A 115343-nucleotide genomic window follows, 5' to 3' on the forward strand; every position below is an offset into this window, starting at 1 on the left:
AGAAGTTGAAGAAGAAGTTGAAGTTGCTTTTGCTCTTATTGAAAATGTGCCTGTTTTTCCTGGATGTGAAGGATTACCTAAAAAAAGGATGAAAGCTTGTTTTCAACAAAAAATACAAGAGCATGTTGTAGAAAACTTTAAATATCCGGAAGAAGCTTTAGATATGGGTATACAAGGACGTGTATCTGTAGTATTCATTATAGATTCTAAAGGACATATTACTGGTGTGAGATCTAGAGGTCCAGATAGACTTTTAGAAGCAGAAGCAGAACGTATTATAAATTTATTACCTAGAATGAAACCAGGAACCCAGCGCGGTAAACCTGTAAAAGTAGCTTATTCAGTACCAATTTTCTTCAAGTATAATGAAGGTTGAGGTTTGTAGATAGTTATTATATCAATGTGTAAATCAAGAGGTATTTAAATATCTCTTGATTTTTTTTATGCAATTTTTATCATAAAATAAGTCAATACTATTTAGAAAAGATATAGGGGTAACATTTCATCTCAAAAAAATAACAGTTCGGTAAGTCAGTTTTTAAAAATAGGGGGTATGATATGATATTTGTTTCATAATTAAAACTATAAAACACAAATACATGAAACATTTAATCATTATTACAGCACTATTAATTTCGGGATTTATACAGTCTCAAACTAATTATGAAAAAGGCATGCAAAAAGCTTTTGGGCTTTGGAGCAGCAATAATACAACAGAGGCATCTAATATGTTTGAACGCATTGCAAAAGCGGAACCAGATAATTGGCTACCACCTTATTATGCTGCACAAATTAATATTATTAGCGGTTTTGGAGAAAAAGACAAAGAAAAATTAACAGCTCAATTAAAAAAAGCACAAGATTTAATCAATGACGCTACAGCTATTTCTAAGGACAATGCAGAAATTCTTGTGTTACAAGCACTATTACATACGGTTTGGGTTGCTTTTGACGGTGCTACTTATGGCAGGACTTTATCTGGAAAAGTTGTTAAATTATATACAAAAGCATCGCTAATAGCACCTAAAAACCCAAGAGTGGCTTATTGTAAAGCAGAATGGGATATGGGAGGCGCACGTTATTTTGGGCAAGACACGACACCTTTCTGTAAAGATCTGGAAAGAGCCATAGAACTTTTTGCTAACTTTAAGCCTGAAACACCATTTCATCCTAATTGGGGTAACGAGCGTGCGGTTCAAGTATTAGAATCATGCAGAAAATAAATTAAATAGTACTAAAAAAATATTATGACAAAATCAGTTAAAAATATCTTTATCGCTTTTGCCATTGGGTGTGTTATCTTTTTAATAGATAATTTCCTCACAGATGGATTTAAACTTAATAGCCTTAACGATCTTTTAATTGAATTTGTTTTTTATCAGTTGTATTCTTTTGTGCTTGGGTTTTCCAATATGTATTTTTTCTATTATATAAACCGTCTTAATTGGAAAAAAGAAGATACTGTAAAGCGTATTATAATAGGAATTATAGGCGCTACCATTATTACATTAATTGGCCTGTTCGTATTGAGAATGCTCACAGCACTCAGTCTTGAGGGCGAGTCTTTTTATGAGTTTATTGCAAATGAAACGTTTAAACCTTATCGGTTTGGATTGTGGATAACACTAACTATCGTTATCATATTCCATGTTGTATACTTTTATAATAGGTACCAACAAAATAGAATAAAAGAGCAAAAGGTCATAGCAGGAACTGCAAGTGCTAAATTTGACGCTTTAAAAAATCAGTTAGATCCACATTTTTTATTTAATAGCTTAAATGTACTCACTAGTTTAATAGAAGAAAACCCAAATAATGCACAAAAGTTCACAACCTCTTTATCTAAAGTATATCGTTATGTTTTAGAACAAAAAGATAAAGAATTGATAACTGTCGATGAAGAATTACAATTTGCTAAAACTTATATGTCTTTACTCAAAATGCGTTTTGAGGATAGTATCGTTTTCGATATGCCAGAAAAGGCATCCAATCCAGAAAGTAAAGTAGTGCCATTATCATTACAGCTGCTTTTAGAAAATGCAGTAAAACATAATATGGTAACATCAAGTAAACCTTTACACATAAAGATTTATGAAGAAAGGGATTATTTGGTTGTTGAAAATAATTTACAACCAAAACAAATAGTAAAGAAGAGTAGTGGCGTAGGTTTGAGCAATATTAAACAGCGCTATGACCTATTAACGAATAGGAAAGTTAATATTAATAAAGAAGCAAATAGATTTGCAGTAGCTATTCCTATGCTTACAAAACAAATTATAGTTATGAGATCGCAAATACAACCAGAAATAGACGATAGTTATGTGCGTGCACGTAAACATGTAGAAGAACTTAAAGGTTTTTATTATAGCCTAATATCCTATTGTTTGGTCATTCCGTTTTTAATATTTATAAACTATCGAACATCATGGGGTTTTCAGTGGTTTTGGTTTCCAATGTTTGGTTGGGGTATAGGTTTAGCCATTCATGCTTTTAGGGTGTTCATTAACGATGGTGCCTTTGGTAGGGATTGGGAAAAACGTAAAATTGAAAAGTACATGCAAGAGGAAGAAGATAATAAACATTGGAATTAAACTACAGGAAATCATGCAAAAATTACTAGATTCACAAGTAGATAGTAACTATTTAAGAGCTCGAAAAAGAGTAGAAGATCTCAAAGAATTTTATTATCATTTAATAGCCTATTGCTTAGTCATTCCCTTTTTGGCTTTTGTTAATTATAAAACGTATTGGAACTTTCAATGGTTTTGGTTTCCAATGGCAGGTTGGGGTATAGGTTTGGGGTTTCACGCTTATAATGTATTTGTAAACAATGGTGTTTTGGGACGCCAATGGGAAGAAAGAAAGATACAAGAGTTTATGGAAGAAGAAGAAGAAAAAATGCGTTGGAGTTAAATTTTGAAACATGAAAAAAAGAGATTATAATTATTTATCGGAAGAATATAAACGAGAAGATGCTTATTTAAGAGCACAAAAAAGACTAAAAGAGATAAAAGGTTTTTATTGGCATGCGTTATGGTATGTATTAGTAAATACGTTTATTATTGTTATGATTGCTATGAATACCAATGGTGATTTTTGGCACTTTGGAACATTTTCTACACCTCTTTTTTGGGGAATTGGTTTAGGGTTTCATGCTATGGGTATATTTGGTAAAAACCTATTTTTTAGTAAAAAATGGGAAGAACGCAAGATGAATGAGTTTTTAGATAAAGACAAAAAACGTTGGGAGTAATATAAACTCATTTGAGTAGTAATAATAACAGATTTATATAAAGAAAGAAATGAATGTAATCATTATTGAAGACGAGAAACCATCAGCAAGACGTTTACAACGTATGTTGAAAGCATTAAATGTAGAGACTCAAATAATGTTGCACTCTGTTGAAGAGTCAATACAGTGGTTTCAAAGCAATGCACATCCTGATTTAATTTTTCTGGATATTCAATTAAGTGATGGTCTGTCATTCGAAATTTTTGAATCTATTGAAATTAAAAGTGCTGTTATTTTTACCACGGCTTATGATGAATATGCGCTACAAGCCTTTAAGTTAAATAGTATAGATTATTTATTAAAGCCTATTGATGAAGAGGATTTAGCTATTGCAGTAAAAAAATATGAAGAACGCGCTCCTCAAAAACAGGTTGTGACTTTAGATTTTGATGATATTAAAAAACTGTTAATCAATCCTATAGATAGAGAATATAAAAAACGCTTTTCAGTAAAAGTAGGGCAGCATTTAAAGCTTATTAATATTGATGATATTGAGTGTTTTTACAGCGAAAATAAAGGCACATACTTATATACAACCGAAGGTAGAAACTATCTTTTAGATACTACGTTGGAACATTTGGAAGATGAGTTGGAACCTCAAACGTTTTATCGTATTAATCGAAAATTCTTTGTAAACATCCATGCTATAAAAGATATGGTGAGCTATACTAATTCGCGTTTGCAAATAAAATTGAAGATGTATAACGAACAAGACGTTATAGTTGCTCGTGAACGTGTTAAGGATTTTAAGGCTTGGTTAGAGTAGGGAGGTACTCACTTATTTTTCTTGATATTCTGGGCAATCTAAACGAATGTCATCACTCAATAATTCTTTTTCCAGTAAATTACAATAACTAGTACTGTTGCTTTTTTTATAAAATTTGCAACCAAAACAAATACGTTGTACTTTAAGAATTCCATTTCGGTTTAGCTTATATATTAATTCACTTAATGTTTTAAAAACACTTTCCAGGTCTACTTGGTTAAAATTTTCTATTTGTGTTTTAAGAGGATTGGCCAAATCGTTGGTTTGAGAAACTATTTTTTTGCCTAAAGCTGATAGCTGTATTGTATAGCTACGACTGTCTGATGATGAATAGTCCTTGATAATAGTTTTTTTCTTATCTAAAACTTTTATAGCATCACTTATTGTTGGCTTCGTGAGATTAAACTCTTTTGCTAAATGGCTAACGTTGCATAATTCATCTTTGTGATAAGCTATAAAAATCAATATTTGAATTTGAATAGGGCTTAAGCCAACTAATTTTGCCTTCTCCCAAAGAAGAATTTTAAAGATTTCAGAAATTCGTTCAAAACCAACAACTATTTTACTGGAAATTTCGTTTTGTTGTTGATTTGGGTCAAAAGCACTTTCATCCATAATAAAGCCTGTCGATTATTTGTTTAATAGGCAAAGTTAGTAATCCTAATTAAATTAACTACAATTTTCCATTTCTATAATGGCATAGCCTTTTTCGGTAACAGCAGCAATTATTTCATCTGTTGCCTGTTCAATATGACAAAAACGACATTCATTTACAGTTAATTCTTTAACTTTAAAAGGTTTACTTTCAAGATAATGTGTACCATATTTAAATATGACTTGTTCATCAGTTAAACTATCTGGTACTAAAATGTCGAAATGCATAATAGTTCCATCTTCTTTTTTTACATAAGTGTCCCAAACTGAAATCTTCATTTAAAATTGTTTTTATATAGTTAGGATTCTTTTAAATTAGGAATCCTAACTATATATATTAAAAATTAGCCTTTTACATCGCTCATTGAAGCTCCAAAATTTATATGCAATGTGTTACCATTTGGGGTAACTAGTGCTGGTACAGATTTAACGCCAGCATTTTCAGCTTCTTTAATCCTTGCTTTGTTTTCTCCAATGTTAACTATTTCAACATTTTCAGCTCCTACTAAATTAATAATGTCATGTTCTGCACTTACACAAACAGAACATCCTGCGTGATAAAAAATTGATTTACTCATTTGTTTATTTTTAGAGTTTATTGCAAAATTGCTTTGCAAATATAGTAAGGAATCCTAACTAATTAAAATAATTCATGGTTTTTTATTAATATTATTGTGTCTTTTAGATTGAAATGTGACCTAATGTATTGTTAACAATAAGTTTATAGCGTTTTAATTTTCTATAAAATTTTTTCGTAGATTATTTTAATCTATAATCTGGCTACAGTATTCTCGAATTTGACTACAAATGGTTTTTTGTTTATACTGAACTTTGTTGAAACAAAAATTATTAAAAATGAAACAAAGTAAAATTGCATTGGTAACAGGAGGTAGTAGAGGTTTAGGTAGAGATATGGCTATAAATATATCTAAAAAGGGCATTGATGTTATTATTACCTATAAAACCAATAAGGAATCGGCAGACAAGGTTGTTCGTGAGATTGAAAGACATGGTCAAAAAGCAAAAGCTTTTCAATTAGATACGAGTAATACAAAAGTGTTTGAAGATTTTTTTAATCGAGTATCTTCATACTTGACTAGCGAATATGGAAGTCCAAATTTTGATTTTATAATAAACAATGCTGGTACTGGATTGAACCAGCTCATTATTGATACGAGCGAAGATCAATTTGATGAGATGTTAAATATTCATTTTAAAGGGGTATATTTCTTAACGCAAAAAGGGTTGCCATATATTAATGATAAAGGTCGCATTATTAATATATCGTCAGGTTTAACAAGGTTTTCTTTTCCTGGTTCATCGGTTTATGCTTGTATGAAAGGGGCTGTTGAAGTTTTTACCAGATATCTGGCAAAAGAATTAGGATCTAGAAAGATTACCTCTAATGTTATTGCTCCAGGAGCTATTGCTACAGATTTTGGAGGAGGAACAAACAGAGATAATCAAGAAAAAAGACAAATTATTGCTAATATTACAGCTTTAGGTAAGGTTGGGGAAGCCGAAGATATTGGCGGCGTTGTGGCTTTCCTTTGTACAGAAGAAGCACAATGGGTTAATGGACAGCGTATCGAAGTTTCTGGAGGTATGTTGTTATAAATTCAAAAAGTATAAATGAAAAACAAGATCCGTAAGATTGAAACCATAAGTGATTTTCATAAAATCAGGGGATTGTCTAGTCCACTACACCCTTTAGTCAGTTTAGTTGATTATGGTCTTTCTAAAATACTACCTGAGCATATTGGCGAACATTGGAATTTTGATTTTTACTCTATTGGTGTAAAAAGAAATGTGGGAACTATTAGATACGGTCAACAAAAATATGATTTTGATGAGGGCTTGATGTCTTTTATATCACCAGGGCAAATATTGAGTATTGAACCTAATACTAAAGCCAATTTGAAACCATCAGGTTGGCTACTTCTTATACATCCAGATTTTTTTTGGAATTCTTCGCTTTCAAAAACAATTAAGCAATATGATTTTTTTGATTACTCTATAAATGAAGCCCTTTTTATGTCTGAAAAAGAAGAAGCCGTTATTGAGGGTATTTTCCAAAACATTAAGCAGGAAATAGAAAATAATATTGACAATTTTAGTCAGAATATTATCATAGCACAAATTGAGTTATTACTCAATTATGCCCAACGATTTTATCAACGTCAATTCATTACTAGGAAAAAAACCAGTCATTATAAATTAAATGACGTTGAAGCATTACTTAATGAGTATTTTAATGGTGAAGAGGTTATAAATAAAGGTTTGCCAACGGTTCAATACATTGCTAATACCTTAAATATGTCTCCTGGTTATTTAAGTAGTTTACTCAAAAGTTTAACGGGGCAAACGACACAACAACATATACACGATAAATTAATAGAAAAAGCAAAAGAAAAATTATCGACTACAAATTTATCAGTTAGTGAAATTGCTTATGAGTTGGGATTTGAACATTCTCAATCTTTCAGTAAATTATTTAAAACGAAAACCAATGTTTCACCTTTAAAGTTTCGAGCTTCATTTAATTGAGTTAAATAACGTTAGTTTGAAATATTATAAATTGATAATCAAGTTCTTAAAAGGTTTTAAAGAAGAAATCTAAAGGAGAGCAGTCGAAGGGCTCATGTTTCGCTCCGTCAATGGTAAATAGTTGTATTTCATTGGATTATATAAGATGTTTTTAATAAAGTTTACGTCGACTCAGGTTAAATAAAAACTGAACTGAAAGCCATTTTGCTACCTCGAATGCTCTTCTTTACTAAAAGGCTTGTAAGGGTTGGCTGCAGGAGTAGGAAAGAAAGTAGGGTCAAAACTATCTAATACCACTACGGTAGATGTGTTAAGGTCTATTTGTAAACGATATTCTTCAATAAGTTAATTGAAGTATTTAGAATCTATGAGCTCATGATCCATTTTTTGGATCACCATGTTATATACATGTCTTTTTTCATGACATGCTGTGATTGAAATAAGATAATTTTTAGTTAATTCCGATATTCCTTTTGAAGAGAAGTATTTAATGTCTTCTATCTTACTTGTAAGTAATAAATTATTTATTTTTTCTAGTATTATATCGTGATCTTTTAAAAGTATGTGGTGAGAATAGGAGTTTTGCAAACGATAAAGGTGCATTACTAAATCTGTATATTTTATTTTACGACCTACTTCAAACTCAATACCGCCATCTGGTGTTCTTATAACAGAGGGATCTTCCCATCCTATACCAATATTTGCAATCACAGAATTGAGCTCACCTTGCTTGTAAGCCCCAGGATTAATTAAAAAAGTAATTTCATTATAAGTATAATAGTCTTTTTTAGAAAGGATTCTATTTTTGAGACGAACACTTGTTAATTGATCAAGAGGAAACCCATTGTTTCTTAGTTTTTTAGCAATTTTAGTAATAAAGTCTTGTTCTAAAACAGTGTATTCTGAAATTGCAGGGTTCAAACCTCTAACGATATTCATAGGTGCGTTTTTTTGATAGTTTTTTCCACTAAAGAAAAGCATAAAAATAAAAAATACAGGTATTAATCTAAATGAGTTCAATATGCATTTCATAAGATCTTTAAAGTATTTATACTGTATACAGTAATTATTTTTTTCTTAGCCACAGATTTCCACCAGTACATTTATAAGTTAGTGGCATATTCTTAAACGCGTCTTTAAAGTGTTCATGAATATAATGCGAAAAAAGTAATATCTCAAAATCATTATTATAACTCAAAAATGCTCTTAAAAGATAATCTTCATTCCAATTTCGGCCTCTTGTAATCCATTCTTTTGGATACTCAAAAGGATAAAAAACATCATGAAAGTGAATTATGACACCAGATTTTAAGCTGGGTAAAATGTTGAAAAGCTCAAAATTTACGTCACTACCTGCTTTTGAGACGTGGCTACTATCTATAAACAAAATGTCATTTACTTCTAACTCGTTAAATACTTCAATAGGTACCTTTTGAACCTTACTTTTATAAATTTTACACGAGTTTTTATCATGGTCTTTTAAAAGGCTATTCAGTAATTTTGGATACGGTTCAATGAAAGTATAATTTGTATCCATTTTAAAGATGTCTTTTGTATCAAGCATTAATGCAGATGAGAATCCTGAACCAATTTCTATAACATTTTTAGGGTTAAAATGCCTAATAAATGAATAGAGCATGATCGCATCAGTATATCCATAAGAGTTATTGCCGAGACAGTATCTTTTTTCAGGAGATGCTTCTTCTTCAAAGGGCATCTCATCATAATATTTTTCAAATTCCTTTATTAAGGAAATCTGTTTTTCAGAATTTAAATTGATTCCAGGTAATGTTTTATTCTCAGCTTCTTCCCATATATGCTCTTCGAGTTCTAAAAATTCTTTTTTAGAGATGATTGGGGAGTAAAAATGCCCTAGAGGGTAACGATTAAGTGGCTTATACTTTATACTCTTAATTAGTAAATAAATTTGATTTATCATTTATAACGCTTTTTAAATTACCTTTATTCTTAGTTGCTGTCAATAATTGATAAGGGGGGGGATGGAATACTTCTTATATAGAATATAACATTGTATAATCTATTTTCAGTAGATATAAAAGTATTAAAGTCACTTTTTGGCTAGCCTACGCATAGCTACCCATTGCTTCAACATGTCTCTGGCATCTTGCGCAGGATACCCTAAAACGGTTTCTCCTGCTTTTACATTATTCATAACACCAGAACCAGCTCCAACGGTAGCTCCAGATTCTATAGTAGTATGATCTTTGATAGAAGCGCTACCTCCAATAATAACGCCGTCTCCTAAAGTTACAGAACCAGCAAGTCCGCTATGTCCAGCCATGATGCAAAAACGTCCCATAACACTATTATGGGCTATTTGTACTAGGTTATCTATTTTACAACCATCACCAACAATGGTTGCACTAAATTTAGCACGGTCTACACAGGAATTTGCGCCAATTTCAACATAATGGCCTATAATAACATTTCCAATTTGTGGTATTTTAACAAGACCGTGACCGTCGTCACTTGGGCGGTATCCAAAACCATCTGCACCAATACTTACATTAGTGTGGAAAATACAATGACTCCCTATAATACAACGTTCTCTGATAACTGTTCCAGACCAAGCAATGGTATTGTTTCCAATTGTTGTTTCGTCAAAAACACAAACATTAGGGTATAAAATAACACCGTCTCCAAGTTCTACATTTTTACCCACATAGCAATTGGCTCCTATTTTACAGCCTTCACCTATTTTAGCGGTTTCATGAATAACTGCTGTGGGGTGAATATCTGTTTCAAATTCTGGGGCTGGTGGATTAAAGAGCTCTAAAATTTTTGCCATGGCTAAATCGGCATTTTTAACTTTAATTAATGCGCGATTATCTCCAGGCTCTACATTTAGGTTATCGTTTACTACAGCTGCACAGGCTTTTGAATCTGCCCAATGCTTGACATATTTTGTGCTCCCTATAAAAGTTATATGATTACTATTGGCATTTTGTAGTTGTTCCGGACCTTCAATAGATTGTGTTGTGTTTCCTATTAATTTGCCTTTTAAAATGTCATTAATTTCTTTTATAGTGTAAGAGGTCATACCTGTATTTTCTAGATTAATGGTTAGTAAGGTTGTAAATCTAACAGAAAAAAAATAAAATTCACCCTTTTTTTGAAATCATATACTTATGTAAAAGAAAATATCCGATAAAAGATAATACGCATTACCTTTTATCGGATACTGGATTAAGAACTAAAAAGTATATTTTATTACTCTTAATTTAAAAATATTTTAATAATGTTTTGATTCATTGAACTCATCTTGACTTTTTGTTTTTAACCGAACCCGCCTGCCGGACGGGCAGGAATGAGATAAAATTTGTTCAGATGAGGCATTTTTTGCAAGGCATAGCAGTGCTAAGCATAAAAAAAATAACAAAATATAGGCAAATTTTAACCATTTTTTAGGAAATAGAAAAAGTCAAGATGAGTTCATTATTAATGATCTCCTACTTTATAATTTCCAGGAGTGAATAGAAACACTTTCATAAGTCTGTTCCACGTATTTATTTGTGTTATAGCCAAGGACAAGTAGCAGATTTCAGTTTTGTTAAAATGGGCTAACAAAGGTGTGTAAACTTCTTCAGGTATAGGTGAATTATTTATTTTTGTAAGTGTTTCGGCAAACTTTAATACGATTCGTTCTTTATCTGAAAAATAAGGTGTTTCTTCCCAAACACATAATGATGATAAGCGTAGTTCTGTTTCACCTGCATGTTTTAACTCTTTATAATGCATATCTACACAATAAGCGCAGCCATTTTTTTGAGAAATCCTAAGTTTAATAAGCTCGTAGAGCTTGTTTTCTAAAGGAGAATTAGATATTAAGTCTTCTATAGCTCTTAAGTTTTTAAATAGTCCTTCTGGAATATCGGTATAAGAAATTCGTTCCATAATTTGATGTTTTTTTTAATTATGAAACAAAATTAGGATAGAGAAAACCAGTAAAAATTAAGATGTCTTAAGAAATAACGATCTATTTGTTTTTCCTTAGTTCGCTTAAGTATTCAGGTGTAATATCAAGGTACGAAGCTATCATGTATTGAGGGACTCGCTGAGAAAAATCCTTAAGTTCTTTTATAAATCCGAGATACCGTTCTTTACTAGTCATTTTAAGAAAATGTTCATTTTTACGATCTATGGCAATAACCATTTTTTCGGTTATTATCCTAAACAAACGTTCTAGTTTAGGTATCGTAATAAATGCCTTTTCTAGATTAGCTTTGCTAATAGTAAGTAGTGTTGTTTCTTCAAGTGCTTGAATATATAGAAGAGAAGGTTGCTCGGTAACAAAGCTTTCCATATTGGTCATCCACCAGTTTTCTATACCAAAATGGTGGATGTTTTCATTCCCTTTTTTATCAATCTCAAAAATACGTATTAACCCTTTTGTAATGAAGAATTTAATTTTACAGACCTCGCCTTCTTTTAAGATGAATTCTTTTTTTTGAAAGACTTGTGGTTTAAGATAGGTATAAAATAAGTCTATTTCTTCTTCAGAAAATGAGACATAACGATTTAAGTAAGTTTGAATTTGCTTTTTCATAATTAATCATCGATCCTATTATCATCAAAAGCAGAAGGTAATAGTTTAGGGATGAATTTAACTACTAAAGGCAACAACAATGCACCACCAGGAAGTATAAATATGGCAAGACTTGGTATGGATTTGAAAATATCCAATAACTGTTCTTGTACTTTTTTTTGTTCCTCGTTGGTTAAATCCCGAACTGTAGATTGCGATAATAAAATCATAAGTTCTTTACTGTCCTTAAGTTCTTGGTACAAGCGTTTACTATTTCTTGTAATTAACTTATTTACCATTTTACTAGAGTTATTGTAAAAACTTTGCACAATATTTTTTGAACTTAAAAGTGCTATATTGTCTTTGTTGGACTTATAAAAATGGTTTACAGCATCTATAGATTGACTAATACGCGACGTATGAAGACTTAAATCGGTACCTAACCGAAATAAAAATTTTTGTTCATTGTCATCAATAGTTCTATCTCCCCAAGTTGCCATACATGCTAAGTCTAAAATATAGTACTTCTCCTGTTTCGTTTTAATAATTTCAACAGCTTTTTTATAGTTAACATGAATGTTGTCTTTAAATCGTAGCGAAGATTCAAAGAGCTTTATTAAACTTTCGTCGTATTGATTTTTTATAGTTTTAGAGTTTAAAACATCTAAAGAAATAGTTTCAATTGCAGCTTCTAAATTTCTAATGTAATCAATTGAAATGGTATCGTTTTTTAAGAATTCCTGATAAGCCAGAACATCAATAAAAAGTAAAGCATTTATAATAAAATAATTAAAGTTCTTAGTAAGTACATTAGCATCTATTTGTACTCGTTTATGAATTATTTTTTCGAGTTGTTCACTAGACTTTTTTTCGCCTAATAACTCCTGAAAGAATGAAATTTTAAGTTCATTTATATCTGTGTAAAAGTTTATGACACTATCAATAAATGGTATTTTAGACTTTGAATTTTTATGAGTGTATAATAATGTTAAAAGTAAATTTGTTTTACAAAGTTCTTCTTCTGTAAGGTCTTTTTTAGCAACTATATTTTCAACTATATCTAAATTACTTCCATATATGAAACCACAATTTCTTAGGGCATTATAAAAGGTCTCTTCATTGAAATTAAAGATAGTATCCTTTTTTTCAATCTCCTTTAGTAGCTTTTTTGTCCAACCTTGCGCAGACGGATTCATAGTATCCTTTTTTTATTTAATGTAAATGTACTGCTTTAAGCAATTAATTTACAAATTTCCATCTGAACATCATTTTACCTAACCATTAATTTTTTTATATAGGTGTTATTATAGTAATAATCATTTGGCCTTGCCGTTGGCAATTGGATGTTTAATAGGTTAGTGTTTTGATATAAAAACCGTGTATTTGAACCATATTAATGATGTCGGCTTCTGTAATATTGGTGGTCGCTTCAATTCTAAGGACATTGTCAATGTCTTCAATATCTACAGACCATTTTAAAATATCAGAATGCTTATTAAATACCGATTTTAAAGCTTTTACTTTTTTCTTTGACTTAATATCTGTTTCAAAGATTAATAGATGCATAATAGAGTATTAAAATAATAAAATTTAAAATGATTCTGATTCGTTAGTTTGTATTGGGTTTGTTTTTCGTTCGAGATATTGTTTATAAAGAATATCGCCTTCTTCTTCCCAAAATTCATCATAATGTTTCCATTTTGAAAAATCACTTTTTGAATTATCATCACATTTTCGTTTCGAGCTTTTAGATGATTTTCCACCGCCTCCACAGCCTCCAAGCAATAATTTTAGGAATATAAATAACCCTACAGCCTGCCAATACGTAAGTGTGGTAAGTCCGAAAATCTCTGGCATAAGCCAATTCCATAGCCACATAATTACAAAGCCAAATAGAATAGCTAAACCGGTAATGGCTATAGCTCCAAAGATTATTATTCCAGCAATCTCTATTGGAGATTTTTCTCTGAATTTATGAGTGAAGTAATTTTTCATGATATGTCGTTTTTATATTTGTTAATTTCTGATTCTAATTTTTTATATAACATGCCTATGGCTCTATGCCTTCGGGACATGAGTGTGCCTTCTGGAATTCTGGTTTCTTTAGAAATTTCTTTATATGTGTAACCTTCAAAATCTACCGCAATAATAATATCTCTATATCCTGGCTTAAGTTGTTTAATACTCTTTTTTAAAAGAGGAATCATTTCCTCTGAAGTATGATTATCGGTCGATTGATGAATCATTTCAGCCAGATTTGAAAACTCACTATCAATCTCTATTTGCTCTGTTTGTTTAGTTGTTCGCATAATATCAATTATTTTATTTCTAATTGACCTATAAACAAAACCAGCTACATTGTTGATAGGGGCATATCTATCGGCTCCTGAGAATAACTTTAAAGCGACATCCTGAATAATATCTTCAGCACTACGACTGGCAGTATCCTTTATTCTGTTATTTACATAAATTTTCAGAGATCGGTATTCTCTACCAAAAAAATCATTAAGTTTTTTACTGTTTTCAGATTCTGAATTCATTTAACCATTTATAGAGGGTCTTTGGTTAAAAAGACGATACTTTTTAAATCTATTGCATTTTTATTTAAAAATACAATATTTAAATGCATAGTTGTGCATGAAAGAACCAGGTATATTGTTCTAAAACACGAATAGGTAATCGTGTATAGGTGAGACTACAAGATGTTGTTGTTTAATTACTAAATCGTTTAATAGATCAGAAATATTTTCTGATTTTGAATTGATAATGATTAAATGTGTTTTCTACTTCTCTAAAGCCGTTAACTCAGCAATTTTACAAATCACTTCCGTTGCTTTAATCATACTTTCAACAGGTACATATTCATAACGTCCATGAAAGTTATGTCCACCAGCAAATATATTCGGACAAGGTAAACCCATATAGCTTAATTGTGAGCCATCTGTACCTCCACGAATAGCTTTGATAAGTGGTTTGATGCCAAGTTGTATCATGGCTTTTTCTGCAATATCTACAATATGCATCACGGGCTCGACTTTTTCTTTCATATTGAAATATTGATCTTTAATTTCGGTAGTAATGACTTCCCGTTCGTATTGCGAATTTAATTCGTTAGTTAGCTTTTGCATCACCTCTTTACGAGCTTCAAAATGACCTTTATCGTGATCACGAATAATATATTCTAAAACAGTTTCTTCAACATGTCCTTTCATGCTATGTAAATGAAAAAAGCCTTCATAGCCTTCTGTATGTTCTGGCGTTTCTAAACGTGGCAGAGAATTAATGAATTCTTGCGCGATGTACATAGAATTTATCATTTTACCTTTTGCATATCCGGGATGTACAATTTTACCTTTTATTTTTACTACGGCTCCAGCAGCGTTAAAGTTTTCGTATTCTAATTCGCCTATTTGACTACCATCCATAGTGTAAGCCCAGTCTGCACCAAATTTTTTAACATCAAATTTATGGGCTCCTCTACCTATTTCTTCATCGGGAGTAAAACCGACTCTTATTTTACCATGTTTAATTTCTGGATGATTCACTAAATATTCCATAGCCGAAACAATTTCGCAAATCCCAGCTTTATCATCGGCTCCTAAAAGGGTAGTACCGTCTGTTGTTATTAAAGTTTGACCTTTGTACAATAGTAAATCTTCAAAATAGTCTGGTGATAATACAATGTTTTCAGTATCATTTAAAACAATATCATTGCCATCATAATTTTCAATAACCTGAGGTTTTACATTAGCTCCTGTAAAATCTGGCGAGGTGTCAAAATGCGAAATAAATCCAATGGTTGGAACATCATGATCTACATTGCTTGGTAGAGTTGCCATGATATAGGCATTTTGATCAATACTAACATCTGTCATCCCAATACTTTTAAGTTCTTCGGCTAGTTTATTGGCCAAATCCCATTGTTTTTTTGTGCTAGGTGTTGTATTTGATGTTGGATCGGATTCTGTATCAATAGTAACGTAACTTACAAAACGTTTTATGATGTTTTCTTTTGAAATCATTTTTAAATAAAATTTAGCATGGTTTTGGTTAAATAATCAAATGCTTATTATATGGGTTTAAAAATACGATTATTAATTTTTTTTGCTTTTGAATTGTTAAATTTTTTATTTAGGAGTATTTTTGCATAAATAATACTGAATGTATAAATTACTACTTCGCCCTCTATTTTTTTTATTTGACCCAGAAAGGATTCATCATTTCACTTTTTTTCTAATAAAATTCACCTCTAAAATTCCTGGCTTAGCAGCTATTTTTAGAAGCTTATATGCACTCGAAAATGTAAAATTAGAGCGATACTTATTCGGATTAACATTTAAAAATCCCGTGGGTTTAGCTGCTGGCTTTGATAAAAATGCAGTGTTGTACAACGAACTTGCTAATTTTGGTTTTGGTTTTATTGAAATTGGCACGGTAACACCTAAAGGGCAAGCAGGAAACCCTAAGAAGAGATTGTTTAGGTTAAAAGATGATCAAGGAATTATTAACCGTATGGGATTTAATAATGAGGGGTTGGAAGCGGCTATTTCTCAATTAAAAAAGAACAAAGGCAAATTGATTATTGGTGGTAATATTGGAAAAAACACGAGCACAAAACCAGAAGATTACACCAAAGATTATTTAGAGTGTTTTAACGCATTACATCCTTATGTAGACTATTTTGTACTTAATGTTAGTTGCCCTAACGTTGGAAGTCATGCTAAGTTAAATGATAAGGATTATTTAGAGGAGTTGATAGGCGCAGTGCAAAATGCAAATACAGCCTTTAAAAAACAGAAACCAATTCTTCTTAAGATAGCTCCAGATTTAAATAATGGACAATTAGATGAAATTATAGCGCTTGTTGCTGAAACGAATTTAGATGGTGTTATTGCAAGTAATACATCCATGGATAGAAGCGATTTAAAAGCGTCTAAAGAATTGCTTGAAAGTATAGGTCATGGCGGTTTAAGTGGTCAACCTATAAAAGATAAAAGCACACAGGTTATAAAATATTTGTCTGATAAAAGCAATAAATCATTTCCGATAATTGGAGTAGGAGGTATACATTCGGCTAAAGATGCTCTTGAAAAAATAGATGCAGGAGCAGATTTAGTACAGGTTTATACTGGTTTTATTTACGAAGGTCCAAGCCTAATAAAACAAATTAATAAAACCTTGCTTAAAAGGTGAATTTTAGAAAATCATTCTAATGTGACTTTAATATAGGAGCTTCCAATTCACTAGTTATTAGAATAATATTTCTTAGCCTTTCTATTTTTCGTTTATTTATAGCCCAGTCTTTGTTCTTGATTCCGAAAGCGAAGCGGTCTTAAGACTTTTTTACTTAATAATTTTTTTAACAATTCTTGAATTCTTGCTACTAATAGTAATAAAGTAAGTTCCAGAAGCCAAACTACTCACATTAATTGGCTGATTTGTTAATATTCCAGATAAGAATACTTGTCCGAATACATTGGAAATTTGATAATTTAAAATGTCCTCACTATTTATATGACTAATGTATAGTGTTCCATTTTTGATTGGGTTTGGATACGTTTTTATGCTGGATAAAGTGTTGAATGTAGTTTGTTCTTTTTCTTTAGTACTAGTAATAAGAATATCATCGATAGCAATATCTCCATCCCAACTAGCACCTCTTATAGCTCTAAAACGAATTTTTATAGTTTGGTTTTTATAAGATCTCAAGTTAACAATTTTCTTTAAAAATGGATCACTTTGACTTGCTTGTTGGTTTCCATGGAGTGCTGGGATGACATCATTAATATAACCACTATCTGTTTTTATATCTACATGTAACGCTCCCACGTTTTTACCAAACATATGATATGAAAATTCCAGATTGGTATTTGATGAGGTGATATTGATACAAGGTGAAATAAATTCAGCTACGTCCCCTAATTTTGCTCCAGAGGCTTCCGCATAAATATATTTTCCTGCTCCAGTATCAGTTGTATTATCATGTAATGGCCCAGTACCATCAGTAGTTGTTTTTCCAGTATTTGAGTACCAATTATAACCGTTTTTAGAAGCATCGATAATTGTCCAACCGTTATCTCCTGCTATTTCAAAATCGTCAAAATCTTCTTGTATAGGATTGATTTCTGTACCAACTTTTATGAATTTTGAAAAGGTTTTCTTTATAGTTTTTGATTTATTAGAAACTGTAAGTGTTACATCATAAATTCCTGTTTTATAGGTATGCGAGGGGTTTTGGTTGGTGTAGTCAATAATACCATCGGAGTCGACATCCCATTGCCAATTTGTAATATTTGTACAATCATTGTTGAAATTAACGGTCAGCGTTTCTTCACATGTAGCACTAATATCTGCGCTAAAATTAGCGTTAAATGAAGGGCAGGCTAAATAGTTTTTTGTAGTTTGGTAATAGGCATACATTCTGGCAAGTTGTTGATCTGTAAAATGATTTCTACATAACTTTCTTGAATAAGACATTATGTTGCCTGTATCTGGATTGAATGTATGTCCGTTAGCATCAGTTTCTATGCCAGTAAACTCACAAAAGTTATTAATAGTATTGTAAGAAAGCATAGGATCTGCAGGTGTATCACAAATACCATCACCATCTGTGTCGCAGTTGCTACCATCAACTAACTCACTAGTCATTTTAGTATTATCGGGTCCGTGCGTATGTGTTAGAGAGAAAAAATGACCCAATTCATGAGGTAAAGAAGAATTATTAGTAGCACAGCTATTTTTCATTACAATAATATCATCATGTCGCCCAACATTATTACTATAACCACAAATACTTTCTTTAGAAGCGTTTTCCAAATAATCGGTAAAATAAATATTTATTAAGCCAGCAGTATAGTTCGTTTCTTTTAAATCATTTTCATTACCTTTTTTAAAATGACACAATACATCGTCATCTATATAATTAATACCATCACATAAGAAAAATTCCATGTAGGCATCTGCATAAATATCATTAAGGTTTTTAATAGCTTCATTTAGGTTAGAAAGACTTAGTCCTCCTTTACCATTTGAAGATCTAATTATGTGCGCTTTAATGGGAATAGAATTAACAGCTCTATGTGTATTATTTTTTCTAAGTTTGTAAGAAGTAAATACCTGTTCGTGTTTCTTAATTTGTGGCTTTATGCTGCGAATGTATTCTAAAAATTCTGGAGTTGTAACTGTACCACAACTTGTTTCTAGTTTATTCTGCCCTGAAACATAAGATGATGTCGATAAAAATATCGAGAGAAGTAAGAGGTTGGTCTTTTTGTTAAAAATATTCATCAGGGCAAAACATTTTTTTTCAAATGTATTCCTTAATGAAAAAGATGAATAATAAAAACGTTTAAACGTAAATATTATCGGTTAGATCTCAATTATATATCTAATTATTAGTTGATTACTAGTTTTTGTGATTTGCTGGAGCCGTCAATAGCTTTTAAATTTAATAGATAAATTCCTTTATTTAGGTTCGCTAGATTATTATTAATTTTTGATAATCCTTTTTTCACTTCTATTTGCTTAACCAAGCGGCCAAGTACGTTAAAAACTTTTATAGAGCTTAATTCAATACCTTGAATATTAGAAATTGTAATATCACCTTTTGTTGGATTTGGGAACACTTTTACGTTATCAATGGTATTAATTGTTTCAGTACTAAGCGTAGAATCTATATAATTAAAAGTGACGGTTCCAATTCTATGGCTCATATTACTGTTTAGACCATCGAACGGTTCTACGTTTTCTAGACTTGTTATGACCCCTTGTGGTGATGTGTCTGGGTTCGTCCCACTGTATCCATTGCCATTTTCCGTTCCTGCATCATAAGGAAATACATCTATAGTATAAGTTGTTTTCCAACCATTATTAACGGCATCATTTCCGGATCTTAAATTTTCACTATTAACGGCGACAAACCAATCGGGGCTTGGAGCTATCATAGTTGCTAAGCTTACAAAAGGGTAATCTTTGCTTATTTGAATATTCTTAGTTATGGTACCTTGAGCAGATCCAAGTCCACTACCAATAGCAAATTGATCAGCGTCAGGATTTGCTGTAACTTCAGATTGAAAAGCGCTAGTGCTACCTGTTTCTGCAATTGATTCTATTCCAGCAGATGCAGGGGCTCCCATCATTAAAATAGTATTAGCTGTTTTATGTGTAGCAATAGACAAAGCAGACCAATGTGGATTATTAGGTAAGGGGATTGTACTAATGCCATGTAATGGGTCACCAGTTGGAGTTTCCCAAAAACTTTCAAAAACAATGTTATAATTAGCGGTACTTTGAGAAAATGAAGCCAAGGAAATAAATAATATAGAAACAAAGAGGAAAGTAATTTTTTTCATGGTATGACTATTTATATCAAAGATAGTGTCGTTTAATTATATCAAAACTTACAGATTAATTAAAAAATCTTTATTTTATTGTTAATTGCTTAACTAAATTAATAGTATTTTTATCCTTCTATTTTTTTAACTAAATGCAAGAGAAAGTAAAGATTATTGAATGCCCACGAGATGCCATGCAGGGTATTAAGGATTTTATTCCAACAGCTAATAAAGTACAGTATATCCAATCGTTACTTCGTGTGGGTTTCGATACTATCGATTTTGGTAGCTTTGTTTCTCCTAAAGCCATTCCTCAAATGGTTGATACAGCCGAGGTCTTATCAAAGCTTGACTTGTCTAAAACTACTAGTAAATTACTTGCTATTATAGCTAATACTAGGGGGGCAGAAGATGCCTGTATACATTCAGAAATAGATTATTTGGGGTACCCGTTTTCAATTTCAGAAAACTTTCAGATGCGTAATACGCATAAAACGATAGCTGAGTCTGTTGTAACACTTTCAAAAATATTAGAAATCGCTAATAAATCTAATAAAGAAGTGGTCGTTTATATATCTATGGGGTTTGGTAATCCTTATGGTGATCCTTGGAATGTAGATATAGTAGGGGAGTGGACCGAAAAACTTTCAAAAATGGGCGTGAAAATTTTGTCTTTAAGTGATACTATTGGGAGTTCTGATGCAGAAAGTATCAATTATCTATTTTCAAATTTAATACCTCAATACAAAAATATAGAATTTGGAGCACACTTACATACAACGCCTAGTACATGGTTTGAAAAAGTAGATGCCGCATATAAAGCTGGTTGTAATCGTTTTGATGGAGCCATTCAAGGGTTTGGCGGATGTCCTATGGCGAAAGATGAACTAACGGGTAATATGCCCACCGAAAAACTATTATCATACTTCACTTCTAATAAAAATAATAGTTTAAATGCGCTCAGTTTTGAGAGTGCTTATAACGAAGCTTCCAAGATTTTTAATTTTTATCATTAATTTTTAGTTCGTTAAATAATTGATTTTCAGTTAATTGATATAGTTTTAAAAAGTTTATTTAAATTTAATCTAAATAAACTTTGCGTAATTAATTATGAGTTTTATATTTGCAACTTCAAATGAAATATTATTTGTAATAAGTCTAAATAAAAACAAAATAATTAGTCAAAAATGAAAAAATTAGCCTTAAGTCTTTTTGCAGTAGTAGCATTATTTCAATCATGTTCAAATGATGACGATGGTGGTAATAGTCAAAATGAAGTTGTAGCTCCTACAACTTATGAGTTTACAAGAAATGGAAATTCAACAGTAAGTTTTGAAGGACAGACAACAAGAATTAAAATGTCAGAGGAGTTAGTGTCTGCAATGAGTGACAATACACAAACAGAAGTAACTTTAGATGCCATGTTTGCACATGAAGAAGGAAATACTGATTTTTCTGATGCAGATTTAAATGCATCAGGTAAAAGTGTTAGAAGTAAAACAGCAGCTTCTGCAGATTATTTTTCGGCGAATACTACGGATGCTAATGCCATTAAAGCAGATTTCGACGGTTGGATAGCATCACAGGTTTCAGATGTTTTTCCTAACTGGGGAATAGTTGCTACAGCAGGAACAGCAGGGAACTTACAAGAAGGTGGAGGCGGCTCTACTCGTTATATTAATGCTAAAGGTTTGGAGTACAATCAAGCATTTGCAAAGTCTTTGATTGGTGCCTTAATGGTAGACCAAATGTTAAACAACTATTTAAGTCCAGCCGTATTGGATGCAGGTACAAACGTAGCTGACAATGATGCTGGAACAGTAGCAGAGGGTAAGTCATATACTACTATGGAACATAAGTGGGATGAAGCTTACGGTTATTTATATGGTAACGAAACGAATCCGGACACTCCAGAATTAGGAGCAGATAGCTTTTTAAATAAATACTTATCCAGAGTAGAAAATGATACAGATTTTGCGGGTATAGCTGCAGATATTTACAATGCTTTTAAATTAGGAAGAGCAGCCATTGTAGCTAAAAATTATGATGTTAGAGATGAGCAAGCTGAAATTATTAGGGAAAAAATATCAGACATTATAGGTATAAGAGCTGTATATTATTTACAACAAGGAAAAGGAAATTTAGTAACAGATAAAGCGGCAGCATTTCATGATTTGTCTGAAGGTTTTGGGTTTATTTACAGTTTACAATTTACAAGAAAGCCAGGAACTAACGAACCATATTTTACAAAAACTGAAGTAGATGTTATTATAGCAACACTTATGAATGGAAATGGCTTTTGGGATGTGACAGAAGAAACATTGGATGCATTATCTGCTACAATATCAGCTAAATTTAGCTTTACAACAGCACAAGCTGGAAGCTAAAAAAAAGAGTTAGTTATTTATTTTAAAAGTGGTTGTTGTATTACATGATACAATAACTACTTTTAGTACTTTTGCGAAAATTATATTTTTATAAGTTATGTTTACAGTAAGAAAGATTTTTTTAGGTTTATTTATTACCACTTTTATTATAGGATGTGGTTCTTCATCTTCAGATAATGACCCTTCTGGAAAAACAGATACGTTTGATAGAGGTGCTTTATTAACTAATGTGGCAGATAATATTATTATTCCTGCTTTTCAAGACTTAAACACCAAGCTTTCTACTTTAAAATTAGACAAGGAAACATTTATAACAACACCAGATCAAACAAGCTTAGATGCGTTAAGAGCTTCCTGGATAGAAGCTTATAAAGTATGGCAATACGTAGAAATGTTTAACATTGGTAAAGCAGAAGCGTTACTGTATGGATTTCAAATGAATATATATCCAACAAATACTACTGATATTGAAAATAATATTTCTGCCGGAACTTACGATTTAACAAGTGCAAATAACAATGATGCTGTAGGTTTTCCAGCAGTAGATTATTTACTTTATGGTGTCGCTAATGATGATGCTTTAATTCTAGCAAAATATGCTGATGTTAATTATAGAAATTATCTTTCTGATATAATAAACCAAATGCAATCTTTAACCGAAACGATTTTAAACGATTGGACAACTTCTTACAGAGGTACTTTTGTAAGTCAAACAGGAAATACAACGACCAGTGCACTAAATAAATTTACAAATGATTTTGTGTTTTATTATGAAAAAGTGTTGCGAGCCAATAAAATAGGCATTCCTGCTGGTAACTTTTCTGTAGATCCATTACCAGAAAAGGTAGAAGGTTTTTATAGTAAAATATATTCTAGAGAGTTGGCTTTGGAGGCTTTAAATGCTGTACAAGATTTGTTTAATGGAAAAGTATATACAAGTAATACAACAGGAGATAGTTTTAAAACCTATTTATTAGATTTAGAAAGAAATGATTTAGTTACTCTAATTAATTCCAGATTTGATAGTGCTCGCCAAAAATTAGAGGCTTTAAGCGCAGATTTTAATTCACAAATAAATACAGACAATACAAAAATGACTGAAGCGTACGATGCGCTTCAACTAGCCGTAGTATCCTTAAAAGTAGACATGCTCCAAGCATTTAATATTAGTATCGACTACGTAGATGCCGATGGAGATTAAAAAGTATAAAAAATAAAAGGTTGTCCAAATAAGGACAACTTTTTTTTTGTATGAAATTCAATATAAACACATATTTAAATAAAAATACCAACGCAGCGCCTTTAGCCGTTTTTAGAATAGCTTTTGGTATTATGATGTGTTTTGGTATGATTCGTTTTTGGTATCACGGATGGATTGAAACGCTATACATTCAGCCAGGGTTCCATTTTTCTTTTTATGGTTTTGAGTGGGTAAAGCCGTTAGGGAATTATACCTATTTGCTTTTCATTATATGTGCTATAGCAGCATTAATGGTAGCCTTTGGTTTTAAATACAGACTTGCTATTATTACCTTTTTTTTAAGTTTTACTTACATTGAGTTAATGGATAAAACCACGTATCTAAATCATTATTACTTTATTAGTTTATTGAGCTTTTTAATGATTTTTTTACCTGCTAATGCATATTTTTCGGTTGATAATGTCATAAGAAAAAAAACATATGAGAATGTTCCAAAATGGACCATTGATAGTGTAAAGCTCCTTTTAGGCATTGTTTATTTTTATGCAGGTTTAGCCAAAATAAATAGTGACTGGTTATTTAAAGCCATGCCTCTAAAGATATGGTTACCGTCTAAATATGATTTGCCATTAATTGGAGAAACATTAATGCATCAAAACTGGTTTCACTTTGCTATGAGTTGGAGTGGTATGCTTTACGATTTAGCAATTCCATTTTTATTATTCTACAAAAGAACCCGTATTTTTGCCTTTACCTTAGTACTTGTATTCCATGTGTTTACACGGATATTATTTCCAATCGGGATGTTCCCGTTTATTATGATCGTGTCTACATTAATTTTCTTCGATGCTAATTTGCATATCAAGATTATTAGTTTTTTTAAGCGCATTTTTAAAATCCGAGCTTCAATTTTTTCCTTATCAATAAAATCAGATTACAACTATCAATTCAGAAAACCTGTTACTGGGTTTTTAGCCCTGTTTTTTGTTATTCAATTAATAGTTCCTTTTAGAAACATTTTATACCCAAATGAATTATTTTGGACAGAAGAAGGATTTCGTTTTTCATGGCGTGTGATGCTTATTGAAAAAATGGGAATGTCAACTTTTAAAATCGCAAATGCCGAAACAGGAGACTTTTTCTATGTTGACAATGACGATTTTTTAACCCCATTTCAAGAAAAACAAATGAGCTTTCAGCCAGATTTTATATTAGAATATGCACATTATTTAGGAGACCATTTTACAGCACAAGGGCATAAAAATGTTCAAGTTTTTGTTGAAAGTTATGTAGCATTAAATGGTAGGCTGAGTCAACCTTTTATAGATAAAAATATCGATTTATATCGTGAAAAAGAATCGTTTAAACCAAAGCATTGGATATTACCTTTTAAAGATGAAATTAAGGGATTATAAATTTATTTTTGCACTTATTTTTAGTGTATCGCTTTATGCACAACAAACCGTTAAAGGTGTTGTTGTGTTTTCTAAAAATACGCAACCCGTTGAAGGAGTAAGTATATATGATAAAAGTTCGGGATTATTAACCATAACCGATAAAGCAGGAAGGTTTGAGTTTGAAACTTCTAAAAAAGAAATAGTTTTAGTATTTTTTTCTTCCGAATATGAAATTAAGGAAGTTATTGTAAAGACTCAAGATGAAAAAAACTTGAATATTGTTTTACAGGATTTAACAACAGAATTATCAGAAGTTATCATTAATGCAAATAGACGACGCATTTTTGAATTATCAAGATTAAAAGATGTTGAAGAAACAGCTATATATGCAGGCAAGAAAACAGAAGTTGTTTTAGTAGATCAATCTATGGCAAATTTGGCATCAAATAATGCACGTCAAATTTATAGTCAGGTTGCAGGTTTAAATATTTATCAAAACGATGATGCAGGTTTACAATTAAATGTTGGAGGAAGAGGACTGGACCCTAATAGAACTGCAAATTTTAATACCAGGCAAAACGGATATGATATAAGCGCAGACGTTTTGGGGTATCCAGAGAGTTATTATACGCCAGCATCAGAAGGTCTAGAAGAAATACAAGTCATTCGCGGTGCTGCATCATTACAATACGGAACTCAATTTGGAGGTTTGATAAATTTTAAAATGAAATCACCAAACCCCAATAAACCTTTAGAAGTAATAACCAGAAATACAATAGGTAGTTTTGGTTTGTATACCAATTTTACAAGCCTAAGTGGGACTAAAAACAAATTAAGCTATTATACATATTTTAATTATAAAAAAGGTGATGGCTTTAGACCAAATTCGGAGTTTGAATCTAAGAATGCTTTCGCGCATTTAGGCTATCAATTCAATAATAAAACAAAGCTAACAGGAGAAGTTACGTATTTACGCTATTTAGCACAGCAAGGGGGAGGATTAAACGATTCGCAGTTTAGAGAAGACCCTTTGCAAAGCAATCGTACACGTAATTGGTTTCAAGTCGATTGGCTTTTGTATAATCTTAAGCTAGCTCACAAATTTTCTGAAGCCACTAATTTTACATTTAACTTTTTTGGTTTAGATGCGAATCGGGTTGCTTTAGGTTTTAGAGATAGAAGAGTAGATTTAGCCGATCCGGGAGGCGAGAGAGATTTAATTTCTAGTGACTTTAGCAATTATGGTTTTGAAACACGTTTGTTGACAAAATACAAGTTCTTTAAAAAAGATGCCACATTTTTAATTGGCGGTAAATTTTATAAAGCAGATAACGGTTATTCTCAAGGGCCGGGTTCTGCGGGTTCTGATGCGAATTTTTCTTCTGCTGTAGATGATTTTCCATTCTATAGAAGTCAATCAGAATACGATAATCCAAACTTAAACGTTGCACTATTTAGCGAAAATATATTTTATATCAATGACAAGCTTTCCGTTACACCAGGGTTTAGATTAGAATATATAAAAACGGAAAGTATTGGTATGCGAAAGACATTTAATTTTGATGGCGCAGGAAATCCAATTGATGCAGGTACAGAGTCTCAAGATGAAGAAAAGGAACGATCGTTTGTATTATTAGGAATAGGTGCTAGTTATAAAGCTTCAAGATCGATAGAATTTTATGGTAATATCTCACAAAATTACCGATCGGTAACCTTTGGAGATTTAAATGTCGTAAATCCAGCCAATGCTGTAGATCCGGATATTGATGATGAAAAGGGATTTACTGCAGACATTGGAATAAGGGGGAATATTAAAAACTTAGTGTCTTTTGATACTAATATTTTTGGATTGTTTTATAACGATAGAATAGGACTTATTGATGCACAAATTCCGCCAATAAATAATATTGGTAAACTAAGAACTAATATAGGAGATGCCAAGATTTTAGGACTGGAGTCATTAATAGATTTTAATCTTAAAAATATTTTTAGATTGAATAACAATTTCAGAGCCAATTATTTTATAAATACCTCTTTCGTAACCTCAGAATACACCTCTTCCAATTTTGAAAATACAACCTCAGATTTTGTTGTAGGGAATAAGGTGGAGTTTATACCAGAGGTTAACATAAAAACGGGTATTCAATTTGGATATAAGAACTTGTTGTCTAGTATTCAGTATACTTATTTAAGCTCTCAATTTACTGATGCAAGAAATTCGACAGTAGAGGATGATCTTGATAGTATTGTTGGGGAAATTCCAGCATACGATATTTTAGATGTATCATTATCTTATAGCTATAAAAAGTTTAAGTTAGAAACAGGGATTAATAACGTTTTAGATACTAGTTATTTTACAAGAAGAGCAACTGGATATCCGGGACCGGGAATTATTCCATCTGCACCAAGAAATTTTTATGCTACCTTGCAGCTCAAATTTTAAATAGAGAAGACATGAAAATAATAAAAAAAATATTGATTGCATTACTATTCACTCTGGTTTTAATACAATTTTATAGACCAGAAAAAAATGATGCTGACTATAGAGATGTAGCAGCTTTTGAAGCTGAAACTAAACCGAGTGAAGACGTAGCAGCGATTTTAAAAGCACAATGTTACGATTGTCATAGTAATAAAACAGCCTATCCCTGGTATGCAGAAATAGCACCAATATCTTTTTGGATAGGCCATCATATAGAAGAAGGGAATGAGCATTTTAATGTGTCTAAATGGAATGCTTATAATGATAAAAAGAAAGATCATAAATTAGATGAGTTAATAGAAGAAGTAGAAGAAGGAGAAATGCCATTGAACTCTTATACTTGGATGCACGGGGCTATTACTAAGGAAGAAAAAGAAGCATTAATAACATGGGCTAAAAAAGCACGAGAGAGTTATAATGTGAAATAGCACCTAAATTCATTTTTTAAAAAATAACATCAATATAATTTCTTGTACTTTTATATACTTATGAGATGGATTATATTTTTCTTCATACTAACCTTTAACTACACATTATCTGCAAAAGAGTGGAAAAACCTTAAGGTTTATCAAAGAGAGAATCAACAAAAAATCTTGTCCCCCTCAGATTGGTTAAAATCCGATAGAACCAGAAATACTCAGGTATGGCAAAAAGCGAATCTGTTTAATCTTAAAAATAATTTGCCACAAGAGTACAGCAGTATATCGCAACGACGTGATTTTTATAAATGGCTTTTTACTGAATTAAAAAAGAAAAAGCATGAAGTTATTTGGATAAAAATGGCACATTTTATTTCTCGAAAAATGCACTTGATGGAAGTATTTCCATATACCATCTTTTCAAAAAAAACTATAAAAGCATATGCCAGACAAGGCAGTGAAACTGTATTTAATAATGCATTTGTAGAATTGCAAAAACTTTATACTTCTCAATCCATATTAAAAACCGAGCAAGCTTTAAAATGGGATAAAACTATTCTTAGAAAAGAACAATACGATTGGATAGATGATATCTATAAATCTATGGATACTAAAAGCTTAAAAACCTTAGGACGAATAGCTAAAGGTAAGTTTCTTTACGGGCTATTAGTACCAAAATCCATAAGGTATAAAGGAGACATTTCTAAAGCAAAAATACGCTATGATTATGCTGTTAAGGTACTTAAGCCTTATTGCGAAAACAGATACAGATAATATCATATTATCTTAGAATTTAATTGTATATTTGCACGCAATTATAACGTAATTGCATCATGACTGCACATCAAAATAAAATAGTAGGAGAGGGATTGACCTACGATGACGTCCTTTTAGTTCCAGCATTTTCAGAAGTTCTTCCACGCGAAGTTAATATTCAAACAAAATTTACTCGTAATATCACTATCAATGTGCCCATTATTTCGGCAGCGATGGATACGGTAACTGAGAGTAAAATGGCTATTGCCATGGCGCAAGAAGGAGGTATTGGTGTTTTACATAAAAATATGACTATTGAAGCGCAAGCTTTAAAAGTTAGAAAGGTAAAACGTGCAGAGAGTGGGATGATCATAGATCCAGTTACATTGCCGCTTACAGCTAATGTCAATGATGCCAAACAAAATATGGCAGAGCATGGTATTGGAGGGATTCCTATAGTTGATGAAGCAGGTGTTTTAAAAGGGATAGTAACAAATCGTGATTTACGTTTCGAGCATGATAATTTAAGACCTATTGTAGAAGTGATGACAGGTGAAAACCTTGTAACTGCAGCAGTTGGTACGTCTTTAAAAGATGCTGAAAAAATTCTTCAGAAGCATAAAATTGAAAAACTACTTATTGTTGATGATACATATAAATTATCAGGCTTAATTACTTTTAGAGATATCACGAAACTTAGTTTGAAACCAATAGCAAACAAAGATCAGTACGGACGTTTACGTGTTGCTGCTGCTATCGGAGTTACGGGTGATGCTGTTGATAGAGCGGAAGCTTTGGTTAATGCAGGTGTAGATGCTGTTGTAATTGATACTGCACATGGTCATACTAAGGGAGTCGTTGGTGTATTGAAAGAAATTAAATCTAAGTTTCCTGAATTGGATGTTATAGTTGGTAACATTGCGACAGGTGCCGCGGCAAAATATTTAGTTGAAGCTGGAGCAGATGCCGTAAAAGTTGGTATTGGACCAGGTTCTATTTGTACAACACGTGTTGTAGCTGGAGTTGGGTTTCCACAGTTTTCTGCAGTGTTGGAAGTTGCAGCCGCGATAAAAGGTACTGGAGTACCAGTAATTGCAGATGGAGGTATTCGTTATACAGGAGATATTCCAAAAGCAATTGCTGCAGGAGCAGATACTGTTATGTTAGGGTCGCTGTTAGCTGGAACTAAAGAATCTCCAGGAGAAACTATTATTTACGAAGGAAGAAAGTTTAAATCTTACCGAGGTATGGGGTCTGTAGAAGCTATGAAGCAAGGTAGTAAAGACCGTTATTTCCAAGATGTTGAAGACGATATTAAAAAATTAGTGCCAGAAGGTATTGTTGGTAGAGTTCCTTATAAAGGCGATTTATACGAAAGTATTCATCAATTTATAGGAGGTTTACGTGCTGGTATGGGCTATTGTGGTGCTAAAGATATAGAGACATTAAAAGAAAACGGACAGTTTGTGAAAATTACTGCTAGTGGAATTAATGAAAGCCATCCGCATGATGTAACAATTACTAAAGAATCTCCTAATTACTCTAGATAGTTTTTGGTTTTTTACTTAATGCTATTAATCCTAATATAGGACCCACAGCAAGTACAGTATAAATATTATTTGGATCTGTAAAACTTCTCATGTTATTTATAATTTGAATACTGATTATAGTTATTGCAAATCCAATACAATTAACTATTGTAAGAGCTGTTCCTTTTATTTCTGGAGGGGCATTTTGTGCTATTAATGTTGAAAAAAGAGGAGAGTCCGCAATTACTACCATCCCCCAAAAGACAAGGAAAGCAATAAATAGACTTTCCGAATTACTTGTAAACATTAATGGAGAGATAAGGCAGCACGCACATGATAGTAATAAAGCTATGAAAGCTGTTCTTTTTGTGCCTGTTTTTTGAGAAAGGAAGCCTCCTAATATACAAGCTAATCCACCTATACCAATTATATAAAAGGATAAAATAGGGATGTTAAGCATGACTTTGGGGTGTAAATCATTATACCTTTTTAATATAACAGGTACAAATGCCCAAAAAGCATAGAGCTCCCACATGTGCCCAAAATATCCAAAAGCAGAGGAACGAAATTTATGATTACGAAATACACTAAAAAAAGCTAAAAGATTTAGTTTTTGACTAGGTTTTCTATATGGACCATTAGGAACTAAGAGGAGCATTAATAGACCTCCAGTTACTGAAAGACACGTAGTTATAAATATTACAGATTTCCAAGGAAGTGTATTAGTAACTCCTTTTAATAAATGAGGTAAAGCGGTGCCTAAAACCAATGCACCAACCAAAAAACTAAGCGATTTTCCAAGACCTTCTTTATAATAATCAGCAGCTATTTTCATTCCCACAGGATAAATCCCAGCAAGAAAAAAACCAGCAAAGAGGCGAAATAACATTAAGCTGGACAAATTATTTCCTGACCATAATACTCCAATATTGAATAAAGCTGATAATAAGGCACTAACAAAAAACACTTTTGAAGGAGCATAACGATCTGCTATATTTAAAATAGCAAAGATTAATGTTCCTAAAATAAAACCCAATTGAACAGAAGCGGTTAGATGACCTAAGGCATTATCTTTAAGGTTAAAATTCGTTATAAGATCATTTATAACACCATTACTAGCAAACCAAAGTGATGTACACAAGAATTGAGAAATTACAATGACTTTAAGTATAGCACTTTGTTGTTGCATCTATGATTATTTCGATGTTACTTGGCCCTCATTTTATTATTTCTTTTTTCGTGTGTTACTTCCACAAGTCCTAATGCCTCCATCAATGGCGGTATGTACATCCCAAAACGTCCTCTAAAATTCTTTTTAAGTCCGTACCAGCCACCAATTGGGTTGTTAAGAGAACGTCCCCAATGCTCAACAGTACCTTCTTTAGTAGCTACTTTTTCATCTTTACTTCCTAATTCTATCCAATCTCCATGCTGCTTTAACATGTCATAAAGATCACTTAAACACCTGATGTCATAATGAAGAATTGTTTTCCCAACAGTGCAAACTAAAATCTCTTTTCCATCTTTTTCATCAACATGCATTGTGTATTCTGATGATAAAGGTGGTGTTTTAAGTTTTAAGGGAGCATTTTTTGTTCCAATTTTTTCTTTGTAATTCATTTTAATAGTTTTTTTGATTCATAAGATAAGCATAAGCACTAAAGCGATGCATATTTTTATATATGATTTTTGCTATGTTCTAATGTAATTAATTTGAATAGATTTCAAACTAATTGATTCTGCGAAAACTACTATTTATACTATTGAGAATAATATTTAGAACCTGAGTTATATTTAAAACTTTTTATTTATTATTTTAAGCTTTCAAAAATTTGTTTATAATTCGCATTGTTTGGAGCTAGTTTAATAAGTTCGGAACAGGTATTGTATGCTTTAATATTCTGTTTTAAATTAATTTCTCCAATGAGTTTTACATATAAAAGATTTTCATTCTTAGGGAAAATCACTAATGCTTTATTGATAATCTCTATCGATTTTTGATTTAAATTTTCTGCTTGAAGCTTTAAGGCATAATTATAAAATGCCCGAATATTTGCAGGCTTTTTATCACATGCTTCAGCAAGGTATTTTAAAGCATTTTTAGTGTCCCCAATTTCGTTAAACAATAAGCCCAACATATAATAAGAATTGCTATAATCAGGTTCTAATTCAATAACTTTAAGGTAAAGGTTTTTAGCTTCTTCAATATGATTTTGTTTATAGAGTAACAGAGCTAGATTCATTCTAGATAAATTATAACGATTATCGATCTCTAAGGATTTTTTATAGGCTTTAATTGCTAAATCGGTATACCCTTTCATTTCGTTATAAACAGCAATTTGATGTTGACCAGAGGCAAAATCAGCATTCATATCTAGAGATTCTAAATATTCTTTTTCAGCATTATCAAAATCATTATCACCATTCATGTTAGCACCAATACTATTAAAGTACTTCACAGCAGCAATTCTTACTAACCTAATAGAATCTTTTAGCAAAGGTTCAATATCTGCATGGTAATTTTGGTCGTGAATCTTTTCAAAAGTACGCACCGCTTCATGCCTAACAAGAATGGATGAGTCTTTTAAAAACCTTCTAACATCGTTTATCTCTTTATTTGATAGTGAATTGTTTGTATATTCATATAAAGCAGTTGCTCTTGCAATTTCTGGGTATTTGTTTTGGGATAATAATGTGTATAACGCTTCATGATTACCATTATAACCTTCTAAAAGGTAATTAGAAAAATGGTCTGGACGTTTGGTACCATATTTTGAATCAATGAATTTACTTGCCCATTCAGCAGTTTTATCTTTGTGACACTCATTACAAGCATTTGGTGTTCCATATTTTAAAGATTGATCAGGTCTGGGGATTCTAAAACTGTGATCACGCCTATAATCATTACCCATATATGTTTTACCAGACATATGGCAATTAATACATTGTGCCCCTTCTGTATCTAGTGGGTGGTAATGATGTGATTTGCTATTATATTTAGGTTCGTGACAGCTTAAACATAGTTTGTTTCCAGATTGTTTAAGCTTTAATGAATGTGCATCATGACAATCTACGCAGGTCACATTATTTTGGTACATCTTACTTTGCATAAAAGACCCATAAACATAATCCTCGTCTTTTATTTGACCGTCTAGTTCATAAGTAGGACTAATGAGTAAACTAGGGCTATAATGATCTAAAAAATGACCGTTGTAATCGAATTTTTTCGTTATTTGAGATCTTCTGGAATGGCATCTCGCACATTTCTCTACAAGGCTTTTTGAAGCTAATGATTTACCCATGTATAATTTTTGAGGTAAAACACCTTCATTGCCGTTTTTATAAAATGCCACATGATTACTGGCTGGACCATGACAAGCTTCACAGCTTACATTAATTTCACTATAACTCGTGTTGAAAGTATGAGTATTTGAATCAAAATTTTTATCAAGATTTGTAGAATGGCAATCAGCACAAGCAGTATTCCATCTCATGGCACCTCCAGTCCAGTTTATCCATTCGTCGTGAGCCAATTCTAAATTTGGCTGTAAATGGAACCATTTTTTCTTTTCGGTATCCCAGGCGGTTACTAAACATTGATACGCACCGTCAGGAAATTTTACAATATATTGTTGTAAAGGAGTTACTCCAAAAGTATATACTATTTTATAATCTTGATAATTGCCATTTTTATCTGTAGTATTTACATAAAAATCATGGCCTTTTTTAAAAAAAGTATTCTTGACACCTTTATGCTCAAATATTCTATTGTTAAAATCGCCTAAAATGGTTGTAGAATCGGCAATTTTCATAGCTTGTTGATGGTGAGAACCATTCCAACTATTGTATTCTGACTTATGACATTCTATACAAGATTCTTTACCTACAAATTTTGGATGGTCAGTACTGCTATTAATATCATTTTTTGGTTGATATTCATTCTTTTTACAAGAACAAACTATTATAAATAGTATTAAAAGGAAGTATATCTTTTTTTGATAATGACTGAAATTTTTATAGCTCATAATTTAAAAACTTATTAAATGTACTTTTAGTCGTTGTAAACTTGTCCACGATGAGGTTTTAAAGTATCTCTTAACGGTCTCATTTTGTCTTCATCAACAACTAAAAAAGCTATAGTATGCACATCATTTAAGTTTTCGAAACCAGTAATAGAAATATTTAAATTTTCTAATTGGATGTATTCTTTTAAATGAATTTCATGATGTTGTGCTATTTTATTAGCGTCGGGCCCATGAAAATCCCAAATAAGTTTTAATTTACGCATGAAAAAAGATAGTAATATATTGTAATTCAAATATAATCTAAAAAGCGAAATAATAGCCTTTTTTAATCGTTATTAAAACAACTTGTAATATAGCTATATATTACTATTTTTGTAAACTATTGAATAATTTTAACTTCCATGCAATTAAGATATTTATTTACCTTTTTATTTATTACAACAGTATTAAACGTTAAAGCACAATCAGCCCAAGAAGATGTTCTTTTCTTTGTTGATGACTCACCGGTTTATACCTCAGAATTTTTAAGAGTTTATAACAAGAATCTTGATTTGGTTCAAGATGAATCCCAAAAAGATGTAGATGAGTATTTAACGCTTTTTACCAATTACAAACTAAAGTTAAAAGAGGCTAAAGCTTTAGGGTTAGATGATAAACCATCATATAAAAGAGAGTTATCTAATTATAGGAAACAATTGATAAAAAGTTTCATGACAGATGCAAAGGTTACTGATGCTATGGTGTCTGAAGCTTACGAACGCATTTCTCACGATATTAAGGCAACTCATATTCTGATAAAAGTTTCAGAAAATGCGAGCCCAAAAGATACATTGACAGCTTATAATAAAATTTTAAAACTTAGAAACAGAGCTTTAAAAGAAGGCTTTGAAGAGGTTAGGGAAGAAGTGCATAATGGACAAACTGTTTATGGCGAAGAATTAGGGTATTTTTCTGGTTTTAGAATGGTCTATAAGTTCGAGACAGCGGCTTTTAATACTAAGGTAGGAGATATATCAAATCCTTTTAGAACACGTTTTGGATACCATATAGTTCATGTTTTAGATAAACGTAAATCTAGAGGAGAGCGAACAGTAGCGCATATTATGGTAGTTGAAAAAAAGGGAGATTCCTTAGCTGAAAAACCAGAGGTTAGAATTCAGGATATTTATAAAAAAATTAATCAAGGAGAAGACTTTCATGCTTTAGCTAAACAATTCTCCGATGATAAAGGTTCGGCTTCTAAAGGAGGTGCCTTGCCTTCTTTTTCTAGTGGTAAGTTAGGATCTCAAGAATTTGAAGACGTTGCTTTCGGTTTAAATGATCTAGAAGACATATCAGAACCTTTTAAAACTAAATATGGCTGGCATATTGTTAAGCTAATTGCAAAAAAAACTATTCCACCATTTGAAGCTATGAGGTCAGAATTAGAGCAAAAAGTAAAAAGAGATGACCGCTCTAAATTAATAGACGAAGCTTTATATAAATCATTAAAAGAGAAGTACAATATTCCAAAAGAACAACCTGCATTAGCTTATTTTGAATCCATACTTAATGATGACTACTTTAAAAGAACATGGCAGTTACCTTCTAATTTTAGTAACGATATCCCAAAAGATATACCATTGGTTAAAATTGGTAAGAAACAGTTTCTGTATAAGGATTTTGGAAACTATTTGTTAAAAGTACAACGTAAGGGGACACAAAGAGCACCAATAAAATCGGTTGTTTTAGAAAAGTATAATGACTTTTTACATAGTAACTTAGTCAAATATCAAGAAGATAATTTAGAAATAGAAAACGAAGAATTTGCCCATATAGTTAATGAATACAGAGACGGCTTGTTGTTATTTGATTTGATGGAAACGACCATTTGGAATGCTGCGAAAACTGATTCTATTGGTGTAGAAACGTATTACAAAACACATAAAAATAAATACCTGTTACCACAACGTATTGATGCGGTGGTAGCATCTTCATCTAAGCAAAAAACCTTAAAAAAGGTGTCTAAATTGTTAAAGAAAGGGATGGGATTGGATCAAATAAAAGCATTAGTAAATAGTAATGATAAGGTAGAAGTTATGTTTACTTCGGGTATTATGGATGCTGAACACCAAGCACTTCCTAAATCATTGCAATTTAAAAAAGGGATTTCAAGAATTCTTAAGCATAATGGAACTTTTGTAGTAGTACAAGTAAAAGATGTTTTAGAAAAAACAGAACAAACTCTTGAAGAAGCAAGAGGTGCTATTATGAGTGATTATCAGGTGTATAAAGAAGAAAAATGGTTGAAGGAATTAAGTAATAAGTATCAAATAAAAGTAAATCAAGAAGCTTTAAATAATATAAAAAGTCAAATTAAAAAGTAACTAAGTAGGTGGGGGACAAAGTCATTGTATATTTTTTATTATTAACAACAGTGTTGTCATGTAATTTTTTTAAAAAAACAGACGAAAAAAGACCTGTTGCTAGGGTAAATGAAGCTTATTTGTATTATGATGATATAAAAGATTTGGTTTCTGATGCTACATCAAAAGAAGATAGTACTCATGTAGTACAGAGCTTTATTAATCGATGGGCAACCCAACAATTGTTTGTAGACGGCGCTATGCTTAATTTAAGTGAAGAAAAGCAAGAAGCCTTTAATAAATTAGTAGTTCAATACAAAAACGATTTATATACCAAAGCATATATAGAAGCTTTGGTTAAAAGAAATATAGATACAATCGTTAATATTAATGAAGCACAAGATTACTATAGCAGAAATAAAGAAGTTTTTAAACTAAATGAAGAGCTTCTTAAATTTCGTTATCTACATGTAGATGAAAATATTATTAATTTCAAAGGCATTAAAGAGAAGTTTAAACGCTATAATGATGAGGATAGAAAAGAGTTGGATTCTATATCTATACAGTTTAAATCTTATTCATTAAACGATTCTATTTGGATAAGGTTAACTCAGATAGTTGATAAAATTCCAATAGTTACCTCAGAAAATAAAAAGGAACTGTTAAAAAAATCTAATTTTGTACAACTCAAAGATTCATTAGGAGTATATTTGATGCAAATTAATGATGTTTTATTGAGAAATGATAATGCTCCGCTCGAGTATGTTAAACCTACCATAGATCAAATAGTTATTAATAATAGAAAACTTGAGCTCATTAGGGAATTAGAAAAAGACATAACAAAAGATGCTATTAAAAACAAACAATTTGAAATTTACGATTAATTTGAAACATATATCAGTTTTATTCATGACCTTACTAGCAGTAAATGTTATATCTGCACAAGAAATTATTGAAGAAGAAGTCAAAGAAGAGGCAAAAGAAGAAGTTGTAAAAAAAGTAGATTCTACGCTTAGTAAAAATGCTATAAAAGTAGATGGCGTTGCAGCTGTTGTTGGAGATTATATTATTTTAGATTCAGATGTACCGAGAGAAAGAGAACAAATAATAGCCTCTGGAGGTTCTGTTGAAGGCGTAACAGATTGTCAATTACTAGGGAAATTGTTAGAAAATAAATTATATGCACATCATGCTATTCAAGATAGTATTCAAGTTTCTGATGCAGAAATTAGACAAGAAGTAGACTATACCATTCAGAATTTTTTACAACAAAAACCAGATATAAATGAGCTTGTTAAATTTTATAAGCAAGAAGATGAAAAAGGTTTAAGAGATTATATATTTGAAATTATCAAAGGGAATAAACTTTCTGGTAGAATGCAAGCTAAAATTGTTGAAGAAGTTGAAATAACGCCAGAAGAAGTTCGCGCTTTTTTCAATAAAATTCCAGAAGACGAGCGCCCATTTTTTGGTACAGAACTTAAGGTAGCCCAAATTGTTGCAAAACCGAAAGTATCTGAAGAAGAAAAACAAAAAGTGATTGACCGTTTAAAGCAATTTAAGGTTGATGTTGTTGAAAATGGGGCTAGTTTCCGCTCAAAAGTTGTACTATATGGAGAAGATCCAGGTATGAAACAATCAGGCTATATTTATACATTAAATAGAAAAAAGCCTAAGATGGTAAAAGAATTTAGGCAAGTCGCTTTCTCTCTTCAAGAAGGAGAGGTATCAGATCCTTTTGAAACTGAGTTTGGTTATCATATTATACATTGTGTAAAAATTAGGGGTCAAGAATACGACGTAAGTCACGTTTTATTATTTCCAAAAGTTTCTATTGAAGCTGTAAAAGAGGCCAAAGAACGTTTAGAAAAAGTAAGACAACGTATCATTGATGGTGATATTACATTTGCTGATGCAGCAAGAGAAACTAGTGATGAAAAGGAAACTCGCGGAGATGGTGGCCAACTTATTAATCCGAGAACTCAGGATTACAATTTTGATTTGACTAAAATGGGACCAGAACAATACGCACAAATTCAGAATTTAAAAGATAATGAAGTTAGTCAGGTTTTAACAGAACAAGATCGCAAAGGAAATCTTTCATATAAAATTATGAAAGTTACAGATAGAATAGATGAACATAAAGCTAGTTATGCAAGAGATTATTTAAAAATTAAAGAACTAGCTCTAGATGAGAAAAAAATTAAAGCTATTGAAACATGGCAAGAAGAAAAAATACTAGATACATATATTAAAATAAGTGGAAAATTTAGAGATTGTGAATTTTCAGGTAATTGGTTAAAAAAATAGTATATGTCTGACGTAGTTGCTATCGAACAGTTTGTAAAACAATACAAGGATTTAAAAACTGAAATTGCCAAAGTTATTATAGGGCAAGAGACTGTAGTAAATCAAATTTTAATATCTATTTTCTCAGGAGGACATTCTTTACTTATAGGTGTTCCTGGTTTAGCAAAAACATTAATGGTTAATACCATTGCGCAAGCATTAGGATTAGATTTTAAGCGTATTCAATTCACTCCAGATTTAATGCCAAGTGATATATTAGGGAGTGAAATTTTAGACGAAGACCGTCACTTTAAATTTATAAAAGGACCTATTTTTTCGAATATTATCTTAGCAGACGAAATTAATAGAACCCCACCTAAAACACAGGCAGCCCTTTTAGAAGCTATGCAAGAAAGAGCCGTTACGGTAGCTGGACATCATTATAAATTAAGTTTGCCTTATTTTGTTTTAGCAACACAAAACCCTATTGAGCAAGAAGGAACTTACCCATTGCCAGAAGCTCAATTAGACCGTTTTATGTTTGCTATTAATTTAGATTATCCTTCTTTTAAAGAAGAAGTAGATGTTGTAAAAACAACTACTTCTGATAATCAAGTAACCGTAAATCCGTTATTTTCTGCACAGCAAATAGTCGATTTCCAACATCTTATTCGTCGTATTCCAGTAGCAGATAATGTTATTGAATATGCCGTAGATATGGTAGGTAAAACAAGACCTAACGGAGATACAGCTACAGATTTAGTGAAAACATATATAGATTGGGGAGCTGGTCCTAGAGCCTCTCAGAACTTAATATTAGCAGCAAAAACACATGCGGCTATTAATGGTAAGTTCTCGCCAGATATAGAGAATGTTCAAGCCGTAGCATATAGTATTTTAAGACATAGAATCATTAAAAACTATAAAGCAGAAGCTGAAGGTGTTTCAGAAGAAGATATTATTAAAAGTCTGTTTTAAATTTTTTGTACATTGAGAACTTATCGATGTATATAAATAATAAGCATAGAATTTTTGGACTGGATATTATTAGAGCACTAGCTATTTTATTAGTTTTATGTTCACATTCCTCATTATTACTTTTTCCAAATCAAACTAATATATACCTAACTATCGTTCAGTTTTTCGGAACAATTGGAGTAGATCTTTTCTTTGTATTAAGTGGTTATTTAATTGGAGGGATTTTACTTAAACAAATTGATTCAGACAAAGTAAAAATTAAGGACTTTTTATATTTCTGGATACGAAGATGGTTTAGAACCTTGCCGAATTACTTTTTAATTCTTAGTTTAAATATCCTACTTTTTTACTTTTTACACGAAAGGATCATTGAAAATGTTAATTACTTTTTTGCTTTTTTACAAAATTTTTCAAGTCCACATCCAGATTTTTTTACTGAAGCATGGAGCTTGTCCATTGAAGAGTATGCTTATATAATAGGGCCTTTAATATTGTTTTTTTTAATCTTATTTTTTAGAAATTCTTCCAAAAAGATTTTATACATAGTAATGTCACTCATTATAATATTTGTAATAGCCGTTTTGCGTATAAATTATCATTATCATCATGATATAATTTCACATCATGATTGGAGTAAGCATATACGAAAAGTAGTTATTTATAGAATAGATAGTATTTATTATGGCTTCCTTGTCGCTTTTTTGGCACAAGCATATTATTTAACATGGAATCATTATAAAAAGTGGTTTTTAGTATTTGGTATATTGTTGTTTTTTGGATTGCACAGTTGTGTTTTCTTGTTTAGTATGCGGCCAGAAAGTTCACAGTTATTTTTTAATGTTTTTTACTTACCTCTGTTATCAATAAGTTTATTGTTATTTTTTCCTTTTTTTAGTAGTTGGAAAAAAGGTGGGGTTTTTAAAAATATAATTACTAAGATAAGTGTGTTATCGTACGCTTTATATCTTATTAACTATTCTTTAGTTTTACTTACAATTCAATATTTTATAAACGTTGAAAATAAATCGTTGGGCATTAAACTTTTAATTCTTTTTATGTATTGGTTTATATCATTTGGATTATCATATGTGTTGTTTAAATACTATGAAAGGCCTATGACTATGTTAAGAGACTCAAAATTGTTTAAACAAATAAAATAGATTTATAAGAGATATAACCTATAACCTAGCCTATTCTGATAGAAGATAAGCAATATCTTTTTTTAGTCGTTTTACTTCTTCACCAATCAATATATTATAAAACCCTCTTATAGATTGTTTTTTGTCAACTAAAGACACATAACTGCTATGGTAAAAATCAATTTCATCATTTTTAGGTTTAAAACTAGTCATAAATTGACTAGCTTGTGCTTGTGTTTTATCAATATTTGCATATAAAAATTGCCATTTGTAGTCAGGAACTCCTGTTGATTCTGAGTAAGACTTCAAAACAGGAATACTGTCATTTTCTGGGTCGATAGTATGTGAAATTATTACAAAATGATTCTTGTTTTTAAGGGATTTAGCAATATCTATTAATTGATGTTTCATCGGAGGGCAAATACTGGGGCAGCGTGTAAAAAAGAAATTAACAATGAATACTTTATTATCAATATTCTTAGTACTAAAAGGTTTATTTAAATGATTTGAGAACCCTTCATTGTATTGTATTGAATAAAATGTTTTATTTCCAGTACTATCAATTTTATAACTTAAAATAGGAAGTTTTTCCGAACTGTTTTTGCAACTTAAAAGAAGTAATAAAAGAATAAGATTAAGAAGTTTCATTAGTTTTTTGATTGTATTTTTTTATCTTCTCATCCATCTCCTTATCATATAAAAACATAAACATACTAGCCATCATGTCTTGATTAGCATTAGAAGTATTGTTGGTCTTTAAAACTAATTCATATTTATGATTGGAATAAAGCTTAATACCGTCTTCACTTGAAAAATAAGTGATTTCTTTTAAACCTATTTTGTTTACATGATTCTTTGCCGTACTAATAAATAATGTAGAATCAATGGTTTTGTCTCTAAATGCTAAAGTTTCAGAAAAGGGATGTAAATGCGTAGCAATATGATGCAAAGTAGTATTTTCAGATAGTTGTAATTGATCAGTAATATCTGTTTTATAAATAGCTTTGCCAGGAAAAATAACCCAATGTCCAGAATAAGTAATCCCATCTTTGTATGTATAACTATGGTTTTTTGTCTCAATTGGCAAGCACATATTTGGGTTTTCTGTAGTTGGACCGCTAAAAGGGTTTTCTGGATTGTACGGCAAAACGATCATGACTGATTTGCTGGTGAGCGGTTTCATATTTTTTTGATGTTTCTCAAAACCAATGTTTATTTCATGTTTAACAGAAAATGTTTCTCCAATAATATTATGATTTAGAGTCTGAGTAGCTAAAAACAAATTTTCGTTGCTAAATACAGGAAACCCAAACCCTTTAGGAAACTTGTAACTTTCAATACCGCTAGTCATGGTTGCTAAACGGGGATATTGTATGCCAATTCTGTGGTTTAATCCCCATCTTCCATAGTGTTCGCCGTCATAAAAATCAATATTCGTGTGACATATAAAGTCATTTGAAATTTCACGATCCTCATTCTTATTAATAGCCTTCGTTTCAAAAGAAGTTATCCAAATCAAGTCTGATTTTGTAGAATTTAATTGAAAAGGTTTTATTACTTGAGGACCCTCCATAGATTTATAAATATTATCTATTATCATGGTTGGCGTAATTAATGAAATAGAATTTTCTTTTGAAGTTATATGCCACGTATTGTCAACGATTCCAAGTTTATGAGATAAATAAGTTTTTAAAATAGCTTTATGTCTATTAGAGAGATTTAAATAATAAAGACCTGCAATTGTAATTACTAATAAAATTAGAAAAACAAAATATTTTGTTACTTTAGACTTCATTTAAAGTTCTATTTCTTTGGATAACGAAATATAAAGAATAATGATTAAAACTATAGAATAATAATGCCGAAAAGATTACTGATTAGAGTTTTATTAGTTATTAGTTTTGTAATTCCGTCAATATTAAGTTTATCTGTTTGGTTTTCCAACAGAGGATTTCCTACAATACCATTGTTTTTTAAACATTTGGAGTTTGATTATTATATAGATTTATCTTTATTAACAATTTTTTGTATTTCAGCTATTTGGTTTCTTTTAAAAGATAAAAACAAGGGGGGGCTATGTTTTTTTCTTATATATGTCTTGTTATCTATTTTTGATCAAACCCGAATTCAACCTTTCTTTTTTGAAATTGCAATAATTATTTTCTTCTACTATTTATTTAGGAATAATTTTAATCACTTTAAGATTGCATTTTTCTTGTTGATGGCAGGAACCTATATCTGGAGTGGTTTACATAAAGTGAATGCTGTTTTTTACGAATTTTGGTTTGAAGGCTTAAATAAAAGAATACCATTCATCCCTGTTTTTTTTAGACAAGTTTTTACTTGGTCTGTGCCCTTTCTTGAAGCATTATTTGGAATTGCATTACTATTTAATAAGACTAGAAAAATCGGTATTTTTATGTTAGCAATCATGCACGCAATGGTTTTAATAACCTTGACTTATGCTGGTGTAGGATTTACAGTTTTTCCATTAAATATGATTAATGTAATATTACTTTTTATGTTATATCGTGGATTCGATTGGAATCTATTTAAATTAAAAAATAAGCGGCATTTAAAATTAAAAATCATTGCGTTTTATGCTTTAGTGTTACCGTCATTAAATTTAATAGGTTGTTATGACCATTTATTAGCATTTAGTTATTTTTCTGGAAAACCATCATATTGTAATATTTTCTTTTTAAATAAAGATGATAGAAGTAAACTCCCTCAAGAAGTCCAAAGTCTTATTAGAGAATATGAAGGTAACTATTATATTAACATAAATGAATGGAGCCTTATTTATGTGAATTTGTTGTGCTATCCGCAAGAGCGTGTTTATTTGTATTTACAAGATTATATAGAAACCTTTACAGGAGATAAAACAACTTATCTACAGTATTATAAAAAGTAATATGCAACACAGAGTTTTTGGTTTAGATTTAGTTAGAGCAGTTGCTATAATTATGGTTGTGTTTTCACATACTGCTTGGATAATTCCTAAGAACAAAGAGTTGTTATTAGATATAATGAGTGTTTTTGGAGTTCTTGGAGTAGAAATTTTCTTTGTCCTTAGTGGATTTTTAATTGGTAGAATTATATATAAAATATACATTTCTGATGATTTTAATTTTTTAAGTGTTTTTTACTTTTGGATTAGGCGTTGGTTCAGGACATTACCAAATTATTATTTAGTATTACTTATTAATATTGGTATAGCTATTTATATTGGAATTACACTACCAGATAGTTTATGGAAATATGTTTTTTTTATTCAAAATTTCTCATCAGAAATGCCAGGGTTTTTTATGGAATCATGGAGTTTATCTATTGAAGAATTTGCATATATTTTAGGACCAATACTTTTGTTTTTTACACTTTTTATAAAAACAAAAATTTCGAAACCTAATATGTTTTTTATAATTACGCTATTAATTCTTCTTTTATTTATTATTACTAAAATAATTTATAATCTTAATGAAGTAGAACAAAGCTTAATTGGTTGGAATAGTAACCTTAAATCTATTGTTATTTTTAGAATAGATGCTGTTTATTATGGTGTTTTAGCAGCTTATATTTCGATTGTAAAAGCGAAGTTTTGGAAGCAAATAAAATATAGTTCTTTTGGTTTTGGAGTACTTCTATTTTTAGGATGGAATACACTAGTGTTTATAAAAGGGATTCAAATAGAAGTATATCCCTTTATATGGAATATATTGTATCTTCCAATGAATTCAATTGCAATGTTGTTAATGTTTCCCTTGCTAAGTCAAATGAATACAGCGCCCAGATATATTTTAAAACTCATTACTTTTATTAGTGTTACCTCATATGCTATATATTTAATGCATTGTTCTGTGATATTGCAATTACTCCAATATTTTATACCTGCCAATAGCCTATCCGAATTTGATATTATAGTTTATGTTATAGTCTATTTTTCTTCTACGATATTAGTATCTTATGTACTCTATCGGTTTTTTGAAAACCCAATGACTAAATTAAGAGACTCCAATTTTATCAAAAACAGATTTACTTAAAAAACATAGGCTTATTAAATCATCAGTTTTTATTCAAATTATGGTAATAAAAAGCAAATCATATTAATTTATAATGTCACTATAATAAATTAATATTGCAAGGTCATGTATTACATCGTTTATTTTTAAAACTTTGTTTTTATTTTGTAATTTGCAAGACTTTAAAAAAAATCAAAACTTAAAATATTTTTTATGGCATTTGACATAGACATGATTAAAGGTGTATACACCAAAATGGCTGAACGCGTTGATAAAGCACGTGATATAGTAGGTAAACCATTAACACTTTCTGAAAAGATTTTGTATTCTCATCTTTGGGACGGTAACCCTACCAAGGCATTTGTAAGAGGAAAGGACTATGTAGATTTTGCACCTGATAGAATAGCGTGTCAAGATGCGACAGCTCAAATGGCATTATTACAATTCATGCAAGCTGGAAAACCTAAGGTTGCAGTACCAACTACGGTGCATTGTGATCACTTAATCCAAGCCAAAGAAGGCGCAGTAACAGATTTAAAACATGCAAATTCAGTAAGTAGTGAAGTATTTAATTTTTTAGAATCTGTTTCTAATAAATATGGTATTGGTTTTTGGAAACCAGGTGCGGGAATTATTCATCAGGTTGTTTTAGAGAATTATGCATTTCCAGGAGGTATGATGATTGGTACTGATTCTCATACAGTTAATGCTGGTGGATTAGGAATGGTAGCTATTGGAGTTGGTGGAGCAGATGCAGTAGATGTGATGGCTGGTATGGCTTGGGAATTAAAGTTCCCTAAATTAATAGGAGTAAGATTAACAGGTAAACTATCTGGTTGGACAGCACCTAAAGATGTTATTTTAAAAGTAGCAGAGATTCTTACTGTAAAAGGTGGAACAGGAGCTATCGTTGAGTATTTTGGACCAGGAGCAACCTCTATGTCTTGTACTGGAAAAGGTACTATTTGTAACATGGGAGCTGAAATTGGAGCTACAACATCAACATTTGGTTATGATGATTCTATGGAACGTTATTTACGTGCTACGGATAGAGCTGATGTTGCTGATGCTGCAAATAGTGTAAAAGATCATTTAACTGCAGATGCTGAAGTATATGCTAATCCTGAACAATATTTCGATCAAGTTATCGATATAAATTTATCTGAATTAGGGCCACTTTTAAACGGACCATTTACACCCGATTTATCGACAGAGGTAGGTTCAGCAATGACTGAAAAAGCAAAAGCTAATGATTGGCCAGTTAAAGTAGAATGGGGATTAATTGGTTCTTGTACAAACTCTTCTTATGAAGATTTATCACGAGCGTCTTCCATTGCGCAACAAGCTTTAGATAAAGGATTAAAAATGAAAGCAGAATTAGGTATTAATCCAGGTTCTGAACAAGTAAGATATACCGCAGACAGAGATGGCATTCTTGATGTGTTTGAAAAATTAGATGCTAAAATATTTACAAATGCATGTGGACCTTGTATTGGGCAATGGGCCAGATATAGCGATCCTAAAAATGCGCCTAAAAATAGTATAGTACATTCGTTTAACAGAAACTTTGCTAAGCGTGCAGATGGAAATCCAAATACACATGCATTTGTTGCTTCACCTGAGTTAACAGCTGCTATAGCTGTTGCTGGTCGTCTAGATTTCAATCCATTAAAAGATAAGTTAATCAATGAAAATGGAGAAGAAGTTATGTTCGATGAACCAACGGGATGGGAATTGCCTCCTAAAGGTTTTGACGTAAAGGATAATGGGTATTTAGCTCCAGAAGCTGATGGTAGTCATGTACAAGTATCAGTAAAAGACGATTCAGAGCGTTTACAATTATTAACACCTTTTGAGCCTATTGGAGGTTCTATTACTGGAGCAAAACTATTAATTAAAGCTTTTGGTAAATGTACTACAGACCATATTTCTATGGCTGGACCATGGTTACGCTTCAGAGGGCATTTAGATAATATTGCTAATAATACTTTGATTGGTGCTATTAATGCTTTTAATCAAAAAACAAATTTTGTTAAAAATCAATTAACAGGCGATTTTGCTGGTGTTCCAGATACAGCAAGAGCTTATAAAGCTGCGGGAATAAAAACAATAGTTGTAGGAGATCATAATTATGGAGAAGGTTCTTCTCGTGAGCATGCTGCAATGCAACCAAGACATTTAGGTGTAGCAGCAGTTATTGTAAAATCATTTGCTCGTATTCATGAAACAAACCTTAAAAAACAAGGGATGTTAGGGTTAACATTTGTTAATGAATCAGATTATGATTTAATTCAAGAAGACGACACATTTAACTTTACAGATTTAAATGCATTTGCACCAGGTAAGCAATTAACATTAGAAGCAGTTCATGCAGATGGTAGTAAAGATGTTATTATGTTAAACCATACTTATAATCAATCACAAATAGATTGGTATAACGAAGGTTCTGCATTGAACTTAATTAAAAAAGAGAATGCTTCTTAATTAAGAAGTCTCTATTATAAATTAAAAAATCCAGCTATTTAGCTGGATTTTTTAATTTATTGATTACTAATATCGATTATATCTTCAAGATATTTTTTTGTTTCTGAATTAGAATTTTCATCTGGTTCGTCAAATATTATAGTTTTTGATTTGCCATTATAATTTATATAGATGAAATAATCAACATCTATATATTATTATTATTATTATTTCATTTAGTCTAGTATTAAGTGCAAAAATTTGGTTGTGCTACATAAACTATTAAATACTAATAATTGTATTTTTACGAAAACTTCTAATATGAATACTAGAGAAAATCAGCTAAAATCTTTTGACCGTTTATTAACTATTATGGACGAGCTTCGTGAACAATGTCCATGGGATAAAAAACAAACCATGGAAACGTTACGTCATTTAACAATTGAGGAAACGTACGAGCTTGGCGATGCTATTTTAGATAATGATCTGGATGAAATAAAAAAAGAATTAGGAGATGTGTTATTGCACATAGTTTTCTATTCAAAAATAGGGAGTGAAACAAACGATTTTGATATCGCAGACGTTTGTAATAGTATTTGTGAAAAATTGATTAGTAGGCATCCACATATTTATGGAGATGTGAAAGTTGAGAATGAAGAAGATGTAAAACGAAACTGGGAAAATTTAAAGCTAAAAGAAGGTAAAAAAAGCGTTTTAGAAGGTGTACCTAAAAGTTTACCTGCATTAGTAAAAGCAAATAGAATACAAGAAAAAGTTGCAGGTGTAGGGTTTGATTGGGAAGCACCTAATCAAGTATGGGAAAAAGTAGAGGAGGAATTAGCAGAATTTAAAGCAGAAGTAAAATCAGGGAATCAAGACGCAATGGAAAGCGAATTTGGAGACGTTATCTTTTCTATGGTAAACTATGCTCGATTTTTAAATATTAATCCGGAAAATGCTTTAGAACGGACTAATAAAAAATTCTCTAAACGTTTTCAATACTTAGAAGAAAAAGCGAAAGCAATTAATAAACCTTTAAAAGATATGTCTCTAACAGAAATGGATGTTTTTTGGGAAGAAGCGAAATCGTTATGATTTTTAGAATAATTTAGGTAATAAATTTTCTGTAAAAAATGTTTTGAAGTTTTAAAGAGTTTTTAAAGAATGTAAAGTAGCAGGCTGTTTTATTCATAGATAATGAGTAAAAGGTAAAGTATTGACTTTTTATCTTTTTAAATTATCATTTAACGTATAAAGTTGAATATTCAAAAATATATTTGTTTAAATTGTATGTTTTTTTATTAATTATCAATTTTAGATTAATGCTTTGTAGAATAAGTGCTTTACTAACACTTTTATGTTTTTTTACCCTTACTAATGGTCACACTCAGAATGTTGCACCAACTTTAAGCGCTACGGGAAACCAAAGGTATTGTCCTACAACTTCAATTAATATTGTTACACATTTTAATATTGTAGATCTGGATGATACAGAAATTGAGGCATTATTTGTTCAAATTTCAACAGGTTATCAGTCTGGAGAAGATATTTTAGTACTTACTGGTTCACATCCAAGTATTTCAACATCCTGGAATACTCTTGAAGGAAAGCTAACCTTAGAAAGTAGTACAGCTGGTGGACTAGTTAGTTATATTGATTTAATTACAGCGGTTGAAGCTATAGAGTTTCAAAGTACTAGCACGCTCCCATTAGACAAAACATTTTCTATTACTATCGGAGATGCTAATTATTTGCCTTCCACAGGGCATTATTATGAGTATGTTCCTGCAATAGGTATTACTTGGACTGATGCAAAAGTAGCTGCGGAAGCAAGAAGATATTTTGGACTTAAAGGATATTTGGCAACAATTACGTCTCCAGAAGAAGCGCAATTATCTGGAGAACAAGTTTCTGGTGCTGGATGGATAGGAGGTAGTGATGAGGAGACAGAAGGTGTATGGAAATGGGTTACTGGTCCTGAAGCTGGTACTGTATTTTGGAATGGAGCAATCAATGGATCAACGCCTAATTATGCTAATTGGAATACAGCGGAGCCTAACCAAGCTGGTGATGAAGATTATGCACATGTAACGGCACCGAGTATTGGCCTACCAGGTTCTTGGAATGATTTAAGTAATACAGGTCAAGCTTCAGGGCCGTATCAACCAAAAGGATATATTGTTGAATATGGTACTCCTGCAGAACTTCCTATTGATATATCGGCTAGTACCAGTATTTATGCAGCAGGGATTGTCGATACTCAAGGAGCTATAAGATGTGGGGGTGGGCAACTTACCATCACTGCGACTGCTTCACCTGGAGCGACAGTTTATTGGTTTGCAACTGATGACCCTACTGCTGCTTTAAATACTCGAATTGGTTTAGGAGCTTCATTTACAACTGGAATAATTAATACAACAACAATATACTATGCTTATGCTTCCGTTAATGGATGTACTGTAGGTGATAGAACTCCCGTTAGAGCAGAAGTTTTACCAATACCGACCATCGTATCTGTTAATGGCGATGTCGTTTGTGAATCAGGATCAGGAGTTTTAAGTGCTACGGCAGCATCTGGAGATGTTAATTGGTATGATTCTGCAACTGCCATGACTCCACTTTTTACAGGAAATAGATTTACTACACCAGTACTTTCTAATACGACTACTTATTTTGTAGAGGCAGAAATATCAGGTTTAGCTGGTTGCAAATCGACATCCAGAACCCCAGTTATATTAACAGTACAGAAAACACTTCCGCCAACAGCTACTAGACTTCAAACTTTTTGTGATATAGAAGAGGCTGCGATTTCGGATTTAGTCGCTACAGGTAATACTATAAAATGGTATACGGCAAATACAGGAGGTACACCATTGGATGCTAATGAAAGGTTAACTAATAATACCACTTATTACGCAAGCCAAACAGTTAATAGCTGTGAAAGTATATTAAGGTTTTCTGTAGATGTAGAAATTTATGAAACGGTTGAAGCGCTTCTTCCAGTAGATATACCTACCTTATTTGAGTGTGATACTAATGCTGATGGAGATGATACAAATGGTTTTTCTACGTTTGATTTAACTTTAAATGAAACTACTTTATTAAATAGTAAAACGGCATCAGATTTTACTTTTACTTATTTTTTAGATAATGCTTATAGTGATCCTATCTCAATGCCAAGTGTTTTCAATAACACTATTAAAGATGGACAACCTATCTATGTGAGAATATCAAATACTATTGATACTACTTGTTATACAGATACTTCATTTATGATTGCTGTACCTGCAAGAGCAACCATCGATATAGATGATGTTGCTATTGTTGAATTGACTGACAATAATAGTATAACAATTAATAATGAAAATAATAATTTAGGTAATGTTGAGTATGAATTTGCATTAGATGATATATTAGGTCCCTATCAAGATGAACCATTTTTTGATCAATTGAAAGCTGGGTTGTATACCATCTATGTACGAGATAAAAATGAATGTACTATTGCAGAATTAGAAGTGTTTATTCTTGGGTTTCCTAAATTTTTCACTCCCAATAATGATGGAAGTAATGATACATGGCAAATTAAAGGTATAGGATCAGATTATTCTAATGCATCGGTTGTAAGTGTGTATGATAGATATGGTAAATTAGTTAAACAACTAAGTGCAAAAAACGGTAAATGGGATGGAACCTTTAATGGTAGCCAATTACCAACATCAGATTATTGGTTTATTGCACAGCTTATAGATCAAACAGGAGCGGAGCGGGTCTATCGTGGGCATTTTAGCTTAATTAACTAAAACGCCTCTGGGTGTTACATTTCTCTATTTTAGCTATACATACCTTTAATATTAATACTCTAATAGAAATCTTTAATTTTTTGAAGTTTGTTTTTCCATAGTTTTAGAGATTCTTTATGAGTTTTAATATTTTGATGCACTTCTTTTACAAGCGGATTATCATCGTTAACATTTGTGAAAAACTGTAAATTATTTTCTAATTGATTGATTTGACTTTTTACTTCATCAATTTTTTTACGAATAAAAGAACGTTCATTATCTAAGTTTCTATGATCGTCGTCAGAAGTATTAAAACTATCAAGTTTATTTTCAAACTTTATCATTTCAACTTCATTTTTATCCATTTCTAGGCTTGAAAGTAAGCTGTCTATAGTCTTTTGAAATTTACCTTCAATATATCGTTTATCATTAGGTACTTTTCCAAAAGTTCTCCATTGATTGATTTGTTCTTTTATAGTTACTAAATTTTTCTCTTTAGTATCAGTTAATTTTAACTCTTTAAGAGCATTTAAGAAATCGTTCTTTTTGTTAAAAGCATCAATGTTTTCTTGGTTAGCAGCATTTCGTTTTGCATGTAGCTTATCAAAATAACTATTGCATGCAGACTTAAATTGTTTCCAAATTTTATCACTATCTTTTCTAGGAACATGACCGATTTTTTTCCAATCACTTTGAATTTTTTTCATCAAAGGTGTTGTAGCTTCAAAATCATCACTATCCTTATTGTCTTCAGCGATTTTAATTAAATCTAATTTTTGCTGCAAATTATTATACTGTTCTTTTTTAAGACCCTTATAAAAAGCATTTTTTTGTCTGTTAAAAACACGTACAGATTCTTTAAACTTAGCCCAAGTACTTTCATTCACTTTTATAGGTACCTTACCCGCATTAAAAAATGCGTTGCGCAATTCTTCAATTTCTTTAATTTTCTTTTGCCAAGCACTATGAGATCTGTTTTCCTGTGTATTTATAGCATTAATATTAGCTATAATTTCAAGTTTAACTTCAAGGTTTTTTTCGTATACTTTATCTATTTCTTGATAATAAACTTGTCGTTTGTCATTAATGATTTTCGTAGCAGCTTTAAAGCGTTCCCAGATTCCTTCTCTGTGCTCTCTAGCAACAGGACCAAGCTCTTCCTTCCACATCTTGTGTAGTTCTTGTAGCTCTCTAAAAGAATGCATAACATTATCATCTTGAGCCAATTCTTCAGCTCTTGCAATAATTAATAATTTCTTCTCTAAGTTGTGCTTAAAATCTAAATCACGTAAGTCCCTATTTAAGTGTAAAAAGTCATAAAATATCTCTACATGGTGATGGTAACTATTCCAAGCATTATTATACTTGTCTCTAGGAATAGGCCCAGTTGTACGCCAGCGTTCTTGTAATTCTTTGAAGTGCTTGTAGGTTGTATTTATATTTTCTTCTAAATTAATTAGGCCTTTTAACTCTTCAATAATCTCTAATTTATTAGCTAAATTTTGCTTAAGGTTTTTTTCTAAACCTTGGTAATGTTCGTTTAACCTTTTTCGATATTCTCTATAGGCTTCTTTAAACCTTTTTTGTACGGGAGAAGAATAATAAAAATCTATTTCGTTACCTCCATCATTCAAAAATTCTTCTTTTTTCTCATCTATTAAAGATTGAAACTTAGTTTTAAACTCATTGTTTATATTATCTACATGAGCTTTTATAGCTTGTACTTTTTCATTTTTTAAAAGCTTCTCTAATTCAATTGCAAGCGCTTCTAAAGACATCGTGTCATATGCCTTAACTTCAATAGTATGACGTTCTTTATTGCCTTCATCTTCTGCATCTTCTGCATTAGATTCTTCTATTTCATTGATAACTTCATCTGTTTCTACTTCAGATGTTTCAGATTTAGCATTAGCCGCCTCAATATTTTCATCTTTATTAGGGGTTTCTATGTCTTCATTTGCAGTTTCATCAACAGATTCATTAGTATCAACTGCATCCTCAGAATCGACATTATCTACCTTTTCGGTTTTGTCATTTGATTCTAATGAAGCTTCGTCGGAATTCTTTAAGTCTTTATTGGATTGCCCCACCATGGACTCGTCTTCGTTGTTTTCTTCTATGGTTTCAGATTTAGCATCAGCCGCCACAATGTTTTTATCCTTATTAGGGCTTTCAATGTCTTCATTTACAGTTTCATCAGCTGATTCATTAGTATTAACTGCACCCTCAGAATCGACATTATCTACCTTTTCATTTTTATCATTTGATTCTAATGAAGCATCGTCTGTACTCGTTAAGTCATCATTAGATTGACTCACGATAGACTTATCTTCGTTGTTTTCTTCTTGCAGCTTATTAATATCAGACATTTTAAAAAATGTTAAGGTTCATTAAATACTTTAGACTTTAAATATACTAACAAGTCTTATTATTTACAAAGAATACGAAGGGCTTTTAACTATTGTAATACCGTTTAACTATAAATTCCATATAGACCAGGCTTTTTCCGCTTGTAATTTTAACATATTAAGTCCATTAATTGTTACGGCATGACTTTGCTTGCCTAATTTTAAGAATTTAGTCTCTTCGGGGTTGTATATTAAATCGAATAAAATATGTTTAGCTGTAATAGATTGATAAGGAATATCTGGACAGTCATCAACATTTGGAAAGGTACCTAAAGGTGTACAATTTATAATTATTTGGTATTTTTTAATATCGTTTTCAGTCAGAGAATCATAAGTAAAAGCAATTCCTTCGGATTGCTTTCTTGAAACATATTTATATGTAATACCTAGTTTTTTTAAGCTGTAAGCAATAGCTTTACTGGCGCCTCCAGTTCCTAAAATTAAAGCCTTTTTATGATGTGCTTTTAAAAAAGGTTCTATAGTTTTTTTAAATCCATAATAGTCTGTATTGTAGCCTACTAGTTTTCCTTTTTTAGTGATTTTTATAGTGTTTACTGCGCCTATGGCTTTTGCCTTTTTATTTACCTTATCAAGATATGGTATAACGACTTCTTTATATGGTATGGTTACATTTAAGCCTTTTAAATTAGAAGTGTCTTTTATTATGGAAGGAAATAAATCAATCGTTTTAATATCGAAATTGTCATAGGTGGTATTAATTATACTTTCGTTCTCAAATTTCTTTTTAAAATATGCTCTTGAAAATGAATATGATATATCTTTTCCTAAAAGTCCTAATTTATTCATGGGTTTTTCTAGTTTTTTGTCCGTACCATTCTAGAGCCAATACAATAGCAATTCCGAAACAAACGAATACTATGGCATAAAAAGTTTCTAAATTTAATTCTGGAATGAAACGTTTATAATTTTCTATTATTTTTTGACCTGTTGAATCTAATATAAAATGGCCATCTATATCTATTTTATATTCTGTTTTTTTCCAAGGCCATACAACGCCTAATGATCCAATTATAAAGCCTATAATGGCAGATATTGTTACGCTTTTATAGTGTTTCAAAATATAACTGAGTGCATGAGAAAAAGTCACTAAGCCTGTTACAGAACCTAAGGTGAAAACAACTAGAACTTTAAGCATTCTTATGCGCTCTACATTATCGATAAAAGTAAAATTACCTCCTAAGACCTCATAAACTGTGTCGTAAAGTGCGTTTACCGAATCTACCAAAAGCAATACATAGTTGCCTAGTAAAATGAGTATGAAAGATCCTGAAAACCCAGGAAGTGTCATGCCAGAGACACTTATAATTCCACAAAAAAATACAAACCAAAGATTGTCATTTTCTTTTGCTGGATTAAAAAAACTAATGCTTAAGCCAAGTATTATTCCTATAGCTATAGATGTATACGTTTTATAGTTCCAATCTTTAAAATCTTTGTTTATGTAATAAATAGATCCTACTATCATTCCAAAGAAAACACTCCAAACATATAATTCGTAATGTTTTATGAGATAATCTAAAACTTTAGAAATGCTAAAATAACTAATAATCATTCCTAAAAAGAGCAGACTTAAAAAACGTCCGTTTATGTAATTGAAAAAACTTTTATAGCGTCCATTTATAAGTAATTTAAAAGCTTTAATATTTACTTTTTTAAGTGAATAAATAAACTCTTCGTAAAAACCAGCAACAAAAGCAACAACGCCTCCAGATACACCAGGAACTTTATTGGCAGCTCCCATACCCAATCCTTTAAGAATAAGAAAAATTTTATCGGTAAGTGTTCTAGTACTTTCCATTATTGTTTTTTTGAACCTACTTTTTCTAAAATAAAAATAGTTAAAAAACCAATAATCATTAAAATGATAGAGAACAAAAGTTGGCTATCACCATCAAAAGAAAAAGGAGATATGCTTTTTTGTAAAACGGGGGTTTTTATGCCTTTGGAATTTGTATGCCATGTTAAAGTTTCTTTCCATGGCCAGACTTTATTTAGTGATCCAAAAATAAAACCAGTGAGTAATGCTAATGTAATATTGTGATAGTTTTTGAAAAGCCATTTTAAAATATGACTAAAACTGAGTAGGCCTACAAGAGCCCCGCCAGCAAACACTAAAATCTTTTTTATATCTATGTCATGAATAGCATCACTAAGCGTTTTATATGCTCCTAGAATTATTAATATAAAAGATCCGGAAATGCCAGGTAGTATCATAGCACAAATAGCAATAGCTCCTGCAAAAAATAAAAATAAAGAACTTTCACTTGTTGATAAAGCTGGCAGCCTTGTAATGTAAAATGCAATTACTGCACCAATAATTAAAGCTATGATTACAGGTATATTCCATTTAGATATTTGTTTTCCAACAAAATAAATGCTTGCAACTATTAATCCGAAAAAGAATGACCAAATTAAAATAGGATGATTTTCCAGCAAATATTTGGCTAGTTTCATGAATGACACAAAACTTATTATAATACCTGATGCTAACGCAAGTAAAAAATTACCGTTTAATTGTTCCCAAAAAGCTTTTAAACCCTTACTGAAAAGTGTTTTAAAAAGAGAAACATTTATATTGCTGATAGATGATATTAAATCCTCATAAATACCAGATATGAATGCAATGGTACCCCCAGAAACGCCTGGAACTGCATCTGCAGCTCCCATTGCTAAACCTTTTAAAGAAATAATTAAATAATCGATTAAACGTCTTTGCATATTCTGATTTTTAAACTTAAATCAAAGGTATACATTTTAATGAAACATTTGTGATTAAAAATTCAATGGGTCATAAGAAGACTATGCGTATGTTGTTACATTTTGAATTTAAAAAAGATAAAGTACTAGCTTATGGATTTATTTTTAAGCAGCTTTTTTACTAGCATTTTTTTAGAAACTTCAGGAAAGAGTTCTTCGATAATAAAAGCATATTCTTTATTATAAAGAATCCCATTTTTTAAATGGAATGTGCCTTTATCATTTTCATTTAAAGAAAAGTATAAACCAGCCAATCGGTATTCTAGTTCAGCATTTTCTGGATAAAATTCCTGTGCTTGTTCAAAATTATAAATGGCAGCTTGTGGTTCTCCAAGTTTGATTAGCAAATCACCACGAGATAACCAGGTATTAAGCTCATAATTTCCTAACTCTAGAGTTTTTTTGAATCCACGTTCTGCTTCTTCATAAAAATTGAGACGTTGATTTATTTGTGAATATAATTTCCAATAAATAACATTTTCAGAATCTATATTGATGGCTTTATTTATATAATAAAGTGCTTTTTGGTAATTTTTTCGACTGTTATAATATTTTGTTATAGCAATCCACCCTTTGTCTAACAAAGGGTCTTCATGAACCGTTTTATAATAATATTGAACTGCTAAATCATCATTTTTCAACTTTTCATGGCAGTTACCTATACGTAATAATGCAAAAGATGTTGGTTCATCTAGTTTTAAAGAGATGCTATAATTTTCAATGGCCTCTTCATAGCGTTTCAATTCCTCAAGAACCTTACCTCTTTCAAGATAGGCTCCTACAAATGTATCATCAGAAATAATGGCAAAATCATAGGCAGCCATAGCTTTTTCATATTTTTTAAGAGTATAATATTGCTTGCCTAATTGGTGCCAAGCGACTTCGCAATATGGGTTTTTATCTAGAAATGCGTTTAAATAAGAAATAGCTTCTTCATTTTGACTTAGATATTCAAAGCAATATATTACATTATATAGGGCAGAATAATCTTCTAAATCTTCTTCTAGACATTTCATGAAATATATTTTTGCATTTTCAAATTGGTCTAAAAAGAGATATTCCATACCAATTAAAGAATACAGGTCAATTACATCATCTGTGAGTTCTAATGCCTTTTTTAATACATCTATAGCTTGTTGGTGCTCATCCTTTTTTGATAATATATTGGCTTTTTGAATGTAGATTTCTTCATTCATAGGATCTAAACTATAAAGCTCGTTTAATAAAGTATCTGCTTTTACTAGTTTGTCTTCAAATACATAAACTTCAACTTTAAAAAGTCTTAGATTAATAGATGTGGTGTGCTGGTCTAGACCTAATTTGATAGCTTTTTTTGCTAAAGCTATTTTACCTTGATTAAGATAATGGTGAATGATGTTTTCAAATTCTTCAGAATCGAAAAATAAAACATGGTTTGTTTTTAACATCGATTCAAATTTTGATAAAGGCAAATTGTTATTGTCATTATGACCAAACTCCATACGCACTTTTGTGATTTTCTATATGAATAAATTTAAGCTTCTATTTGTCTTTATTATGATAGAGCAAGTAAATGTTTTTAACAAAGTAATCAACAACTATGCCTTTTAAGTGCTTTTTATACCTTTTTAGTTTGATTTTCAGAATGTTGAAAGGTCCTGGTTAGTTTTGAATAGTGTTTAAAATTTCAATGATTATTGAGCATCCTTTAGTAATTTCTTCATTTGTAATGGTTAAAGGCGGTGTAATTCTTACTGCTTTAGGCTCAAAAAGCAACCAAAATAGGATTAAACCTTCTTCTTGACATTTAAGAATTAGTGAATTTGTAATGTCTTCACTAGGGGTTATAATTGCAAGCATGAGACCTTTTCCTCTAATTTCTTTAATTAGTGGGTGGATCAGAAGCTTACGAATCAGTTTTTCTTTTTCTAGTGCTTGTTGCATTAAGTTACTTTCTGTTATTTCTTGCAATGTAGCCAAGGCAGATGCAGCGATAACAGGATGACCACCAAAAGTCGTAATATGTCCTAATTTAGGATTGTCTTGTAGTAAATCCATGAGTTTTCCAGATGCTGTAAAAGCGCCTATAGGCATACCACCACCCAAGCCTTTACCTGTAACTAAAATATCTGGAATACAATTATAATGTTCAAAGCCAAAAAGCTTACCCGTTCTACCTATACCTGGTTGGATTTCATCTAAAATTAAAAGGGCTCCAACGGCATCACAACGATTTCTAACCTTTTTTAAATATGATTTTTGAGGTTCTATAAAACCAGCGCCACCTTGTATTGTTTCTAAGATTACGCAAGCCGTTTTAGTCGTGATATGTTCTAAATCTGGTTCACTATTAAAGGTAATGAAATGTACATCTGGGAGTAGTGGTCTATATGCTTGTTTTCTTTCTTCAAAACCCATAACACTCATAGAACCTATGGTATTTCCATGATATGCTTTATGTGCGGCTATAACTTCGCTTCTTCCCGTAGCTCGTTTGGCTAGTTTTAAAGCACCTTCAATGGCTTCTGTACCTGAATTGGTTAAATATGTTTTTTCAAGAGGACTAGGTAAATTGTTAGCTAATAATTTGGCGAGTTCTACCGCGGGCTTTTGTATATACTCTCCATATACCATAACATGTAAGTAGGCATCTAATTGACTTTTAATGGCATTTACAACTTTAGGGTGATTATGACCCAAAGGACATGCCGAAACTCCAGCTACAAAATCTAAATAAGCCTTATTCTTTGTGTCGTAAATATAGGAGCCACTAGCATGAGAAATCTCCATAGCTAGTGGATGAGGTGTGGTTTGTGCTTGATATTTGAAAAAGTCTGACTTCACTATTTCCTATTTGGAGCATTAGCTTTAGATTCTATAAGCTTTTTTCGGTTTTCTTTTAGCATTTTTGGAGTTAAAGGTTGTTGTTCCTTTTTAATTGATTTGGGAATATTTCTAGATGCTTTTAATGGTTTTTTTCTATCATTTTTAGGTCGTGTATCAGAATTCTCAATACGTTTGAGCATATCTTCATCAAAGAAATCTTCTTGAGGGACATAATCTTCTAATCCTTTTATAACAGGTAAAACCAAGGGAGGATCATCTTTAAACAAATCCTCTACGCTCATAGGGCGTTCATCTTCACGCCAATCAAAACCTTTTAATATTTTTTCTTTTTCTGGATATTCAGATTCAGGATATAGTTTGCCGTCTACTTGATTTATTCGGTTATATTCTTCTATGTCACCTTCAGCAAAAAGCATGGAAATACTTCCCGATTTTGCTTTGTCTATCCCTATAAGTTCTTGTTTGTCATTACGAGTATAAAAAATGGATTCGGCATTTTTAACGATATCAACTTGTCGTAACTCGTTTGCTTCATTAAAAAGCCCTGTTAACCTCAAGCCGTAAATTTGATTATAACCATTTTCACTTATGGTGTCTTTACTAATAATAAAGGCATTATTGAAAACTCTTAGCGAATCTATTTTTTCTGTTTCTGTATTAGAAATCAAATGAATGGTATCGCCTGTCATTTGGTTTGCAATATTCCAGATAATAGGTTTTCGTTTTGTGGAAAATTTATCGTTAGATGAAAAGCGGTCTATATTTATTAATTCAGTAATACCTGTTCTTTGGTTTGAGCATATAGAATCTGCTTTTCCACTAAGGTCAGATTTGAATATTTTGGCATTGTAATAGGCTCTAACGATTCGATTGTCAGGTTTGCCAGTCACCATGATTTTATCTGCATGCATATAGATCGAATCATTTTCTTGTTGGGTAATAGCTAAAGCATGTTTTGTAATAAATAAAGAATCTTTCTCTTTCCCTCTAAAAACTTCAGCGTAATGCCCCTTTATAATACTATTGTTTATAGTATCTGTTACTTTAATGTTATTGGTGGCCGAAGCAAAACTAATGTTGTTGTCAAAATATAAACTATCTCCTTCTATAATGCGATTATCGTAATCTATTCTTGCTTTTTTTAGTGCATAACCGACTTTGTTTTCAGTGTCATAAAACCCTTTTTCACAATAGGTAACACTTGTTTCTGTTGTTATCGTCGAAGGACCAAATAAATAAGCATGACCAGTATCTGAATAGAAATCGAAAAAATTTGAGTTAATGGTTGATTCTTTATTTACCAATACGACATCTTCGACAAATTGATATTTTTTGATATCCATATAATATCGACCAATTTTACTAGTAATGGTTCCTGATGAATCTTTTACAACAGTTCCGCCACTTTTATAAAATGCTTGCTGTTTGATGCGATCCAAGTATAAGGTGTCTGATGATATTGTAGAATTTGGATCTTTTAAAACAACATCGCCACTTGCAAAAGCTAAACCAGTTAGACCACTATATTCAACATATTTAGAGGTCATATCTATAGTGTCTCCTTGTTTCAATTGAACATTACCGTAAGCTTCAATGAAATTTTCTTTACCATAATGTATGGCTTTATCACACCACATATTTGCTCCCTTGTGTTTTATGTGTACTTGTTGCGCATCATCACGGGTTAGTACTTTAGCGTCTGGGTAATTTTCTTCATCTATAGTAAGTTTACCAGCGTATTCAATTTCAATTTTCTTTTTTTCTTGGGCATTGGTAGTTATTGAAACAAAGCCAATAGCAAGCGTGAAAAATAAAACTTGTAGTTTGTTCAAAATATAAAAAGTTTGTCGCAAAAATAACGATTATAATGATGTTTAATTATCTGTTTGGTATTTTTTATGATTTGGAATAAAACAAAACCGCTCCAAAATATTTTGGAGCGGTTTTTATAATAAAAAAGTGTTTTGTTAAATTTATAAAGATCTACTACAATTTTTTAAGGATTTCCATTGGATTATGTTCTCCATAAATTCTTAAAAAGGAATTATTAGGGTATATTAAAAGAGTTCCTCCACATTTATAAACATTGCTTAAGTGCCAATTCATATAATTAAAAAAATTGTGCTTTATTAGGTCTTTATTATCTACGATTTGAGTCTTAATTTTTTCATCATATTTATGTACCATGACAAATAATAATAGACCTTTTCTTTTCTCAATTGCTTTAATATATTTTTTTAAGTTTATATTATTAACAATATTACATTTATGATCAATAGCATATTCTATGATTATAGTATCATTCGGTGCTATTTTAATATTAGAGTTTAATTCCAAGAAACCTGTTATTTCGAATTTAAGTGAGTCCGAAATATACCCTTTATGTTGATCTGGAATCATTCCATATTTCGTATTGTTATTTTTTAACCTGATTTTTATGCCTCCTTTCTTTTTTAACTCTTTAAATTCTGTTTTAGAAAGTGAGTTCCCGAAATCGTCTATGTATTTGCTGTTTTGAGCATAAGAAATGGTACTTGTGATAATGGTTATTAATAAAGTTTGAATTAGTTTTTTTATATACAATTTCACAAGGTTTATTAATGAAAATAAAGCTCTTTGCGTGTATTAATTTTAGTTCTTGGAAATGATTTTTTTGGTTTTAATCTAGGTTGATCAATTAAATATTTCTGGATTTTTTTTATATTTTTTCTTTTCTTTCTTTGTAAATTCTTGAAGAAGGATTTTTTCATTAAAATTTATAATATAACCACTTGTGTTTTTTAATTGCTGTATGCCATTGGTAGTTGTGAAATAAGGAGTTAAAAACTCATTACGGCTTTTTTGTTTTTTTAAAGTTTCGTTCTTCTTTATTTTCAAGTCTTTACTGATTAAATAATGAATATTGAAATATAATCGATATGTCTTGTTGTTGAGTATATCTAAAAAACCAAGTTGTGTTTGTGGGTATACAGTTTGACCTAATTTAACAAAAAAGGAATTTCTTTTAAAACCTTTATAAGAAGCAAATGTGCCATCGGAATGCTCTATAAGTATACTATTCATTTGGCTTTTGTAATCGTATTTTACTAGCGTGTCTGTTTTAAAATCGTTAATGATTTTAACAACAATTCCTTTTCTCATACTGCAGATTGTATCTGCTTGCGTTCTATTGATAACATACGATTTCCATTTTGAAGGTCGTTCACTTCCAAAAAATTTTTCATTTAAATTAGAACTTTCTAGAATAGTAATTTTTTTTCCTTTTTTTAAGGGTAGGCTGTATGTAAATAAGCTATCTATCTTTGGGTTAGGAATACCTCTTGTATAAGAATATTTATAAGAGAAATTTATAGGTTGCTCTTGTCTTAATGGTTTTAATTTTAAAAGTCTGCCCGAATTGTGTTTTATAATGCCTTTATAATTAGAACGATTACAATTCTGCAAATTATTAAATTTTATACTTAAATAGAAACTACCAGGTAGCTTTTTATCATAATTAAAATCAACGCTATTATCTGAATTTCTTTTGAAATTAATAGTGATGTTTTTGTTTTGTGATGTAATATTGCTGGTAACTCCCCAAATAACTAAAATGGTGGTTAATATTGTTTTTTTCATTTGAAAATTTTAAATATTGATTTGGATCAATTGTTCTAACATCCATTAATATATTAAAAACATTTTAGAGAGTTAGAACTAAAATAATTCATTTATTCTCTAATGTTTTTCCCCTCTTTTTATCATTAATTTAATAGTGTAAATAGATATTAAAAAGAAAATAAATGCTAGAATTAAAAAAAGATTATCATGAATAGCTCTGCTATTTATTATAATGATATAAATCAAGTATATGTTACAGAGTATAAAACCAATAATAGAAACTTTTATATTTTCAAAAAACATCATTAAAATGCTAGAAAAAGCTATAAACGGCATTATTAATGAATTAAAGTTCATTTCATTTATTAATATAAGCAAAAGAGCAATTATACTTAAGCCATTTACTATATGAAATTTTTCAGAAGGAATTGGAATAAAAATAAATAGTATTATGGCTATAAATTTAAATAAGTTAATTTTTTTTTCCATGTACGTTATATATTAATTACAATTGTTATTAGGAGAACTCCCTCCATTTGTGTTTAGATTTGCACCCTGAGGAAGATTCATATTTCTTATTTGCTGCCCTAATGCCCCTGGGTTAGCTCCATTGCCAAGAATCCAATTGCCAGTTGCTTCAGAGACCGAAATGGGTAATCCTGCTAAATTAGCAGTGTATATTCCAAAATTACTACAATTATTAGTTTGCAAGTTGTAAGTTACATTTTGAGAAAAATTCACAGAGTAATTTATGATACTATTCAGTTTTGATGCATCTACAGGGATTGAAATAGAAACATCAAAAGAGTAATTACTATTATCACCCATTATTCCATTAACACTTTCTCGATACCCAACTCCTTCAGCTGGATAAAATCCAAAAGAAGCAACATTGTTATCTTGCTGAATTGATATAAAAGTATGTCCAACATCAAGAGCATTATTTAAAGCCTCTCTTTTATTAGGAGTAGGTTGGTCTACATAAATAGTAAATACAGCAGGTTGTGATGAGTCTAAACACTTTAAGTAGTCTGCTAAATTTGTAATTGATTTGTCAGGTCCTTCAATCACAATTATGTCTTCATCTAATATTGATTCATTATTATGGTTATTATTTGCAGTACCACCATGATTTTGAGAAGTATGGTTGTGGTATGTTGTACCAGATGAAGAATTACTACTAACATAAACATATTCATAAGTTGTATGACTATAGACAGAATGAGTGTAGTATAAAGTTGTTCCTCCATGTATATTTGCATACCAATCTGTATAATGAGTAATAGTAACTAATTGATAACTTCCTCCACCTTCTTCATGATCTATAGGTTCTTGTTTTTCTGGTTTTTTGGATAATAGATCTAAATCAGTAAGTTCACTGATTTTTACTCCATTTTCATAACCTTTTATTTTTATGGTTTTTCCCATTAAGTCATAATGATATAAAGTTCCAGAAAACCCGTTAGGAGATAAATAAGATACTATATCAAGAATTTCATTATCAATTGTTAGAAACTTTATAAGTTGTATATCCCAAATATCTAGATTCTTTTTAGTAGCAAGTACTTTGTATTTATAATATAATTTTTGATTACCATTTTCAAAAAGATTATTGCCTGTATTAATACTATTAAATTCATAAATAATTGATTCTTTATTTGTACTCTCAGTTTTAATATAATCCTCCCAATTAATATGCAAATTGTCTTTAATAGTATTGTCATTAAAATTCTCAAGAGAAAATTGTCTTTTGATTTTTTGAATGTTATTTACTGGTACATCACCAATATTTTCTTTATTGCAATTAGTAAAGAATATGGTGATGAAGAATAAAAGTGTAGTCCTTAAAAGTATTTGTTTCATATTTAAAAGTTTAAGTTAATTGATGAAACAATATTAAAGCAAGTACAAGTATGAGAAGTTCGGTATTTCTATAAAGTTATATATCTCGGACACTTTTTTTGTATTCTATGGGAGTTTTCCCTGTTAATTTTTTAAAAGCGGTATAAAAGCTAGATTTAGAATTAAAACCTGCCTCTAAGCCAATAGCAATAATAGTATAATTATCATACTCAATATTAGTTAACATAGCCTTGGCATCATTAATTCTTAGTGAGTTTATATAATCATTAAAATTAAAATTGGAGTTTTTATTTATAATTTGTGATATATAACCTTCACTTAAATTAAGATCGTTAGCTAGAGTTTCTAAAGATAAATTAGAGTTTAAATAACTTTTATTTACTTTAACATGGTTTTCTACTTTAGAAAAACCTTTGGTTTTCTTTTGCTCTACTAGTAAATTCTTTTTAAAATTGATAATTCTTTTTTTTCGTAATTCAATTCTTTTTTTCAATTGTTGCGATTTGGAAATACCAACATATCCAATCCAATATACCAAAGCAGAAATGCCAATCCACAGGGGGTAAAATATAAATGATTTATTTAAGTTATAAATTATCACGATCAAAAGAGCTGCAAACCAACATGAGCATATAATTAATCCAGTATAAATAAGTTTTTTTAACCAGTCAGTTTCAGATTTAACCCAAGAGATATTAAAACTTTTGTCTTTTTCATGTATTAGTATCATTTTATGTACTAAAAACATAATTAATAGGTTAAAGACGAATGAAAAAAACTCTAGGTATACATATATACCTCTTTGAAAATGAGATACAATTTTATTTATACTATCATTTGAATATACTAATAGTATGTAGATAATATGAACAAGTAAGATTATAAAAAAAGGTAATACAAGTAATGATTTAATTTTAAAGTTAAGTTTTTTACGGCCAATAAATTTATGTACATATAAATAGAACATAGGTAGAATTAACCAATGCCAAGGAACAAATATATAGCTTAAAAATTTATATTTGTTCGCGATCTCTGTGTCAATTAACCAATATTGAAAATTACTTAATGATAAAAAAAGTACAGTAAGTCCTAAATAAATAGTATTATTCGTTATGTATTTTTTTTGACCGAGAATAATTAAGCTGAAAATAATACCATGTACTACACCAGAAATAATTATTAAATTATAAATATTAAAACTTAGGGCATTCATAAAGCAAATGTAGGAAAAAATACCACTTTACGAGTGGTGTTTGTTTTTAACTTTTGAGTTTTTTTCAAAGGAGAAACTTTCTTTTAAAAATTGTTGCCCTCAAAGAATGTGGTTTTATCTATTAGATGGTTTTTATGATGTAGAATAGAATAAAACAAAACCGCTCCAAAATATTTTGGAGCGGTTTTATATAAATAAGTATTATATGTTTTAGTGAACCAACTGTTCTCTAAAAATAGTCTGTTTTCTATCTGGCCCTACAGAAACAATAGTAATAGGAATTTCTAGTTCTTTTTCTAAAAATTCAATATAGTCGTTTAAAGCTTGTGGTAATTGAGAAGCTTCAGACATTTCTGTTAAATCTTCTTCCCAACCATTAAACTCTGTATAAATAGGTTCTACGTTTTCTGGTTCAATATTATAAGGGAAATGTTCAATCACGTCCCCTTTATATTTGTAAGCGGTACATACTTTTAAGGTTTTAAAACCAGAAAGTACATCGCCTTTCATCATCATTAATTGTGTAACACCGTTAACCTGGCATGCATATTTTAAAGCAATTAAATCTAACCAACCGCAACGTCTTGGACGCCCTGTAGTAGCTCCAAATTCATTACCAATGCGTGCCATATCTTCTCCATCTTTATCGAAAAGCTCCGTTGGGAAAGGACCAGAGCCTACTCGTGTCGTATAAGCTTTAAAAATACCAAAAACATCACCAATTTGGTTTGGTGATACGCCTAATCCTGTACAAGCACCGGCTGCAGTTGTATTGCTGGATGTTACAAAAGGATAGGTCCCAAAATCAATATCTAATAACGATCCTTGAGCACCTTCAGCAAGAATCGTTTGCCCAGATTTCTGTGCTTGATAAATATATTCTTCAGAATCGATAAACTTTAAAGATTTTAAAACGTCTATAGCTTTAAAAAACTCAACTTCAAGCTCTGCTAAATCATATTCTATATCTACATTGTAAAAAGAGATCATAGATTCATGCTTATCTGCTAATGCTCTATAACGTTCTTTCCAGTCACTTAATTCTAAATCACCTATACGTATACCATTTCTTCCAGTTTTGTCCATATAAGTTGGACCAATACCTTTAAGCGTAGAGCCTATCTTGGCCTTTCCTTTGGACGCTTCACTTGCAGCATCTAATAAGCGATGCGTAGGCAAAATGATATGTGCTTTACGGGAAATAACTAAGGATTTTCTATAATCTACATGTTGTTCTTCTAACTTGTCTAGTTCTCCTTTAAAAATAACAGGGTCTATAACAACACCATTGCCTACTAAATTTGTAGCATCGTCATGGAATATACCAGAAGGAATGGTATGTAACACATGTTTTCTGCCATTAAATACCAAAGTATGCCCTGCATTGGGACCACCTTGAAAACGTGCAATAATATTATAGTTAGAGGTTAGTACGTCAACAATTTTTCCTTTGCCCTCGTCTCCCCATTGTAATCCTAGTAGTAAATCTACTGCCATTGTAAAAAATTAGTTAAGTGTTTGATTTTCTATTTCCGTAAAAATAGAGTGAATGGTTATTAATTTCTATATCGAAGATTTCTTCGATTGTTTTTTTGATAGATTGAATTCTAGGGTCGCAAAACTCTATAACTTCCCCAGTATCGGTTAGTATAACATGATCGTGTTGTCTATCAAAATATGATTTTTCGTAATGTGCTTGGTTCTGTCCAAACTGATGTTTTCTTACCAAACCACATTCTAGAAGTAATTCTATAGTATTGTAAAGAGTAGCACGAGACACACGATATTTCTTGTTTTTCATGCTAAGATATAAGGATTCTATATCGAAGTGTTCTGTGTTATTATAAATTTCTTGCAGTATAGCGTAACGTTCGGGAGTTTTTCGGTGCCCGTTATTTTCTAAAAAGCTAGTAAATACGCCTTTTACTATGTCTTGATTTTTTGTATCTGCCTTTGCATTCATAATTTCGTCGCAAATTTACACTTTTTTTAAACTCTAGTAACCTTATCTATACCATTAATTTTTTTTAATTTTTCTAAAAGCTTTTTTATTATGGTATTATTTTTTACAACAACATTGATTTTTCCAGAAAATAAGCCGTCATCACTTTCAAAACTTAAGCTCTTCATATTCACGTGCATATTGTCTGAAATGATGGAAGTTATATCGCTAACTAATCCTATGTGATCTATTCCTGTAACTTTAATTTTGGCTAAAAATTCTTGTTGCGAAGAATCAATCCACTTTGCTTGCATAATTCTGTAGGCATAATTAGATTGTAAACTAAGTGCATTTGGACAATTCTTTTTATGAATTTTAATACCTTCATTAACGGTTAGAAAACCAAAAACTTCATCACCAGGAATTGGATTGCAACAATTAGATATTTTATAGTCTAGTTTCTCTTCTTCTTTTCCAAAAACTAAAGAATCGTATTTAGCAGTAACTTCTTCTTTTTCTAAGTCTTCCTTTTTTATAGTTGCTTTTCGTGTAATTTTATTTTTAATAAAACTCATTAAAGCATTACTTCTGGAAGCTGCGTAGCTTTTAATCATGGTATTGTCAATAGTACCAATACCAACCCTGTAAAATAAATCTAAACTTGTTTTAAGTTTAAAATAGTTAACTAGTTCGTTTGTAGAAGCTTCATTTAGGGTGATTTTTAGCTGTTTTAATTTTCTTCTAAGAATTTCTTTACCATCTTCACCAATACGTTTTTTATCTTCTTTTAAGGCTGATTTTATTTTACCTCTAGCTCTAGCTGTGGTAGCATAATCTAACCAGTTTGCATTAGGTTTTGCTGTTTCAGACGTTAAAATATCTACTTGATCTCCACTTTGTAATTCGTGACTTAATGGTACTAATTTACCATTTACTTTAGCGCCTCTGGTTCTCATACCTACCTCGGTGTGAATACTAAACGCAAAGTCTAATGATGTGGCGCCTTTGGGTAATGATTTTAATTCTCCAGTAGGTGTGAATACAAAGATTTCCTGAGAATAAAGGTTAAGTTTAAATTGCTCAACAAAATCTACTGCATTTGTGTCTGGGTTTTCTAAAGCTTCCTGAAGTTTATTAATCCAATTTTCTAAGTTGTCTTCTTTCTCGGTATCTTGTTTGTACTTGTAGTGAGCCGCATAGCCTTTTTCAGCGATTTCATTCATACGTTCACTTCGTATCTGAACTTCTACCCAACGACCTTTAGGTCCCATAACAGTAATATGCAAAGCTTCATAGCCAGTAGATTTAGGAGAAGAAATCCAATCACGGAGGCGTATGGGGTTAGGTCTAAAGTGATCTGTTACTACGGAGTATATTTTCCAAGCATAAAACTTTTCATTAATCTCATCGCTTCTATAAATAATTCTTACTGCAAACTTATCGTATACTTCATCAAAAGACACACCTTGTTTAAGCATTTTTTTTCTAATAGAAAAAATAGACTTAGGTCGTCCTTTTATAGTATAATCAAAATTTTCTTTATTTAATGAATTCCTTATTACCTCACTAAATTCTTCAATATATTTATCTTGTTCCTCTTTGCTTTCTTTTATTTTATCAAAAAGATCATTGTAAACATCAGGTTCAGTATATTTTAAGCCTAAATCTTCAAGTTCGGTTTTAATGTTATATAAACCAATTCTGTGTGCTAACGGGGCATAAATATATAATGTCTCCGATGCTATTTTTTCCTGTTTATCAGGACGCATAGAGGCCATGGTCTGCATGTTATGGAGCCTGTCTGCAATTTTGATAATAATAACACGAACATCATCATTAAGCGTAAGCAGCATTTTACGGAAGTTTTCAGCTTGTAAAGACACATTCATGTCTTTTTCTTTACTTAATGAAGATATTTTTGTGAGCCCATCTACAATGGTAGCTATCGTTTTTCCGAATAACTTTTCAATGTCTTTTATGGTGTAGTCTGGACTATCTTCAACAACATCATGGAGTAGGGCAGCAGCAATAGACGTGCCGTCTAATCCAATCTCTTGAGCTACTATTTTAGCCACAGCTAAAGGATGAAAAATATAAGCTTCTCCAGATTTTCTACGTTGGTCCTTATGGCCATCTATAGCAACGTCAAAAGCTTTACGGATTAGTTTTTTATCATCGTCAGATAGCGTCGTGTAGCTAACTTTTAATAATTCTTTGTAGGCTTTAGTAATTGCTGCATTTTCTTTTTCAATATCTTCCTCTGTCATGGATTAAAAGTAACATAAAGAATATTAACAACCAACATGATTTTTGGTTTTTTATACCTGATTTTTTAAGAGTTAGGAATTTAAAAAATCGACTAATTGAAGAACAGCTTTCCCTCTATGACCAATGTTGTTTTTAAGAGCCAGGTCCATCTCTGCAAATGTTTGCTGAAACCCTTTTGGTTTGAAAATAGGATCATAACCAAAACCAAGTTTACCATTTTCAGTATACGTTATGTCTCCTTCGCATATACCTGTAAAGGTGTGTTGTTTATTGTTAAGTTGTAATGTAATAACTGTTTTAAACTGTGCAGCTCTGTTGTCTTTATCTTCTAGCTCAGAAAGTAGCTTATTCATATTATCATTAGCATCGCGTTGTTCACCAGCATAGCGAGCAGAATAAACCCCAGGTGCTCCATTTAATGCTTGTACTTCCAAGCCTGTGTCATCGGCAAAACAATCATATCCATAATGAGTTTTTACATATGTGGCTTTCTGGATGCTATTGCCCTCAATCGTATTTTGAGTTTCAGGAATATCTTCAAAGCAACCAATATCATTAAGGCTTAATAATTTAATATGATTAGGAATTAAAGCCTGTACCTCTTTTATTTTATTAAGATTATTGGTAGCGAAAACGAGTTGCATAAATAACATGGGTTTTAAGGAATCAAAAATACGACTATATGGATTTATAAATAGAAATATTTTATAACTTTTTTATGATTTTTGTTACTATGAATTATTTGAAAAACGAGTATCTTAGATCAAAATTCTAACATAAAAAATAGAAATAATTATGACAGTAAATATTCAGTATGTAGGTGTAGATGTAAGTGAAACACTTTCGGCTTTCACAGAAGAAAAATTAAAAAAAATATTTAATAGATATGAGTTTTTAATAAGTGCTAGTGTGCACTTTAAACAAGATGAAAAAGAACATAATATTGGTAAAATTTGTAATATAGAATTAAGTTTACCGGGACCTCGAATTTTTGCTACATCTAATGAACGAAATTTTGAAGTATCTGTTAGAGAGACTATTAAAGATTTAGAGCGTCAATTAGAAAAAAGAAAAGAAGTTTTTAAAACGCATTAATACGATATAATATTCTAAAAGGTGAATATTGAAGCATATAGATTGTATTGTTTATCTAAAAAGGGAGTAACCGAATCTATTCCATTTTCTAAATTACCCCATGTTCTGGTCTTTAAAGTAAAAGGTAAAATGTTTACGGCCACCGATATAAATACCTTTGATAGTTTTAGTATTAAATGTGAGCCAGAAACAATAGAAGAACTTCGTATACAATACGATGCTTTAGAAGAACCTTCATATTTTAGTAAGAAACATTGGAGTAGAGTAGTGATTGATGGTTCAATTTCTGATAAAGTGTTATATGAATGGTTAGATATTTCTTATCGTTTAGTAGTCGCTAAACTTACTAAGAAAGAGCGATTGGAATTAGAGCATCTATAATGAATACGAATGCCCCCTTAAAGCACACCCTATAATTTATTTTTATAGCACTCAAATTTTACAAGTGAATAAATCTGTGATAGGGCTTCATGTTATAATATAATGCAATTTTGTTGTCATTTAAGGAATGACAAAACAATTTTGGGTTTATAGAAATAGTTACCCCCGAGGCTTTGTCTCTGGGGTAACTATTTTTAAGAAATCCTTTATTTTTTAGGAAAAACTTTAATTATATTAGCAGGTTTATTGAAGACGTATTTTTTATTCCTCCCCAAAGACACAGAAAAAGGGTATATCTCTAAGAACCTTTTCTAAAACGAATAAATGGATCAAAACAAGACACGTCAGTTAACTTTGAAGGAGTTTGAAAATATTTTCAATCGCCTATATGATTCATTATGTCTTTTTGCTTATAAGTATGTTAACGATTTAGACCTTTCTGAAGATATCGTTCAGAATGTCTTTATAAAAGTATGGGAGGACAAGGTTTCTTTTCGAGATCAAGATAAGGTAGTGGGTTTTTTTTATACTGCTGTAAAAAATAGAGCTCTCGATTTTTTAAGAAGTAAATATGCTAAAGATGTCAAGGCATACCCTTCACAGGATATAGAAACTCTACAAACGGAACATTACTTTTTATCGGAAGCTATTGTATTAGAAACATCAGATGTTATTGAAAGAACAATCCAATTGCTACCTAATAAATGCGCTGAGGTCATTAGATTGAGTCTTGAAGGTTTTACAAACAAAGAAATAGCCGAAGAAATGAACATATCTATTTATACGGTCAAGGAGTATAAAAAAAATGCCTATCAAAAATTCCGAGAAACTTTAAGTTATTTAAGAATTAAATAAAACTTTTTTAATTTTTTACCCCCTCTCTTTGTTTTCCTTTACGTTATAATTGTATACAGTTGTAAGTAGTTGTGTACAGCTGTTGTTGTTTTTTCTATTTATGGACAGTTTAGATAAAATTAAATCACTTTCATAAGATTGCAGCTTCGTTATTAAAACGTGGAATCTAGTTGATTTAAAAACATTTAATACGCTTACCATAGATGATAAAATATATGCTTTTTGGTATGACTGATAGAAGTAAAAGAGAAGAGCGTTTACAACTTATAAATAAATTAAATAAGTAGAAAACCAATATTATTATCATAGTAATAAAAAGTAAAGATATGCTAAATAAAAAATGATGTTATCAACACACTCTAACTTTAGTTGATAGCTTTATTAAAGTCTTATCTTTTAAGTTCAAGGCTCTGTTACAGAATTTTTTGTGTTTTGACCCAAAAGGTTAAAACCTGTGCTCAATTTGATTGGGTATAAAACCAGTGAAATATCTCTATGGCTATGCTTAAGCTTCGAGAATAGTTGGTTTCAGTAAATTCTTTATTATTCTAGAAACACTGTATAATTGTATTATCCAGCTTCTGGAAGATATATTTTAATATCCCTAAAAATATAGTGACCGTTCTTATTTAAAATGGATGCCCCTTTTAAGAACCTTTTTTAACGAATAGATGGATCAAAACAAGACACACGAGTTAACTATGAAGGAGTTTGAAAATATTTTTAATCGTCTCTATGAATCATTATGTCTTATTGCTAATAAGTATGTTAATGATTTAGACCTCTCTGAAGACATCGTTCAAGATGTTTTTATAAAAGCATGGGAGAATAAGGTGCCATTTAAAAATAAAAACAAAATTGAAGGATTCTTTTATACAGCAGTAAAGAATAAGTCTCTTGATTTTTTGAGAAGTAAATATGCTAAAGATGTAGAAACGTATTCTTCGGAGGGTTTAGAAACCCTACAAACGGAACGTTATTTTTTAAGGGAATCTGTTATAATAGAAACATCAAGTCTTGTTGAAAGAGCATTGGAATTGTTACCTGATAAATGTGCTGAGGCTATGAGGTTAAGCATTGAAAGTTATACAAACAAAGAAATAGCTGATGAAATGGACATATCCGTTAATACGGTCAAGGATCATAAGAAAGTGGCCTATAAAAAGCTCCGAAAAATGTCAGGTTACTTAGGAATTACTTAAGAAGTAAATGATTTTTTTTAATCTTTTACCCCTCCCTTTCTTTTTCTTTACGTCATTAATATACACAGTGACTATTAATTCTTTAATTTATGGACAATTCGGATAAAATTAAACCACTTTCGGAGAAGATTGTTACTTCGCTATTAAAAGATGAAACCTCCATCGATTTAGATACATTTAATACACTTACCGAAGATGATAAGAAACATATCCTTTTTAGTGTTACTAATAAAAATAAAAGAGAAGAACGTTTACAGCTTAAAAATAAATTAAATAAGCAAAAAGCTTGGAAGGCGATAATCGATAGCGAAAAACAAAGTAATACTAAACGAAAAATGATTTACTGGTATAGTGGGATAGCGGCATCCATAATCCTTTTACTTAGTATCACATTTTTTTCAAATAAAAACGATGAATTAATTAATACAGCAATTGTAGCAAAGAACAATATCGAAATAGGCACGGACAAAGCTATTTTAACATTAGAAGATGGTTCTGAAGTGCGTTTAGAAAAAGGCCAGATTTATCAAGCAAACAATATCACTAGCAATGGCGAAGAAATAATATATCTACTTACAGAACAGGCAGATCATACAGAAGCAATAACAAATGAAATTGCTTATAATACACTAACGGTTCCTCGAGGGGGACAATTTCAACTAAAATTATCAGATGGTACTAAAGTTTGGCTAAATTCTGAATCCCAACTAAAATATCCAGTAGAATTTAATGGTTTAGAAGCTAGGAAAGTAGAACTTGTTTATGGCGAAGCCTATTTTGATGTGTCATCAAGTACATTACATAATGGCATGAAGTTTAAGGTGTATAATCAATCTCAGGAAATTGAAGTTTTAGGAACTGAGTTTAATATCAAAGCTTATAAAGATGAGACAAACATTTATACAACTTTAGTAGAAGGTAAGGTAGTTGTTAACTACCAGGATAAAAAACAATCCCTTGAGCCTAACCAACAATTAAATCTAAATATCCAAAATAATAACATAAGCATAATAACCAAAATTGACAATACGTATAAAGAAGTTTCCTGGAAAAAAGGCGAGTTTAATTTCAAAAACAAGACCTTAAAGGGTATCATGAAAACGCTTTCCCGTTGGTACGACATGGAAGTGATATTTGAAAATAAAGATGTGGAAGACAAAATATTTACGATCTCATTCCAAAAAAGCTTTTCAATAGAAGAGATTCTGTCATCAATTAAATATGCAAATAGTATCAATGACTATTATATAAACGGTAAGACATTAACCATCAAGTAGAATACGGCATGTAAAAGTAACCTGCAGCACTATTTTAAATAATAAGCTAATGGTGGTATGCATACTAAATAAAGTTAAGAATTAAATAGCCCTAGCCATGAAAGCAAATATAATTTTATTCACACTATTCGATTTTGATCAGAATACTAATAACAACAGGGATAATATCACAAAAATAATAGATGATATTACCGTAACCTTATCAGGTTGTTCTAGACTTGAATTATCCCCAGGTTCAATAAGAGGTGAAGCCCCAAATCTCACCTCTGTTGGCCTAAATGGTATTAATGCTATGTCCTTTACAGTGAAGGAATCTGCGATTGAATATGATGATTTGTCAGTCAATTCTTTTCAAACATGGTCTAATGATAATGATTCAAATTCGGTAGCGTATATGTTGCATATAAAAGATGTCTCGGGTTTAAAGTTTATACGGGTATATAATGATTTAAGGCAAAAGGTGCTACAGATTAAAGGCATCGATGCAAGCCATCTAACAAAAGGTTTGTATTTTTTCAAAAATCTACGATTCAGCAGATTATAGAAACTAAAAAATATAAAGACGACGAACCAGTTAATGCGATAATATAAAAGCACATGAAGAACAAATAAAATAAGACAGCAATTTCAAAAAGGGAACGGGAATGGTTTATGATTTATTACGGGAGAGATTAATAAATCTGGACTGTTTTCGCCCTTTTAGATTAGGGACAGTGTATAAAAAGTTTAGAGAAAACTAAACCTAGAGCTTAATGAGTCATTTGGAAGTAGTCAAGGAGTAAGAAAAAGATGAAGAATAATATAAATTAAAGGTAAAATAGGTTTATCTTTAGTTTGATAAAAAACAAAAGCTAACCTTATGAAAAAGATATAACTATTTTAGAATATTAAAATTGAACAAGTAAAAATGAACATAAAATAAAGCAGGCTCAAATACATAAAGGAGGAACGTAACTTATACATAAATAGTATGAGGCTACATTCCTCTTTTTTAATGTTAATCACTTAATTAAAAAGTTAACTAAAAAAACAATCAAACTAACCCATGTTTTTTATTTAAAAAACACGCTCTCAAAACATATTATGCGTAAATTTATATTGTTGATGTGTATCACATTGTTCAGTTTTATACCAAAGCATACATTCTCTCAAAATAATAAGGTTGTCATAGGTTCACCCATGGAGGTAACCGTTTATGAAGTATTCGATATTATTTATGCACAAACGGATTATTCATTCATTTATGAAGACATTTGGTTTAAAGACCTTCCTAAAATAACACTTAAAAAAGGAGCCGTTCGCGTTAAAAAGTTATTAAAAATGAGTCTTCCAATGGAAGATTTCAATTTTGCCGTCATGGAGAATAATATCATTTTAATTAAGAAGAAAATGAGTGATAACAAGCCTCGGCAGCGAAGACTTTCTGGTATCGTTTTAGATGAAGCAGGTCTTTCTATACCGGGCGTCACTGTTTTATTAAAAGGCTCCGTAAAAGGAACCATCACCAATTTGGACGGTCAGTTTAGCATCACTGCTGCCCACTCGGAAACTGTTTTAGTATTCTCATCATTAGGGTATAAAACGCAGGAGGTCACCATTGATGATCAAAATAGTATTAATGTAACCCTTAAGGAAGACATTTATAAATTAGAGACTGTAGAAATTGTGGGATACTATTACAAAAGATCTCAACGAGAGAATCCAGGGAACGTTTATAAGATAGATGCTAAAACCATAGAAAAGCAACCTGTATCAAACCCATTGGCAGCTATGAATGGTTATATTCCAGGCGTCAATATTGTTCAAAACACGGGACTTCCCGGTAGCGGTTTTAAGATAGAGATACGTGGTAAAAACTTTATAAATGCAGGTACTGAGCCGCTATATATAGTAGATGGTGTCCCTTATAGTTCCGAATCATTATCATTCCCTCTTGTTAATCCTATTTTACCAGAAGAAAGTCCGCTGAGTTTGATCAATCCTTTTGATATTGAAAGTATTGAGGTGTTAAAGGATGCAGATGCCACGGCTATTTATGGGTCTCGTGGAGCAAACGGTGTAGTTCTTATCACGACCAAAAAAGGCAAAGCAGGAAAAACCCAAGTTAAAGTTAATGTTACTACGGGGTTGGCAAGTGTGCCGCACTTTATAAATTTATTAAATACAGAGCAATATTTAGAGATGCGATTGGAAGCGCTTACCAACGATGGTTTCACGCTTCAAACAGCGCCTTCTCATATACAAGGTGCTATGCCGGACTTGTTTGAATGGGATCAAAACCGTGATACAGATTGGCAGGAGGTGCTTATAGGTGGTACAGCTTACCGAAACACGGGTCAGCTGTCTTTTTCAGGAGGTAATAAACAGACGCAGTTTCTATTTAGTGGCAGCTATCAACATGAGACGACAGTATTTCCAGGAGATTCAAAATATAGGAAGGCTTCTGTACAAAATAATATCAACCACCAATCATTAAATAAGCGTTTCCAGATAAATGTTTTAACGAACTATGTTGTTGACGACAACCGCCTCCCTCTTGGTGAACTTACAGGAGAAGCCTATAACTTGGCACCAAATGCTCCGGCACTCTATAATGATGCTGGTGATTTAAATTGGGATGGGTGGACTCCAACCTTGGTTGATAATCCGTTGAGGATGTTAGAAGGAGAATATCGTGCCAAGAGTAAAAACCTTCTATTAAGTTCGGTGATTTCTTATTATCCTATACCAACTCTGGAATTTAGAGCTAATTTAGGTTATACAGATTACCGTAGGGAGGAGTATAAAGCTTCTTTACATACAAGGTTTAATCCTGCTTTTGGATTCACAAGTGCTACAGGGTCATCAATTTTTACTAATAGAGTGTCACGGCAATCTTGGAATGTGGAGCCACAGATTAAATGGGAGAAAAACTTGGGTAAGGCGAACCTTAATATTCTGATTGGCACTACATTCCAACAACGCTTAACAAGTCAGGTGAGTATCTCTGGAGAAGGTTTTCAAAATAACAATCAAATCCTGGATGTTTTTGCAGCCAATAACATCACAGATGGGGTAGATCAAGAATCCAAATATAATTACCATGCGGTATTTGGGAGACTAAATTTTAAATGGGCAGGAAAATATATTATGAATCTCACAGGGCGGCGAGATGGCTCCAGTAGGTTTGGACCAGGTAAACAATTTGGCGATTTTGGTGCAGTAGGTACCGCTTGGATTTTTTCTAAAGAAACTTTCTTAGAGAATCATAAGCTTTTAAGCTATGGGAAGCTTCGTACTAGTTATGGTGTTACTGGTAGTGATAATATAGGAAATTATGGCTTTTATAATACCTACGAAACTCCGAGTGATGCAAACTATAACGGACCGATAGTACTTCCAAACAAGTTATTCAATCCAACTTTTGGATGGGAAGAAAATAGAAAGTTTGAAGTTGGTCTTGAATTGGGCTTTTTAGACGATCGCGTACTGCTTACAACAGCATGGTACAGCAACCGCTCTTCAAACCAATTGTTGGGGATTCCTTTACCTAGAACCACAGGTTTTAATTCTGTAAATGCCAATTTTGATGCTACGGTAGAAAATACAGGTCTTGAAATAGACTTTAGGTCTGTAAATATTAAAAGCAACCATTTTAAATGGACCACAACTTTTAATATGTCGCTACCCAAAAATAAACTGGTAAGGTTTGATGGATTGGAACATACTACTTTTGCAAATCAATATGTAGTAGGACAGCCTTTAAATATTCAAAAGCTGTATCATATGACTGGTGTTGATACGGAAACAGGTGTGTATCAGTTCGAAGATTATAATAAAGATGGTGTTATAGATCCTAGTGTTCTTTCTGAAGATCGTCAATGGATCGAGGATACAGCTCCAAAGTTTCATGGAGGTCTGAATAATATTTTTAATTACAAAACCTTGAGTTTGGAGATTTTTTTCCAGTTTAAGAAACAAAGAGGAGTTGATGTTTTCTATAATTCAAGAAACCCTGGTGGTTTTTCTAATCAACACGGGTTTGTATTAAATCGTTGGCAGGGAGATGGAGATGAAGCTTCGGTGCAGCGTTATACCATAGGTAGAAGTAGTGAAGGTGCCGAGGCAGTCACTGCTTATTTTAATTATCGTAATAGCAGTGCGCGGTATACGAATACATCTTTTATCCGACTTAGAAATATTTCTTTAAGTTATGCCATCCCAAAAGAGTCTATTTCTGGACTGGATGCTAGTATTTATCTTCAAGGACAGAACCTCTTAACAATTACAAAATCCTTAAAGGTAGATCCAGAACACTCAAGAATGACTGCGCTTCCTATATTACGACACGTAACTCTAGGATTAGAATTAAGCTTTTAACATGAAAAAATTAGACGTTTATGAGATTTAAATACAGGGATACAGCACTATATCAATGTTTTTTTATATTAACTTTCCGAAGATGCAATCTATTATATCTAACTATTTTAATTGGATGTTTAACGGCCTGTACAGATTTTGTAGAAATAGATCTACCAAAAAACCAATTATCAGGAGAGTCCATTTTTGAGGATGCATTAGAGACTGAATCTGCGATCCATGGTGTCTACTATCAAATGCGTACCAGTGGATTAGTCTCTGGTGATGATTTGAATGTTGCTATGGGTGTATATACCGATGAGTTGGATTTTTATAAGCTCGATCAAGGAGAAGCATTGGAGAATTACCAAAATCATACGGTAGAATCAAACGATCTTATTGTAACAAATTTATGGAACAGTGCTTACACCCAAATTTATACGGTCAATGCGATTATAGCCGGTGTTGAGAGTTCGACAGGTCTGACTACGGAAGATAAAGGTAAGTTTACAGGAGAAGCCTTGTTTGTAAGATCCTATCTACATCTATTGCTTGTAGAGCTTTTTGGAGATATTCCTTATATTACTGGGATAGATTATGTAGACAATAAAGATGTAACACGTATGCCTAGAGCTTTGGTCTATAATTATATTATAGCAGATCTAAATTTGGCTGTAGACTTATTGTCTGATGAGGATATGAGCGGAGAGCGTGTACGTCCCTACGCTGCAGTGGCAGAAGCAGTGCTTGCCCGAGCCTATTTATATACTCAACAATGGGGCTTGGCAGAAGCAATGGCAGGTCGGGTCATTACAAAGTTTGGAGCTTTAGAACCAGATTTAAACAAGGTCTTTTTAAAAGAGGCCTCAGGTACGATCTGGCAATTTAAACCCAATGCCGATGGGAAGAATACCAACGAAGGAACAAGGTTTATATTCACCACTGGATCTCCATTTGATATAGCCATGAGTAGCCTTTTATTTGATGCATTTGAACCTGGTGATCTTCGTCAATCTTCTTGGTTAAAAAACGTTAGTAATACTGCAAATACACAAACTTGGTACCATGCTTTTAAATATAAAGAACATAGCAATACAGATAGTTCTGTAGAGTATTCGGTGCAGTTACGTTTAGCAGAACAATATTTAATCCGTGCCGAATCGAGAGCACATCTGGGGAATACCTCTGGAGCACAAGCCGATATAAATGCAGTTAGAAACCGGGCAGGCTTAAACAATACAACTGCTATTACCTTAAATGAATTATTGGATGCTATTTTGCAAGAACGTCGTGTTGAATTGTTTACAGAACAAGGACACCGTTGGTTTGATTTAAAGCGTATGGGAAAAGCTGCTGAAGTATTAGGACCTATCAAACCCAATTGGAAAGATACCCATATATTGTTACCCATTCCAGATACGGAATTAACACTTAATCCAAATTTATTACCGCAAAATGATGGTTACTAAGGGACTAGCTAAAAAGTAAGTTTGTCATTCCTGCGAAGGCAGAAGTCGAAAGTCAAGAATGACAAACTTTCGTCATCTTATCATTCGACAGCTAAAAAAATTAATGCAGGTCTCAACCTGATAACTCAAATCTAAATTTTGGAATCTGCATCCTCTTTTGAATTGGTTAATAGATTCTTAAACAGACTTGTGTCGAGTTGGTAAGTTACTATATGGTTACCAATAAGCCCGATAAATTTATCATGAAGCACCCGAAATGATTTTAGTTTGTCTTTTTTAATGCCATAAATATAAAAACTAAATTCATAAGTGTTTTCTACAAGATTATATACATCAATAATTGAAGCCCGTTCCCATATATGAATCGGCTCGTATTTACCTATCAATTTAGAGTTTACAAAAAGATAATTACCATAGGTTGCAGTGTTTTTATTTACTGTTAGCGGAGGCGCTGCCATTTTTTGTTGATTTTTAGATGCGATGGTTCCCACTTTTATTTGAGCATGGCTTATGGTATCTATGGTTTTTCCTAGGTGGTTTAATTGGAGGTTGGTATCGGCGACAATAAATTGGTTACGATAATAGTAGGTATAGACTAACTTTTGTAACTGGTGATTGTATTGAAGGGTGCCATCGGTATCAAAAATACCGTCAATTTGTTTTTGTAGTAGGTCGTGAGAAAGGCTAACCTTACCTGTTCCTGAAAGGTTTATTTTACCCAGAACGTTTTCTCTGGTCTTGCCACTTACACCTCTAATAAACAAATTAGCAGAATCTATGGGCTCAACCTGTGAAAAATACGGAGGGATATTCATGATAGACCGGGCTTTCCAGTCGGTTGTCTTACCTTTAAAAATATAAGGCATAGCACCATCCATAAGGAAAAAGTAGGGTGGGATGACCCGAAGTTGTATCGATTTATATGGGAGACTGTCCTGATTTATAGTCAAACGAATGGTTTCTTTGTTCTGAAGTGCTGTATCTAGAGTGATCAGATGAAATGGCGCGATACTATTTCCTAAATAGATCTTTCCTTGGTCGGCTCCGGCAATATAATAGGAGTTGTAAGTCAAATTCAATTGTTTGGCTTTTATTGCGGGATGGCCGGCAAATCGACGTGTAAAACTATTGTCTCGGTGAAGTTTATGTTCTGAAAGAGAGAACAATAAAAACATACCTCCTATACCACATACCGTGCAGATAAAAAGGGATATATATGTTTTTTTATGTGTCATATGCATATTTTGAAAGCATTGTTGTTTTTTTGTGTGCTTAATATGAGAACCCCGATAAAGGCAAGAATAACAAAGAAGGTGTTAAATATTAAATGCTCGGTCCAGCTCAATTTTTCTAAAACACCTCCACAGGAACAGGGAATAAAATCACTAAAATTCAAAATGATAAAAATATAAGACGTAAACATGATCATAATTGTAAAGGCAGCATACAAAGCTAGTAACCTAAATCGAGGAATGACCAGCATTAATGAAATTAGGATTTCAATAACAGGGACTCCCCAGGCAAACCAGATAGCATAGGAAGTAAGCACAGGTGATTGCGCTATTTGAATTTTGAACTCGTCAAAAACTAAAAACTTACTTACTGCTGCATATACAAATAACAGTATAAACAGCATACAAATAAATTCTAACAACCTATTTTTATGCTTTCTGTAGTTTTTTTTCATGAGGTATACAAAGAAAATAATTTATTTAAACCACAAAATATTGGTGTGAAGTTTATTTTGTATATTGTTGCATTAGAGTATGTTGTTGGAAGTCGGTTTTATGTAGTGTCATAGGTCTCCAATTTTATAAAATAATCCTTAAATTTTATAAAAGATACAACTATGTATTTATCTTATCTGATAAAGGAGTTCAATAGAAAACAATATACATATAAATGTAAAAGAGGTCGCTTTTTCAACAACCTCTTTATGATTAATTTTATAAAGGTTCTCTTAATTCATCTAAACATAAAAGTCCCCAGGCTCTAGAATACGCGGGATGATATATTCCTAGTTCATAATAGGTGCATTGCTGTCCCCAATTGTTAATTGAACAATGAGTCAGTAATGACGTAAATATTTGGTCGCATTCAGTGGGGTTAACTCTTTGGATAAATACATCATTAAATACATCATTTGGAGCAGGCTTAAAAGCGAAAGAGGCTACAATGGCCAGTACAAAAACAAAGGCAGGCAACACTTTTTTTAAAGATTGGCGTTTCATAAAATAAATATTTAAAAATTAATGACCTACTCGTTTTTACAGGTTTTCGGTCTTACCCCTGATTGTACAGTATATCTTTGTCTCGAAATTTATTTTTCGTGAGTCCAATTCAGGCGTAGTTTTGAAGGGTATAATGATTTTTAAAACAATTTCAGTTTATATTGAAAACAATAAATCTTAATAATTTATCTTGAGTGCTTGAGCAATTTTGGCTTTTTCTATACTTGGGCACTAACGTTAAATAACTTATTTTGATAGTATAAATTCCAATGAAGGTTACAGTTTTGATAGTAGAACAGTCTGGTTAGCTTGTCTATTTTAGTATGTTTACCCCAAAGGTTTATTTATATTATTTCAAACAAACCTAGAGCAAAAAACTTACCTTAAAAGGATGAAAACTTGTCTGAGAGGGATTAATGTATTTGAAAGGAGGCTGTTTTTGGATGATAAATAGGCTTAAAAGCATAGTATATTTATAGCAAGCCTAACAACCACGGCCTTAGCTTGGTAAACCGTAAGAAAGGAGTTTTTTGTTTTGTAAATGAATTTCGAAATTAGGAGTTCAGGAGGGGGTTAATCGAAAAGAATTCCTCGAGGCTTTCTGTTGAACTTGTTATTTTCGTGAACCTGACTGTCTGAAGGCAGGAATGGAAATTTTATTTAATTTTGTTATAAACGAAAGCGTAATTAGTATTATCTATGATGATAAGGTTCATTCTTTAAGATTGTAAACCCTCTATACAATTGTTCGATAATAAATAAACGTACCATTTGATGGGAAAATGTCATTTTAGATAATGATATTTTTCCATTTGATTTATTATAAACATCTTGTGAGAACCCGTAAGGACCACCTATTGCAAAAACCAACTGTTTAATACCTGAGTTCATATGCTTTTGTAAGTAACTGGAAAAACCAACAGAATCTAATTGTTTTCCGTTTTCATCTAGTAAAATTAAACAATCAGTGGGGCTAAGTTTACTTATAATAAGGTCTCCCTCTTTTTGCTTTTGTTGTTCTTCACTTAAATTTTTAACGTTTTTAATGTCTGGAATAATTTCTAGCGAAAACTTAATATAAAAACCTAAACGTCTTGTATATTCATTAATTAACGACTGAAGTTCCTTATTATCAGTCTTGCCAATGGCGAGAAGTTTTATAGTCATAAAAGCAAAATTACTATTTAGTATTTATGAAAAATACATTTAAAGATGAAAAAAAATAAAAATTTCATAAATGTAAAATTTAATTTAGTAAATCAATTTCTTATTTTTGTTGCAAACGGACTAATATTAAATATGATAACACAAGAGCAATTCGATACGGAAGTCAAAATGATAATTTCAAACGCTATAAGGGAAGATGTGGGAGATGGTGATCATAGTTCTTTAGCCTGTATTCCAGATAATGCTAAGGGTAGAGCAAAGATTTTAGTTAAAGATAAAGGCGTTATCGGTGGTGTTAATTTTGCTAAAAAAGTATTTGCTTACGTTGACAAGAACTTAAAGTTAGATGTAAGAATTGAAGATGGTACAGAAGTTACCTATGGAGATGTGGTGATGTTTATTGAAGGGTCTTCTCAATCTATTTTAAAAGCAGAACGAACGGTACTAAACGCTATGCAACGTATGAGTGCGATAGCTACAAAAACAAGAATGTTTGTTAACTTATTAAAAGGGACTAACACTAAAATTTTAGACACTCGTAAAACAACACCGGGAATCCGTGTATTGGAAAAATGGGCAGTCGTTATTGGAGGTGGAGAAAATCACAGATTTGCATTGTATGATATGATCATGCTTAAAGATAATCATATTGATTTTGCAGGTGGTATTACAAAAGCCATTGAAATGACTAAGGTGTATTTAAGGGAAACCAACAAAGATTTAAAAATTATGGTGGAAGCCAGAAATTTATTCGAGGTTGAAGAAATATTAAAAATCGATGGTATTTATAGAATTTTGCTTGATAACTTTGACTATGAGGATACAAGAAAAGCTGTAAAAATGATTGGTAATAAATGTCTTACGGAGTCTTCTGGTAACATAAATGAAACCACGATTAGGCACTATGCAGAATGTGGCGTAAATTATATTTCGTGTGGTGCTTTAACACACTCTGTTCATAATATGGATTTAAGTTTAAAAGCTGTAAATTAGTTTTTATTACTTTCAAATTAGTTTAGGGTTTGTGCTTTAAGCAATAAACTTTAAACCTGTAAACTAAATGAATGAGCAAGCCCATTGAAGACAAACTTGATAAGATTCCAGTAATAAATGTCTTGGTTCGAGTTTTCAAAAAACTAAAATTACCTGGTCTTGAAGGGTTGTCGTTTTACGATTTATTAGAACTTTATATTACAGGTATTGTACGTGGTGCTTTAACTACCCGTGCAAGTGCGATTGCTTTTAGTTTCTTTATGGCACTGTTTCCTTTTTTATTATTCGTATTAATTATTATTCCATATGTACCTATTGATGATTTTAAAATCGAGTTTTTAACCTTTTTGGAATCTTTTTTACCACCAAATACGTCCGAATTTTTCTTTGAAAACATCTTTGAAAACATAGACCAATCGCAACGAGGTGGGCTATTGTCATCGGTTTTTGTATTATCGATTGCTTTGATGGCTAATGGCGTGAATGCTGTGTTTTCTGGTTTTGAAAATTCATACCACCAGCAATTAAATCGTAATTTTTTTAAGCAATACTTGTATGCACTAAGCATCGCATTAATACTAGCGTTTTTACTTATTGTTACCATAGCAGTTTTAGGATATTTTCAAATATATGTGGTACAGGAGTTATTTTCTGTTTTAGAAAATAAAGGCTATCAGGTCCAAAGCCAAAATGTATTGTGGACAGATATTGCTAAATATGCATTCTTTGTACTTATGGTATATCTAGCCACAGCTACTTTATATTATTTTGGTACTCAAGAAGGAAGGCATTCTAAATTCTTTTCTATAGGCGCATTATTTACAACCTTGCTCATTATTTTATCGTCCTATTTATTTGGGCTTTATATTGAGAATTTTGGACAGTACAATAAGCTATACGGTTCCATTGGAGCCTTATTAATTTTGTTATTTTATTTGTGGCTTAATGCCAATATTTTATTGCTAGGCTACGAATTAAATGCCTCTCTGAATAAATTACGTAAACAATGTTGATGTTAAAAAGAGGAGTTCTATTTTTTTGCTGTTTTGTTAGTGTGTGTGGATTTTCACAAGATATTTTTGGGAAATGGAAAACCATAGATGATAAAACTGAAGCAGCAAAGTCTGTAGTAGAGATTTATAAGGAAAATGGTAAAGTTTTTGGTAAAATAGTAGATATCTTAAATCCAGATAAAAAAGATGCTTTATGTACAAAATGTGTAGATGAAGAAAAGAATACACCTATTTTAGGACTGGTTTTAATTAAGAATATGAAACCTGATGGGGAATACTATAAAAACGGAACCATATTTGATCCAGAGAAAGGAAAGAAATATGACTGTAGTCTAAAACTAACTAATAACCCTAATATATTGCAGGTAAGAGGGTATATTGCCTTTTTTTACGCAACTCAATATTGGGAGCGCGTTAATGAATAACTAAAAAAGATACATTTCTTTGAACTTTTTTATAGATGTTATAATTCCTGTGCCGCTTAAAAAGTTATTTACTTATAGCGTAACAGCATCTGAAGCTGATTTTTTAAAAGTTGGTATGCGAGTGGCTGTGCCTTTTGGGAAATCTAAAATTTATACAGGAATAGTTTATAAAATACATCAAGAAGCACCCACAGCTTACGAAGCAAAAGACATTCAACAAATTTTAGATGATTCTCCTATTGTAAATGAAAAGCAATTAAAATTGTGGCAATGGATTTCTAATTATTATATGTGTACCTTGGGAGATGCCATGCGAGCTGCTTTGCCTAGTGCGTTTATTTTAGAAAGTGAAACGGTTATCTTAAAAAACAATACGAAGAATATTGATGAAGGTATATTGAAAGATGATGAGTTTTTGGTTTACGAGGCATTACACCATCAATCATCTTTAAAAATTCATGATATTTCTAATATCCTGGATAAAAAGAATGTCTTACCAGTTATTAAGCGATTAATTGAAAAGGACGCTATTTCTGTTGAAGAAGAAGTCTATGAAAAATATAAACCTAAATTGGTTCGTTATGTAAAATTGCATACAAGTTTTTCTTCAGAAACGGCGCTTCAAAAATTATTAGAAGATTTAAATAGAGCTCCAAAGCAGCATCAAGTCATTTTAACCTTATTTTCTATTTCGGCGACAACAAAAAAGCCTGTAAAAGTTTCAGATTTATCTACAGAAAGTGGGGCATCGACTGCCATCATAAAGTCATTGATAAATAAAGGTGTTTTAGAAGAGTATTATATTCAAACAGATCGCGTTCAGTATTCTGGAGATGAAAATGAGGCTACTAAACATCTTAATGAGTATCAAGAAACTGCTCTTAAAGAAATAAAGGATTCGTTTACCAAACATGCGGTTACATTACTACATGGTGTAACGTCTTCTGGTAAAACCGAAGTATATGTTAAGTTAATTGAAGACGTTTTAAACCAAGGGAAACAAGTACTCTATTTATTACCGGAAATAGCATTAACAACCCAATTAATTACACGATTACAGAATTATTTTGGAGAACAGGTAGCAGTTTTTCATTCTAAATATTCATCTCACGAACGTGTTGAGGTGTGGAATCATGTTTTAAATCATTCCGTAAAAGCGAAAATAGTATTAGGAGCACGATCTTCTATCTTTTTACCATTTGATAATTTAGGACTCATAGTTGTTGATGAAGAGCATGAGCAATCTTTTAAGCAATTTGATCCAGCACCACGCTATCATGCACGAGATACAGCTGTTGTATTAGCGAATATGCATGAAGCAAAAATACTTTTAGGCTCTGCGACGCCCAGTTTAGAAAGTTATTTTAATGCCAAACAAAATAAGTATGGTTTTGTAGAAATAACCAAGCGATACAATGATGTTTTAATGCCAGATATAGAGCTGGTTGATATTAAGGATAAGTTCAAGAAAAAGTTAATGAAAGGGCATTTTAGCGATCGACTTATCGAAGAAATGACCGAAACTTTAAATGAAGGACATCAAATCATATTATTTCAAAACCGACGTGGATTTTCTCCCATTGTAGAGTGTAATACTTGTGGTAATTCGCCTCAATGCCCTAATTGTGATGTGAGTTTAACCTATCACCAATATAGAAATCAATTACGTTGTCATTATTGTGGCTATAATTCAGTGATGATTAAAGATTGCATGGCTTGTGGTAGTTCCGAATTAGATAATAAGGGCTTTGGTACCGAGCAAATTGAAGAAGAAGTAAAACTGCTATTCCCAGATTATAAGGTGGCAAGAATGGACTTAGATACTACACGGGGAAAATACGGTTATGAAAAGATAATTACAGCTTTAGAGCAACAAGAAATAGATATTTTAGTAGGAACACAAATGTTAACCAAAGGCTTAGATTTTAGAAATGTGAAGTTAGTAGGTATCATGAACGCTGATAATATGCTTAATTTTCCAGATTTTAGAGCCCATGAGCGTAGCTTTCAACTCATGCTACAAGTGTCGGGTAGGGCAGGACGTACAGATGAAAGAGGTAAGGTGTTAATACAAACATACAATCCATATCATAATATTTTACAACAAGTATCTACCAATAATTATATCGAGATGTTTAATGAGCAAATGAACGATCGTTATAATTATAAATACCCGCCTATTTACAAACAAATAAAAATTACTTTAAAACATAAAGATTATAATAGGGTCGATTCGGCTTCTATTTGGTTGGCAAAGTCTTTAAAGCAGTTTTTTAAAGATCATGTCTTAGGCCCGGAATCACCGCCAATTTCTAGAATAAGAAATCAGTTTCATAAAAACATTCTCATTAAGATTCCAAAAGAACATTCGTTATCAAAAACAAAAAAAGCTATCATTAAAGTAAATAATAGCTTTTCAAGTATAAAAGATTTTCGGTCGGTTAAAATAATTTTAAATGTCGATAACTTTTAATTAATTCGGTTTGTGGTTAGGTTAGTTAGTAGGTCTTAAATATTATTTAAAGCGTCAACTAACTGAGTTTTTTTATTTCTACTTAAAGGAATTTCATAAGCCCCAACTTCAACATTTTTACTGTTAAATCTGTCAATTTTATCAAGATTAACAATGTATGATTTGTGGATTCTTAAAAATTTACCTTCAGGCAATTCAGCTTCGAAAGATTTCATAGTAGATAATACTACTAAGCTGGTTTCTTCTGTAACTAGTTTTACATAATCACCAAGAGCTTCAATCCATTTAATATCTTTAATGTAAACTTTACGTTTTTTAAGATTACTCTTTACAAAAATATGTTCACCTTCTTCTTCATTGAAGTCTAAGGTCAATCTGTGTTGCTCTAAAGCTTTATCTACAGAGGTGTTAAAACGTTCTCTTGTAATTGGTTTATGTAAATAATCGGTAGCATCGTAATTAAACGCTTTAAAAGCATATTCGGTTTTACCGGTTACAAAAATAATTTGAGGTTTGTTGTTTAATACGTCTAAAAGTTCAAATCCATTTAACACTGGCATTTCAATGTCTAAAAAAATTAAATCTACTTGATGCGTATTTAAACCATTTTTAGTTTCTAAGGCACTACTATACTCCGCTATTAAATTAAGTGATGGATGATTTTCTACCAACTTAACAATAGACAGGCGTTGTATTGCCGAATCGTCTACTACTACACAGTTTAATGTCATAACATTTTATATTATTTCGGTTAAGATATCGACAATAGTACAAAAAATTCGGCTAAAAACCAAAAATCATCGTTAAAGCGTTCATTTTAACATAATTTTAACAATATTATGTTAAGATATATTATGATGGAATTATTGTTGTTTTATATGTATATATTAACTATTTTTGCACCCAATTTTTAACAATAAAAATAGATTTTTATGAATCATTATGAAACTGTTTTCATCTTAAATCCCGTTTTATCTGAAGATCAGATAAAGGAAACAGTAAAGAAATACGAAGATTTTCTTGTTTCTAACGGCGCTAAGATGATAGCTAAAGAAGATTGGGGGCTTAAAAAATTAGCTTACCCAATTCAAAACAAGAAAAGTGGTTTCTATCACTTATTTGAGTACACTGTACCAGGAGAGGTTATTAATCCTTTAGAAGTAGAGTTTAGACGTGACGAGCGTTTTATGCGTTACTTAACAGTAGCATTAGACAAACATGCTATTTCATGGGCAGAGAGAAGAAGAGTTAAACTTAAACAAAAAGCTTAATTATGTCATCGATAGAACAACAATCAAAAGGAAAAAAAGACGGAGAAATTAGATATTTAACGCCGTTAAATATTGAGACAAACAAACAAAAGAAATACTGTCGTTTCAAAAAATCTGGTATTAAATACATAGATTATAAAGATCCTGATTTCTTATTAAAGTTTGTAAACGAGCAAGGTAAAATTTTACCAAGACGTTTAACTGGAACTTCGTTAAAATATCAAAGAAAAGTATCTGTAGCTGTAAAAAGAGCACGTCACTTAGCTTTAATGCCATACGTAGCAGATTTATTAAAATAAAATACCGATAACAACAATGGAACTTATATTAAAACAAGACGTTGAAAATTTAGGATTTAAAGACGATGTTGTAACAGTTAAGAACGGTTATGGTAGAAATTTTTTAATTCCTCAAGGACAAGCTATACTTGCGACTTCTTCTGCTAAAAAAGTGTTAGCAGAAAACTTAAAGCAAAGAGCTTTTAAAGAGAAGAAAATAGTTGACGATGCGAATAAAATTGCTGAAGCTTTAAAAGCATTAGAGATTAAAATAGCTGCAAAAGTTGGTACTGGAGACAAATTATTTGGTTCTGTGAATAATATTAATGTCGCTGAAGCGCTTGAAAAAGAAGGTCAGACTATTGATAAAAAATTCATAACAGTAACAACTATTAAACGTACAGGAAAATACAATGCTACTATACGTTTACACAGAGAAGTATCTGTAGATTTAGCTTTTGAAGTTATTGCACAAGCAAAATAAACTATTAACAATTAGTTAATAAAGCTTTAAAATATTGTAAAGCCATTCAAAATGAATGGCTTTTTTTTGTTTATTTTTGTCAGAATAAATACTATGCATGCATAGTTGACTAACTTAAAATAAACTCAAATGAAAAAAACAACCCTCACAACTTTTTTCTTGTTTTTTGGGCTTCTTGCATTTTCGCAGGTTACAACATCAAACATTAAAGGTCTAATTTTAGATAAAAATTCTGACCCTCTCCCTGGAGCGAATATCGTCGCGATTCATACACCAACAGGTACTAAGTATGGAGCAGCAACAAATTTTGATGGTCGATTTAACTTATTAAATCTAAGAGTAGGAGGTCCTTACTCAATTACTATAAGTTTTGTTGGTTTTCAAGATCAAACATATAATGATATCTTTCTAAGTTTGGGTAAAACTCAAAATCTGGATGCTGTTTTGACAGAAGACAATGAACAGTTAGATGCAGTAATTGTTCAAGGAACTGGAGGAACAGGAACATTTGGTAGTGATCGTACAGGCGCACAAACAAGTGTAGGACGTCGTGAATTAACACGTTTACCTACTATTTCTAGATCAGCTTCAGATTTTACTAGATTAGAGCCATCTGCAAGTGGAAATTCTTTTGGAGGTAGAAACGATCAGTACAATAACTTCTCTCTTGATGGTGCTATTTTTAACAACCCTTTTGGTTTAGATTCGCCGACTCCTGGAGGGCAAACGGGAGCACAGCCTATTTCATTAGATGCAATAGATCAAATATCAGTATCTACAGCACCGTACGATGTGACGCAATCAGGATTTACTGGCGCTTCAGTGAATGCGGTTACTAAAAGTGGAACTAATGAGTTTCATGGTACGGTTTATGGTTTCTTCAGAAATCAGGATTTAACAGGAGGAAAGATAAAAGGAGAAGATGTAACGAAACCAGATTTAGAACAAGTGCAATATGGGGTTAGTATTGGCGGACCTATTATTAAAAATAAATTGTTCTTTTTTGCCAATTTCGAAAAAGATGACAGAACAGATTTAGGAACTAATGGATGGATTCCTAATACAGGCTCTGGTGCTGTTAATGAATCTAGAGTAAGTGCAAGTGACCTAATGAGTGTGTCAAATGCTTTGGCAACATTAGGCTATGATACAGGAGCTTACGAAGGCTTTACCTATGGATCTGAATCGACCAAAGGAATTTTTAAACTAGATTGGAATATCAATGATAATAATCGTTTAGCGATTATTTATAACTTTTTAAACGCATCAAAAGAAAAGCCAGCACATCCTACAGCTTTGGGAGTTAGAGGCCCAAGCTTTACAACGCTTCAGTTTGAAAATTCAGGATATGAAATAAATAATGGAATAAAATCTGTACAATTAGAGTTAAATTCAACATTATCTGGTGAAATGACTAATAAATTGCAGATAGGTTATACTCATTTTGATGATTTTAGAACGCCATTATCTGCACCAGCACCGGCTATTACTATTCAAGATGGAAGTGGGTCTAATTATATTATTGCTGGTCATGAACCATTTTCTATTAATAATAGATTAGATCAAAAGGTGATTCAACTTACTAATAATTTAAATGTAGTTAAAGGGAATCACACATTTACAATTGGATTTTCTTTTGAAAAATTTCAATTTGATAACTCTTTTAATTTAGGAGCTTTTGGTTATGATGAAGATGGTGATTTTAATCAAGAAGTTGGAGCATTTGCAGCGTATCCAAACTTAAATGCTTTTCTTACTGATGTAAATGATGGTACATTAGCTGCTGCATTAGCTAATGCTGATAATATTTTTAACGCTAATAATGCTTTGGCCGCTGGCGACGGGTGGTCTTTAGCAGAAACGAATGTTGGACAATTAGCATTTTATGTACAGGACGAATGGAATGTAAACGATAATTTTAAATTAACTTACGGTATTAGATTCGATAAACCATTATATTTTGATACCAGAGATAAAATTGATGAAAACATAGCAAGAAAACCTTTTACTTTCGATCCTACGATTCCTTATTTTAACCCTAACACAAATCAGGAAACTTTAATAGATTCAAGGAAATTACCAAATAATAAATTTCTTATTTCTCCGCGTTTAGGCTTTAACTGGGATGTTAATGGAGAAAATAAAACACAAATACGAGGCGGTACAGGGATATTTACTGGTCGTTTTCCGTTTGTATGGTTAGGAAACCAAGTACAAGGATTAGACTTTTTCTTTTATCAAGTAGTAGATCCAGAATTTAAATGGCCACAAGTATGGAGAACCAATGTAGGAGCCGATCATAAATTTGAAAATGGTATTGTTTTAACAGGAGATGTATCTTACACAAAGGATATTAATGGTGCTCATGTACAAAACTGGGGATTAAGAAACCCATCAGGGACACTTAATGCGCCTGGAGATAACAGACCAACTTATTTACCTGCTGATAGAGGTAATAATGCCTATGTATTTACAAATTCAGATAAAGGACGTATTTGGAATGCCAGTTTAAAAGCACAAAAGACTTTTGATAATGGTATATATGCAAGTGTCGCTTATAACTATTTAAATGCTAAAGATGTAAACTCCATAGAAGCTGAAATTACAGGTGATGCATTCGATTTTAACCCAAATTTAGGGAACGCGAATAATGATGTGTTGTCTTACTCTAAATATGGAGATACACATCGCTTTATAGGTTTGGCTAGTAAAAAATGGTCGTATGCAAGTGATAAAATGGCCACAACAGTTTCTGCCTTTTGTGAATATGCGCAAGGCGGGCGTTTTAATTATACATATGCAGGTAATATAAATGGAGATAGTTCTTTTCAAAACAACGACCTTATTTATATCCCTACTGCTAGTGAAGTACAGCAGATGCAGTTTTCTGGAGCTGGACAAGCGGAAGCTTTTGAAAGATTCATTCAGCAAGATGATTATTTAAGTGACAACAGAGGACGTTATTTTGATAGATACGGTGCGTTATCACCATGGAGAAGTCGCTGGGATGTTAAGATCTTACAGGATTTTAAGTTTAACGTAAGTAGTGACAAAACAAATACACTTCAGTTAAGTATTGATATTCTTAATTTTGGAAACTTAATTAATTCCGATTGGGGCGTAGTTGAGCAACCAAATAATATGTCTCCAATAGGAGTTGATACTTCTGGAGCGACTCCTGTTTATACTTTTGATGACACGTTAACGGATTCATTTGGGTTTGATTCTAGTTTAGCTTCTAGATGGCAAATGCAATTCGGTTTACGTTATATATTCTAAAAATAATAACATATATATTCTTAAATTTGCGCTCTTAATATAGGAGCGCATTTTTTTAGTGAGATTCAATTTTGAAAAGTCGATCAGACACATTCAAAATTGTAAATCGAACTAATTCCGCTGAAGAGCGGGATCATAAAGCTACCTTGCAATTGATTTTTATTTAAATGAAATATTCAAGACTTACAAAAGAGCAATTTGAAGAATTACATCAAGAGTTTATAAACTTTTTAGCAACGCAGTCTATCACTGCAGATGAGTGGGCTAACCTTAAAGCCAATAAACCAGAATTGGCTGAGATGGAATTAGATGTGTTTAGCGATCTAATCTGGGAAGGCGTTTTAAATAAAGCTGAATACTTAGAGCACATATCTCCACAGCATATGTATTTATTTCGTTTGGCTGAAGATAAAATGTATGTTATAGCACTTACCTTAAAAAATGATGTCGATATTACCACAAAAGAGGGATATAATTGGTTGCGTGAAAATTTAATGGACGAACATGTTGAATTTTTACAAGCTGATAAAGATTATACCGACGATAAAAATTTGGATAAATTTAAAATGATTGAACAAGGTGCTGTTATTACAAAAGGTGATTTGTTTAAGTATTTTGATAAGTTGATAAATTAATTGTCATTGCGAGGAGGCACGACGTGGCAATCTGTTAATCGTTTAGCTCTTTTTTTAATTTAGTTCTAATTTAAAAGATTGCCACGCTTTTTTCTACTAAAAAAGCTCGCAATGACAATTTCATTATATATTTTTGTTGTTCCTGCGGAGTCAGGAATCTATTTTAAAAAATTAATAATCATTAAATGAGATACCTGCCTTCGCAGGTACTAGATATGGCTCAAAAACCAAGCATACCAAAAGGCACCAGAGATTTTAACCCAGAACATGTAGCAAAACGTCATTATATTTTTAATGCAATTCGTAGTGCTTTTGAAACGTTCGGATTTCAACCCATTGAAACACCCAGTTTTGAAAATTCTGATACCTTAATGGGGAAATATGGAGAAGAGGGAGATCGTTTGATTTTTAAGATTTTAAATTCTGGAGATTATTTATCTAAAGCTAATCATGATGCTTACGATACAAAAAACTCAAATAAATTAACATCAAGTATATCGGAAAAGGCCCTTCGTTACGACCTTACCGTGCCTTTTGCTCGTTATGTCGTTCAACACCAGAACGAGATTGAATTTCCGTTTAAACGTTATCAAATCCAGCCAGTTTGGAGGGCAGATAGACCTCAAAAGGGACGCTTTAGAGAGTTTTTTCAATGTGATGCCGATGTAGTTGGTTCCAAATCCTTGTGGCAGGAAGTGGAGTTTATTCAATTATATGATACTGTTTTTTCAGCTTTAAAGCTCAAAGATGTAACGATTAAAATAAACAATAGAAAAATACTTTCAGGAATCGCTGAAGTTATTGGTGCTTCTGATAAACTAATAGATTTTACAGTTGCGCTTGATAAATTAGATAAAATAGGTGAGGATAAGGTAAAAGAAGAAATGGTAAGTAAAGGGATTTCTGAAGAAGGTATTAGCAGACTACAACCGTTATTTTCTTTATCTGGATCTTTCGAGTCTCAAATTGAAAGTTTAAAAGGTATTCTTAGTGCTTCTGAAGAAGGACAAAAAGGTATAGAAGAATTATTTTTTATAAATACAGCAATTTCTGAATTAGGATTGTCGACTGCAACGTTACAATTGGATGTAACCCTTGCTCGTGGATTAAACTATTATACAGGTGCTATTTTTGAAGTATCTGCACCGAAAGATGTGAAAATGGGATCGATTGGAGGCGGTGGTCGCTATGATGATTTAACCGGCATTTTTGGAATGAAAGATGTAAGTGGTGTAGGGATTAGTTTTGGTTTAGATCGAATCTATTTAGTTCTAGAAGAATTAAACCTATTTCCAGAAACAGTTAATAAAAATGTAGAAGTACTTTTTATAAATTTCGGAGATAAAGAGGCTTTATTTAGCTTAAAAGCTATTAATAAATTACGATCACAAGGCATAAATTCTGAATTGTACCCAGATGCGGCTAAAATGAAGAAACAAATGAACCACGCTAATAAGCGTGCCATTCCGTTTGTCGTTTTAGTTGGTGATGAAGAAATCATTTCTAACACATATACATTAAAAGATATGGTTTCTGGGGAGCAGCATAAAGTATCTTTGGAAGCGTTAATAGACCTTATAAAATAAAAAAAGTCCTGAACGTCAGTTCAGGACTTGAAATATAGCTAAGTAAAAGAATAGGTTTATGGTTTAAGTGACTAACTCAAATAACAAACTCAACTATATTATTTAATCAACACTTTTTTAGAAATAGTTCCATATTCGGTTTGTATTTTCAAGATATAATTTCCCGTTTTAATTTGACTTGCACTATATAATAGATGCTTTTCAGTGGTATTTGTTTGAAACTTAAACAATGATTGCCCTAGTATATTGAGCATTTCAACAGACTCTATTAATTTAGATACTGGGTTATTAATTATAATACTGTTCTTCTCATTAGAAAAGTAAACTTCTATCGAGCTTTTATTAATATCATTATCTCCTAAGGTTTTTTGAGATTTAGAGAATGTAATTTCAAAACGATTTAAATATTCTCCTGCATCTAAGTAGGTTTCATAATGACCTTGTTTTAAATTTTGGTATGTATTCGATTCTTTATCATGTAAATAAATTTCTAAATTATCAGGCATATTTTCTAATTCATCAATGGTAATGCTATTAAATCCGTCACTCTTAGTATGGATTCCTAAAGGGATAATGGTTTGCTCATCAATGTTATCAATACCTTGAATGGTAAATTTTTCATTATTGATTAACCAATACATATCATCTATTTGAGTATCTATATATTTAGAATCGTAGCCCCAATCGTAATTAGCTGATGCATTTTCATCAACAGTAATTAATAGTTGCCTATGAATTTTATTTATAGAATTAAAACCAATCCTTAGTTTCATCCTAGTATCTCCAGTATTGGTTTTGTTACTGGAATTTGCTTTACTTTTTTTAGTATTCGATGATTTTACAAATAATGAGTTGCTGCCATCTTCAATTTGAAATACACGCTGACCGTTGTTAAATTTAACAGTACCAGCTGCTTCGGCAGTAACAAAGAAACCTTGAGCTACCGGGATATACCTGCCCGGTGTTTTGGTAGGAATACCTCCAGTCGCTACATCTGGATCGTTAGTTCCTTTTGATGCTGCTGGTACACCTCCTGAGAGTGAGTACGTGGCATAGCCACCTTGATATTCACGAAGAATATGAGAACCACCTCCCCAATGTTCCCAGAAATATAAGGTTCCAGTTGTAGAACCTGCACCAGCAATGGTAGGGCCATTATCTAATATAAATTGCACAGCATCTATGGCAGATGGATATGGATTACCAACCAAATAGTCATTTCCAGAACTTATATTTAAAGTAATGTCTCCATTATTAGGTTTTCCTTTTAATACATAATTTTGGGGTGTACTGATTGTACCAGTTCCAGGACCTTTCATAGTAAAACCTTCACCAGCAAGTAAAGATCCAGTACTACGTACATGCTGCCATTTGGAATAATTATCACTTTGTTGATTGCTAAATTTCCAAACCCAATAATCTGCAATTCCTACAGGAGATGCGGTGCCATTATATCCAGACGTTAAGAAGTTGACATTAGTGAAAATATCTGGTAATTTATAATTGTTATTATTAGTAGTATTATTGGGTAATCCCATTGGAGATGACCAATAATTGTACGTAAAAGTATCTGCAGTTCCTTGTTGATCTTTTTCTAGTGTTCCTGAACTGGAAGCATCTAGTGTACTATCATCGGTTTGAATTAATTGTGATTCTCCTTCTAAATCGATGTCTCCATTTAATCTTAAATACCATGAGTTGAATAACCCAGAATCTCCATTTACTTCTAATTTGCTTCCACTATCCAGAATTAAGCCTACAGTATGACGATCTATGCTTGTTTGCATATTTCCTTTTATTTGAATAATAGCACAATCTGGTGTCGAACTACTAATACCCCATACATTACCATGTTCCCAATTACTAGGATCTGTCCAATCACCACTACATGATGACGTGGTAACATATGGTAGTGGCGCTGTTCTTTCTTGATAGGTCCGCATATTGTTTAGCTTACCATCTACATTTGCACTTGAATCATCTGGAGTGTATCCCGTATCTATAATATCCATTTTATAGTACAGTTCTAAATCACTCCATAATAAGCCTTCTATATCTTTAGGGATTATAGTCCCTCTAACATTTCCAGCATTATTTTCAATTTCTTGATTTATTTGTCTGTGTAATTGATCTATAGTGAGTGCTTTATTGTAAACTCGAGTTTCGTATATAGAACCTTCAAAATAATTGTTATCTAGTTGGGTATTTCTGCCTATTTCAAAATCGTGATCAGCATTCCAACTAGCATTATTGTCTATAGTAGTTCCTAGTAGAGAAGCATCAGTTAAGCTCCAAATAACCTCTCCATTTATATACAGTTCAAAAACTCCAGAAATCCCATTGTATGTACAAGTAGTATGATACCAAAGGTTATCGCTTAATAATGCGCTGCTAACATCTGTAGAATAAATATTTAAACCAGTATTAGTTCTTAGGAAAGCTCTCAATTTTTTATCAGAATCCACATATAATCTTAAATTACGTTGCCCCATGATGTCCCCTCCATCAGATCCATTATCTAATTTTATCCATGTCATCATCGTGGTTTCGGATTTTCCTCCTAAAAAAGCAGATCGATTTATATAATCATTAACACCATCGAAATCTAGAGTTTGAGGTATACAAAAGCTAAAGTTTCCTAATCCAGATCCATGAACAACATTTGGTGAACATGTAGAGCAATTTTGCCATAAAAAAGTAACGCTGGTAATATAGTCATCATCTAAAAAATTCACACCTACAATAGCATCAGTTCCACTTGTGGATGACGCATTTGCATCAATAACACCAGTTGCATTGTTCGTGGTATAAGATGGATTAGCTGAATCTGTAAATGTTGGATATATAGTAGAACCACTAGTAGTTGTGGCAGTAATTGTATACATATCTCCATTTGTTCCGTTGGAGTTAACATGAGATAAATCGAATGATAATGCATAAATAGGAGTACTAAATGTCATTGTACATGTTATACCTGTTGATGAGAATCCAGTAGTAATTAAGTCTAAGTTTTCAACTGTAGAATTACTTGAAGACGTTCCAACTACAGGTGTTTGTCCACTTCCCCATGTTCCTAAAGAAGATGTTTCTCCAGTAAACACAACAGAAATGTCAATACCTGAATTGTTTACATTATTAAATGTATTAGATAAATTTCCAGCAGCTAGCCAATTATACTCATTACTAGTTAATGGAGAGGAAGACCAATCTAGCGTATAATTTTCACCACATGTAGGAGGTGAATGTAATTGTGCTTTCGAGCTTATCGAAATAAGAAAGGAACATAAAAACATTACTTTATATAAAAGTATTATCTTTTTCATAAGGCTGGTTAAGTATTTAGTTTGGGGCTAAATATTTGTTTATCTAGTCAATTCTTTTGACTAACTCGTTATTGGGCAAATATACATTTTATTTTAATAAATACACGATAAAATGTATAAAAAATACGATGAAATACATTTTTTATGTATCATTATCATGTTTAAATGAAGAAATGTGATAGGAAAGTTATGTATTAATCTGTTCTGTATTTGGAATAAAATTCTACTCACTATCAACGAATTTTATTCCAAATACAGAACAACTAACTATTATTTGATTAATACTTTTTTAGAGGTTTTTTCTTTTTCAGTTTCTATTTTTAATATATAGCTACCAGTTTTCATTTCGGTTACTTTATATTCTAAATAGTCATTATTTGTGTTAGGTTCTAATTGTAATAAAGTTTGACCTAGCATATTTAACATTTCAATAGATTGTATATTTTTTAATGTTGGATTATGAATAACGATACTTTCTTTTTCGTTAGAAAAATACACATGAAACTTAATGTCTTCAATATCGTCAGTATCTAACGCTGTTGATGCATCATTGAATACAATTTCAAAACGATCTAAATGCGTTTCTGCTGTTAGGTATACTTTATAATTACTAGCTCTTAAATTGTGATATACATTTAATTCTTTATCGTTTAAATAAATATCTAAATCATTATTTATATTTTCTAAATAATCAATTTTAATAGTCGTAATGCCTTCTTTGTTAATTTTAACACCTAGTGGTAATTTTTGTTCTAAATCAAAGTTATTTACAGCTTGGATAACATATTCCCCGTCTGAAAAAGTCCAGAACATATCTTCTTTATTATCTTTAAGCAATGGCGCATCATAGCCAATGTCAAATCCATTAGAAGCATTGTTATCAACTCCAACTAATAATTGACGATGATAGCCTTCAGGAGAATCAAACATTAATTTAATTTTTTGCCTGCCATTAACTTCCGTTTTTTGAGTTTGGCTTCTTTTCTTTTTTGTATCCCCGGTTTTAAGGAAAGAAGATGATGCTGTTACTTCTGTTACGAAAGTTCGTTGACTATTTTTAAATGTTATGGTGCCTCCGGTATCTGCAACAACGAAAAAACCTTGACCTATTGGGATATATTGACCTGGGGTTTTGGTTCCAGATATGTTAGTGTTATTAATTCTGGTATCATTAGATATGGCAACGGTGCTACCCATTAGTGTGTATGTAGCATAGCCACCTTGATAGTCGACTAAAATATGTGAACCAGAAGCGAAATGATCCCAAAAGTATAAAGTGCCATTAATAATATTGCTTGCTGCTCTACCAAGACCATCACTAGTATTATCAAGTATAAATTCATCAGCATCAATAGCAGAAGGGTATGGGTTTCCTATTAAGTAATCATTCCCAGCGGTTAAGCTTAAAGTAATGTCTCCATTATTTGGTTTACCATTAAATGCATAGTTTTGAGTCTGGGTTATAGCACCGCCAGTATCTGCAACTCCTTTCATAGAGAAACCTTCGCCAATATTAAGTAATCCAGTACTTCTAACATGTTGCCAAGAAGGATAATTATCACTTGGTCTATTTGCATATTTCCAAATCCAGTAATCAGCAATTCCAATGGGTGTCGTTCCCGATGTACCCGGCGTACCATTATATCCAGATGTTAAAAAGTTAATAGTAAGAGGTGCAGTAGGATCTAAACCATCATTAAGCACTTCTGGAAGTGTATAGTTAACATTATTACTTGAAATATTGGTTCTTCCAACTGGTGAAGACCAGTAATTATATGTATATAAATCTAGTGTACCTTGTTGGTCTCGTTCTAATGATCCTGAACTACTGGTGTCTAAATCACTATCGGTAGTTTGTATTAATTGTGATTCTCCTTCTAAATCAATAGTTCCGTCAAGTTTTAAATAATGAGAAACTGTTAACCCATAACCTGTGCTAGAGGCATTACTACCATTTACCTGTAAATCACCACTAGCATTAACAATTAAACCTAAAACAGTTCTGTTACCATTTCTAGAAGCAGGAATAAGTGTTGCATTAGAGTTGTCCATAGTTATATTATGGTCAATTTGGACAATATTATAATCAATAGTTTCCAATGCATCCAAATATGAATCGACTCCAGGTAAATATTGTACATCTCCATTTTCCCATGTTGCAGAAGTATCCCAATCTCCGTTTTGTGTTGTTTTGTATGGTAAAGGTGCTGTTTGTTCATCAATATCATCATATCTTATCATGGAGGCATCATTGCCACTATTAGATTCATCCTTAACACTACCAAAAACTAAAGTGTTCATTTTGTAATAAGCAATTAAGTTACTCCATGGAATAGGAACTATTTCATTTTTAGTAGTCATACTAGGTAAAATGACCCCATCAGCAAAACTTGAATTGTTTTCAATTTCCTGATTCATGATATAGCGTATTTGATCACTAGAAAGTGCTACATCCCAAACACGTACTTCATCCACACTACCTCTCATTTTTTGTTGCCTTTTAATATGGTGTGCTGCACCTATTAAGAAATGAGAATCGGATGGTGTATTGATAGGGTCTAAAGTATCATCACTGTCTTCTAAATAACCATCAATGTATAGGCTCGTCATATTTGTACCAGAATCGTATGTTGCTGCTATATGGTGCCATTCATTTTCTGGAATGGTAGCTGAGGTCTGCATAACATTGTTGGAACTATCATTAGGATCTCTCCATACCATTCTGAATTGACTAGTTGAATTTATTCTAAAAGCATAACCATGTGTATAAGTTTCGGTTGGCGATCCTGGTGCCTCATGGAAGTAATTTCTTTTAGAAACGATGTCGAATTTATTTTCTCCTACATCACGTTTTACCCAGGCACTTATAGTGAAATCTGTATTATCCAGATCGTTCACATCTCCAGCATCTAAATAGCTGTCTGTTGTTGTATAATTACCAAAATAAGCTGAACGAGAATCTAATACAACTTCTGGCGTAGAACCGAATGTGATGTATTTAGTCCCTTCGAAATAGAAATCAACTTCTAATTCGGTACCAACATCTTCCATAGTGGCTGAGGTCACATTGGTTGTGAATAAAGCATCATCTGCTACAATCATAACATATTCTTCACTACCAGCATTAGTCCCAGAAACCATAGATTCTGGAATAGAAAGCTTAATGGTTGGAATAGAATCTGTAACAACCATTTTCCATTTTCTGGTAATTGGTGTAACACTCACGTTACTTGTTACGCCTGTACTAGCACTATAATCTTTAGTAATATCTGTAGTTGAAGATGTAGAACCATTATCATGACCCCACATTAAAAATGTTTTATCGGCAAAAAAGGTATTTAAATTTGTACTGTTTGTTGCGGCTATATCTTTTATACCAACAGTGATATCGTCAGCCGTATTAATTGTTTTAGATTGCTTTTGGTTTAATCCAGAAACATTGTCTTGACCAATACCAGAAACATTATAATTATATCCGATATTATCAGATTGATCCCAGATAACGCGTCCATCTGAATCTACATAATCCTGAGAAGTACCATTGGTACCTAATGTAACGCCATATTTAATAGCTAAATAAGACTCTATCTTGTCCCTTTCAGGATTAGTTATTGAACCAGTATATACAATAACTTCAGCTATACCACCATCCCATCTTTTTAATGCATTAGAAGGATGTCCTCCTATATTAGCAATTGGACTAGTTGGAGCATATGTGTTTGTAGCATCTGTTCCAACAGAAGAACCATTAATAAAGAGCTCCGAATTAGTACCTGAATATACATTGTAATTAGCAATAACATTTGTCCCAACAGTAACAGCAGTAGTAGTTTGTATTTCCCCAGTATTCACTCCGTCATACATTCTTGCTCTAAATGTTGGGGTCGCATCTTCAAATTCTATAATAATATTATCACCACCATTTAAGTTTAATATTTGTTTTTGGACACCACTTTGCCCTTCTGCAACAGTAAATATTGTCATATCAGAATTAGTGGATATTGCTGGAGTTTGTAAAAGGTCATCGCCATCAAAATCTATTATAGGATTGAAATTAATAGCGTCTTCAACAAAGACAGGCTGATTACCAACTATAGCTTGTGTGGCATCATTGTTATTATCACTATTGTCTAGCCAGTTTAATACGGGGTCTGTATCTTCTGCGCTATCATTGGCCAATTCTTCTACACCGGCATCAGCTTTGAGCCATAACTCAATGTTATTAGTCATACCTCCAGGGCCCTGTATGAAATCAAAATTGACAATTTGCATATTGGTACCTACTGTAGAAGCCCCACTCCCTGCACGATGTACCCAGTGTTCGGCTTCTATTAAAGAGTTTAACTTATAATTTCTCCATCCTCTACCATAACCAGCACCTGTACCACTATGGAATGTTGAACCAACAACCATGGCTTGGCTTAAATCTGTTAGCCCTGCTGAAGTTATGTCTATGGTGACAGAACCAGCGGTTGAAGAATCGCTATATCTTGTAACGACTACTTCAGGATTATTTAGCACATGTACAAAATGACGGTTGGTACCGTTTGAGTCGTGAGAACCATCAAATGTCCAATCAACGCTTCTGGTATCGCTTCCAGGATCCATCATGGGCCAGTTATCTGAGTTTGCATCGTTAGTGCCTGCAATAGCAGTATCTCCTCGGTGATGACTAAATATAATCGCATTGGACCAATTACTTACATCAGTAGTTGTGCCAGTACTACCATCAGACCTATCTTTAAGTGTGATAGAGCCTGTGTCGTTAGCCGTAGCTCCAGAATCTCCATGCAATACGGTCCAGTTAGAACCTGTAAATTCAACTAGAGTAATATATACTCTAACATTGGGTGCATTAGTACCTCCTTTTTCTACTCTTAAGTTGGTGCCATTTGTTAAGTAGGCTATTGCTGTGGCTGAATCAGCATCATCTGTACCAGAATCATTCGTGATTCCTGTAATGAATGGGATACACTTATCTTTGTTAGTAATTCCCGATATGGTTTGATCTGCTGTGTAATTACCTCCGTTAAGGTCTACGGCATATCGTCCTCTAACTATAAATTCGTTAGAACCACTTGGTGTACCCGTATACTCCCATATGGATGTATTAAACCTTGTGTTTTCACTTTGTGAACCAGATTCTCTGTAATATGTAAGTGTCCCTGTTGCTGTTAAAACACGACCTCCGGCCATATCGTCACCCTCTCTGGCTCCACTAACACCATCGGATCCACCATGTGTTTTTCTATTATTGTTAGCTAGAGCTACAGCGTTATTTAATGAAGAAACGGCTGTAAAGCTTGTATTACTGCCTCCGCCATTACCTATATCATCTTGAATATGTTGTATTTTGAAATCTTGAGCTGATGTGTTAAAACAGAAGCATAAAAGCACCCCTATGAGGGTAAACTTAGAAAGAGGTAGAGTCTTTTTCATAAGTAGTAAGAATTTTAGTTTGGGACTAAATATTTGAGGTAAACATACTACAAAATTCTGTGAAATGCAAAAAATACCGACGAATTACATGTGTTAAGGATTACAAATTTTGCTTTTAATTTATCTAAGTTGTTGTTTATTAATGTTTTAGGCGTTCATTGTTTTTTGTAATATTTATATTATAGATAGTAGTATTTGATGGTCTTTTTTAAGTATTTTTTTAGAATTTATTGTCTAATTTTCATAAAATGAATGTTTTATGCATTAGGGTAATTGTAGGATTTTTAGTTGTTTTGAAATCTGTTATTTGGTGTTTTATCGATTTATTTGATGATTTGCTTCATCTTAGTTTAACAATGTGAACACGTCTGTATGGTTTTATTTTTTAACACTATATTTTAATATGTTGAAAATCCGTCATTTATAATATGAAAATAACCCATTTATATTAAAAAAGTAAGATAAGGTTTATAATTAATTGTTGTAAATTCGTCTTTGCATCGAAAAAAACATTAACTTGTTTGAACTAACCAATTTTTTAAACATGAAAACAATTAAAAGTTTATGTTTATTGCTATTTATTTTATTTTTTAATTATCTCTCTTCTCAATCTCCTAATGTAATTGTCATTATTGCTGACGATATGGGTTGGTCTCAAGTTAGTACTGGATTAACAAACTTGAACAACCCAAGCGATTTTTACGAAACGCCAACTTTGGAAACATTAGCGTCTCAAGGCATTGCATTTCCGTATGCCTACGTGAATGGCGCTAACTGTGCACCTACACGAGCTGCATTATTAAGTGGGCAATATGCGGCGAGGCCTACTAATAATATCTTTAATGTCTATGACTTAAACAGAGGGAATACTAATTCTAATTCGACTTTAATTGGTCCGGATATGGGATTGGCATCTAATAATAATATAGATGAAATACCTTCAAGCGCTATAACGATTGCCGAAACAATGAAAACCGCAGGATATGTTACAGCGCATCTAGGCAAGTTCCATGTAGGAGAAAATGAATCTTCCAATACGTCTAATAATGCACCGACAGATCAAGGATTTGACTATAACTATGGTGGTGGTACATCAGGAGCGCCAGGAAGTTATTTTGCATCGAGTAGTGCTCCGTATACTTTTAGTGGTAATATTGGACCTGAATTAGATGTTTACGCAAGTCCTTATACCGCTGCAGAATCTTTAATGTTAGCTGGGGACAATTCATTAGAAGGAACTCCTAAGCATGTAACGGATGCTATGGCAGATGCAGCGATAGATTTTATGGAAGCGGAAAAAAACAATCCTTTTTTTATGCACTTTAGCAATTATGCTATTCACGGACCATTTAATCAGGCAAATGCCAGGCCCGATTTATATGCCAAGTATGATACCAAAACACCTAGTCAAATGGGGCATAATAATAAAGGTCAAGCGGCTATTGCAGAAGGGATGGATCAAACCATTGGAAGATTAATAGACTACTTAAAAACGACTACAGACCCTAGAAATCCAGGTAGTATGCTTTCAGAAAACACTTTGGTATATTTTATTTCAGATAATGGAGGTGCTATAAGTAGTGATGACGCTGGTCCTTTACGTGGTATGAAAGGTGAATATTATGAAGGAGGTATACGATCGGTAACCATAGCATGGTCTGAAGCTACATGGCTAGCTAATAAAGGAACGGTTAACACCACTCCAATTATAGCATTCGATTTATATCCTACTTTGGTAGAAATGGCAGGAGGAACACTTCCTGGAGGCGGATATGAAATTGATGGTGCCAGTCAATGGCAAATGCTAACAAATGGAACCGCTATGACCAGAGCATCTATTTTCTGGCATTTTCCTGGATATCTTCTCGATTCGAAACGAGATCAAAGACCTGTTTCTGTTATAAGGAAAGGAGATTATAAACTAATCTATAGCTATGAAACGGAATCGTATGAGTTATACAACCTTATAAATGATATTAGTGAGACCACCAACTTATTATCTGGTACTCCAGATCAGGCTACTTTAATAATAGGTAATGATATGAGTACCGATTTACGTAATCACCTAATAGATACTTCTGCTCCTTTACCAACATATAGAAGTGATGGTACTACAGTAGATTTGCCTTATATAATAAGTACTACAGGTGGTGTTCCTAATTCAACAGACGGATGTCAGGCAATTAACGGATATGATGCTTATTGGGATTTTGATGTGGCTAGCAATGCTAATGACGCTTCAGGAAATGGTAATGATCCAAACCCTGTAAACGGTACTTTAACTTATGATACTGTAGATTTTAAAGAAGGTGATCAATCTGTGGTTTTTGATGGTACTGTAGATATTAATTATAGCTCCGCTACTTTCATATCGCCCGCAACATCGGCAAGAACTGTTACAGCTTGGGTTAAACCGACAAACTTAAGTGGTATTCAAGAAATTTTTGATGAAGGAGGAAATACTGTTGGAATAGGAATTCGATTAAATGGTTCGAATTTAGAATCTATAATAAGAGATTCGTTAACAACGGCAGATAGCTTAACGGCTGTATTTCCAAGTGATAACGAGTGGCATCATGTGGCACTTGTTTATGATGGCTCCAATACCAGTCACAAATTATTTATAGACGGTGTAGAAGTAGCATCCAGTAATTCGGCTCCAGCTTCTATAGCTTCTCATAATGCTACAGGAGGAGGTATTGGAGGTGTTATTGGAAGCTGGGATAGTTTTGTAAATGCAGCCGATAGTTATTTTACGGGTAAGATGGATGCCTTTGCAGTCTATAATTCTGTATTGAGTGACACTCAAATAAATGATGCGGCATGTGTCGTGATTGGAAACTCTACAGCTGGTTGCCAACCTACTAGTGGTTTTGAAGCCTTTTGGGATTTTGATTTTGCAAATGCGAGTATTGGAGAAGACGCCTCAGGTAATTTGCACAATCCAATAGCAACAGTAGGAACCATTACTGCAGATACTTCTGATTTTAAAGAAGGAGATCAAGCCGCAGTATTTGATGGAAGTTCAAGTATTCAATATTCTCCAGGATCTCCAGGAGGTTTTATGGAAAGTGCCCATAATGCAAGAACAGTGATGGCATGGGTAAAACCAACAAATTTATCTGGATTGCAAAATATATTTGATGAAGGTGGAGGTACTATAGGAGTAGCTATGAGGTTAAATGGTAATAATTTAGAATCTGTAGTTAGAGATACTGGAACGACTTCTATTCAAATAAGCACAGTATTCCCTAATGATGGTGATTGGCATCACGTAGCTTTAATTTATGATGGTATCAACTCTAATCAAAAACTTTATATTGATGGTGTAGAGGTAGCTTCTGGTGCCGCAGCTTCTTCTATTGGTACACATACAGGCAAAGGCGGAATAGGAGGTAAAATTAGTGGTAACGATAGCTTTAAAAATTCAGCAGATGCTTTCTTTACAGGAAAAATGGATGCTTTTGCAGTTTACAACACTGTTTTAAGTACAACGGAAATTAATAATTCAGCTTGTATATCGTCATCCGCAGTAGTAGCAAATGCTGGGGCAGATGTTACAATTTGTGAAGGTAGTTCAACAACATTAACAGCTTCTGGTGGGACAACTTATTTATGGAATACAGGTGAGACGACTGCTAGCATTAATATGAGTCCAATAGTAACAACAACCTATACAGTAACAGTTTCAGATGGAGTAACATCTGATAATGATGATGTCATAGTTACAGTAAATCCATTGCCAGCAGCAGATGCTGGGCTGGATATTACCATAAATGAAGGAGCTACTACGACGTTAACAGCAACTGGAAGTGGTACATATTTATGGAGTACTGGAGCGACTACAGCGAATATTAATGTAAGTCCAATAGTAACCACTACTTATACTGTAACGGTTACACAAAATGGATGTAGTTCAAATGATGATGTTATAGTAACTGTAAATTCTGTAGGCGGTTGTACATATTCTGTGATAAACTCTGAAGGGTTTGAATCTGGTTGGGGGATATGGAATGATGGCGGCTCTGATTCTTTTAGAGATTCAAACGCTGCTTATGCCACAACAGGAACTTATAGTATGCGACTACGAGATAATACTTCTAGTTCTGTGGGAACTACAGATAATTTGGATTTAACAGCATATGAAGAAATTACGGTTGATTTTGGTTATTATTGTAGAAGTATGGATAATAGTAATGAAGATTTTTGGTTACAGATTTCTACGAATGGAGGAACAAGCTTTACTACCGTTGAGGAGTGGAATAGAGATGATGAATTTGTGAACAATCAATTTTATACAGACCAAGTTTTAATTTCTGGGCCGTTCACTTCTAACACACAATTGAGATTTAGAGCTGATGCATCCGGAAACTCAGATTGGGTTTACATAGATGATATTGTTATTAATGGCTGTAGTTCTGGCGGGACTTCAAAAATTAATTCTAAAAAGGAAGATGCTATAGCTGCAAAAGAAGAAAGTGAAACGGTTGATTTATCTGAAATTGAAGTTAAACTTTACCCTAATCCGTTTAATGAGGAACTGACTATTAAAATTCAGGCTGATTATGATCAATCAAATATTCAGATATTTAATATACTTGGCCAATTGATTATTGAAAAGAACTATTTTAAAGAAAGATTAATTAAGATCCCAGCTAATAAATTAGAAAGTGGTCAATATTTAATAACTATAAATGTTGACGGAGATATAGTTCGTAGGCGAGTTATAAAGCATTAAAATAAAGAAAAACTATAGTTTTTTAATACTAAAAGAGAAGGTTTATTCCTTCTCTTTTTTATTTTTTTAATCTATTTCTTTCTTTAAAAAGTTGAATTTTAGTAAAAAAATCGACAAAACGATTTATTTTAACGATTAAATGTAGTATTTTTATCAAGATTAAAATTACTAACTCTAAATCTATGAAATCAATAAAAACTTATTTATTGCTATTATTTTTTATTGTAGTTAATAAAGCTTATCCCCAATCTCCAAACGTTATTGTTATTATTGCTGACGATATGGGGTGGTCTCAAGTTAGTACAGGTTTAACAAACCTTAACAACCCTAGCGACTTTTATGAAACACCAAATCTAGCAACGTTAGCCAGTGAAGGGATCGCTTTTCCATATGGTTATGTTAATGGTTCAAATTGTGCACCAACCAGAGCGGCACTTTTAAGTGGCCAATATGCATCGCGACCAACGAATAATATTTTTGCCGTAGATAACTTAAATAGGGGAGGCAACTCAACTCTTTTAGTTGGTCCAGATAATGGATTGCCAAGTGGTGTGGACGAATTGCCCAAGGAGGCAATTACCTTAGCGGAAACTATGAAGACGGCAGGTTATGCTACGGTGCATTTAGGGAAGTACCATGTAGGTGAAAATGAAGCAACAAATTTTTCTGATAATGCCGCAACAGATCAAGGGTTTGATGTTAATTATGGAGGTGGAACTAAAGGAAACCCTGGCAATTATTTTGCTTCTAATAGTGGCGCTCCGTACACGTTTGGAAGTAGTATTGGTCCAGAATTAGATTCTTATGCAGACCCTTACACTGCTGCCGAATCTTTAATGCTGGCTGGAGATAATTCTTTAACAGGAACAGCAAAACATGTAACCGATGCTATGGCAGATGCTGCTATGGATTTTATTGATACCAATATTAATAGTCCATTTTTTATGCATTTTAGCAATTATGCTATTCACGGTCCATTTAATCCAAGTGATGCACGACCAGATTTAAGAGCTAAATATGGCGCTAAAGCCATTAGTAACCCCAGTTCCATGGGGCATGATAGAAAACCAGGACAGGCTGCACTGGCTGAAGGTATGGATCAAACTATAGGAAGGTTGATAAATTATTTAAAAACAACTGCAGATCCCAGAAACCCAGGGAATATGCTATCTGAAAATACATTAGTCTATTTTATATCAGATAATGGAGGTGCTATTCATAGTGATGACGCTGGACCATTAAAGGGTATGAAAGGGGAGTGGTATGAAGGAGGAATAAGATCCGTTAGTATCGTATGGTCTGAAGCATCTTGGTTGGTAAATAAAGGAACAATTAACACAACGCCTATTGTAGGATTTGATATTTATCCAACATTTGTAGAAGCGGCAGGAGGCACTTTGCCAGGAAGTTATGATATAGATGGCATGAGTCATTGGCAAATGTTAACTAACGGTACGGCTTTGAATAGAGATGCCTTATATTGGCATTATCCGGGATATCTTATTGATTCAAATCGTGATGCTAGGCCTGTTTCTATTATTAGAAAAGGAGATTATAAATTAATTTATAACTATGAAACAGAATCTTATGAGCTATATGATTTAATAAACGATATAAGTGAAACTACCAATTTACTAGCAGGAAGTCCAGATTCAGCTACATTAATTATTGGGAATGATATGAGTACTGATTTACGAAATCATTTAATAAACATATCGGCTCCTTTACCAACTTACAGAAGTAATGGACAAACGGTTTCTTTACCATACATAATAAGTACGACAGGAGGTGGGGTAAACTCAACAGATGGTTGCCAGGCAGTTAGTGGCTATGAAGCTTACTGGGATTTCGATTCAGTAAGTGATGCTAATGATGCTTCAGGAAATGGGCATGACCCTAACCCTGTAAATGGGACATTAACTTATGATGCTGTCGATTTTAAAGAGGGTGATCAATCCGTTGTATTTGACGGAACAGTAGATATAAATTATAGTAGTGCGACATTTATTTCGCAAATAACCACAGCTCGAACAGTTTCAGCATGGATTAAACCTACTGGGGTATCTGGGGTGCAAGAAATATTTGATGAAGGAGGAAATACTGTAGGGATTGCCATGCGATTAAACGGTTCCAATTTAGAATCTATTGTGAGACAATCTTCTGTAGTTACAGATGCTTTAAGTGCCGGGTTTCCTAATGATGGTGATTGGCATCATGTGGCACTAGTTTACGACGGAGGTAACACAAGCCATAAATTATATTTAGATGGTCTTGAAGTTGCTGCTAGTAATTTAGCACCAAGTTCTATTGGTACTCACAATATCACTGGAGGCGGAATTGGAGGTGTTATTGGTAGTTGGGATAGCTTTGCTGTTTCAGCAGATAGTTATTTTACAGGAAAAATAGATGCGTTTTCTGTTTATAATACAGCTTTATCTGCTTCGGGGATCAAAGATGCTGCGTGCCTAGCAATTGTTAATTCTATGGCAGGTTGCCAACCTGCAAATGGTTATGAAGCTTTTTGGGATTTTGACCTTGCAAGTAATGCTAATGACGCCTCAGGGAATAATCATAACCCTACCGTAGCACTTTCAGGAGCTATCACTTATGATGATGTAGACTTTAAAGAGGGGGATCAATCAGTAATTTTTAATGGCACCGAAGCCATTCAGTATGCTACAAATTCTACGTCGCCAGATAGTTTTTTAAATATAATAACAAATTCCAGAAGTATTATGGCATGGATTAAGCCATCTTCTTTAACTGGTATACAAAATATATTTGATGAAGGGGGACAAAATAGAGGAATAGCTATTAGATTAAATAATTCTAATTTGGAAGCTATAGTAAGAGAGACCTCTAGTGTGGCAGATCAAATAAGTGCTCCATTCCCTAACGATGGTGATTGGCATCATATAGCATTCATATATAGCGAAATAAACACACTTCAAAAATTATATATTGATGGTGTTGAGGTGGCTACTAGTAGTAGCGCTCCAGCATCTATAACAAGTCATTACAGTTATGGTGGTATTGGTGGTAAGTTAAGTGGAAATGATAGTTTCCAAAATGCATCAGATGCCTTTTTTACAGGAAAGATGGATGCTTTTGTAGTTTACAATGATGTTGTTTTAACACCTGCGCAAATATCGGACTCTGTTTGTTTAGGTACTTTGAGTACTCAAGAATTACTGACTGGTTTTAATACTGTATTTCCAAATCCGTTTGGAGATCAATTACAAATTAATATTATAGAAACTACCAATCATGTGAAGATCACATTATTCGATATTTTTGGAAAGATAATTTTAATTCAAACCCAAACGAGGCAATCATTTAGTATCCCGTTAGAAAACCTAGATAAGGGGATTTATTTATTGCAAATAGAATCGAATGGTAAATTAACTACCAAAAAGGTTATAAAAAAATAAGAGATAATTTTATTTATTGCAATTAAGAAACGAGCGTGAGAGTGTTATGAATAATTATTATTTGATTAATACTTTTTTAGAAGTTTTTCCATCTTCTGTTTCTATTTGCAATATATAACTTCCAGTTTTAAATTGGTTTGAGGTGTATTCCATGTAATCGTTGTTAGTTTTTGGTTCGAATTTTAATAATGATTGTCCTAAAAAATTAGATATTTCAACTGAGTTTATATATTTTAATGTTGGATTGTGAATAATAATACTTCTTTTTTCATTAGAAAAATATGCCTGTATTGTTTTATTTGTTAGATCTTCGGTTTCTAATGATTCTAATTCAGAAGTGTTTACAAATGTAATTTCAAAACGGTTTTCATGGACTCCTGCGGTTAAATAAGTTTTAAAATTGTTTTGTTTTAGATTATGATAGATGTCTAATTCTATATCATGTATAAAAATATTAATACGATCATCTACATTTTCAAGGGCATCAATTTTTATTTCAGTTAATCCTTCTTTATCAATTTTAATGCCTAATGGTAACCTTAGATTTTCATCAAAACTATTAATAGCTTGAATGATTAGTTTGGAATTTTTTAAATTCCAATACATGTCTTCCTTATTGGATTCAATTAAAATGGCTTCATATCCAAGGTCGAATTCTTTCGTGGCATTAGCGTCTGCACTTAAAAGTAATTGACGGTGATATCCGTTAGGAGAATCAAGCATTAGCCTGATTTTTTGTTTAAGATTGGTATTGGTTTTAGCTACAGCAGACTTATTTTTTGTGTTTGATGATTTTAAAAATGTAGATGGGCCTGAAGCCTCTGTTCTAAAAACGCGTTGACTATTTTTAAACAGGATATCTCCGCCATCTATAGCTAAAGTAAGACCATCGTCTGCAGGTAATGGTATACCTGAATCTAGTATTGCAGATACAAAAAAGCCTTGACCTACAGGGATGTATTGCTCTGGAATCTTACTGCCTGTTGCTCCTGTTGCATTAATTCTTGAATCATTCGAAATTGCTGGAACCGCACCTGCTAATGTATAAATAGCATACCCGCCTTCATATTGACTTAATCCATGCGTATTATTTGAGAAATGATCCCAAAAGTATAGAGCTCCATTAATAATATTACCATTTATATTTCTCCCTTGTGATTCTGAACTGCTAATATTGTCTTTAATAAATTCATCGGCATCGATCGCAGACGGATAAGGATTACCAATTAAATAATCGTTGCCTGCGGTAATTGTTAGCGTTACATCTCCATTATTCGGCTTTCCTAAAAACTCATAGTTTTGGTTAGGAGTGGGGGTGCCAGGGCCTTTCATTGTAAACCCTTCGCCGGTTAACATGGTTCCTGTGCTTCTTACATGTTGCCATTGCGAATAATCATCAGTGGTATTATTGGCATATTTCCAAATCCAGTAATCGGCGTTTTGAACAGATGGCGTTGCAGTTCCATTATACCCAGAAGCTAAGAAGCCTACATTGTTTATTACGTCAATCAATGTATAATCGTTATTATTTGTGGTGTTATTTATTTGACCAACCGGTGATGACCAATAATTATAAGTATAAGTATTCGAAGATCCTTGCTGATCTCTTTCTAAAGATCCTGAACTAGTAGGCTCTAAGTTACTGTTTTCAGTTTGTATTAATTGTGATTCTCCTTCTAAATCAAGAAGTCCATTTAATTCCAAATACCAACTATT

Annotated in this window: 91 protein-coding genes (2 of these 91 only partly in view); 47 read left to right on the top strand and 44 right to left on the bottom strand. The window is 32.1% G+C overall.

Translation table 11 applies throughout. From position 1 onward, the window contains the following. The 6 genes from Q4Q39_RS03485 to Q4Q39_RS03510 form a co-directional block, all read left to right on the top strand. Positions 1 to 376 carry the 3' portion of an energy transducer TonB gene (locus Q4Q39_RS03485; protein ID WP_303280976.1) on the top strand. Its footprint begins 353 nt before the window's first position, so only the last 376 of its 729 coding nucleotides appear in the window; its start codon lies beyond the left edge, outside the window; it ends in the stop codon at positions 374 to 376. Positions 377 to 599: 223 nt separating this feature from the next. After that, a complete protein-coding gene (locus Q4Q39_RS03490) occupies positions 600 to 1223 on the top strand; it encodes a hypothetical protein (protein WP_303280977.1) in 624 nt (207 codons plus the stop codon). A gap of 24 nt (positions 1224 to 1247) precedes the next feature. Next, a complete protein-coding gene (locus tag Q4Q39_RS03495; RefSeq protein WP_303280978.1) occupies positions 1248 to 2591 on the top strand; it encodes a 2TM domain-containing protein in 1344 nt (447 codons plus the stop codon). Positions 2592 to 2604: 13 nt separating this feature from the next. Further along, the gene (locus tag Q4Q39_RS03500) at positions 2605 to 2913 is read left to right on the top strand and encodes a 2TM domain-containing protein (protein WP_303280979.1); all 309 of its coding nucleotides are present in this window, start codon (positions 2605 to 2607) and stop codon (positions 2911 to 2913) included. Between the two features lie 10 nt (positions 2914 to 2923). Next, the gene (locus tag Q4Q39_RS03505; RefSeq protein ID WP_303280980.1) at positions 2924 to 3253 is read left to right on the top strand and encodes a 2TM domain-containing protein; all 330 of its coding nucleotides are present in this window, start codon (positions 2924 to 2926) and stop codon (positions 3251 to 3253) included. Positions 3254 to 3302: 49 nt separating this feature from the next. Next, the gene (locus tag Q4Q39_RS03510; protein WP_303280981.1) at positions 3303 to 4058 is read left to right on the top strand and encodes a LytR/AlgR family response regulator transcription factor; all 756 of its coding nucleotides are present in this window, start codon (positions 3303 to 3305) and stop codon (positions 4056 to 4058) included. 12 nt (positions 4059 to 4070) lie between these two features. Here Q4Q39_RS03510 and Q4Q39_RS03515 read toward each other — a convergent pair whose 3' ends face one another. The 3 genes from Q4Q39_RS03515 to Q4Q39_RS03525 form a co-directional block, all read right to left on the bottom strand. Further along, complete coding sequence (locus Q4Q39_RS03515; RefSeq protein ID WP_303280982.1) at positions 4071 to 4673, bottom strand: MarR family transcriptional regulator; 603 nt, start codon at positions 4671 to 4673, stop codon at positions 4071 to 4073. Positions 4674 to 4727: 54 nt separating this feature from the next. Further along, entirely contained in the window at positions 4728 to 4991 is a 264-nt protein-coding gene (locus Q4Q39_RS03520; RefSeq protein ID WP_303280983.1) for a DUF2024 family protein, read from the bottom strand. A 65-nt stretch (positions 4992 to 5056) separates the two neighbouring features. Continuing rightward, a complete protein-coding gene (locus Q4Q39_RS03525; RefSeq protein WP_303280984.1) occupies positions 5057 to 5290 on the bottom strand; it encodes a thioredoxin family protein in 234 nt (77 codons plus the stop codon). A gap of 277 nt (positions 5291 to 5567) precedes the next feature. Here Q4Q39_RS03525 and Q4Q39_RS03530 point away from each other — a divergent pair, with 277 nt between their 5' ends. Further along, positions 5568 to 6329 (top strand): SDR family NAD(P)-dependent oxidoreductase, encoded by a 762-nt coding sequence (locus tag Q4Q39_RS03530; protein WP_303280985.1) that lies wholly within the window; start codon positions 5568 to 5570, stop codon positions 6327 to 6329. A 15-nt stretch (positions 6330 to 6344) separates the two neighbouring features. Next, complete coding sequence (locus Q4Q39_RS03535) at positions 6345 to 7259, top strand: helix-turn-helix domain-containing protein (RefSeq protein WP_303280986.1); 915 nt, start codon at positions 6345 to 6347, stop codon at positions 7257 to 7259. 345 nt (positions 7260 to 7604) lie between these two features. Here the strand turns inward: Q4Q39_RS03535 and Q4Q39_RS03540 are convergent, their stop codons facing one another. From Q4Q39_RS03540 to pepT, 10 genes are all read right to left on the bottom strand, one after another. Next, positions 7605 to 8198, bottom strand: a complete 594-nt coding sequence (locus tag Q4Q39_RS03540) for a hypothetical protein (RefSeq protein WP_303280987.1) — start codon at positions 8196 to 8198, stop codon at positions 7605 to 7607. A gap of 127 nt (positions 8199 to 8325) precedes the next feature. Further along, positions 8326 to 9198, bottom strand: coding sequence for a class I SAM-dependent methyltransferase (locus Q4Q39_RS03545; RefSeq protein ID WP_303280988.1), 873 nt, complete (start codon positions 9196 to 9198; stop codon positions 8326 to 8328). A gap of 129 nt (positions 9199 to 9327) precedes the next feature. After that, positions 9328 to 10320, bottom strand: a complete 993-nt coding sequence (gene lpxD, locus Q4Q39_RS03550) for a UDP-3-O-(3-hydroxymyristoyl)glucosamine N-acyltransferase (protein WP_303280989.1) — start codon at positions 10318 to 10320, stop codon at positions 9328 to 9330. Positions 10321 to 10718: 398 nt separating this feature from the next. After that, positions 10719 to 11174, bottom strand: coding sequence for a carboxymuconolactone decarboxylase family protein (locus Q4Q39_RS03555; RefSeq protein ID WP_303280990.1), 456 nt, complete (start codon positions 11172 to 11174; stop codon positions 10719 to 10721). Positions 11175 to 11256: 82 nt separating this feature from the next. Beyond that, the gene (locus Q4Q39_RS03560) at positions 11257 to 11826 is read right to left on the bottom strand and encodes a Crp/Fnr family transcriptional regulator (protein WP_303280991.1); all 570 of its coding nucleotides are present in this window, start codon (positions 11824 to 11826) and stop codon (positions 11257 to 11259) included. 2 nt (positions 11827 to 11828) lie between these two features. Continuing rightward, positions 11829 to 13001, bottom strand: coding sequence for an LETM1-related biofilm-associated protein (locus Q4Q39_RS03565; protein ID WP_303280992.1), 1173 nt, complete (start codon positions 12999 to 13001; stop codon positions 11829 to 11831). A gap of 151 nt (positions 13002 to 13152) precedes the next feature. Continuing rightward, the gene (locus tag Q4Q39_RS03570) at positions 13153 to 13371 is read right to left on the bottom strand and encodes a hypothetical protein (protein WP_303280993.1); all 219 of its coding nucleotides are present in this window, start codon (positions 13369 to 13371) and stop codon (positions 13153 to 13155) included. 24 nt (positions 13372 to 13395) lie between these two features. Then, on the bottom strand, positions 13396 to 13800 hold the full coding sequence (locus tag Q4Q39_RS03575; RefSeq protein ID WP_303280994.1) for a hypothetical protein: 405 nt from the start codon (positions 13798 to 13800) through the stop codon (positions 13396 to 13398). Continuing rightward, positions 13797 to 14345, bottom strand: a complete 549-nt coding sequence (locus tag Q4Q39_RS03580) for an RNA polymerase sigma factor (RefSeq protein WP_303280995.1) — start codon at positions 14343 to 14345, stop codon at positions 13797 to 13799. Before Q4Q39_RS03580 ends, Q4Q39_RS03575 begins: the two co-directional genes overlap by 4 nt. A gap of 243 nt (positions 14346 to 14588) precedes the next feature. After that, a complete protein-coding gene (pepT, locus tag Q4Q39_RS03585) occupies positions 14589 to 15827 on the bottom strand; it encodes a peptidase T (protein WP_303280996.1) in 1239 nt (412 codons plus the stop codon). A gap of 139 nt (positions 15828 to 15966) precedes the next feature. Here pepT and Q4Q39_RS03590 point away from each other — a divergent pair, with 139 nt between their 5' ends. Next, positions 15967 to 16998, top strand: a complete 1032-nt coding sequence (locus Q4Q39_RS03590) for a quinone-dependent dihydroorotate dehydrogenase (RefSeq protein WP_303280997.1) — start codon at positions 15967 to 15969, stop codon at positions 16996 to 16998. 150 nt (positions 16999 to 17148) lie between these two features. Here Q4Q39_RS03590 and Q4Q39_RS03595 read toward each other — a convergent pair whose 3' ends face one another. Next, entirely contained in the window at positions 17149 to 19092 is a 1944-nt protein-coding gene (locus tag Q4Q39_RS03595; RefSeq protein ID WP_303280998.1) for a T9SS-dependent choice-of-anchor J family protein, read from the bottom strand. A 107-nt stretch (positions 19093 to 19199) separates the two neighbouring features. Then, positions 19200 to 20156, bottom strand: coding sequence for a T9SS type A sorting domain-containing protein (locus tag Q4Q39_RS03600; RefSeq protein ID WP_303280999.1), 957 nt, complete (start codon positions 20154 to 20156; stop codon positions 19200 to 19202). Positions 20157 to 20290: 134 nt separating this feature from the next. On the opposite strand from Q4Q39_RS03600, the gene Q4Q39_RS03605 reads away from it, so the two are divergent. The 8 genes from Q4Q39_RS03605 (at position 20291) to guaB (ending at position 30330) form a co-directional block, all read left to right on the top strand. After that, positions 20291 to 21154, top strand: a complete 864-nt coding sequence (locus tag Q4Q39_RS03605; protein ID WP_303281000.1) for a hydroxymethylglutaryl-CoA lyase — start codon at positions 20291 to 20293, stop codon at positions 21152 to 21154. 171 nt (positions 21155 to 21325) lie between these two features. Then, positions 21326 to 22525: a DUF4856 domain-containing protein gene (locus tag Q4Q39_RS03610; protein WP_303281001.1), complete on the top strand. Its 1200-nt coding sequence runs from the start codon at positions 21326 to 21328 to the stop codon at positions 22523 to 22525. A 97-nt stretch (positions 22526 to 22622) separates the two neighbouring features. Then, positions 22623 to 23726 (top strand): imelysin family protein, encoded by a 1104-nt coding sequence (locus Q4Q39_RS03615; protein WP_303281002.1) that lies wholly within the window; start codon positions 22623 to 22625, stop codon positions 23724 to 23726. Between the two features lie 50 nt (positions 23727 to 23776). Then, positions 23777 to 25141 (top strand): HTTM domain-containing protein, encoded by a 1365-nt coding sequence (locus Q4Q39_RS03620; protein WP_303281003.1) that lies wholly within the window; start codon positions 23777 to 23779, stop codon positions 25139 to 25141. Next, the gene (locus Q4Q39_RS03625) at positions 25122 to 27566 is read left to right on the top strand and encodes a TonB-dependent receptor domain-containing protein (RefSeq protein ID WP_303281004.1); all 2445 of its coding nucleotides are present in this window, start codon (positions 25122 to 25124) and stop codon (positions 27564 to 27566) included. Before Q4Q39_RS03620 ends, Q4Q39_RS03625 begins: the two co-directional genes overlap by 20 nt. An 11-nt stretch (positions 27567 to 27577) precedes the next feature. Further along, entirely contained in the window at positions 27578 to 28033 is a 456-nt protein-coding gene (locus Q4Q39_RS03630; RefSeq protein WP_303281005.1) for a heme-binding domain-containing protein, read from the top strand. A gap of 60 nt (positions 28034 to 28093) precedes the next feature. Next, a complete protein-coding gene (locus Q4Q39_RS03635) occupies positions 28094 to 28798 on the top strand; it encodes an Insecticidal toxin complex protein (RefSeq protein ID WP_303281006.1) in 705 nt (234 codons plus the stop codon). 59 nt (positions 28799 to 28857) lie between these two features. Further along, positions 28858 to 30330, top strand: coding sequence for an IMP dehydrogenase (gene guaB, locus Q4Q39_RS03640; protein WP_303281007.1), 1473 nt, complete (start codon positions 28858 to 28860; stop codon positions 30328 to 30330). Here guaB and Q4Q39_RS03645 read toward each other — a convergent pair. The 4 genes from Q4Q39_RS03645 to Q4Q39_RS03660 form a co-directional block, all read right to left on the bottom strand. Continuing rightward, positions 30323 to 31498, bottom strand: coding sequence for an MFS transporter (locus tag Q4Q39_RS03645; RefSeq protein ID WP_303281008.1), 1176 nt, complete (start codon positions 31496 to 31498; stop codon positions 30323 to 30325). The genes guaB and Q4Q39_RS03645 overlap by 8 nt on opposite strands. A 17-nt stretch (positions 31499 to 31515) precedes the next feature. Beyond that, complete coding sequence (locus Q4Q39_RS03650; RefSeq protein ID WP_303281009.1) at positions 31516 to 31929, bottom strand: DUF6855 family protein; 414 nt, start codon at positions 31927 to 31929, stop codon at positions 31516 to 31518. 191 nt (positions 31930 to 32120) lie between these two features. Further along, positions 32121 to 34334 (bottom strand): multiheme c-type cytochrome, encoded by a 2214-nt coding sequence (locus Q4Q39_RS03655; protein WP_303281010.1) that lies wholly within the window; start codon positions 34332 to 34334, stop codon positions 32121 to 32123. A 26-nt stretch (positions 34335 to 34360) separates the two neighbouring features. Then, positions 34361 to 34597: a hypothetical protein gene (locus Q4Q39_RS03660; RefSeq protein WP_303281011.1), complete on the bottom strand. Its 237-nt coding sequence runs from the start codon at positions 34595 to 34597 to the stop codon at positions 34361 to 34363. A 138-nt stretch (positions 34598 to 34735) separates the two neighbouring features. Between Q4Q39_RS03660 and Q4Q39_RS03665 the strand changes: the two genes are divergently transcribed. Genes Q4Q39_RS03665 through Q4Q39_RS03685 form a run of 5 tightly spaced genes read left to right on the top strand, consistent with a single transcriptional unit; the run spans position 34736 to position 41106 of the window. Beyond that, entirely contained in the window at positions 34736 to 36700 is a 1965-nt protein-coding gene (locus Q4Q39_RS03665) for a peptidylprolyl isomerase (RefSeq protein ID WP_303281012.1), read from the top strand. A gap of 8 nt (positions 36701 to 36708) precedes the next feature. Further along, positions 36709 to 37563 carry a peptidyl-prolyl cis-trans isomerase gene (locus Q4Q39_RS03670; protein WP_303281013.1) on the top strand — a complete coding sequence of 285 codons (855 nt, stop codon included), beginning with the start codon at positions 36709 to 36711 and terminating at the stop codon, positions 37561 to 37563. Continuing rightward, the gene (locus Q4Q39_RS03675) at positions 37526 to 38989 is read left to right on the top strand and encodes a peptidylprolyl isomerase (protein ID WP_303281015.1); all 1464 of its coding nucleotides are present in this window, start codon (positions 37526 to 37528) and stop codon (positions 38987 to 38989) included. Before Q4Q39_RS03670 ends, Q4Q39_RS03675 begins: the two co-directional genes overlap by 38 nt. Positions 38990 to 38992: 3 nt before the next feature. Next, the gene (locus Q4Q39_RS03680) at positions 38993 to 39946 is read left to right on the top strand and encodes an AAA family ATPase (protein ID WP_303281016.1); all 954 of its coding nucleotides are present in this window, start codon (positions 38993 to 38995) and stop codon (positions 39944 to 39946) included. A 26-nt stretch (positions 39947 to 39972) separates the two neighbouring features. After that, positions 39973 to 41106, top strand: coding sequence for an acyltransferase family protein (locus Q4Q39_RS03685; RefSeq protein ID WP_303281017.1), 1134 nt, complete (start codon positions 39973 to 39975; stop codon positions 41104 to 41106). 30 nt (positions 41107 to 41136) lie between these two features. Here the strand turns inward: Q4Q39_RS03685 and Q4Q39_RS03690 are convergent, their stop codons facing one another. Next, positions 41137 to 41733, bottom strand: a complete 597-nt coding sequence (locus tag Q4Q39_RS03690) for an SCO family protein (RefSeq protein ID WP_303281018.1) — start codon at positions 41731 to 41733, stop codon at positions 41137 to 41139. Continuing rightward, positions 41720 to 42880 (bottom strand): hypothetical protein, encoded by a 1161-nt coding sequence (locus Q4Q39_RS03695; protein WP_303281019.1) that lies wholly within the window; start codon positions 42878 to 42880, stop codon positions 41720 to 41722. The genes Q4Q39_RS03690 and Q4Q39_RS03695 overlap by 14 nt, the downstream gene beginning before the upstream one ends. 63 nt (positions 42881 to 42943) lie before the next feature. Here Q4Q39_RS03695 and Q4Q39_RS03700 point away from each other — a divergent pair, with 63 nt between their 5' ends. The 5 genes from Q4Q39_RS03700 to Q4Q39_RS03720 all read left to right on the top strand — a co-directional run bounded on the left by Q4Q39_RS03700 (position 42944) and on the right by Q4Q39_RS03720 (position 51367). Continuing rightward, positions 42944 to 43999 (top strand): MauE/DoxX family redox-associated membrane protein, encoded by a 1056-nt coding sequence (locus Q4Q39_RS03700; protein ID WP_303281020.1) that lies wholly within the window; start codon positions 42944 to 42946, stop codon positions 43997 to 43999. Between the two features lies 1 nt (position 44000). Beyond that, entirely contained in the window at positions 44001 to 45125 is a 1125-nt protein-coding gene (locus Q4Q39_RS03705; protein WP_303281021.1) for an acyltransferase family protein, read from the top strand. Between the two features lie 192 nt (positions 45126 to 45317). Next, positions 45318 to 47588 carry an aconitate hydratase gene (locus tag Q4Q39_RS03710; protein ID WP_303281022.1) on the top strand — a complete coding sequence of 757 codons (2271 nt, stop codon included), beginning with the start codon at positions 45318 to 45320 and terminating at the stop codon, positions 47586 to 47588. A gap of 300 nt (positions 47589 to 47888) precedes the next feature. Further along, positions 47889 to 48662, top strand: coding sequence for a nucleoside triphosphate pyrophosphohydrolase (gene mazG, locus Q4Q39_RS03715; protein WP_303281023.1), 774 nt, complete (start codon positions 47889 to 47891; stop codon positions 48660 to 48662). Between the two features lie 227 nt (positions 48663 to 48889). Then, the gene (locus Q4Q39_RS03720) at positions 48890 to 51367 is read left to right on the top strand and encodes an Ig-like domain-containing protein (protein ID WP_303281024.1); all 2478 of its coding nucleotides are present in this window, start codon (positions 48890 to 48892) and stop codon (positions 51365 to 51367) included. Positions 51368 to 51426: 59 nt separating this feature from the next. Here the strand turns inward: Q4Q39_RS03720 and Q4Q39_RS03725 are convergent, their stop codons facing one another. The 15 genes from Q4Q39_RS03725 to Q4Q39_RS03795 form a co-directional block, all read right to left on the bottom strand. Further along, entirely contained in the window at positions 51427 to 53715 is a 2289-nt protein-coding gene (locus Q4Q39_RS03725) for a DUF349 domain-containing protein (RefSeq protein WP_303281025.1), read from the bottom strand. Positions 53716 to 53823: 108 nt separating this feature from the next. After that, on the bottom strand, positions 53824 to 54561 hold the full coding sequence (locus Q4Q39_RS03730; protein WP_303281026.1) for a shikimate dehydrogenase family protein: 738 nt from the start codon (positions 54559 to 54561) through the stop codon (positions 53824 to 53826). Then, entirely contained in the window at positions 54554 to 55573 is a 1020-nt protein-coding gene (locus Q4Q39_RS03735; protein WP_303281027.1) for a DUF368 domain-containing protein, read from the bottom strand. The genes Q4Q39_RS03730 and Q4Q39_RS03735 overlap by 8 nt, the downstream gene beginning before the upstream one ends. Next, a complete protein-coding gene (locus Q4Q39_RS03740; RefSeq protein WP_303281028.1) occupies positions 55573 to 56493 on the bottom strand; it encodes a polyprenyl-phosphate transporter in 921 nt (306 codons plus the stop codon). The genes Q4Q39_RS03735 and Q4Q39_RS03740 overlap by 1 nt, the downstream gene beginning before the upstream one ends. A gap of 125 nt (positions 56494 to 56618) precedes the next feature. Further along, entirely contained in the window at positions 56619 to 58013 is a 1395-nt protein-coding gene (locus tag Q4Q39_RS03745) for a tetratricopeptide repeat protein (protein ID WP_303281029.1), read from the bottom strand. 160 nt (positions 58014 to 58173) lie between these two features. Next, positions 58174 to 59355 carry an aspartate aminotransferase family protein gene (locus tag Q4Q39_RS03750; protein WP_303281030.1) on the bottom strand — a complete coding sequence of 394 codons (1182 nt, stop codon included), beginning with the start codon at positions 59353 to 59355 and terminating at the stop codon, positions 58174 to 58176. Further along, the gene (locus tag Q4Q39_RS03755; RefSeq protein ID WP_303281031.1) at positions 59355 to 61190 is read right to left on the bottom strand and encodes an OstA-like protein; all 1836 of its coding nucleotides are present in this window, start codon (positions 61188 to 61190) and stop codon (positions 59355 to 59357) included. The genes Q4Q39_RS03750 and Q4Q39_RS03755 overlap by 1 nt, the downstream gene beginning before the upstream one ends. 154 nt (positions 61191 to 61344) lie before the next feature. Further along, the gene (locus tag Q4Q39_RS03760) at positions 61345 to 61947 is read right to left on the bottom strand and encodes a hypothetical protein (protein ID WP_303281032.1); all 603 of its coding nucleotides are present in this window, start codon (positions 61945 to 61947) and stop codon (positions 61345 to 61347) included. 84 nt (positions 61948 to 62031) lie between these two features. Beyond that, a complete protein-coding gene (locus Q4Q39_RS03765; RefSeq protein ID WP_303281033.1) occupies positions 62032 to 62976 on the bottom strand; it encodes a hypothetical protein in 945 nt (314 codons plus the stop codon). Between the two features lie 483 nt (positions 62977 to 63459). Next, entirely contained in the window at positions 63460 to 64821 is a 1362-nt protein-coding gene (locus Q4Q39_RS03770; RefSeq protein WP_303281034.1) for a hypothetical protein, read from the bottom strand. 76 nt (positions 64822 to 64897) lie between these two features. After that, the gene (locus Q4Q39_RS03775) at positions 64898 to 65569 is read right to left on the bottom strand and encodes a helix-turn-helix domain-containing protein (RefSeq protein ID WP_303281035.1); all 672 of its coding nucleotides are present in this window, start codon (positions 65567 to 65569) and stop codon (positions 64898 to 64900) included. 675 nt (positions 65570 to 66244) lie between these two features. Then, on the bottom strand, positions 66245 to 67531 hold the full coding sequence (locus tag Q4Q39_RS03780) for an adenylosuccinate synthase (protein ID WP_303281036.1): 1287 nt from the start codon (positions 67529 to 67531) through the stop codon (positions 66245 to 66247). Positions 67532 to 67544: 13 nt separating this feature from the next. After that, a complete protein-coding gene (locus Q4Q39_RS03785) occupies positions 67545 to 67997 on the bottom strand; it encodes a Fur family transcriptional regulator (RefSeq protein ID WP_303281037.1) in 453 nt (150 codons plus the stop codon). A 26-nt stretch (positions 67998 to 68023) separates the two neighbouring features. Then, complete coding sequence (locus Q4Q39_RS03790; protein ID WP_303281038.1) at positions 68024 to 70243, bottom strand: RelA/SpoT family protein; 2220 nt, start codon at positions 70241 to 70243, stop codon at positions 68024 to 68026. Between the two features lie 72 nt (positions 70244 to 70315). Next, the gene (locus Q4Q39_RS03795; protein ID WP_303281039.1) at positions 70316 to 70888 is read right to left on the bottom strand and encodes a non-canonical purine NTP diphosphatase; all 573 of its coding nucleotides are present in this window, start codon (positions 70886 to 70888) and stop codon (positions 70316 to 70318) included. Positions 70889 to 71039: 151 nt separating this feature from the next. Here Q4Q39_RS03795 and hpf point away from each other — a divergent pair, with 151 nt between their 5' ends. The 8 genes from hpf (at position 71040) to Q4Q39_RS03835 (ending at position 80861) form a co-directional block, all read left to right on the top strand. Next, positions 71040 to 71339: a ribosome hibernation-promoting factor, HPF/YfiA family gene (gene hpf, locus Q4Q39_RS03800; RefSeq protein ID WP_303281040.1), complete on the top strand. Its 300-nt coding sequence runs from the start codon at positions 71040 to 71042 to the stop codon at positions 71337 to 71339. Positions 71340 to 71360: 21 nt separating this feature from the next. After that, complete coding sequence (locus Q4Q39_RS03805) at positions 71361 to 71720, top strand: MmcQ/YjbR family DNA-binding protein (protein ID WP_303281041.1); 360 nt, start codon at positions 71361 to 71363, stop codon at positions 71718 to 71720. Positions 71721 to 72044: 324 nt separating this feature from the next. Then, the gene (locus Q4Q39_RS03810; protein ID WP_303281042.1) at positions 72045 to 72575 is read left to right on the top strand and encodes an RNA polymerase sigma-70 factor; all 531 of its coding nucleotides are present in this window, start codon (positions 72045 to 72047) and stop codon (positions 72573 to 72575) included. Between the two features lie 671 nt (positions 72576 to 73246). Then, a complete protein-coding gene (locus Q4Q39_RS03815) occupies positions 73247 to 73777 on the top strand; it encodes an RNA polymerase sigma-70 factor (protein WP_303281043.1) in 531 nt (176 codons plus the stop codon). A gap of 89 nt (positions 73778 to 73866) precedes the next feature. Further along, positions 73867 to 75054: a FecR family protein gene (locus Q4Q39_RS03820; protein WP_303281044.1), complete on the top strand. Its 1188-nt coding sequence runs from the start codon at positions 73867 to 73869 to the stop codon at positions 75052 to 75054. Between the two features lie 97 nt (positions 75055 to 75151). Beyond that, the gene (locus tag Q4Q39_RS03825; RefSeq protein WP_303281045.1) at positions 75152 to 75598 is read left to right on the top strand and encodes a hypothetical protein; all 447 of its coding nucleotides are present in this window, start codon (positions 75152 to 75154) and stop codon (positions 75596 to 75598) included. A gap of 539 nt (positions 75599 to 76137) precedes the next feature. Beyond that, entirely contained in the window at positions 76138 to 79413 is a 3276-nt protein-coding gene (locus Q4Q39_RS03830) for a SusC/RagA family TonB-linked outer membrane protein (protein ID WP_303281046.1), read from the top strand. A gap of 20 nt (positions 79414 to 79433) precedes the next feature. Beyond that, entirely contained in the window at positions 79434 to 80861 is a 1428-nt protein-coding gene (locus Q4Q39_RS03835) for a RagB/SusD family nutrient uptake outer membrane protein (RefSeq protein ID WP_303281047.1), read from the top strand. Between the two features lie 131 nt (positions 80862 to 80992). Here Q4Q39_RS03835 and Q4Q39_RS03840 read toward each other — a convergent pair whose 3' ends face one another. From Q4Q39_RS03840 to rlmH, 4 genes are all read right to left on the bottom strand, one after another. Next, on the bottom strand, positions 80993 to 82096 hold the full coding sequence (locus tag Q4Q39_RS03840) for a hypothetical protein (protein ID WP_303281048.1): 1104 nt from the start codon (positions 82094 to 82096) through the stop codon (positions 80993 to 80995). Next, entirely contained in the window at positions 82093 to 82497 is a 405-nt protein-coding gene (locus Q4Q39_RS03845; protein ID WP_303281049.1) for a MauE/DoxX family redox-associated membrane protein, read from the bottom strand. Before Q4Q39_RS03845 ends, Q4Q39_RS03840 begins: the two co-directional genes overlap by 4 nt. A 310-nt stretch (positions 82498 to 82807) precedes the next feature. Next, positions 82808 to 83092 carry a DUF6520 family protein gene (locus tag Q4Q39_RS03850; RefSeq protein WP_303281050.1) on the bottom strand — a complete coding sequence of 95 codons (285 nt, stop codon included), beginning with the start codon at positions 83090 to 83092 and terminating at the stop codon, positions 82808 to 82810. A gap of 693 nt (positions 83093 to 83785) precedes the next feature. Next, on the bottom strand, positions 83786 to 84259 hold the full coding sequence (gene rlmH / locus Q4Q39_RS03855) for a 23S rRNA (pseudouridine(1915)-N(3))-methyltransferase RlmH (RefSeq protein WP_303281051.1): 474 nt from the start codon (positions 84257 to 84259) through the stop codon (positions 83786 to 83788). 132 nt (positions 84260 to 84391) lie between these two features. Here rlmH and nadC point away from each other — a divergent pair, with 132 nt between their 5' ends. The 4 genes from nadC (at position 84392) to priA (ending at position 89163) form a co-directional block, all read left to right on the top strand. Further along, positions 84392 to 85252: a carboxylating nicotinate-nucleotide diphosphorylase gene (gene nadC, locus Q4Q39_RS03860; protein WP_303281302.1), complete on the top strand. Its 861-nt coding sequence runs from the start codon at positions 84392 to 84394 to the stop codon at positions 85250 to 85252. Positions 85253 to 85323: 71 nt separating this feature from the next. Further along, a complete protein-coding gene (locus Q4Q39_RS03865; RefSeq protein ID WP_303281052.1) occupies positions 85324 to 86265 on the top strand; it encodes a YihY/virulence factor BrkB family protein in 942 nt (313 codons plus the stop codon). Then, positions 86265 to 86690 (top strand): DUF2147 domain-containing protein, encoded by a 426-nt coding sequence (locus Q4Q39_RS03870; RefSeq protein WP_303281053.1) that lies wholly within the window; start codon positions 86265 to 86267, stop codon positions 86688 to 86690. The genes Q4Q39_RS03865 and Q4Q39_RS03870 overlap by 1 nt, the downstream gene beginning before the upstream one ends. A 19-nt stretch (positions 86691 to 86709) precedes the next feature. Then, a complete protein-coding gene (gene priA / locus Q4Q39_RS03875) occupies positions 86710 to 89163 on the top strand; it encodes a replication restart helicase PriA (RefSeq protein ID WP_303281054.1) in 2454 nt (817 codons plus the stop codon). Positions 89164 to 89198: 35 nt separating this feature from the next. Here priA and Q4Q39_RS03880 read toward each other — a convergent pair whose 3' ends face one another. Continuing rightward, entirely contained in the window at positions 89199 to 89894 is a 696-nt protein-coding gene (locus Q4Q39_RS03880) for a LytR/AlgR family response regulator transcription factor (protein WP_102754690.1), read from the bottom strand. 201 nt (positions 89895 to 90095) lie between these two features. Here Q4Q39_RS03880 and rpsF point away from each other — a divergent pair, with 201 nt between their 5' ends. From rpsF to hisS, 6 genes are all read left to right on the top strand, one after another. Further along, positions 90096 to 90434 (top strand): 30S ribosomal protein S6, encoded by a 339-nt coding sequence (gene rpsF / locus Q4Q39_RS03885; protein WP_303281055.1) that lies wholly within the window; start codon positions 90096 to 90098, stop codon positions 90432 to 90434. Between the two features lie 2 nt (positions 90435 to 90436). Further along, the gene (rpsR, locus tag Q4Q39_RS03890) at positions 90437 to 90733 is read left to right on the top strand and encodes a 30S ribosomal protein S18 (protein ID WP_019388303.1); all 297 of its coding nucleotides are present in this window, start codon (positions 90437 to 90439) and stop codon (positions 90731 to 90733) included. Between the two features lie 16 nt (positions 90734 to 90749). Further along, positions 90750 to 91196 (top strand): 50S ribosomal protein L9, encoded by a 447-nt coding sequence (gene rplI, locus Q4Q39_RS03895; protein ID WP_303281056.1) that lies wholly within the window; start codon positions 90750 to 90752, stop codon positions 91194 to 91196. 129 nt (positions 91197 to 91325) lie between these two features. Then, on the top strand, positions 91326 to 94475 hold the full coding sequence (locus Q4Q39_RS03900; RefSeq protein ID WP_303281057.1) for a TonB-dependent receptor: 3150 nt from the start codon (positions 91326 to 91328) through the stop codon (positions 94473 to 94475). Between the two features lie 167 nt (positions 94476 to 94642). Continuing rightward, positions 94643 to 95110: a DUF6495 family protein gene (locus tag Q4Q39_RS03905; protein ID WP_303281058.1), complete on the top strand. Its 468-nt coding sequence runs from the start codon at positions 94643 to 94645 to the stop codon at positions 95108 to 95110. 215 nt (positions 95111 to 95325) lie between these two features. After that, entirely contained in the window at positions 95326 to 96696 is a 1371-nt protein-coding gene (gene hisS, locus Q4Q39_RS03910; RefSeq protein WP_303281303.1) for a histidine--tRNA ligase, read from the top strand. A gap of 98 nt (positions 96697 to 96794) precedes the next feature. On the opposite strand, the gene Q4Q39_RS03915 is transcribed toward hisS, so the two are convergent. Beyond that, on the bottom strand, positions 96795 to 100019 hold the full coding sequence (locus Q4Q39_RS03915) for a DUF8693 domain-containing protein (RefSeq protein WP_303281059.1): 3225 nt from the start codon (positions 100017 to 100019) through the stop codon (positions 96795 to 96797). 270 nt (positions 100020 to 100289) lie between these two features. Then, entirely contained in the window at positions 100290 to 105458 is a 5169-nt protein-coding gene (locus tag Q4Q39_RS03920; RefSeq protein ID WP_303281060.1) for a DUF8693 domain-containing protein, read from the bottom strand. Between the two features lie 544 nt (positions 105459 to 106002). Between Q4Q39_RS03920 and Q4Q39_RS03925 the strand changes: the two genes are divergently transcribed. Together Q4Q39_RS03925 and Q4Q39_RS03930 are read left to right on the top strand one after the other, a co-directional pair. Beyond that, positions 106003 to 110196 carry a LamG-like jellyroll fold domain-containing protein gene (locus tag Q4Q39_RS03925; protein ID WP_303281061.1) on the top strand — a complete coding sequence of 1398 codons (4194 nt, stop codon included), beginning with the start codon at positions 106003 to 106005 and terminating at the stop codon, positions 110194 to 110196. 182 nt (positions 110197 to 110378) lie between these two features. Further along, the gene (locus Q4Q39_RS03930; protein WP_303281062.1) at positions 110379 to 113627 is read left to right on the top strand and encodes a LamG-like jellyroll fold domain-containing protein; all 3249 of its coding nucleotides are present in this window, start codon (positions 110379 to 110381) and stop codon (positions 113625 to 113627) included. 57 nt (positions 113628 to 113684) lie between these two features. Here Q4Q39_RS03930 and Q4Q39_RS03935 read toward each other — a convergent pair whose 3' ends face one another. After that, a protein-coding gene (locus tag Q4Q39_RS03935; protein WP_303281063.1) for a DUF8693 domain-containing protein crosses the window boundary here: on the bottom strand, positions 113685 to 115343 show its final stretch. It continues 3393 nt past the right edge of the window; 1659 of the gene's 5052 nt are visible here — the last part of the coding sequence; the start codon falls outside the window, past its right edge — the gene reads right to left on this strand; its stop codon occupies positions 113685 to 113687.

It is taken from the genome of Flavivirga amylovorans (genome assembly GCF_030540875.1).
Lineage (GTDB): Bacteria > Bacteroidota > Bacteroidia > Flavobacteriales > Flavobacteriaceae > Flavivirga > Flavivirga amylovorans.

Excerpts from the sequence above, each read along its gene's own strand:
- Q4Q39_RS03725 (WP_303281025.1), bottom strand. The coding sequence starts at position 53,715 with ATGTCTGATATTAATAAGCTGCAAGAAGAAAACAACGAAGATAAGTCT.
- Q4Q39_RS03850 (WP_303281050.1), bottom strand. The coding sequence starts at position 83,092 with ATGAAACGCCAATCTTTAAAAAAAGTGTTGCCTGCCTTTGTTTTTGTA.
- Q4Q39_RS03835 (WP_303281047.1), top strand. The coding sequence starts at position 79,434 with ATGAGATTTAAATACAGGGATACAGCACTATATCAATGTTTTTTTATA.
- Q4Q39_RS03780 (WP_303281036.1), bottom strand. The coding sequence starts at position 67,531 with ATGGCAGTAGATTTACTACTAGGATTACAATGGGGAGACGAGGGCAAA.
- Q4Q39_RS03525 (WP_303280984.1), bottom strand. The coding sequence starts at position 5,290 with ATGAGTAAATCAATTTTTTATCACGCAGGATGTTCTGTTTGTGTAAGT.
- Q4Q39_RS03605 (WP_303281000.1), top strand. The coding sequence starts at position 20,291 with ATGCAAGAGAAAGTAAAGATTATTGAATGCCCACGAGATGCCATGCAG.
- Q4Q39_RS03720 (WP_303281024.1), top strand. The coding sequence starts at position 48,890 with ATGCTTTGTAGAATAAGTGCTTTACTAACACTTTTATGTTTTTTTACC.
- Q4Q39_RS03730 (WP_303281026.1), bottom strand. The coding sequence starts at position 54,561 with ATGAATAAATTAGGACTTTTAGGAAAAGATATATCATATTCATTTTCA.
- Q4Q39_RS03520 (WP_303280983.1), bottom strand. The coding sequence starts at position 4,991 with ATGAAGATTTCAGTTTGGGACACTTATGTAAAAAAAGAAGATGGAACT.
- Q4Q39_RS03795 (WP_303281039.1), bottom strand. The coding sequence starts at position 70,888 with ATGCAACTCGTTTTCGCTACCAATAATCTTAATAAAATAAAAGAGGTA.
- Q4Q39_RS03820 (WP_303281044.1), top strand. The coding sequence starts at position 73,867 with ATGGACAATTCGGATAAAATTAAACCACTTTCGGAGAAGATTGTTACT.
- pepT (WP_303280996.1), bottom strand. The coding sequence starts at position 15,827 with ATGATTTCAAAAGAAAACATCATAAAACGTTTTGTAAGTTACGTTACT.
- Q4Q39_RS03830 (WP_303281046.1), top strand. The coding sequence starts at position 76,138 with ATGCGTAAATTTATATTGTTGATGTGTATCACATTGTTCAGTTTTATA.
- Q4Q39_RS03690 (WP_303281018.1), bottom strand. The coding sequence starts at position 41,733 with ATGAAACTTCTTAATCTTATTCTTTTATTACTTCTTTTAAGTTGCAAA.
- Q4Q39_RS03735 (WP_303281027.1), bottom strand. The coding sequence starts at position 55,573 with ATGGAAAGTACTAGAACACTTACCGATAAAATTTTTCTTATTCTTAAA.
- nadC (WP_303281302.1), top strand. The coding sequence starts at position 84,392 with ATGATAACACAAGAGCAATTCGATACGGAAGTCAAAATGATAATTTCA.
- Q4Q39_RS03610 (WP_303281001.1), top strand. The coding sequence starts at position 21,326 with ATGAAAAAATTAGCCTTAAGTCTTTTTGCAGTAGTAGCATTATTTCAA.
- Q4Q39_RS03580 (WP_303280995.1), bottom strand. The coding sequence starts at position 14,345 with ATGAATTCAGAATCTGAAAACAGTAAAAAACTTAATGATTTTTTTGGT.
- Q4Q39_RS03560 (WP_303280991.1), bottom strand. The coding sequence starts at position 11,826 with ATGAAAAAGCAAATTCAAACTTACTTAAATCGTTATGTCTCATTTTCT.
- Q4Q39_RS03775 (WP_303281035.1), bottom strand. The coding sequence starts at position 65,569 with ATGTTTTTAGTACATAAAATGATACTAATACATGAAAAAGACAAAAGT.
- Q4Q39_RS03905 (WP_303281058.1), top strand. The coding sequence starts at position 94,643 with ATGAAATATTCAAGACTTACAAAAGAGCAATTTGAAGAATTACATCAA.
- rpsR (WP_019388303.1), top strand. The coding sequence starts at position 90,437 with ATGTCATCGATAGAACAACAATCAAAAGGAAAAAAAGACGGAGAAATT.
- guaB (WP_303281007.1), top strand. The coding sequence starts at position 28,858 with ATGACTGCACATCAAAATAAAATAGTAGGAGAGGGATTGACCTACGAT.
- Q4Q39_RS03660 (WP_303281011.1), bottom strand. The coding sequence starts at position 34,597 with ATGCGTAAATTAAAACTTATTTGGGATTTTCATGGGCCCGACGCTAAT.
- Q4Q39_RS03625 (WP_303281004.1), top strand. The coding sequence starts at position 25,122 with ATGAAATTAAGGGATTATAAATTTATTTTTGCACTTATTTTTAGTGTA.
- Q4Q39_RS03555 (WP_303280990.1), bottom strand. The coding sequence starts at position 11,174 with ATGGAACGAATTTCTTATACCGATATTCCAGAAGGACTATTTAAAAAC.
- Q4Q39_RS03740 (WP_303281028.1), bottom strand. The coding sequence starts at position 56,493 with ATGCAAAGACGTTTAATCGATTATTTAATTATTTCTTTAAAAGGTTTA.
- Q4Q39_RS03565 (WP_303280992.1), bottom strand. The coding sequence starts at position 13,001 with ATGAATCCGTCTGCGCAAGGTTGGACAAAAAAGCTACTAAAGGAGATT.
- Q4Q39_RS03705 (WP_303281021.1), top strand. The coding sequence starts at position 44,001 with ATGCAACACAGAGTTTTTGGTTTAGATTTAGTTAGAGCAGTTGCTATA.
- Q4Q39_RS03790 (WP_303281038.1), bottom strand. The coding sequence starts at position 70,243 with ATGACAGAGGAAGATATTGAAAAAGAAAATGCAGCAATTACTAAAGCC.
- Q4Q39_RS03620 (WP_303281003.1), top strand. The coding sequence starts at position 23,777 with ATGAAATTCAATATAAACACATATTTAAATAAAAATACCAACGCAGCG.
- Q4Q39_RS03810 (WP_303281042.1), top strand. The coding sequence starts at position 72,045 with ATGGATCAAAACAAGACACGTCAGTTAACTTTGAAGGAGTTTGAAAAT.
- rpsF (WP_303281055.1), top strand. The coding sequence starts at position 90,096 with ATGAATCATTATGAAACTGTTTTCATCTTAAATCCCGTTTTATCTGAA.
- Q4Q39_RS03930 (WP_303281062.1), top strand. The coding sequence starts at position 110,379 with ATGAAATCAATAAAAACTTATTTATTGCTATTATTTTTTATTGTAGTT.
- Q4Q39_RS03700 (WP_303281020.1), top strand. The coding sequence starts at position 42,944 with ATGCCGAAAAGATTACTGATTAGAGTTTTATTAGTTATTAGTTTTGTA.
- Q4Q39_RS03765 (WP_303281033.1), bottom strand. The coding sequence starts at position 62,976 with ATGAAAAAAACAATATTAACCACCATTTTAGTTATTTGGGGAGTTACC.
- Q4Q39_RS03655 (WP_303281010.1), bottom strand. The coding sequence starts at position 34,334 with ATGAGCTATAAAAATTTCAGTCATTATCAAAAAAAGATATACTTCCTT.
- Q4Q39_RS03650 (WP_303281009.1), bottom strand. The coding sequence starts at position 31,929 with ATGAATTACAAAGAAAAAATTGGAACAAAAAATGCTCCCTTAAAACTT.
- Q4Q39_RS03785 (WP_303281037.1), bottom strand. The coding sequence starts at position 67,997 with ATGAATGCAAAGGCAGATACAAAAAATCAAGACATAGTAAAAGGCGTA.
- Q4Q39_RS03900 (WP_303281057.1), top strand. The coding sequence starts at position 91,326 with ATGAAAAAAACAACCCTCACAACTTTTTTCTTGTTTTTTGGGCTTCTT.
- Q4Q39_RS03515 (WP_303280982.1), bottom strand. The coding sequence starts at position 4,673 with ATGGATGAAAGTGCTTTTGACCCAAATCAACAACAAAACGAAATTTCC.
- Q4Q39_RS03615 (WP_303281002.1), top strand. The coding sequence starts at position 22,623 with ATGTTTACAGTAAGAAAGATTTTTTTAGGTTTATTTATTACCACTTTT.
- rlmH (WP_303281051.1), bottom strand. The coding sequence starts at position 84,259 with ATGACTATAAAACTTCTCGCCATTGGCAAGACTGATAATAAGGAACTT.
- Q4Q39_RS03825 (WP_303281045.1), top strand. The coding sequence starts at position 75,152 with ATGAAAGCAAATATAATTTTATTCACACTATTCGATTTTGATCAGAAT.
- Q4Q39_RS03575 (WP_303280994.1), bottom strand. The coding sequence starts at position 13,800 with ATGAAAAATTACTTCACTCATAAATTCAGAGAAAAATCTCCAATAGAG.
- Q4Q39_RS03865 (WP_303281052.1), top strand. The coding sequence starts at position 85,324 with ATGAGCAAGCCCATTGAAGACAAACTTGATAAGATTCCAGTAATAAAT.
- Q4Q39_RS03675 (WP_303281015.1), top strand. The coding sequence starts at position 37,526 with ATGCTATTAAAAACAAACAATTTGAAATTTACGATTAATTTGAAACAT.
- Q4Q39_RS03710 (WP_303281022.1), top strand. The coding sequence starts at position 45,318 with ATGGCATTTGACATAGACATGATTAAAGGTGTATACACCAAAATGGCT.
- Q4Q39_RS03925 (WP_303281061.1), top strand. The coding sequence starts at position 106,003 with ATGAAAACAATTAAAAGTTTATGTTTATTGCTATTTATTTTATTTTTT.
- rplI (WP_303281056.1), top strand. The coding sequence starts at position 90,750 with ATGGAACTTATATTAAAACAAGACGTTGAAAATTTAGGATTTAAAGAC.
- Q4Q39_RS03600 (WP_303280999.1), bottom strand. The coding sequence starts at position 20,156 with ATGAAAAAAATTACTTTCCTCTTTGTTTCTATATTATTTATTTCCTTG.
- Q4Q39_RS03680 (WP_303281016.1), top strand. The coding sequence starts at position 38,993 with ATGTCTGACGTAGTTGCTATCGAACAGTTTGTAAAACAATACAAGGAT.
- Q4Q39_RS03815 (WP_303281043.1), top strand. The coding sequence starts at position 73,247 with ATGGATCAAAACAAGACACACGAGTTAACTATGAAGGAGTTTGAAAAT.
- Q4Q39_RS03545 (WP_303280988.1), bottom strand. The coding sequence starts at position 9,198 with ATGATAAATCAAATTTATTTACTAATTAAGAGTATAAAGTATAAGCCA.
- hisS (WP_303281303.1), top strand. The coding sequence starts at position 95,326 with ATGGCTCAAAAACCAAGCATACCAAAAGGCACCAGAGATTTTAACCCA.
- Q4Q39_RS03635 (WP_303281006.1), top strand. The coding sequence starts at position 28,094 with ATGAGATGGATTATATTTTTCTTCATACTAACCTTTAACTACACATTA.
- Q4Q39_RS03685 (WP_303281017.1), top strand. The coding sequence starts at position 39,973 with ATGTATATAAATAATAAGCATAGAATTTTTGGACTGGATATTATTAGA.
- Q4Q39_RS03845 (WP_303281049.1), bottom strand. The coding sequence starts at position 82,497 with ATGCTGTTTATACTGTTATTTGTATATGCAGCAGTAAGTAAGTTTTTA.
- hpf (WP_303281040.1), top strand. The coding sequence starts at position 71,040 with ATGACAGTAAATATTCAGTATGTAGGTGTAGATGTAAGTGAAACACTT.
- Q4Q39_RS03915 (WP_303281059.1), bottom strand. The coding sequence starts at position 100,019 with ATGAAAAAGATAATACTTTTATATAAAGTAATGTTTTTATGTTCCTTT.
- Q4Q39_RS03490 (WP_303280977.1), top strand. The coding sequence starts at position 600 with ATGAAACATTTAATCATTATTACAGCACTATTAATTTCGGGATTTATA.
- Q4Q39_RS03920 (WP_303281060.1), bottom strand. The coding sequence starts at position 105,458 with ATGAAAAAGACTCTACCTCTTTCTAAGTTTACCCTCATAGGGGTGCTT.
- mazG (WP_303281023.1), top strand. The coding sequence starts at position 47,889 with ATGAATACTAGAGAAAATCAGCTAAAATCTTTTGACCGTTTATTAACT.
- Q4Q39_RS03535 (WP_303280986.1), top strand. The coding sequence starts at position 6,345 with ATGAAAAACAAGATCCGTAAGATTGAAACCATAAGTGATTTTCATAAA.
- Q4Q39_RS03840 (WP_303281048.1), bottom strand. The coding sequence starts at position 82,096 with ATGACACATAAAAAAACATATATATCCCTTTTTATCTGCACGGTATGT.
- Q4Q39_RS03540 (WP_303280987.1), bottom strand. The coding sequence starts at position 8,198 with ATGAATATCGTTAGAGGTTTGAACCCTGCAATTTCAGAATACACTGTT.
- Q4Q39_RS03505 (WP_303280980.1), top strand. The coding sequence starts at position 2,924 with ATGAAAAAAAGAGATTATAATTATTTATCGGAAGAATATAAACGAGAA.
- Q4Q39_RS03530 (WP_303280985.1), top strand. The coding sequence starts at position 5,568 with ATGAAACAAAGTAAAATTGCATTGGTAACAGGAGGTAGTAGAGGTTTA.
- Q4Q39_RS03770 (WP_303281034.1), bottom strand. The coding sequence starts at position 64,821 with ATGAAACAAATACTTTTAAGGACTACACTTTTATTCTTCATCACCATA.
- Q4Q39_RS03645 (WP_303281008.1), bottom strand. The coding sequence starts at position 31,498 with ATGCAACAACAAAGTGCTATACTTAAAGTCATTGTAATTTCTCAATTC.
- Q4Q39_RS03745 (WP_303281029.1), bottom strand. The coding sequence starts at position 58,013 with ATGGAGTTTGGTCATAATGACAATAACAATTTGCCTTTATCAAAATTT.
- Q4Q39_RS03500 (WP_303280979.1), top strand. The coding sequence starts at position 2,605 with ATGCAAAAATTACTAGATTCACAAGTAGATAGTAACTATTTAAGAGCT.
- lpxD (WP_303280989.1), bottom strand. The coding sequence starts at position 10,320 with ATGACCTCTTACACTATAAAAGAAATTAATGACATTTTAAAAGGCAAA.
- Q4Q39_RS03595 (WP_303280998.1), bottom strand. The coding sequence starts at position 19,092 with ATGAATATTTTTAACAAAAAGACCAACCTCTTACTTCTCTCGATATTT.
- Q4Q39_RS03570 (WP_303280993.1), bottom strand. The coding sequence starts at position 13,371 with ATGCATCTATTAATCTTTGAAACAGATATTAAGTCAAAGAAAAAAGTA.
- Q4Q39_RS03630 (WP_303281005.1), top strand. The coding sequence starts at position 27,578 with ATGAAAATAATAAAAAAAATATTGATTGCATTACTATTCACTCTGGTT.
- Q4Q39_RS03695 (WP_303281019.1), bottom strand. The coding sequence starts at position 42,880 with ATGAAGTCTAAAGTAACAAAATATTTTGTTTTTCTAATTTTATTAGTA.
- Q4Q39_RS03880 (WP_102754690.1), bottom strand. The coding sequence starts at position 89,894 with ATGACATTAAACTGTGTAGTAGTAGACGATTCGGCAATACAACGCCTG.
- Q4Q39_RS03495 (WP_303280978.1), top strand. The coding sequence starts at position 1,248 with ATGACAAAATCAGTTAAAAATATCTTTATCGCTTTTGCCATTGGGTGT.
- Q4Q39_RS03870 (WP_303281053.1), top strand. The coding sequence starts at position 86,265 with ATGTTAAAAAGAGGAGTTCTATTTTTTTGCTGTTTTGTTAGTGTGTGT.
- Q4Q39_RS03510 (WP_303280981.1), top strand. The coding sequence starts at position 3,303 with ATGAATGTAATCATTATTGAAGACGAGAAACCATCAGCAAGACGTTTA.
- Q4Q39_RS03590 (WP_303280997.1), top strand. The coding sequence starts at position 15,967 with ATGTATAAATTACTACTTCGCCCTCTATTTTTTTTATTTGACCCAGAA.
- Q4Q39_RS03665 (WP_303281012.1), top strand. The coding sequence starts at position 34,736 with ATGCAATTAAGATATTTATTTACCTTTTTATTTATTACAACAGTATTA.